Raw genomic sequence first — 111,288 nt, forward strand, 5'->3', positions numbered from 1 at the left:
AACCGCGGTGAGATCGCCTGCCGCGTCATCCAGACGGCCAAGAAGATGGGCATCCTCACCGTCGCCGTCTACTCCGACGCCGACAAGGAAGCCCGCCACGTCGAGCTGGCCGACGAGGCCGTGCACATCGGCGCGGCCCCGAGCCGCGAGAGCTATCTGCAGGCGGACCGCATCATCGCGGCCTGCAAGCAGACGGGCGCCGAGGCCGTGCACCCTGGCTACGGCTTCCTGTCGGAGAACGAAGCCTTCGCACGCAAGGTCGAGGAAGAGGGCATCGCCTTCATCGGGCCGAAGCACTATTCGATCGCGGCGATGGGTGACAAGATCGCCTCGAAGAAGCTCGCGAACGAAGCCAAGGTCAACACCATTCCGGGCTGGAACGATGCCATCGAGACGGCCGAGCGCGCCGTGGAGATTGCCAACGACATCGGCTACCCGGTGATGATCAAGGCCTCGGCCGGCGGCGGTGGCAAGGGCCTGCGCGTGGCCTTCAACGACAAGGAAGCCTTCGAGGGCTTCACCTCGTGCCGCAACGAGGCGCGCAACAGCTTCGGCGACGACCGCGTGTTCATCGAGAAGTTCGTCGAGGAGCCGCGCCACATCGAGATCCAGGTGCTGGGCGACTCGCACGGCAACGTGATCTACCTGAACGAGCGCGAGTGCTCCATCCAGCGGCGCCACCAGAAGGTGATCGAGGAAGCTCCTTCCCCCTTCATCAGCGACGAAACGCGCAAGGCCATGGGCGAGCAGGCCGTGCAGCTGGCCAAGGCCGTGAAGTACCAGAGCGCTGGCACGGTGGAGTTCGTGGTCGGCAAGGACCAGAGCTTCTACTTCCTGGAGATGAACACGCGCCTGCAGGTGGAGCACCCGGTGACGGAATGCATCACCGGCCTCGACCTGGTCGAGCTGATGATCCGCGTGGCGGCCGGCGAGAAGCTGCCGCTGACGCAGGCCGAGGTGAAGCGCAACGGGTGGGCGATCGAGTGCCGCATCAATGCCGAAGACCCGTTCCGCAATTTCCTGCCGTCGACCGGCCGGCTGGTGAAGTTCCAGCCGCCGACCGAGACCATGTTCGCGAGCGACACCGAGCACCTGCAAGGCGTGCGCGTGGACACGGGTGTGTACGACGGCGGCGAGATCCCGATGTACTACGACTCGATGATCGCCAAGCTCATCGTGCACGGCAAGGATCGCCAGCATGCGATTGCCCGCATGCGCGAGGCGCTCAACGGCTTCGTGATCCGAGGCATCAGCAGCAACATCCCGTTCCAGGCGGCGCTGCTGGCGCATCCGAAGTTCGTGGCGGGCGACTTCAACACCGGCTTCATCGCCGAGCACTACGGCAAGGGCTTCCATGCCGAAGACGTGCCGCATGCCGACCCGTCGTTCCTGATCGCGCTCGCGGCTTATGTGCATCGCCGCTATCGCGCGCGCGCATCGGGCATCAGCGGGCAGCTCGAAGGCCATGGCGTGAAGGTGGGCGAGCAGTTCGTGGTGGTGGAGCTGGGGCCGGAAGGCAAGCACGTGCATCACCCGGTTTCCGTTACCGACTTCCACGGCAAGACCGGCGCCAGCTCGGTGGCCGTGGGCGGCAAGAGCTACAAGATCGACAGCAGCTTTGCGCTGGGCGCGGTCCGCGTGCAGGGCATCGTCAACGACAAGCCCTTCACCGCGCAGGTGGAGCGCGGCGCGGGCAAGAGCCCGCTGGCGCTGCGGGTGTCGCACGACGGCACGCAGATCGAGGCGATGGTGCTGTCGCCGCTGGGCGCGCGGCTGCTGGAACTGATGCCCTACAAGGCGCCGCCTGACCTGAGCAAGTTCCTGATGTCGCCGATGCCGGGCCTGCTGGTCGAGGTGTCGGTTCAGCCGGGGCAGCAGGTGCGTGCCGGCGAGAAGCTTGCCGTCATCGAGGCGATGAAGATGGAAAACGTGCTGTTCGCTTCGCAGGACGGCGTGGTCGGCAAGATTTCGGCGGCCAAGGGCGAATCGCTCGCCGTCGATCAGATCATTCTGGAGTTCAACTGATGGGTGCCAACGACTTGCAACAGGCGATCACGCTGCACCGGCCCGCGAAGGCCGCTGCCCCCAGGGCCGAGGGCCGGTGGTCCGTCGAGGCGATCCAGGCGCTGCTCGACAAGCCGCTGATGGACCTGCTGTTCGAGGCGCAGACCGTGCACCGCAAGCATTTCCCCGAAGGCGACATCGAGCTGGCCACGCTGCTGTCGGTCAAGACCGGTGGCTGTCCGGAGAACTGCGGCTACTGCCCGCAGTCGGCCGAGTTCGATACCGGCGTGAAGGCGCAAAAGCTCATGGAGGTCGACGAGGTGGTGCGCGCCGCGCAGGCCGCCAAGGACGCCGGCGCCACGCGCTTCTGCATGGGCGCCGCATGGCGAGCGCCCAAGGACCGCGACGTGGAGAAGGTGGCCGTGCTGGTAGAGGCGGTGAAGGGCCTGGGCATGCAGACCTGCGCCACGCTCGGCATGCTGGAGCCGCACCATGCGCACCAGCTCAAGGCCGCCGGCCTCGACTACTACAACCACAACCTCGACACCGCGCCCGAGTACTACACCGACGTGGTCGACACGCGAACCTACCAGGACCGGCTCGACACGCTGGCCAACGTGCGCAGCGCGGGCATCAGCGTGTGCTGCGGCGGCATCGTGGGCATGGGCGAGCAGCCGGTGCACCGCGCGGGGCTGATCGCTCAGCTGGCCAACCTGAACCCGTACCCGGAATCGGTGCCGATCAACAGCTTGGTGCGCGTGCCTGGCACGCCGCTGGCGGACTCGGACCCGGTCGACCCATTCGACTTCGTGCGCATGATCGCGGTCGCGCGCATCACCATGCCCACCGCGCGCGTGCGTCTGTCGGCCGGGCGCCAGCAGATGGGCGACGCGGTGCAGGCGCTGTGCTTCATGGCGGGCGCGAACTCGATCTTCTATGGCGACAAGCTGCTGGTCACCGGCAACCCCGACGTGGAAGCCGACACGGTGCTGCTGCGCAAGCTCGGGCTCAACGCGCGGCAGGTCCAGGAACAGGCTTCCGAAAGCTGCGCCGCATGACCGCCGCCACCACCCGCCCCTTCAAGGTGCTGGGCATCCAGCAGATCGCCATCGGCGGCCCCGACAAGCTGCGGCTGCAGAAGCTGTGGGTCGACATGCTGGGGCTCGAAGTCACGGGCACGTTCAAGAGCGAACGCGAGAACGTGGATGAAGACATCTGCGCGATGGGCGTGGGCCCGTTCAAGGTCGAGGTCGACCTGATGCAGCCGCTCGATCCGGAGAAGAAGCCTGCCGTGCACACCACGCCGCTGAACCATGTGGGCCTGTGGATCGACGACCTGCCCAAGGCCGTCGAGTGGCTGACGGCGCAGGGCGTGCGCTTTGCGCCCGGCGGCATCCGCAAGGGCGCGGCCGGCTTCGACATCTGCTTTCTTCACCCGAAGGCGAACGACGAGTTCCCGATCGCGGGCGAAGGCGTGCTGATCGAGATGGTGCAGGCGCCGCCTGAAGTGGTGGCGGCTTTCAGCGCGCTCGCAGCTACGCGTTGAGCACTTTCTTGATCGGCGGCTTCACGTCCGAGCTCCTGGGCGGCAGCATCGCCTGGTGCTCTCGCGCCGGGTTCAGGATGATCGAGGTGGCGGTCTCGGTGAGGATGCAGAACTTGGTGACCACCGCATCGAGGTGGCTCACGTCGATCACCGCGATCTCCAGGATCCAGCTGTCTTCCCCGGTCACGTTGTAGGCATTGACGCATTCGGGCGTCTGCTGCACCAGCTCGACCACGCGTGCGTAGTCGGCGCGGCCCACGCGGATGATGGCGCGGATGCCGTAGCCCAGCTTGCCCAGGTTCACGGTGGCACGGTAGCCGCTGATGACGCCCGCGGCCTCCAGCTTCTTCACGCGCTCGGTCACCGCGGGCTGGCTCAGGTGCACGCGGCGGCCGAGTTCGGCCATGGTCAGCCGCGCATCGTTCTGCAGTTCGGCCAGGATGCGGGTGTCGTGCGCATCCAGTGAGGGGTTCAAGGCGAAGTTCATGCAACTCCTTCAAATCAACGGTTGGAAGAGGGCAGAACCATGAATGTCGCATGGATGCCGGAGGTTGGCTTTCATACCATGGCTGCCATCGCACACCAACAAGAGACTTCCCTCGGCCATGTCCACCCTCGCTTCTCCAGCCAAGCCCGCGTCTGCAGGGCGCCCTGGCTTGCCGCCGCTGCTGTGGCTGTGCCTCGCCGCCACCTGGGTGGTCTGGGGCTCGACCTACCTCGCGATCAAGTACGCGCTCGTGAGCTTTCCGCCGTTCCTGCAGATGGGCTCGCGCTTCCTGTGCGCGGGCGTGCTGCTCATCGTGTGGATGCGCTGGCGCGGGGCGCCATGGCCGTCGCCGGTGCAATTGCGCAATGCGTTTGTCGTGGGGGCGCTGATGCTGGGCGGCGGCATGGGCGGTACGGCCAGCGCCGAGGTGTCGATCGGCTCTGGGCTGGTCGTCGCGTTCATCGCGGTGATTCCGCTGCTCATCGCGCTGCTCAACCTGATCTGGGGCGTGAGGCCGTCGCGGCTGGAGGCCGCGGGCATTGCGCTCGGGCTCGTCGGCGTGCTGATGCTGACGCAGGGCAGCGGCTTCCGGTCTTCGCCCGAAGGCTTGCTGGCGATCTGCATCGCATGCTGCTGCTGGTCGCTCGGCAGTGTGCTGAGCCAGCGCGGCCTGCCGCTGGCGCCCGGTGCGATGGGCTTCGCAAGCGAGATGCTGTGCGGCGGCGTGGTGCTGATGGGCCTGGCCGCTGTGTCGGGTGAAACGGTGGTCTGGCCGTTGCAGGCCGAGGCGGTGGCGGCGTGGATCTACCTCGTGGTGTTCGGCTCGCTGATCGCCTTCAACGCCTACATGGTGCTGCTCGCGAAGGCCCCGGCCGCGCTGGCGTCCAGCTATACCTTCGTGAACCCGGTGATCGCGATGCTGCTGGGCGTGTGGATCGGCGGCGAGACTGTGACGCGCTTCGAGTGGTACGCGGTGGGCGTAGTGCTGGCGGGCGTGCTGTTGCTGCTCTTCAAGCGCCGGGGCGGCGCCACACGGCAAGGGTAGCGGCCAACAGCCACATGCCGGCCGCACAACCGCGGTTCATTGCCTTGAGGCCGCGCTGCGAGAGAAAGCGTACGGCCTGCGTGCCGGCGCCGGCATAGGCCAGCATCACGCAGGTGTCGAGAGCGACGAAAACGGCGCCCAGCAGCAGGTACTGCGGGCCCTGCGGCTTCGCGATGTCGACGAACTGCGGCAGGAAGGCTGCAAAGAACAGCACTGTCTTCGGATTCGACAGCGCCACCATGAGGCTGCGCAGCAGCGCGACACGGCCCTGCGGACGGACTTCGAGCGGCGACTTGGCCAGCGCGGTGCGCAGGTCGGTGGTTTCGCTGCGCCACAGCTTGACGCCCAGCCACACGAGGTAGGCCACGCCTGCGACACGGATCGCATTGAAGAGCCATTCCGAAGTCGCCAGCAGCGAGCCCAGTCCCAGGGCGACGACCGCGATCAGCGTGATGCTGCCCAGCGACGCACCCGCAATGCCCCAGCTCGCGCGGCGCATGCCGCCCTCGATGCCGTTGGACAGCGCCAGCAGCATCGTCGGCCCCGGGATGAGGGCCAGCGCGAGCGAAGCGACGATGTAGATGAGCAGGGTGTCGAGCGTCATGGTTTGGCGGCTGGTGGGCGTTGTTGCGAGGCGGCGCGGGCACGCGCCAGTGCGGCTTCGACGATGGCGCGCTTGCGTGCACCAGCGTCTTGCGGAGTTTCGGCCTTGGGCGCCGTCTCGGCAAGGCGCGCATCGGTGTTGCGGTGCTTGCCGTGCACTTCGTAGCGGCGCCGTGCGCTCGCGGCCTGCTCGGCAGACCATGCTTGCCAGCCGGTGCGGCCGGGTGTTTCGACCTCGAGCGAGATGCAGTCGACGGGGCAGACCGGAATGCACAGCTCGCAGCCCGTGCAGTGGGCCTCGATCACCGTGTGCATGCGCTTGTTGACGCCGACGATCGCGTCGGTGGGGCAGGCATCGAGGCAGAGCGTGCAGCCGATGCACCAGGCCTCGTCGATGACGGCCATGGCGCGCGGGCCTTCAACCCCGCATTCGGGGTCGAGCGGCAGCGGCGCTCGGCCGGTGAGTCGTGCGAGCCGGTCGATGCCTTCGGCACCGCCGGGCGGGCACTGGTTGATGCCGGCTTCGCCGTCGGCCACGGCCTGGGCATAGCTTGCGCAATCCGGGTAGCCGCAACGTGTGCACTGCGTTTGGGGCAGTGCGTCGTTGATGCGTGCGGCGAGCCCGTTCACTGTGGGAATGGCGCGCGCTTCAGCGCGCCGCGCTGGTGCCGGGCTTCTTGCGCGGCGCTGTCTTCTTGGCGGCGACGGCCGTGGCCGTCTTCGCTGGGGCCTTCTTGGCCGCGACTGCTGCGGGAGCCGGGCTTTTGCGCACAGGCTTCACGGTGTCTTCGGCGGCCAGTGCGTCGCGGGCGCTCGCGCGGCGCTGCGGCTGGTCGTTGGCCTCGATGAATTTCTGCATCTTCGGGTAGACCAGTTCGCGCCAGCGGCGGCCGCTGAAGATGCCGTAGTGGCCGGCGCCTTTGACTTCGTAGTGCTCGCGCTTCGCGTCGTCGATGCCGGTGCACAGGCTGTGCGCGGCTTCGGTCTGGCCCGAGCCGGAGATGTCGTCGAGTTCGCCTTCGACGGTGAGCAGGGCCGTGCCGTGGATGTCCTGCGGGCGCACGCGCTCCACCTTGCCGTCGGGGGACTTGACGTCCCAGGTGCCGTTGACCAGGTCGAACTCCTGGAACACGGTGCGGATGGTCTCGAGGTAGTAATCGGCGTCCATGTCGAGCACGGCGTTGTACTCGTCGTAGAACTTGCGGTGGGCCTCGGCGCTGGCGTCGTCGCCCTTGATGAGGTCCTTGAAGTAGTCGTAGTGGCTGCTGGCGTGGCGGTCGGGGTTCATGGCCACGAAGCCGGTGTGCTGCAGGAAGCCGGGGTACACGCGGCGGCCTTCACCGGGGAAGCCCTGCGGCACGCGGTAGATCACGTTGTTCTCGAACCACTCGAAGCTCTTGTTCATCGCGAGGTTGTTGACCGCCGTGGGCGACTTGCGCGCGTCGATGGGGCCGCCCATCATCGTCATGGTGAGCGGCAGCGGCTCGCCGCGGCTGGCCATGAGCGACACGGCAGCGAGCACGGGCACGGTGGGCTGGCACACGCTCACCACGTGGCAGTTGCCGTACTCGGCCTGCAGCAGGCGGATGAACTCCTGCACGTAGTTGATGTAGTCGTCGAGGTGGAACTCGCCTTCCGACATCGGCACGAGGCGCGCATTCTTCCAGTCGGTGATGTAGACCTTGTGGTCCTGCAGCATGGTGCGCACGGTGTCGCGCAGCAGGGTCGCATAGTGGCCCGACAGCGGTGCGACGACCAGCACCACGGGCTGGCTCTTGAGCGTCTTGAGGATGTGTGGCTCGTCGGTGAAGCGCTTGAAGCGGCGCAGCTCGCAGAAGGGCTTGTCGAGCGCAATGGCTTCCTGGATGACGACATCCGCGCCATCGACCTTCACCGACTTGATGTTGAACTCGGGCTTCTCGTAGTCCTTGCCCAGGCGGTAGAGCAGGTCGTAGCCCGCGGCCATGCGCTGGGCCATGGGCAGCTGGCCCCATACGGCGCCGGGGCCGTAGAGCTTGGAGGCTGCCTGGGCGAAGTCCGAGAAAGGCTCCATCAAGGAACGCTGGGCTTCGTAGAGTTGATAGAGCATCGCTGATCTTTGAGTGGAATGTTGCGGTGCAATATATCAGCGCATTCGCTGCGTTGCAGGGGGCCTAACCCCTACAACGACCCCGCCGCGAGGGTCCTTTGGCCAAGAAGTGTGAAGGAATCGTCGCTGCAGCGCATTCCCTCACACTTTGCTGTCACTTAGATGACTTTGGCGATCGACGCGCAGACGTAATCGATGTTCTTGCTGTTGAGCGCGGCCACGCACATGCGGCCGGTGTCGGTGCCGTACACGCCGAACTCATTGCGCAGGCGCACCATCTGGTCCTTGGTCAGGCCCGAGTAGCTGAACATGCCGATCTGCGTGGTGATGAAGCTCATGTCTTCCTTCACGCCCGCGGCCTTGAGGCCGTCGACCAGCTTCTGGCGCATGGCCTTGATGCGCACGCGCATCTCGCCCAGTTCCTTTTCCCACAGGGCGCGCAGCTCGGAGTTGCCGAGCACCGCTGCCACCACGGCGCCGCCGTGCGTGGGCGGGTTGCTGTAGTTGGTGCGGATGGCGATCTTGAGCTGCGACAGCACGCGGCCGGCTTCTTCCTTGTTTTCGCACAGCACCGACAGTGCGCCGACGCGCTCGCCGTACAGGCTGAAGCTCTTGGAGAAAGAGGTCGAGACGAAGAAGGTCAGGCCGGCTTCGACGAACTTGGCGACGGCCGCGCCGTCTTCCTTCAGGCCGTAGCCGAAGCCCTGGTACGCCATGTCGAGGAAGGGCACCAGGCCCTTGGCCTTGACGGCGGCGACGACCTGGTCCCACTGGGCGGCGGTGATGTCGTAGCCGGTGGGGTTGTGGCAGCAGGCGTGCAGCACGACGATGGTGCCGGCCGGGGCCGCGTTCAGGGCGGCCAGCATGCCTTCGAAGTTGACGCCGCGCTTGGCCGCGTCGTAGTAGGGGTAGCTTTCGACTTCGAAGCCGGCGTTGGTGAACAGCGCGCGGTGGTTTTCCCAGCTCGGGTCGCTGATCAGCACCTTGGCGGAGGGGCTGAGCTTCTTGAGGAAGTCGGCGCCGACCTTCAGGCCGCCGGTGCCGCCGATGGCCTGGATGGTGGCCACGCGGCCCGAGGTGACGGGCTCGCTGTCGGCGCCGAAGACCAGCGCCTTGACGGCGTTGTCGTACGCCGCGATGCCGTCGATGGGCAGGTAGCCGCGCGCGGTGGGCGCTTTCATCATGTTCTGTTCTGCGGCCTGCACGCACTGGAGCAGGGGCAGCTTGCCGTTGTCGTCGTAATAGACGCCGACGCCGAGGTTGACCTTGTTGGGGTTGGTGTCGGCTGCAAATTGCTCGTTGAGGCCGAGGATCGGGTCGCGCGGTGCCATTTCGACCGCGGTGAACATAGACATGGAAAGGTCCTTTGGGATGAAAGCTTCGCTGCAACCGGACTAGGCTTTATGCTTTCCGGTTGCCTTGAATTTTACCGGCGCGAGCGCCACCTGTCGGGAACAGCCATGCCAGACAACAACGAAGCCATAGCAGACCTGAAGAAAGTGGACCCGATCGGGCCCGCGAAACAGGGTGAATTCATCAGGTACCCGGACTCCCCGTTCGAGCTCTTCCAGCCCTATCCGCCCGCGGGCGACCAGCCCAAGGCCATCGAAGGGCTGGTCGAAGGCGTGATCGACGGCGAAGTGTTCCAGACCCTGCTGGGCGTGACCGGCTCGGGCAAGACCTTCACCATGGCCAACGTGATCGCGCGGCTGGGCCGCCCGGCCATCGTATTCGCGCCCAACAAGACGCTGGCGGCGCAGCTCTACAGCGAGTTCCGCGAGTTCTTCCCGAAGAACGCCGTCGAGTACTTCGTGAGCTACTACGACTACTACCAGCCCGAGGCCTATGTGCCCCAGCGCGACCTGTTCATCGAGAAGGATTCCTCGATCAACGAGCACATCGAGCAGATGCGGCTGTCGGCCACCAAGAGCGTGCTGGAGCGGCGCGACACGGTCATCGTGGCCACGGTGAGCGCCATCTACGGCATCGGCACGCCCGAGGACTACATGGAAATGCGGCTGATTGCCCGCGTCGGCGACAAGGTCGGGCAGCGTGACCTGATTTCCCGGCTGATCCGCATGCAGTACCTGCGCAACGAGCAGGACTTTGCCCGCGGCACCTTCCGCGTGCGCGGCGACACCATCGACGTGTTTCCGGCGGAGCACAGCGAACTGGCGATCCGTTTCGAACTGTTCGACGACGAAATCGAGTCGCTGCAGCTGTTCGATCCGCTGACCGGGCGCGTCCGGCAGAAGGTGCCGCGCTTCACGGTGTACCCGTCGAGCCACTATGTGACGCCCCGCGACAAGGTCATGGCGGCGGTCGAGACCATCAAGATCGAGCTGAGCGAGCGGCTCAAGGAGCTGGTGAGCGCGGGCAAGCTGGTCGAGGCGCAGCGGCTGGAGCAGCGCACCCGCTTCGACCTCGAGATGCTGGCCGAAATCGGCCACTGCAAGGGCATCGAGAACTACACGCGCCACCTGTCGGGCGCCGCGCCCGGCGATCCGCCGGCCACGCTGACCGACTACCTGCCTAAGGACGCGCTCATGTTCCTCGACGAGAGCCACCAGATGATCGGCCAGCTCGGCGGCATGTACAACGGTGACCGGGCGCGCAAGACCACGCTGGTCGAATACGGCTTCCGCCTGCCGAGTGCGTTGGACAACCGGCCGCTCAAGCTCGAGGAGTTCGAGACGCGCATGCGCCAGTGCATCTTCGTGTCGGCCACGCCGGCGCAGTACGAGAAGGACCATGCCGGCAATGTGGTCGAACAGCTGGTGCGGCCCACCGGCCTGATCGACCCCGAAGTCGAGGTTCGGCCCGCCACCCACCAGGTGGACGACGTTCTGGGCGAAATCCGCGTGCGCGTGGACAAGAACGAACGCGTGCTCATCACCACGCTGACCAAGCGCATGGCCGAGCAGCTGACCGACTACCTGGGCGACAACGGCGTGAAGGTGCGCTACCTGCACAGCGACGTCGACACGGTTGAGCGGGTGGAGATATTGCGCGACCTGCGCCTGGGCACCTTCGACGTGCTGGTGGGCATCAACCTGCTGCGCGAGGGGCTGGATATTCCGGAGGTTTCGCTGGTGGCGATCCTCGATGCCGACAAGGAAGGCTTCCTGCGCGCCGAGCGCTCGCTGATCCAGACCATCGGCCGGGCGGCGCGCAACCTGAACGGCAAGGCCATTCTTTACGCCGACCGCATGACCGATTCGATGAAGAAGGCCATCGACGAGACCGAGCGCCGCCGCGCCCGGCAGATTGCGCACAACGAGGCGAACGGCATCACGCCGCGCAGCATCGTCAAGCAGGTGCGTGACCTGATCGACGGGGTCTACAGCGAGAAAACGGGCAAGGAAATGGCCAAGCTCGACCTGGAACGCGCCAAGGTCGAGGACATGAGCGAAAAGGACATCGCACGGGAAATCAAGCGGCTGGAAAAGCAGATGCTGGAGCACGCCCGGAACCTCGAATTCGAGAAGGCGGCCCGCGTACGCGACCAGCTGGCGCTGCTGCGCGAACAGGCTTTCGGGGCTGCCGGCGGGGACAACATCGCGCTCTAGCCGCGCTAGTTCAAACGTTCGCGTTCTTCAAGCGGACGGCGCTGGGGTTTACCCGAGCAGAGTTCGGGGGCTTCTGTTATACTTGAGCGAAATACTCAACAACAAGAAAAGAACTTCGCGATGAAGGACCGACTCCTACCGGCTGGTTCACCAGCGCCAGGGGTCGGGCAGGGCGGAGACGAGGTCACCGCAGCCCAGGGCCACGGTGTCATTTCAACGGTAAGCACTTGAAGGAGCTTGCGATGCGTCTCACTACCAAAGGCCGTTTTGCGGTCACGGCAATGATCGATCTGGCGTTGCGTCAGAACACCGGTCCGGTCACGCTGGCCGCAATCAGCCAACGGCAGCAGATTTCGCTGTCCTACCTCGAACAGCTGTTCGGCAAGCTGCGCCGTCATGAACTGGTCGAATCGACCCGCGGCCCCGGTGGCGGTTACAGCCTCGGCCGCAAGGCTGCCGATATCACGGTCGCCGACATCATTGTTTCCGTCGATGAGCCCATCGACGCCACCCAGTGCGGCGGCAAGGAAAACTGCCTGGGCGAAGCCGGCCGCTGCATGACGCACGAGCTCTGGGCCTCGCTGAACCAGCGCATGGTCGAGTTCCTCGACTCCGTCACCTTGCAGAAGCTGGTCGACGACCAGATCGCCAAGGGCGTGCAGATCGAGAACAAGCCCGTCGTCAAGCGCGCCATCTCGGCCCAGCCGGTGGTCAAGCCGATTCGCGTGAATGCGCCGAACTCGGTGTTCGCTCTCGGCAACGCCTTCGCGAAGTCCTGATACCGCTTTCGAGACTTCTGATTTCCGGCGGCGCCTTCGGGCGCCGGCACGAGCAGCAGCCCAGATCTAAAAACAACCCCCACGCCAGCACGAGCCAGCCATGGACGTAACTCCTCATTTCCCGATCTATCTCGATTACGGCGCCACCACGCCGGTCGACCCGCGCGTGGTCGACGCCATGATTCCCTGGTTGCGCGAGCACTTCGGCAACCCGGCATCGCGCAGCCACGCCTGGGGCTGGGAAGCGGAAGAGGCTGTCGAGAAGGCGCGCGGCCAGGTGGCCGAACTGATCAATGCCGATCCGCGCGAAATTGTCTGGACATCGGGTGCCACCGAATCGATCAACCTCGCGCTCAAGGGCGCTGCCCAGTTCTACAAGGGCAAGGGCAAGCACCTGATCACGCTGAAGACCGAGCACAAGGCCGTGCTCGACACCATGCGCGAGCTGGAACGCCAAGGCTTCGAGGTGACCTACCTCGACGTCGAGGAAAACGGCCTCGTCGACCTCGAGAAGTTCAAGGCGGCCATTCGCCCCGACACCATCCTGGCCAGCGTGCTCTTCGTGAACAACGAAATCGGTGTGATCCAGGACGTGGTCGCGCTGGGCAACGCGTGCCGCGAAAAGGGCGTGATCTTCCACGTCGACTCGGCCCAGGCCACCGGCAAGATCGACATCGACATCACGAAGCTGCCCATCGACCTGATGAGCCTGGCTTCGCACAAGACCTACGGCCCGAAGGGCATCGGCGCGCTGTACGTGCGCCGCAAGCCGCGCATCCGCCTCGAAGCGCAGATGCATGGTGGTGGCCATGAGCGCGGCATGCGTTCGGGCACGCTGCCCACGCACCAGATCGTCGGCATGGGCGAGGCCTATCGCATCGCCAAGCTCGAGATGCACAAGGACATCGAACACGCACGCCGCCTGCAGAAGCGTCTGCTCGACGGGCTGAAAGACGTGGAACAGGTGTTCATCAACGGCGACCTCGAACACCGCGTGCCGCACAACCTGAACATGAGCTTCAACTACGTCGAAGGCGAGTCGCTGATCATGGGCATCAAGGGCCTGGCGGTGTCGTCGGGCTCGGCCTGCACCTCGGCCAGCCTCGAGCCCAGCTACGTGCTGCGCGCCCTGGGCCGCAGCGACGAACTGGCGCACAGCAGCCTTCGCATGACCATCGGCCGTTTCACGACCGAAGAAGAAATCGACTACGCCATCTCGACCATCAAGCACAACGTTGCCAAGCTGCGCGAGCTGAGCCCCCTGTGGGAGATGTTCCAGGACGGCGTCGACATCAGCACGATCCAGTGGTCGGCCCACTGACGCAGGCCCGCACCAGGCTCCACGATTGAACAAAGTTTGAGAGGTACACCATGGCATATTCTTCCAAGGTCATCGACCACTACGAAAATCCCCGCAACGTCGGCTCCTTCGAAAAGGGCGACGACTCGGTAGGCACCGGCATGGTCGGCGCACCGGCCTGCGGCGACGTGATGAAGCTGCAGATCAAGGTCAACCCGGAAACCGGCGTGATCGAAGACGCCCGCTTCAAGACCTATGGCTGCGGCTCGGCCATCGCGTCGTCGTCGCTCGTGACCGAATGGGTCAAGGGCAAGACGCTCGACGAAGCGGCTGCGCTCAAGAACGCGCAGATCGCCGAAGAACTGGCCCTGCCGCCCGTGAAGATCCACTGCTCCATCCTGGCCGAAGACGCGATCAAGGCCGCCGTGAGCGATTACAAGGCCAAGCACGGCGTCAAGACCGAATCCGCTGCTGCCGAAGCTGTCCACTGACATGGCCGTCACGCTGACCGAAGCCGCTGCGCGACACGTCACCCGCTACCTCGGCAAACGGGGCAAGGGCGTGGGTGTGCGGCTGGGCGTGAAGACCACGGGTTGCTCAGGCCTGGCCTACAAGCTCGAGTACGTGGACGAACTGGCGCCCGAAGACGTGGTGTTCGAAGACCACGGCGTGAAGGTGCTGGTCGACCCGAAGAGCCTGGCCTACATCGACGGCACGCAACTCGACTTCGTGCGCGAAGGCCTGAATGAGGGCTTCAAGTTCATCAACCCCAACGAACGCGACCGCTGCGGTTGTGGGGAAAGTTTTCGCATCTGATGCGCCGTCGCTGACTGCGACCATAGCCGCCACCATGTCATGTGCTGGCGGTTTTTTCTTGCCATGAACCTGAACGACACCGACTTTCAACTGTTCGCCGTCCCGGCGACTTTCGCGCAGGACCGCGCCGTGCTCGACGCGCGCTGGAAAGAGCTGCAGCGCGAAGCCCACCCGGACCGCTTTGCCGCACAGGGCGCCGCGGCGCAGCGCGTGGCCATGCAGTGGTCGGTGCGCATCAACGAGGCCTACCAGCGCCTGAAGGACCCGATCCGCCGCGCCAGCTACATCTGCGAGATGCAGGGCGCACCGCTGAATGCCGAGAACAACACGGCGATGCCGGCGGAGTTCCTCATGCAGCAGATGGAGTGGCGCGAGGCGCTCGACGATGTCGAAAGCATCGCTTCGCTCGAGAAGCTCCAGGCGGAGGTCGAGGCCGGCCGCGCGCGCGCGCTGTCGTCGCTCGACTGGCTGATCGACGAGAAGGGCGACTACCCCGCCGCCGCGCAGCAGGTGAGAGCCCTCATGTTCATTGAGCGCTTCGGACAGGACGTCGAAGCCAAGTTCGATCAGTTGGGACAATAGAAGACATGAACCCCCACGCTCATCACTTCGTGTATTCGCTGCCCCCCATGGGGGCGCAGGCCTCCCTTGGGGCAGTCCGGCGGGAGGCCTGATGGCTCTTCTTCAGATTTCCGAACCCGGCCAGGCGCCCGATCCGCATCAGCGCCGCATCGCCGTGGGCATCGACCTGGGTACGACGCATTCGCTGGTGGCCTCGGTGCGCAACGGCGTGGCCGAATGCCTGCCCGACGACCAGGGACGCGTGCTGCTGCCCTCGGCCGTGCGCTACCTCGAAGGCGACCGCCGCCAGATCGGCTTCGATGCCGTGGCCGCGCGCGCGCAGGACCCCGCCAACACCATCACTTCCGTGAAGCGGCTCATGGGCCGCGGCCTGGCCGACATCGCGAACCGCGATGCCATGTCGTACCGCATCGGCAGCGGCGACGGCGGCATGGTGAAGGTGCAGACGCTGGCTGGCGAGAAGTCGCCGGTCGAGATCAGCGCCGAGATCCTGGCCACGCTGCGCTACCGTGCACAGGACACCTTCGACGACGACGAACTGTATGGCGCCGTCATCACCGTGCCCGCGTACTTCGACGAAGGCCAGCGCCAGGCGACCAAGGATGCCGCGCAACTCGCCGGCCTGAACGTGCTGCGCCTGATCAGCGAACCCACGGCCGCGGCCATCGCCTACGGGCTCGACAACGCGAGCGAAGGCGTCTACGCGGTCTACGACCTGGGCGGCGGCACTTTCGACATCTCGATCCTGCGGCTCACGCAGGGCGTGTTCGAAGTGATTGCCACGGGTGGCGACTCGGCCCTCGGCGGCGACGACTACGACCATGCGCTCGCCGACTTCGTGCTCGCGCAGACCGGCCTGCAAGCCGTCAGCGACGCCGACAAGGCCGCATTGCTCGTGGCCGCGCGGGCAGCGAAAGAGGCGCTGACCGATTCGCCGTCGACCATCTTCAAGGCCGATGTCGCAGGCAAGACCCTCTCCTTCGAGCTGGCCCGCGAGCAGTTCTACGCCGCCACGCAGCCACTCACCGACCGCACCATCGCCGCCGTCCGCAAGGCTCTGCGCGACGCGAAGCTCAAGCCTGAAGAACTGCAAGGCATCGTGCTCGTTGGCGGCTCGACCCGCATGCCGCAGGTGCGCCGCGCCGTCGCCGATTTCTTCGGCCGCGAACCGCTGGTCAACCTGAACCCCGACGAAGTCGTGGCCCTCGGTGCCGCCATCCAGGCGAACCAGCTGGCCGGCAACAACGGCGCGGGCGAACTGCTGCTGCTCGACGTGATCCCGCTTTCGCTCGGCATCGAGACCATGGGTGGCCTGGTCGAGCGCATCGTGCCGCGCAACCAGACCATTCCCACCGCGATGGCGCAGGACTTCACCACCTACCAGGACGGCCAGACCGCACTGGCGCTGCACGTGGTGCAGGGCGAGCGCGATCTCGTCTCCGACTGCCGCAGCCTCGCGCGCTTCACGCTGCGCGGCATTCCGCCGATGGCCGCGGGCGCCGCGCGCATCCGCGTGACCTTCACCGTCGATGCCGACGGCCTGCTGAGCGTGAGCGCAAAAGAGCAGGGCAGCGGCGTCGAGGCCAGCGTGGCGGTCAAGCCGTCTTACGGCCTGTCGGACGACCAGATCGCGACGATGCTGCAGGAAAGCTTCTCCACCGCGCAGCAGGACATGCAGGCCCGTGCGCTGGTCGAGGCACGCGTCGATGCCGACCGCATGCTGCTTGCCACGCAGAGCGCGCTCGATGCCGATGGCGACCTGCTGAACGGCGAGGAGCGCGCGATCATCGATGCTTCGATGCTGCAATTGCGCGAAGCCGCCAAGAGCAGCAACGACGCCGCCGCCATCGAGGCCGCAACCAAGAAGCTGGCCGACGACACCGAAGCCTTTGCCGCACAGCGCATGAACGCGGGCATTGCGCGCGCACTTGCCGGCCGCAAGGTCGAATCTCTCTAGAACAAAAACATGCCCACGATCAAGATCTATCCGCATCCCGAGTACTGCCCGCAAGGCGCCGAAATCACCGCGCCCGCCGGCACCTCGATCTGCGAGGCGCTGCTCGACAACGACATCAATATCGAGCACGCCTGCGAGATGAGCTGCGCCTGCACCACCTGCCACGTCATCGTGCGCGAGGGCTTCAGCTCGCTGAACGAAGCGGAAGAGGGCGAGGAAGACCTGCTCGACCGCGCCTGGGGCCTGGAGCCGCAATCGCGGCTGAGTTGCCAATCGATCCTGGCGCAGGAAAATGTGACCATCGAGATTCCGAAGTACTCGATCAACCACGCCAAGGAAAACCACTGATGAGTCGCTTGATCGTCCTCGATACCGAAACCACCGGGCTCTCCGCAGAGAACGGCGACCGCATCATCGAGCTCGGCTGCGTGGAGCTGTTCAACCGAAAGCTCACCGGCAACGACCTGCACATCTATTTCAACCCGGAGCGCGAGAGCCACGAAGACGCGTTGAAGGTCCACGGCCTGACGACCGATTTCCTTCGCGACAAGCCGAAGTTCGCCACGCTGGCCAACGACATCGTCGAGTACCTGCGCGATGCCGAACTGATCATTCATAACGCGGCCTTCGACGTCGGCTTCCTCAACAAGGAGTTCGAGCGCGCCGGCTTTCCTCCGCTGCGCACCTTCGTGGCGGAAGTGACCGACACGCTGGCCATGGCCAAGCAGGTGTATCCGGGCAAGCGCAACTCGCTCGATGCGCTGTGCGACCGCTTCGGCGTCGACCGTTCGAACCGCACCTTCCACGGCGCCAAGCTCGACGCCCAGCTGCTGGCCGACGTCTACATCAACCTCACGCGCGGACAGGATGCGCTGCTCATCGACGTGGCCTCCAACGAGCCCGAGGTTGGGACCAAGGTCGTGGCCATGGACCTGAGCCAGTTCGAGTTGCCGGTGATCCTGGCAGCGGAGCATGAACTCGCCGCGCACGAGGGCGTGTTGGCCCAGCTCGACAAATCTTCTGGTGGTCGCACGCTGTTTCGTCAAAACGAAGAAAAAGCTGTGGCATAATCTGAGGCTTCGCTGAACGCGATACGTAATTCAAAGCAACGCAGACAATGCGCTGCTTTGGGCGGTTAGCTCAGGGGTAGAGCACAGCATTCACACTGCTGGGGTCGGAGGTTCGAAGCCTCCACCGCCCACCATCATCAAAAAGCGACCTGGATTTCCAGGTCGCTTTTTTGTTTTGCGCGCCAGTTCGTTTTTTACAGCTTCGCGCCGATCAGATCAGCGCAGCTGTCGCATGCGAAATAGAGCTTCTGCTCGCCGCACTTCACCGACCCCGTGGCTCCCGCGCGGATCTGCCATTCGCACGACCTGCCTGAAGCGACGAGCGCTGCTGTCGGTTGGCGCCGACGGCAAGTGCAGCCGCATGATGGCGCGCCTTTGCCGACGCCGGCATGGAAATGTCAGGAAAGGAGCAAGACCATGGCCACTCATCCAGATCTTCCGACCCCCGTCACGCCGGACCTGCCCGTGGAGCCCGACGAGGGCCCAAGCACGCCGCCAGACGAACCCACGGACCCGGTACCCCCACCTCAGTGAGTTGAGCCTGCGCGTCTGCCGTGCTGGCCGCGATAAGCTCGCACGATGGAAGAAATCGATTGCGCCGTCATTGGCGGTGGAGTGGTGGGCCTGGCCGTAGCGCGGGCGTTGGCGCTCGAAGGCCGGGAGGTGTTGGTGCTTGAATCCGAAGGCGCCATCGGCACGGGAACTAGCTCGCGAAACAGCGAGGTGATCCATGCGGGCATCTACTACCCGCAGGGTTCACTGAAGGCGCGGCTTTGCGTGGAAGGCAAGCAACTGCTCTACGCCTACGCCGAGGCGCGCGGCGTGCCGCATCGGCGCTGCGGCAAGCTGATCGTTGCCACGTCGCCCGAGCAGGCGGGGCAGCTCGATGCGATCCGGGCCAAGGCGGCGGCCAACGGCGTCGACGACCTGGAACTGCTCTCCGAACAGCAGGCCAAGGCCCTGGAGCCGCAGTTGCAGTGCGTTGCGGCGCTTCATTCGCCCAGCACCGGCATCGTCGACAGCCATGCGCTGATGCTGAGCCTGCTCGGCGACCTCGAGAACGCAGGCGGCATGCTCGCGCTGAAATCGCCTGTATCGCGCGCCGAATGCGGTGCCGACGGCATCGTGCTGATCGCGCAGGACGGTACGGCGTTGCGTTGCCGAACGGTGGTCAACGCCGCGGGGCTGGGCGCGCCGGCGCTGGCCCGCCGCTTCGAGGGCTTGCCTGCTGCGGCGGTGCCTCGAGAGAATTTCGCCAAGGGCAACTACTTCACCCTGTCGGGTCGGGCGCCTTTCGGGCGGCTCGTCTATCCGGTTCCCGAGCCGGGCGGCCTGGGCGTGCACCTGACGATCGACCTCGGCGGCCAGGCCAAGTTCGGCCCCGACGTGCAGTGGGTTTCCTCGGCCGACGACCTCGTGGTGGACCCCGCGCGCGGCGATGGCTTCTATGCCGAGGTGCGCAAGTACTGGCCCGCGTTGCCCGACGGCGCGCTGATTCCCGGCTATGCCGGCATGCGGCCCAAGATCTCGGGGCCCGGCGAGCCCGCCGCGGACTTCATGATCGACGGGCCGGCGTCGCACGGCGTGGCGGGGCTGGTCCATCTGTTCGGCATCGAGTCGCCGGGGCTCACGAGCAGCCTGGCGATCGGGGCCCACGTCGCCCGCCTGCTGGCGGGTACGGAAGGCTGAGCGAGGAGCGAAGGGCACATGTACGCACATCTGTCGCGCATGAGGGTCTTTTGTGCCTGTAACATGACAGTACGCCATTTGCTGGCGTGAAGCCGCCGGCGCGGTGCCGGTGTCATCACGGAGGAAAGATTCCAATGAGTGCATCCCAAAATCTTGAAGCAGCAGCCGAAGACATCGCGAGCGACGTGCGCGGCGTGCTGGCGAGCAAGGACCTGGATTCGGTTCCCCACATCAAGGCGCTGCGCCAGCGCATCGACACCAAGCTTGCCATTGCGCGCGAGCTCGCATCCGAGAAAAGCAAGCTCGCCGCCAAGAAGGCCCGCGAGGCAGCCACTTCCGCCAACGCCTACGCTCACGACGAACCATGGCAGATCGCCGGTGCCGCACTGGCCGTCGGCGTGCTGGTGGGCCTGCTGCTTGGCCGCCGCTGACCGGCAGCCGCACCGCAGCACCGTTCACCCGGGCATGACAGGAGGTAGCCCATGAGGCTGCTTTCCCTGTTCGGCCTGGACGCCCGCGTCCGCCGGCTGCGCATCGCCGCCGCCGAGGGCGCCCTGGCGGCCGAAGACCGGGTGCAACTGCTGCGCATGGCCTGGGATGACGAGAAGCAGCGCCTGAAGCTGATGCTCGTCTTCGGGCTGGCCGTGCTGGGGCTGACCACCGTCACCGTGGCGCTGGTGTCCGTGGCGGTGGTGGTTCATTTCTGGGACACGCCGTACCGCATCACGGCCGCGTGGTCGGTGGCGGGCGTGTGGATCGTGCTGTGGCTGGTGGCCGCCATCGGCCTGCTGCAGACCCTGCGCAATGCGTCCAACGGCTTCGCGCCGGCGCGCCAGGAGTTCGAGCGCGACTGGGCATGGGTGCAGGACCGTTTCGGCCTCGGCAAGGACCCGGACCAGCCCGACGACGAACCCCGTACCCCGAGGCCCGCCACGCGCGAGGAACTGCTGGCGCGCATGGACCGCCAGCGCCAGCGCATCGCAACGCTGCAGGGCGGACGCGAGCCGCAGTTCGCGCACGACGACGCGGCCAAAGCGGAGCAGGCGCCTCCGCCCGACGAGTCCGCTGCCGCTGCTGCATTGCGCATTGCGCGGGCGCACCCTGTGGCCGCCGGCGTCGCCGCTGCCGCGGCCGTGGTGGTGATCCGGCCGCGGCGTCTGCTGCGTTGGGCCGCGTTCATTGCGCCAGTGCTCTGGCGCATGCGCTGAAGAGAGCCGAAAAAAGACTCAGGCCTTGCTGCGATCCCGCAGCAGCGCCTGGGCCGCTTCGCGGACCAGTCCTGGGCCGCGATAGATCAACCCGGTGTAGATCTGCACCACGTCGGCACCGGCGGCGATCTTGGCCTTGGCATCGGCCCCGCTCAGGATGCCGCCCACCCCGATGATCGGAAAACCGGCGCCCAGCGCCGCGCGCAGTTGCGCGATCACGCGGTTGCTGGCTTCCCGCACCGGTGCGCCCGAAAGTCCACCCGCTTCCTCCGCATGCGGCAGGCCCTTCACCGTGTCGCGCGCCAGCGTGGTGTTGGTGGCGATCACGCCGTCCATGCCGTGGCGCTTCAGGGTGGCGGCAATGACCGCGACCTGGGTTTCGTCGAGGTCCGGAGCGATCTTCACGAACAGCGGCGCGCGCTTGGCATGGCGCGTGGCCAGCGTCTCGCGCCGCTCGGCTACGGCGCCGAGCAGGGCGTCGAGCGCCTCGTCGCTCTGCAGCGAGCGCAGGTTCGCTGTGTTGGGGCTGGAGATGTTGATCGTCACGTAGTCGGCATGCGGGTACACGCCGTCGAGGCAGGCGAGGTAGTCGTCCACCGCGCGCTCGATCGGCGTGGCGGCGTTCTTGCCGATGTTCAGGCCCAGCAGCATCGGCGGCCTGGCCGCGCCGCCCGCCTTGCGGAAACGCGCCTTCTGCACGTTCGCAAGGAATGCCTCGAGACCTTCGTTGTTGAAACCCAACCGGTTGATCAGCGCGTCGCGCTGCGGCAGGCGGAACATGCGGGGCTTGGGGTTGCCCGGCTGGCCCTTCGGCGTGACCGTGCCCACTTCGACGAATCCGAAGCCCATGGCCGCGAAGGCATCGATGCAGCGCGCGTTCTTGTCGAGCCCGGCGGCCAGGCCCACGCGGTTCGGAAAGCTCAACCCCGCAAGCTGGATGGGATCGCTGACACGCGGTGCCGAATAGGCGCAGGCCAGGGGCGTGTTCTGGGTGCGCGCGAGTCCGTCGAGGGTCAGTTCATGGGCGTGCTCTGGGTCGAAGCCGAACAGGAAAGGGCGGGCCAGGCCGTAGAGCGAAGAGGGCAGCAGCAGGGGCATCGGATAATTCTCGACTTCAATGAGCCAAGGATTCTCCGCGATGACCGCACCCGCCTCCCCAACCCCCGTTTCCGGCACCCTGTCCCAGGACGAACTCAAGGCCCTGGTCGGCCACGCCGCTCTGGCCTACGTGGTCAAGGGCGAGATCGTCGGCGTCGGCACCGGCTCCACGGTGAACAAGTTCATCGATGCGCTGGCCACCATCAAGGACCAGATCAAGGGCGCCGTCTCCAGCTCGGTGGCCTCCACCGAGCGCCTGCGGGCACTGGGTATTCCGGTGTTCGACAGCAACGAGGTGGAGGAGCTGGCCGTCTACATCGACGGCGCCGACGAAATCGACCATCGCGGGTTCATGGTGAAGGGTGGCGGCGCGGCGCTCACGCGCGAAAAGATCGTCGCGGCCCAGTCGCGCAAGTTCATCTGCATCGCCGATGCGTCCAAGCTGGTGGAAACGCTGGGCGCCTTCCCGCTGCCGGTGGAAGTGATTCCGATGGCCGCTCGCCGCGTGATGCGCCAGTTCGCGGCGATGGGCGGCATCGCGCAGGTGCGCGAGAAGGACGGCCTGCCCCTGGTCACGGACAACGGGCAGCACATCGTCGACGTGACGGGCCTGCGCATCGCCGATCCGCTGGCTTTCGAGTCCGAGGTGAGCCAGTGGCCGGGCGTGGTGACGGTGGGCGTTTTCGCCCATCAGAAGGCCGACGTGTGCCTGCTGGGCACCGCCACGGGCGTGAAGACGATGACCTTCGCCTGAGGCGGCAACGCCCCAGGTTCAGAACTTGATGCCTGCCGGGTTGCTCGGCCCCGGCTCGCTCGATGCGGGCGGTGGCGAAGCCGGTTGCGCGGCGGGTGCCGGAGCCTGGGGGCGAGCGGCGGGCGCCGCCTGCTGTGCGACCAGCGGCCGTGCCGGGCCGTTGCGGTAGCCGGCGGGGAGGCTGTTGCTCTTGGGGTAGCCGGCCGCGTCGAGGTACTGCGACCATTCGACGTCGGAGAAACCCTTCAGCTGCTGCGATCCGATGGTCAGCAGCGGCAGCGAACTCTGGCCGCTCAGGCGCTGCAGCGCCTCGATTTCCGCGTTGCTCTTGACGGTGCGCTCGTCGAACGGGATGCCGCGCGTCGTGAGCAGGGAGCGAGCGGCGCCGCATGGCGCGCACTCTTCGCCGCTGTACAACGTGACCGGGTAGCGCTGTGCCACTTGCCGCAGCTCGTAAGGCAGCCCCGCGTTGGGCGGCGTGCTGACGCCGCCTTGCGGCCCCGATGCCGCCCCTGTGTCGGCAGTTGGTGCGCGGTCCGAAAAAGTGACCTTGCCGTTCTTGTCCACCTGGCGGTAGACGTTCTGCGCCGTGGCACTGGCGGCCGCGAACACGAGAGCCAGGCCGATCAGGCGATGCAGTGAGAATTTGTAAGGGGTCGGATGCATCGCCCGAGTATCGCAAGCTTCAGCGCCGCATCAAGCGGGCTGGGCCTCGGCCATGCCCTGATGTCGCAGCAGCGCATCAAGCTGGGGTTCGCGGCCGCGGAAGGCCTTGAACGAATCCATCGCGCTGCGGCTGCCGCCCGCCTCGAGGATGGCCTGGCGGTACTTGCGGCCGGTCTCGATGTTCGGCTCGCCGTCGGCACCCACGGTTTCCTCGAAGGCCGCGTAGGCGTCGGCGCTCAGCACCTCGGCCCACTTGTAGCTGTAGTAGCCGGCCGCGTAGCCGCCCGAGAAGATGTGGCTGAAAGTATTCGGCGTGCGGCTGAACGGCGGCGACGGCATCACCGCGACTTCGGTGCGCACCTTGCCCAGCAGCGCCATCACGTCGCCCGGCTTGGCGTCGGCGGCGCGGTACTCGGTGTGCAGCAGCATGTCGAACAGCGAGAACTCGATCTGGCGCAGCGTCTGCAGGCCGCTCTGGAAGTTCTTGGCCGCCGTCATCTTGTCGAACAGCGCGCGCGGCAACGGCTCACCAGTGTCGACGTGGGCCGTCATGTGCTTGAGCACGTCCCACTCCCAGCAGAAGTTTTCCATAAACTGGCTCGGCAGCTCGACCGCGTCCCACTCGACGCCGCTGATGCCCGAGACGTCGCGCTCGTTCACCTGCGTGAGCATGTGGTGCAGGCCGTGGCCGAACTCGTGGAAGAGGGTGGTCACGTCGTCGTGCGTGAGCAGCGGCGGCTTGCCGTCGACGCCGCTGGCGAAGTTGCAGACCAGCTGCGCGACCGGCGTCTGCAGCACGCCGTTGTCGGGGCGCAGCCAGCGGGCGCGCACGTCGTCCATCCAGGCGCCGCCGCGCTTGGCGGCGCGGGCGGACGGGTCGAGGTAGAACTGGCCGACCTTCTGACCGGCACGCTCGATGCGGTAGAACTCGACGCTCGGGTGCCACACAGGCGCGCTGTCGCGGCGGATCGACACTTCGAACAGCGTCTCGACGATCTTGAACAGGCCGGCCATGACCTTCGGCGCCGGGAAGTACTGCTTCACCTCCTGCTCGCTGAAGGCATAGCGCGCTTCCTTCAGCTTCTCGCCGATGTAGGTCCAGTCCCAGGGCTGCGGGTCGGTGATGCTCAGCTGCTCGGCCGCGAAGACGCGCAGGTCGGCCAGGTCGCGCTCGCCGTAGGGCTTGGCCTTGGCCGCGAGGTCGCGCAGGAACTTGACGACCTGCTCGGGCGATTCGGCCATCTTCGGCACGACCGACAGTTCGCCGAAATTCCTGTAGCCCAGCAGCTTGGCTTCTTCCTCGCGCAGCGCGAGGATCTCGGTGATCAGCGGGGTGTTGTCGAACGAGGCGTCGCCGAACTCGCTGGCGCGTGTGACATAGGCGCGGTAGAGCTTTTCGCGCAGCGCGCTGCTCTTGGCGAACTGCATCACCGGCAGGTAGCACGGCATCTTGAGCGTGAGCTTGTAGCCTTCCTTGCCGTCGGCCTCTGCGGCCGCGCGGGCGGCGCTCACCACGTCTTCGGGCACGCCTTCGAGCTCGCCGAGAGAGGCGTAGTAGGCAAAGGCGTCGGTCGCGTCGAGGGCGTTCTCGCTGAACTTCTGGCTCAGCTCGGCCTGGCGTTCCTGGATGTCGGCGAAGCGCTTCTTGGCTTCGCCCTGCAGCTCGGCGCCGCCGAGCACGAAGTTGCGCACGGCATTGCGATGGGCCTGGCGCTGCTCGGCATTGAGCGTGGCGACGTCGATGGCCTTGTACTTGGCGTAGAGCCGCTCGTCGGAGCCCAGGCGGGTCCAGAAGGCGGTGACGCGCGGCATGGCTTCGTTGTAGGCGGCGCGCAGCTCGGGGGTGTCAGCCACGGCGTTCAGGTGGCCGATGGCGCCCCAGGCGCGGCTGAAGCGTTCGGAGGCCACGTCGAGCACCTTCGAGATCGCGTTCCAGTCGGCGGGGAATTCGGGCGCCGTCACGGTCTGCAGCGCGGTCTCGGCGTCGGCCAGGAGGGTGTCCACCGCGGGCGACACATGCTCCGGCTTAATCCGGTCGAACAGCGGGAGGTCGGTGAAATCGAGGAGGGGGTTGTTCGTCATGGCCATGTGAGTTACTTGGCGGCGCGTTCGGCCGCTTCAAGGGTGTTGGCGAGCAGCATGGCGCGCGTCATGGGACCGACGCCGCCGGGCACGGGCGTGATCCAGCTTGCGACTTCCTTGACGCCGTCGAAATCGACGTCGCCGGCGAGCTTGCCGTCTTCCTTGCGGTTCATGCCCACGTCGATGATCACCGCGCCGGGCTTCACCATGTCGGCGGTCAGGAGATTGAGCTTGCCCACCGCCGCGACGATCACGTCGGCCTGCCGCGTGATGGCGCCCAGGTCCTGCGTGGCGCTGTGGCAGATGGTCACGGTGGCGCTCTTGGCCAGCAGCATCATGGCCATCGGCTTGCCGACGATGTTGCTGCGGCCGATGACCACCGCGTGCTTGCCGCGCAGGTCGTAGCCGATGGATTCGAGCATCTTCATGCAGCCGTGCGGCGTGCAGGGCCAGAAGCCGGGGGCGCCGATCATCAGCGCGCCCGCGCTGGCAACGTGGAAGCCGTCGACGTCCTTGGCGGGCGAGATCGTCTCGATGACCTTCTGGCTGTCCATGTGCCTGGGCAGCGGCAGCTGGACCAGGATGCCGTGCACCTTCGGGTCGTCGTTGAGGGTGCGGATGCGGGCCAGCAGGTCGGCCTCGCTCATTTCGGCGGGGTAGGTCTCGAGCGTGGCATCCAGGCCGGTCTGGGCGCTGTCGTTGACCTTGTGCCTGGTGTAGACCTGGCTGGCCGGATCTTCGCCCACGAGGATGATGGAAAGGGCCGGGTTCACGCCTTTGGCCTTGAGTGCGGCGGTGCGGCCGGCAACTTCGGCGCGAATGGTTTTGGCGAGGGCGTTGCCGTCGATCAGTTGGGCGGTCATCGGTTTCGATCTTCCAAGTAAAAACGCCCGCTTGCGCAGGCGTGGGGGTCATTCTTCGCTATCGCAGGGATAGCTTCTAGGCCTTGGCCGCGGGGGCCGCCTGTCCGAGTGCGATCTTCAGCAGGTCGGCCACGGTGTTGGCGTTGAGCTTTTCCATGATGTTGGCGCGGTGCGCCTCGACCGTCTTGATGCTGATGCCCAGGTCGTCGGCGATCTGCTTGTTCAGGCGGCCTGCGACGATGCGTTCGAGCACCTGTGCCTCGCGGCCGGTGAGCTTGGACAGCAGCGCGTCGCGGCTGGCCGATTGCTGGTGCTGGGTGAAGGCGCCGCGCGCATGTTCGAGCATGCGTTCGACCAGCGTGACGAGTTCCTCGTCGTTGAAGGGCTTCTGGATGAAATCCATGGCGCCCTTCTTCATGCTGTCGACGGCCATCGGCACGTCGCCGTGGCCGGTGATGACCACGATCGGCAGCGGGGAGCGCCTTTCGATCAGCCGATCCTGCAGTTCGAGGCCGGTCATGCCGGCCATGCGGATGTCGACGATCAAACAGGCGACTTCGCGCGGGTCGTATCGGGAGAGAAAGGATTCGGCGGAATCGAAACAGCGGACTCTGTAGTCCTTGCCTTCGAGCAGCCATTGCAGCGAATCGCGTACGGCTTCGTCGTCGTCGACGACATAGACCGTGCCTTTCTTCGGAATCAAACTCATGCAGGTACCTTTGCCTCGTCGCTAGCTACGGAACTGATAGCGTCCAACACCGGAATCCAGAAGGAAAAACGGCATCCGATCACATCCGGACCATTGTAGATGTTCTCCGCCTGCATCCGGCCGCGGTGCGACTCGACGATGGTGCGGCACAAATTGAGCCCGATGCCCATGCCTTCGGGCTTGGTCGAGAAGAAGGCCTCGTAGAGCCGGTCCATCACTTCCGGGGCCAGGCCCTTGCCGGTGTCCTGCACCGAGAATTCGATGGCGTTGTGGCCCTCGATCACCTTGGGCAGCACCCGCAGCTCGACGCTGCGGCGCGCCAGCGGGCGGTCGGCGATGTCGATGGATTCGGCCGCGTTCTTCAGCAGGTTGACCATCACCTGCTCGATGAGGATCGGGTCGACGCGCACCACCGGCAGCCGTGCCGCCACGTAGTGGTTCAGTCGCACGTTGCGCCGGCGCAGCTCGATGCCGGCGAGCTCGACCGCTTCGCTCACCATGGTGGCCACGTCGGCCGGCGTGCGGTTGGGTTCGCTGCGCTTCACGAAGGAACGGATGCGCTGGATGATCTGGCCCGCGCGCTGGGCCTGCTTCGAGGTTTTCTCGAGCGCGGCGAGCAGCGCCTCGGTGTCGATCGTCTGCCCCTTGATGCGCGACATCATCCCGTTGCAGTAGTTGGTGATGGCGGTCAGCGGCTGGTTGAGCTCGTGCGCCACGCTCGACGCCATTTCGCCCATCGTGATGAGGCGGCTGGCGGCCTGGGCCTTGTCGGCCTGCGCGGCGGCCTGCTCCTCGGCGTCGCGGCGGGGCGTGATGTCGGTGGCGATCACGAGCTGGGCGAGGCGCCCGTCCACCCAGGTCAGGTAGCGCGAGCGCACTTCGAGCCACTTGCCCAGGTGGGGCACGAAGATCTCGTTGTTGGCGGTCTGGGCTGCAGTGAGCGTGTCGATCGGCAGGCCGGCGTAGGGGTCGACGTCGTCCAGGCCCTCGTCGTGCGCGTTCGACGCCGGCACGCCGGCCTGCGCGACCATGCCGAGGTGGCCAACGGTGTCCGAGCCGAACCAGAGGCGGTACAGCTTGTTGGCGAACAGCAGTTCCTCGGAGCCGATGGGCGCCACCGACACGGCCGCGTCCAGTGCCTCCAGCACCGTGGTGAAGCGCTCGTAGGAGGCGGAGAGCTGCTCGCGGATGCGCGTGGGCTCGGTGATGTCGGTCATCGACGTCATCCAGCCGGTCTGGTGGCCGCGCGCGTCGATCAGCGGCGACACGTAGAGGCGGGCGTTGAACACGCTGCCGTTCTTGCGCTTCACCCGCACCTGGAAGCCGCCGGGCAGGGCGCGGCCATGCAGTTCTTCTTCGAGCCGTTCGTTCATCACCTCGCGGTCGGACTCGAGCCAGTAGGGGAAGGGCGGCGACTGGCCGACCAGTTCTTCCTCGCTCCAGCCGGTCATTGCGCAGAACGCGGCGTTCACGTAGGTGATGCGGCCCTGCAGGTCGAGCACCCGCATGCCGGTGAGCATTGAGTTCTCCATGGCCCGGCGGAAGTTGGTTTCAGCCACCAGCCGCTGCTGTGCCTGCAGCCGTCGGCGCGTGTGGCGCCAGGTGCCGATCAGCATCCAGCTCGTGAGCACGCTGAGTGCGCAGACCAGCCAGAACAGCCCGTTGCCGACCACGCCCTGCGACGTGCGGTAGGCCTGCGCCCGCAGCACCAGGGCATTGCCGACCGGCGACACCGGCACTTCATATTCGTTGGTGCGCTCGGTCCAGGGCAGCAGGCGGGTGCCACTTTCCTTCAGGTTGGTGGTGTTGCCTGCGATCACGCGGCCCTTGGCGTCGAGCAGCGACACCGCGTAGCGCGCCTGCACCTCGGACGGCATGCCGTAGCGCAGCAGGCCGTCGACCGAGAACTCGCCGAGCACCACGCCCGCGAACAGGCCCTGGTCGAACAGGGGAATGTGCAGTTGCAGCATCGCCGGGGGATCGCCGCCGGCCACGGGCTGCGAGTACACCGGCTGGCGCAGCTCGCGCGCCAGCGCGTAGTTGCTTTCGATGTCGCCGGGGCGCAGCACGTCGCCGATCAGGTGCTGCTGCGCGGGGTGGACGCTGGGGGCGGCGTAGCCGGCCTTGAAGCGGCGGCGGTCGTCGATCCAGGTGATGGTCTGCAGCTCGGGGAACTGGCTCACCAGCGACTCGGCGCGGCTGGTGAATTCGATCGGGTCGATCTCGCGGTTGGAGGCGTCGCGCGCGATGCGCATCAGTTGCTCCTGCCGCTCGAGCAGCCTCAGGCGCATGCGCTGCTGGGCGTATTCGACGTCGCGGCGGACCGACTCCTGCTCGCGCTCGACCTCCTCGGTGCGCAGATACCAGAAGGCCGACACGATGGCCGCGAGAAAGAGCAGCACGGCGGCCATCGGCGCGAGCATCGCGACCGCGTCCTGCAGCACCGGCGTCTGCTTGCGCCACCACCTGCGCCACCAGGACAGGGGCGAGGCGTTCACGGCACTGCGGGCAACCGCCAGCGGAGAAGAAAGAGGCATGCCCTGAGTTTAGGTGATGGCCCCCTCGGCAGCGACTGGAATGCCGCGGTGCCATGGACTCCTGCATGGTCGGCGTCAAAAGGCTGAATGTCGTCCAAATATCACATTGAGAAATCATAAAGCACTATTTGAAATTGAGATATTTCTATGAGAAACTCCGCCGCGCTGAGCGCATAGCGCACTAAATTACCGCCACAGCCCTAAAAGGAGAGACAAGCATGTCGGCAAATCCCGAGAACCTGTTCGGCTCGGCCGCGAATGACGCGGACGCCCAGGAGACCCGCGAATGGATGGATGCACTGTCCTCCGTCATCCAGAGCGAGGGTCCCGAGCGGGCCCACTTCCTTCTCGAGCAACTGCTCGAACATGCCCGCCAGAACACGGTCGACATGCCGTTCTCGGCCAACACGGGCTACGTCAACACCATCGAGCCTTCGCAGGAGGCTCGCAGCCCCGGCAACCTCGAAATCGAACAGCGCCTGCGCGCCTACATGCGCTGGAACGCGATGGCCATGGTGGTCAAGGCCAACCGCCACCATCCGGCCGAAGGCGGTGACCTGGGCGGCCACATCGGCTCCTTCGCCTCGCTGGCAAGCATGTTCGGCGCCGGCTTCAACCACTTCTGGCACGCCGAGAGCGAAAACCACGGCGGCGACCTGCTCTACATCCAGGGCCACGTTTCGCCCGGCATCTATGCTCGCGCCTACCTCGAAGGCCGCCTCTCCGAAGAGCAACTGCTCAACTTCCGCCAGGAAGTCGACGGCAAGGGCCTGTCGAGCTACCCGCACCCCAAGCTGATGCCGGAGTTCTGGCAGTTCCCCACCGTCTCGATGGGCCTGGGCCCGCTGATGGCGATCTACCAGGCGCGCTTCCTCAAGTACCTGCATGCACGCGGCATCGCCAACACCGAAAACCGCAAGGTCTGGGTGTTCTGCGGCGACGGAGAAATGGACGAGGTCGAATCGCTGGGCGCCATCGGCCTGGCGGCGCGCGAGAACCTCGACAACCTGATCTTCGTCATCAACTGCAACCTGCAGCGCCTGGACGGCCCGGTGCGCGGCAACGGCAAGATCATCCAGGAGCTCGAGGGCGAGTTCCGCGGCGCCAACTGGAACGTCGTGAAGCTCATCTGGGGCAAGGGCTGGGACGCCCTGCTCGAGAAGGACCATGACGGCGCGCTGCGCAAGATCATGATGGAGTGCAACGACGGCGACTACCAGTCGTTCAAGGCCAACGACGGCGCCTACGTGCGCAAGAACTTCTTCGGCCGCGATCCGCGCACGCTGAAGATGGTCGAGCACATGACCGACGACGAGGTCTGGAACCTGCAGCGCGGCGGCCACGACTCGCAGAAGGTGTACGCCGCCTTCCACGCCGCCCAGAACCACAAGGGCCAGCCCACCGTGCTGCTCGTCAAGACCGTCAAGGGCTTCGGCATGGGCAAGATCGGCGAAGGCAAGAACACGGTCCACCAGACCAAGAAACTTGGCGACGAAGACATCAAGGCCTTCCGCGACCGCTTCAACATCCCGATTCCCGACAGCCAGATCGCCGAGCTGCCGTTCTACAAGCCGGCCGACGACACGCCGGAAATGCGCTACCTGCACGAGCGCCGCAAAGCCCTCGGCGGCTACCTGCCGCACCGCCGCGTCAAGGCCGACGAGAGCTTCACGGTCCCGTCGCTCGACACCTTCAAGGCGGTGATGGAGCCCACGGCCGAGGGCCGCGAGATCTCGACCACGCAAGCCTACGTGCGCTTCCTCACGCAGCTGCTGCGCGACAAGGCGCTGGGCCCGCGCGTGGTGCCCATCCTGGTGGACGAGGCCCGCACCTTCGGCATGGAAGGCCTGTTCCGCCAGATCGGCATCTACAACCCGCACGGTCAGCAGTACACCCCGGTCGACAAGGACCAGGTCATGTACTACAAGGAAGACAAGGCCGGCCAGATCCTGCAGGAAGGCATCAACGAAGCCGGCGGCATGTCGAGCTGGATCGCGGCGGCCACGTCGTACAGCACGAACAACCGCATCATGGTGCCGTTCTATGTGTACTACTCGATGTTCGGCTTCCAGCGCATCGGCGACCTGGCTTGGGCGGCCGGCGACATGCAGGCCCGCGGCTTCCTGCTGGGCGGCACCTCGGGGCGCACCACGCTGAACGGCGAAGGCCTGCAGCACGAAGACGGCCACAGCCACATCCTGGCCAACACCATCCCGAACTGCGTGAGCTACGACCCGACCTTCGCGCATGAAGTCGGCGTGATCCTGCACCACGGCCTCAAGCGCATGGTCGAGAAGCAGGACAACGTCTACTACTACCTGACGCTGCTCAACGAGAACTACGCGATGCCCGGCCTGCAGCCCGGCACCGAAGAGCAGATCATCAAGGGCATGTACCTGTCGAAGCAGGGCCCCGCGATCAAGGCGTCCAAGGGCAAGGAAGCACCCACGGTGCAACTGCTGGGCAGCGGCACCATCCTGCGCGAGAGCTTCGCCGCGCAAGAGCTGCTCGAGAAGGACTGGGGCGTGTCGGCTTCCGTTTGGAGCTGCCCGAGCTTCAACGAGCTGACCCGCGACGGCCAGGACGCCGACCGCTGGAACCTGCTGCACCCCGACCAGACGCCGCGCGTGCCCTTCGTGGCCGAGCAGCTCGCGCCCACTGCAGGCCCGGTGGTCGCATCGACCGACTACATGAAGGCCTATGCCGAGCAGATCCGTCCCTTCATCCCGAAGGGCCGCACCTACAAGGTGCTCGGCACCGACGGCTTCGGCCGCAGCGACTTCCGCAACAAGCTGCGCGAGCACTTCGAGATCAACCGCCACTACATCGTGGTGGCTGCGCTCAAGGCGCTGAGCGAAGACGGCACCGTGCCCGTGGCCAAGGTGGTGGAAGCGATCAAGAAGTACGGCATCAATGTCGACAAGGTCAACCCGCTTTACGCCTGACCCTCAACAATCAACGAACGAAACGGCGCCTCACGGCGGGAGACAAACGATATGGCAGCAGTGGAAGTCAAGGTGCCGGACATCGGCGATTTCGATGAAGTCGCGGTGATCGAGGTGCTTGTGAAGGTGGGCGACACGGTCAAGGCCGAGCAGTCGCTCATCACGGTGGAATCGGACAAGGCGTCGATGGAAATCCCGTCGTCCACGGCCGGTGTGGTCAAGGAACTGAAGGTCGAGGTCGGCAGCAAGGTGAAGGAGGGCTCGGTGGTGCTCGTGCTGGAGGCCGATGGAGCGGGTGCCGCTGCACCGGCTCCGGCTGCGGCTCCTGCCGCCGCTGCGCCCGCACCTGCGCCGGCGCCCGCTGCGGCTGCGCCGGCACCTGCCGCCGCGCCTGCAGCGGCGTCGGGTCCGGTCGAGGTCAAGGTGCCCGACATCGGCGATTTCAAGGACGTGGCGGTCATCGAGCTGCTCGTGAAGGTCGGCGACACGGTCAAGGCCGAGCAGTCGCTCATCACGGTGGAGTCGGACAAGGCCTCGATGGAGATTCCGTCGTCGGCGGCCGGCGTGCTCAAGGAACTCAAGGTCAAGGTCGGCGACACCGTCAACATCGGCGACCTGATCGCCGTGCTCGAAGGCACGGCTGCCGCGGCCCCGGCGCCCGCGCAGGCCGCTGCTGCCGCGCCTGCTGCGGCAACCGCCAGCGCACCCGCGCCCGCGCCATCCGCCGCAGCCCCGGCGCCCGCCGCGAGCCCTGCTGCTGCTGCTGCCGCCGCACCGCACGACCCGACCGTCGCGCCCACCGGCAAGCTGCCGCACGCGTCCCCGTCGGTGCGCAAGTTCGCCCGCGAACTCGGCGTGCCGCTCGAAGAGGTCAAGGGTTCCGGCCTCAAGGGCCGCATCACGCAGGAAGACATTCAGAGCTTCACCAAGGCCGTGATGAGCGGCCAGGTCAGCACCAAGGCTTCCGCGGCCAAGGCGCCGGCTGGTGGCGCCGGCGACGGTGCGGCCCTGGGCCTCATTCCATGGCCGAAGGTCGACTTCACCAAGTTCGGCACGGTCGAGCGCAAGGACCTCTCGCGCATCAAGAAGCTCAGCGGCGCCAACCTGCACCGCAACTGGGTGATGATCCCGCACGTCACCAACAACGACGAAGCAGACATCACCGAGCTCGAGGCCTTCCGCGTCTCCACCAACAAGGAGAACGAGAAGTCCGGTGTCAAGGTCACGATGCTGGCCTTCGTCATCAAGGCGGTGGTCGCGGCGCTGAAGAAATTCCCCGAGTTCAATACCAGCCTGGATGGCGACCAGCTCGTCTACAAGCAGTACTACAACATCGGCTTCGCGGCGGACACGCCCAACGGCCTGGTGGTGCCGGTGCTGAAGGATGCCGACAAGAAGGGCATCCTGCAGATCAGCGCCGAGATGGGCGAACTGGCCAAGAAGGCGCGCGACGGCAAGCTCGGCTCGGCCGACATGCAGGGCGGCTGCTTCTCGATCAGCTCGCTCGGCGGCATCGGCGGCACGCACTTCACGCCCATCATCAACGCTCCGGAAGTGGCCATCCTCGGCCTGTCGAAGAGCGCGATGAAGCCGGTGTGGGACGGCAAGCAGTTCGTGCCGCGCCTGACGCTGCCGATGTCGCTGTCCTATGACCACCGCGTGATCGACGGCGCCCTGGCTGCGCGTTTCAACGCCTACCTGGGCCAGGTGCTCGCGGACTATCGCCGTATCCTGCTATGACCACGGTTGTGGCCGTCCGCAAGGGTGGCCAGGTCACGATGGCAGCCGATTCTCTGGTGACCTTCGGCGACACGCGTCTTTCGCACCGCGCCGAGGCCAACCAGAAGATCTTCACCGTCGAGGACGCGGCGGGCACCAGCCTGTTCGCGATGGCCGGCGCGGCCGCGCACTTCCTGGTGCTGCAGCATGCGCTGGCCGTGCAACCGCGCGAGAAGCTGCTGTTCGGCAGCAAGCACGAGATCTTCCGTACCTTCACGATGCTGCATCCGGTGCTGAAGGACTCGTTCTTCATGCAGACCAAGGAAGACGACCACGAGCCCTACGAGTCGAGCCAGTTCACGATGCTGATGGCCAACCCGAGCGGCATCTACGGCATCTACAGCTACCGCGAGGTGTTCGAGTTCAAGGAGTTCTGGGCCATCGGCTCGGGACGCAGCTTTGCGCTCGGCGCCATGCACGCGGCCTATGACATCAAGTCGCGCACCTCGCGCGACGTGGCGGAGGCGGGCATTGCCGCCGCCTGCGAATTCGATCGCAATTCGGCCCCACCGGTCGACGTTCTCACACTCAAACTGAAAGTGTCCAAATGAGCGAACAACAAATCAAGGTGCCCGACATCGGCGACTTCGACGAAGTCGCGGTGATCGAGGTGCTGGTCAATGTCGGAGACACGGTCAAGGCCGAGCAGTCGCTGATCACGGTCGAATCGGACAAGGCCTCGATGGAGATTCCGTCGTCCGCCGCCGGCGTGGTGAAGGCGCTGGCCGTGAAGGTGGGCGACAAGGTCAAGGAAGGCTCTGTCGTGCTGACGCTGGAAGTCGACGGCGCCGCCGCGGCCGCCCCCGCTGCCGCAGCACCGGCTCCCGCTGCCGCCGCCGCACCCAGTGCAGCCCCCGCGCCCAAGGCCGCACCGGCGCCGGCCCCCGCTTCGGCGGCCGTGGCCGTGTCGAGCTACGGCGGCAAGGTCGATGTCGAATGCGACGTGGTCGTGCTCGGCGCAGGCCCCGGCGGCTATTCGGCAGCCTTCCGCGCGGCCGACCTCGGCCTGAAGGTCGTGCTGATCGAGCGGTACGCCACCCTCGGCGGCGTGTGCCTGAATGTCGGCTGCATCCCGTCGAAGGCGCTGCTGCACGTGGCGTCGGTCATGGACGAGGTCAAGCACTTCGCGGACCTGGGCGTGAGCTTTGCCGCTCCCACGGTCGACCGCGCCAAGCTGCTGGGCCACAAGAACAAGGTGGTGGGCAAGCTCACCAGCGGCCTCACGGCCATGGCCAAGATGCGCAAGGTGACGGTGCTGCGCGGCGTCGGCAATTTCATCGACCCGTACCACCTGGAGGTCGACGAAACCTCGGGCACCAGCTGGGACACCACGGGCAGCAAGCAGACCGTCAAGTTCCGCAACGCCATCATCGCGGCCGGCTCGCAGGCCGTGAGCCTGCCCTTCATGCCGAAGGACCCGCGCGTGGTCGACTCGACCGGCGCGCTCGAGATGGGCACCGACCCCAAGCGCATGCTGATCCTGGGCGGCGGCATCATCGGCCTGGAGATGGGCACGGTGTATTCGACGCTGGGCGCACGCCTGGACGTGGTCGAAATGCTCGACGGCCTGATGCAGGGCGCCGACCGCGACCTGGTCAAGGTCTGGCAGAAGATGAATGCGCCGCGCTTCGACAACATCATGCTGAAGACGAAGACGGTCGGCGCCGAGGCCACGAAGGAAGGCATCAAGGTCAGCTTCGAGGGCGAGAACGCGCCGAAGGAGCCGCAGGTGTACGACCTGGTGCTGCAGGCCGTGGGCCGCAGCCCCAACGGCAAGAAGATCGGCGCCGAGAAGGCCGGCGTCACGGTGAGCGACCGCGGCTTCATACCGGTCGACATCCAGATGCGCACCAACGTGCCGCACATCTTCGCCATCGGCGACATCGTGGGCCAGCCCATGCTGGCGCACAAGGCGGTGCACGAGGCACACGTGGCGGCCGAAGTGATCGCAGGCGAGCAGAAGGGCGACAAGGAGCTGTCCAGCGCCGCCTTCAACGCCCGGGTGATCCCGAGCGTGGCCTACACCGACCCCGAGGTGGCGTGGGTCGGCCTGACCGAGGACCAGGCCAAGACCGAGGGCATCAAGGTCAAGAAGGGGCACTTCCCGTGGTCGGCATCGGGCCGCGCCATCGCCAACGGCCGCGACGAGGGCTTCACCAAGCTGCTGTTCGACGCCGAGACGCACCGCATCCTGGGCGGCGGCATCGTTGGCACGCACGCCGGCGACATGCTCGGCGAGATTGCACTCGCCATCGAGATGGGCGCCGACGAAATCGACATCGGCAAGACCATCCACCCGCACCCGACGCTGGGCGAAAGCATCGGCATGGCGGCGGAAGTGGCGCACGGCACCTGCACCGACCTGCCGCCGGCCCGCAAGAGCTGATTTCCGGCTGGAAGGGGGCGCCTGTCGAGCGCCCATAAAAAAATCCCGCTGCGGCGGGATTTTTTTCGTCCTGGACTTCCAGGGAGGGAGGAGGGGCTCAGTTGCCGGTGTGTGCGACGGCTGCCGCCTTCACTTCGTCCGTGGGGCCGGCCAGCACGCGGCGGGCACCGTCGAAGCGGCGCTGCCAGTAGCTGCCGTTCATGTCTTCCACGCGAACCTGGGCGCCGGAGCGGGGCGAGTGGATGAACTTGCCTTCGCCGACATAGATGCCGACATGGCTGAAGGCGCGGCGCATGGTGTTGAAGAACACGAGGTCGCCGGGCTTGAGCTGCTCGCGGTCGATCTTCTCGGTGGCGGCTGCCTGCTCTTCGGCACGACGGGGGAGCATGTGGCCCACCGTCTGGTTGTACATGGCACGAACGAAGCCGCTGCAATCGAAGCCTGCTTCCGCCGTGTTGCCGCCGCGGCGATAAGGCACGCCGAGGAAGCCGATGGCAGTGACCACGAGGTCGGAGGTTCGTTCGGAGACTGTTTGACGCACCTGCTGCAGCTGGCCGATCAGGCCTTTGTCTGCAAGCATGCGGGCCATCTCGTCGTCAGATCGGTCCTGTTGAGGGGCTGCGTGGGCAGCGACGGCAAGCAGGAGGGACACGGGTAGGACGAAAAAACGCATGGCGCGTAGGATATTGATGACGCGCGGTTATGTCAATTTAAACAGAATTAGCGATTGCCACCGTAAACCATTGATTTACATGGATTTTTTCAATTCGGCCAAAGAAAAAATGTAACGGTGAACGTTTATGGTCCATAAGTGGTTGTCACAAAATGGACCTACGCCGACGGGTTGGACGACACCGGATGCTGGATCCAGTCGCCATTTGCTGCCAAGCTGATGTCATCCATCAGCAAAGTCCGCGAAGTTGCAGGTTAGTGCTCGGAGCCGGTGCTGCCGGCGTCAACCGGGGCAGCCCGGCAGCGGCAGCGTCGGCAGCATGCGTTGCCACAGGCGCTTCCACTCCGGCCAGTCGTGGCCGCCTTCGGTGGTAAAGACGCGTTCCGCGGGCAGGGCCGCCGCCAGCAGCCGGTGGCTGAAAGCGAAACGGTCGTCCACGCCGTAGCCCAGGTAGAGCGGCGGGCGCGGCGCCGCGGTCTGCGTGAAGCCGACGTAGCCGCGCAACCATTGCCATAGCTGGGTTTCGTTCGGCGCGCGGGAAATGCCTTCGCCCGGATCCGCCAGCGGGCCGCGCCATTGCGCAAGCCCGCCGGCGTTGGCGATGTCGGTGCTCTGCGCGCGCTCGCCGAGGTAGGGCGCGAGCGTCACCACGCCGGAGAGTTCGCCAAGATGCGTCTGCGCATAGAGCAGCCCGCCGAATCCGCCGACCGAGATGCCGACGATCCAGATATGGCGGTAGCCATGCTGGCGTGCCGGCGCCATCACGTCGGCGCTCAGGCGATCGAGGATGCTCCTGTTGTTGTAGTAGCCCAGGTGCGCGTCGACCAGCATCACGTCCGCGGCGAGCCGGGCGTCTCGCACGGCACTGACGAAGCCTTCGCGCGTGAATTCGTCGGGGGTGGAATAGGCGCCGGGCAGCATGACCAGCAGCGTGTCGACGTTGCGCGCGCAATTGCTCTTATCGAGCGTGGTCGCCATCGGCACGGTGGCCTTGCGTATTCCGCCGCAGGCCGCGACCAGCAGGGCCGCTCCGATTCCCAGGGCTACGAGGCAAAGGCGTGTTGACGGCAGCTTCATGCGCCGCAGTTTAGGCGCGGCGGGACGCCGGCAGGTCGACCATCACCGGTTGCCCTGGCGTTGTGCAGCCGGTGTCGCAGCATTTGCCGGGCTGGCGGTTGCGGGTGATGGCGCGTGCCGGGTCGTGCGGGGCGGCGGCGGGCGATCCGTCCGCCGCGATGCCGCGCTCGAGGATGCGCTCCACCAGTTCGACCTTGGAGCCGAGCGGGTAGTTGCGCCAGATTTCCTGCTTCATCGCAGCCGGCGAACCGCCGCCGTGCAGGCTGATCACGCTGTACCAGCCGCCCTGGTAGCCCGCCGTCAGATCCTCGATGAAGCGGGCGGTCTCGATGCGCTGCTCGTAGGGAATGGCCGGGTTGGCGCGCAGCACGTCCGACAGGCGGGCGGCGGTCTCGGGGTTGTGGTCTTCGTCGGGGCCGGGCAGGGTGACGATGAGCCCGCCGCTCACGTAGTGCGCGATGCGGTGCATGTCGTAGATCTTGGTGGCCAGCAGCAGCTTGCCGATGTTGCTGAACACCGGGTCTGGCATGAAGACCTCGCAGTGCTCGTCGGCCTTGCCGTAGACGCTGGCCGCCACGCCGCAGGCAAAGAAGCTTTCGGTGATGGTGATGAGCTCGACCATCTGCTCGCGCAGATGGCTTTCCTTGCCCGGGTCGAAGCCGTTGGCCTCGCACATCAGCGCGCCGGCGCCGATCAGCAGGTCGCCGAAGCCCGCGCGCGCGCCGATGCAGCTGTGGCGGTGGTGCGTGGCGTAGCTGTAGGTCAGTTGGCCGGAATGCTCCCATTCCCCGGCGTAGAACACGCGCTCCCAGGGCACGAAGACCTTGTCGAACATGCATACGCCGGTGCTCTGCCCGTACTTGCGGCTGAAAAGGGCGTCGCCGTGCTCGAGCTTTTCCCCGGGGCGCCCGGCGGGGCGGGCGACGATGGTGAGCCCCGGCGCGTCCAGCGACACGGCGCAGCAGACGGCGAAGTCGGCGTCTTCCTTGCCCATGTTGCGGCAGGGCATGACCAGCAGTTCATGCACATAGGGCGCTCCCGTCACGATGGCCTTGGTGCCCGAGATGACGATGCCGCGCGCATTGCGCTCCACCACGTGCAGGTAGCTGTCGACGTTGGCCTGCTCGTGCGGCCGCCGGCTGCGGTCGCCCTTGGCGTCGGTCATGGCGACGCCCAGCGTCAGGTCCTGGTCCTGCACGCGGTGCAGGTACTCGTGGAAGCGGGCGGTGTGCTCGGTACTGCCGCGGGCGTCGTCGATGCGGGCCGAGACCTGGGCGATGGCGTTGAGCGCGTCGTGCGTCAGGTAGCGCTGGGCGCAGCCGGTTTCCTGGCAGACAAGGCGCACCGCCTCCAGCTTGTTGAGCAGGTCGCCGGAGCTGGTGTTGATGTGCGACAGCCGGTTCACGCGCTTGCCGCTGGTGTGCTGCACCGCCGTCATCAGCGGCTCGTATTCCTTGCGCAGCGCGTAGTCGTAGGTGAGGGCGATGGCATTGATGCCGGGCTGGAAGGCGGGCTCATCGGCCACGCTTTCGACGCGGCGGCCGTCCACGAAGACGGTGGGGCGGTAGCGGCGCAGCGATTCGCGGTAGTCGGCGCCGGACATGAGCGTGGTGGCGGGGAGCGGGGCGTTCATCGATTCTTGTCTCCGTGGTTTTCCGGGCTTCCGAGGGGCTTCCGGGCAAAATTTGAACACTGTTTAATTTTTTGATCAACGCTCGAATTTTTGTATAGTCCCGCCCATGCATGCCAAGCTCCAACGCCGCCAGGCGCTCACCGATGTGCGCCGCGCGCTGGTGCTCGACGCCGCACGCGCCGTGTTCCTGGAAGCTGGCATCGAGGGCGCGAGCATTCGCGAAATCGCGCGCAGGGCCGGCTACACGCCGGGCGCCATCTACTCCTATTTCGACAGCAAGGAAGCGATCTACGGCGCGCTGCTCGATGAATCGATCCAGCGGCTCCAGACGGCCGTCGCCGATGCCCCCGAATCCGAAGGCCGCCCTGACCAGACGCTCGCCGCCAAGGCGCAGGCTTGGTTCGACTTCTACGCAGCGAACCCGCGCGAGCTCGACCTCGGCTTCTATCTGGTGCAGGGCATGCGCCCGCGCGGGCTGACCAGCGAGCTCGACCATGAGCTGAACGACCATCTGCATCAGGCCCTGCGCCCCTGCGAAGACGCGTTGCAGGCCATGGGCCTCGACGCGGACGGCGCTTTGCGGGAAAACACCTCGCTGTTCGCACACGGCGTGGGCCTGCTGCTGATGCAGCACACCGGGCGCATCCGCATGTTCAGGCAGTCGGCCGACGCACTCTTCAAGGCCTACGTGGCGCAGCTGGTGGAGCGTGTTGCCGCCCAGGCGGCCAAACCCGGTCTTTTCGGTGGTACGGTTTAGCCCAACCTAAACCTCTACAAGAAAGAATCCGTTCATGCTGCTCGACGCTTCGCAATCCCAACTCGTGCTGGTCGACTACCAGGCACGGCTGATGCCGGCGGTCTTCGAAAACGAGGCCGTTGCGAAGAATGCCGTGCGCCTCGGCCAGATGGCGAAATGGGTCGACGTGCCGGTCTGGGGCACCGAGCAGAACCCGTCCAAGCTCGGCGAAAACCTGCCGGACATCCGCGCGCTGTGCAGGAAGACGCTGGCGAAGATGCACTTCAGCGGCGTGGAAGAGGGCCTCGGCGAATGGCTGCGCGCGCCTGCCAAAACCGCGCCGCAGGGCAATGCCCGGAGCCTGCCGAAGCATCTGCAGAAGCCGCAGGCCGCGCCCGAAGAGCGCAACACCATCGTGATCGCCGGCTGCGAAGCCCATGTCTGCCTGCTGCAGACCGCGCTCGACCTGCTGGAAGACGAGTTCGAAGTCTGGGTCGTCACCGACGCCTGCAGCTCGCGCACCGAGCGCAACCGCGACGCCGCGTTCGACCGGCTGGCCGGTGCCGGCGCCGAGCTGGTGACGACGGAGATGGTCGGCTTCGAGTGGCTGCGCACTGCCGAGCACCCGGCGTTCCGCGAACTGCAGGCCCTGATCCGGTAAACCCGCTGCCCCCGGCGCTGCTGCCGGGTTGGGGCTCGGCCGGGTTGTCCCGGTCGTCAGCTTGCTGCAAGATCGGTCTCCATAATTATGAATTCAGTTTTGGCGAGGCTGCCTGAACGAAAACATAGAACGGAGACAAATCCAGATGAGCCGCTTTGAAGAGTTCCATCGCCAGTCAGTGGATGCGCCCGAGGCCTTCTGGGCCGAGCAGGCCCGGCTGATCGACTGGCACACCCCCGCGCAGCAGATCCTTGACGCCAGCCAGCCGCCGTTCGCGCGCTGGTTCGTGGGCGGCACCACCAACCTGTGCCACAACGCCGTCGACCGGCACCTTGCCGAGCGCGGCAGCCAGCCCGCGCTGATCTTCGTCTCCACAGAAACCGGCGTCGAAAAGAGCTACAGCTTCGACGAGCTGCACGCCGAAGTGCAGCGCACCGCCGCCAGCCTTGTCGAGCTCGGTGTCGGCAAGGGCGACCGGGTGCTCATCTACATGCCGATGATTCCCGAGGCCGCGTTCGCCATGCTGGCCTGCGCGCGCATCGGCGCCATCCACTGCGTGGTGTTCGGCGGCTTCGCGAGCGTTTCGCTGGCCACGCGCATCGAAGATGCCGAGCCCAAGGTGGTCGTGAGTGCCGATGCCGGCTCGCGCGGCGGCAAGGTCATCGCGTACAAGCCGCTGCTCGACGAGGCGATCCGCCTGTCGAAGCACAAGCCCTCGGCCGTGCTGCTCACCGACCGCGGCCTCGCACCCATGGACCTGACGGCAGGGCGCGACCACCTCGCCGCCGACCTGCGCCAGAAGCACATCGACGCCAAGGTGCCCTGCACCTGGCTCGCCTCGACCGACATCAGCTACACCATCTACACGAGCGGGACCACCGGCAAGCCCAAGGGCGTACAACGCGACGTGAGCGGCTACGCAGTGGCGCTGGCCGCGAGCATGAAGCACATCTTCGACGGGCGGGCTGGCGAAACCTACTTCTCGACCAGCGACATCGGCTGGGTCGTGGGCCACAGCTACATCGTGTACGGCCCGCTGATCGCGGGCATGGCGACCATCATGTACGAAGGCCTGCCCACCCAGGGCATCGACCGGCAGCCCGACGGCGGCATCTGGTGGCGCCTCGTCGAGAAGTACAAGGTGACGGTGATGTTCAGCGCGCCCACCGCGGTGCGCGTGCTCAAGAAGCAGGACCCGGCCCTGCTCAAGAAGTACGACCTGTCCAGCCTGCGCGCGCTGTTCCTGGCCGGCGAGCCGCTCGACGAGCCCACCGCCCGCTGGATCAGCGAGGGCCTGGGCGTGCCGATCATCGACAACTACTGGCAGACCGAATCGGGCTGGCCGATGATCACCATCGCCAATGGCGTGGAGGCCAAGGCCAGCAAGTTCGGCAGTCCGGGCGTGCCGATGTACGGCTACCGCATCAAGATCCTGCACGAGTCGACCGGCGAGGAACTGACCGGCGCGAACGAGAAAGGCGTGGTCGTGGTGGAGGGGCCGACCCCGCCCGGTTTCATGCAGACCGTGTGGAAGGACGACGCGCGCTTCGTCGATACCTACTGGAAAAGCGTACCCGGCAAGATGGTCTATTCGACCTTCGACTGGGGCATTCGCGATGAAGACGGCTATTTCTACATCCTCGGGCGCACCGACGACGTGATCAACGTGGCGGGCCACCGACTGGGCACGCGCGAGATCGAGGAGAGCATTTCGGGCCATGCCAACGTCGCGGAAGTGGCCGTGGTGGGCGTTGCCGACGCGCTCAAGGGGCAGGTGGCGATGGCCTTCGTCGTTCCGAAGGACGGCAAGGCCGTGGCCGACGCCGACCTGGCGCTCAAGCTCGAGGGCGAGATCATGAAGCTGGTGGCCGACCAGCTCGGCGCGCTGGCCCGTCCCGCGCGCGTGCGCTTCGTGAGCGGCCTGCCCAAGACGCGCAGCGGCAAATTGCTGCGCCGCGCCATCCAGGCCGTCTGCGAGCAGCGCGACCCGGGCGACCTGACCACCATCGACGACCCCGCCACGCTGCAGCAGATCAAACAGTTACTTTCTGCGCCCTGAGTTATCCACGAAGGGGGTTGCAGGCTCCCTTTGAACCGTCATATGGTTGACGTGGCACAATGCCAAGGTACTCAGGCCCTTCCCCAGCCACAGTCGCATCCGCCAACCGGTTCAGCCGTGTCGCGGAAGGTTTCTTAACCAGCTAGTGCTTCCTTCAGGGAAGCGAAGGTCAGCGGATCATGAGCGATTCATCGACGCCATCGGCGTACACCGCCTATCAAGGCAACACATACCTCTTCGGCGGCAATGCCCCCTATGTCGAAGAGATGTATGAAAACTACCTCTCCAACCCCGGCAGCGTGCCCGACAACTGGCGTTCGTATTTCGACGCGCTGCAGAACGTTCCCGCCGCCGACGGCAGCAACACCCGCGACGTCCCGCACCTGCCGGTCATCAACGCCTTCGCCGAACGCGCGAAGCAGGGCACGACCAAGGTCGTGCAGGCCAGCGGCGCCGATTCCGAACTCGGCCGCAAGCGCACCTCCGTCCAGCAGCTGATCGCCGCCTACCGCAACGTCGGCGCCCGCTGGGCCGACCTCGATCCGCTCAAGCGCGCCGAGCGTCCCGCCATTCCGGAACTCGAGCCCTCGTTCTACGGCTTCACCGATGCCGACCTCGAGACGGTGTTCAACACCAGCAACACCTTCTTCGGCAAGGAAGCAATGTCGCTGCGCGACTTGCTCAATGCCTTGCGCGAAACGTACTGCGGCACGATGGGTGCCGAGTACATGTACACCACCGACCAGAACCACAAGCGCTGGTGGCAGCAGCGGCTCGAAAGCGCCCGCACCAATCCCAAGCTGAGCGCCGAGCAGAAGAAGCACGTGCTCAGCCGCCTGACGGCCGCCGAAGGCCTCGAGCGCTTCCTGCACACCAAGTACGTCGGCCAGAAGCGCTTCTCGCTCGAAGGCGGCGAAAGCTTCATCGTCGCGATGGACGAGCTGATCAACCAGGCCGGCGTCAAGGGCGTGCAGGAAATCGTGATCGGCATGGCCCACCGCGGCCGCCTGAACGTGCTGGTCAACTCGCTCGGCAAGATGCCGGCCGACCTGTTCGCCGAGTTCGACCACACCGCCCCCGAAGACCTGCCCAGCGGCGACGTGAAGTACCACCAGGGCTTCAGCTCCGACGTGACCACCCCCGGCGGCCCGGTGCACCTGAGCCTGGCGTTCAATCCCTCGCACCTTGAAATCGTGAACCCCGTGGTCGAAGGCTCGGTGCGTGCCCGCATGGACCGCCGCGGCGACCCGCTGGGCAAGCAGGTGCTGCCCGTGATCGTGCACGGCGACGCCGCCTTCGCAGGCCAGGGCGTCGTGATGGAAACGCTGGCGCTGGCCGAGACCCGTGGCTACTCCACCGGCGGCACGGTGCACTTCGTCATCAACAACCAGATCGGCTTCACCACCAGCGACCCGCGCGACAGCCGCTCGACGCTGTACTGCTCGGACATCGTCAAGATGATCGAGGCGCCGGTGCTGCACGTGAACGGCGACGATCCCGAAGCCGTGGTGCTCGCTACCCAGATCGCCCTGGACTTCCGCATGGAATTCCAGAAGGACGTGGTCGTCGACATCATCTGCTTCCGCAAGCTGGGCCACAACGAGCAGGACACCCCCTCGCTCACGCAGCCGCTGATGTACAAGAAGATCGCCCAGCACCCCGGCACGCGCAAGCTGTACGCCGACAAGCTGGCCGCTCAAGGCCTGGGCGACACGCTCGGCGACGACATGGTCAAGGCGCAGCGCGCCGCCTTCGACGAAGGCAAGAACACCGTCGACCCCGTGCTCACCAACTTCAAGAGCAAGTACGCCGTCGACTGGAGCCCGTACCTCAACAAGAAGTGGACCGACGCCGGCGACACCGCCATTCCCTCCAGCGAGTGGAAGCGCCTGGCCGAGAAGATCACCACCGTGCCGCAAGGCTTCACGGTGCACCCCCTCGTGAAGAAGGTGCTGGACGACCGCGCGGCCATGGGCCGCGGCGACGTCAACATCGACTGGGGCATGGGCGAGCACATGGCCTTCGCCTCGCTGGTGGCCAGCGGCTACCCGGTGCGCCTGTCGGGTGAAGACTCGGGCCGCGGCACGTTCACGCACCGCCACGCCGTGCTGCACGACCAGAACCGCGAGAAGTTCGACGAGGGCACCTACACGCCGCTGCAGAACGTGGCCGACAACCAGGCTCCGTTCGTCGTCATCGACTCGATCCTGTCGGAAGAAGCCGTGCTCGCGTTCGAATACGGCTACGCATCGAACGACCCGAACACGCTCGTCATCTGGGAAGCCCAGTTCGGCGACTTCGTGAACGGCGCGCAAGTGGTGATCGACCAGTTCATCGCCTCGGGCGAAGTGAAGTGGGGCCGCGTCAACGGCCTGACCATGATGCTGCCGCACGGCTACGAAGGCCAGGGCCCCGAGCACAGCTCGGCACGCCTGGAGCGCTTCATGCAGCTGAGCGCGGACACCAACATGCAGGTGGTGCAACCCACGACGGCCAGCCAGATCTTCCACGTGCTGCGCCGCCAGATGGTGCGCAACCTGCGCAAGCCGCTGATCATCCTCACGCCCAAGTCGCTGCTGCGCAACAAGGACGCCACCTCGCCGCTGGCCGAATTCACCAAGGGCAGCTTCCAGACCGTCATTCCCGACAGCAAGGGCCTGAAAGCCGAGAAGGTCAAGCGCCTGATCGCCTGCTCGGGCAAGGTCTACTACGACCTGGCCAAGAAGCGCGAGGAACTGGGCAGCGAAGACGTGGCGATCATTCGCGTCGAGCAGCTCTATCCGTTCCCGCACAAGGCGTTTGCCGCCGAGATCAAGAAGTACCCGAACCTCGTCGACGTGGTGTGGTGCCAGGACGAGCCGCAGAACCAGGGCGCCTGGTTCTTCGTGCAGCACTACATCCACGAAAACATGCAGGACGGCCAGAAGCTCGGCTACTCCGGCCGTGCCGCATCGGCATCGCCGGCGGTGGGCTACTCGCACCTGCACCAGGAACAGCAGAAGGCGCTGGTCGACGGCGCGTTCGCCAAGCTCAAGGGCTTCGTGCTGACCAAGTAATCGCCTGTCCCTTTTTCACACGAACACCCTGAAGAACAAAACGGAGCTCACTCCACATGTCTATCGTAGAAGTCAAAGTCCCCCAGCTTTCCGAATCCGTGGCCGAGGCCACCATGCTCACCTGGAAGAAGAAGGCCGGCGAAGCCGTCGCCGTCGATGAAATCCTGATCGAGATCGAGACCGACAAGGTCGTGCTGGAAGTGCCCGCGCCATCGGCCGGCGTGCTGGCTGAAATCGTTCAGCCCGACGGCGCCACCGTGGTGGCCGAGCAGCTGATCGCCAAGATCGACACCGAAGGCAAGGCTTCGGCCGGCGCTCCGGCTGCCGCTGCACCCGCCGCCGCTCCCGCGGCTGCGGCACCCGCCCCGGCGGCAGCCGCTGCTGCCACGGGTGGCTCGAAGGCCGACGTGGCCATGCCCGCCGCCGCCAAGCTGCTGGCCGACAACAACCTGAAGACCAGCGACGTCGCCGGCACCGGCAAGGACGGCCGCGTCACCAAGGGCGACGTGCTCGGCGCCGTGGCTTCGGGCGCCAAGCCCGCGGCACCTGCCGCCACCGTCGCCACGCCGGCCGCCAAGCCCGCGCTGCCGCAAGTCGCGGCGCCCGCCGGTGCGCCCGACCTGGGCGAGCGTCCGGAACAGCGCGTGCCGATGAGCCGCCTGCGCGCCCGCATCGCCGAGCGCCTGCTGCAGTCGCAATCCACCAACGCCATCCTGACGACCTTCAACGAAGTCAACATGGCGCCGGTCATGGAACTGCGCAAGCGCTTCCAGGACAGCTTCACCAAGGAACACGGCGTGAAGCTCGGCTTCATGTCCTTCTTCGTGAAGGCCGCTGTGCACGCGCTGAAGAAGTACCCGGTGATCAACGCCTCGGTCGACGGCAACGACATCCTGTACCACGGCTACTTCGACATCGGCATCGCCGTCGGTTCGCCGCGCGGCCTGGTGGTGCCGATCCTGCGCAATGCCGACCAGATGAGCTTCGCCGACATCGAGAAGAAGATCGCCGAGTTCGGCAAGAAGGCGCAAGACGGCAAGCTGGGCATCGAAGACATGACCGGCGGCACGTTCTCCATCTCGAACGGCGGCACCTTCGGCTCGATGCTCTCGACCCCGATCATCAACCCGCCCCAGTCGGCCATCCTGGGCGTGCACGCCACCAAGGACCGCGCCGTGGTGGAAAACGGCCAGATCGTGATCCGCCCGATGAACTACCTCGCCATGAGCTACGACCACCGCATCATCGACGGCCGCGAAGCCGTGCTGGGCCTGGTCGCCATGAAGGAAGCGCTGGAAGACCCGTCGCGCCTGCTGTTCGACATCTGATCCACCCCCAGTCTTCGCGCACTTCGTGTCGCTTCGCCAACCCCCTCGCGGGGGCAACACCTGCGGTCCGGCAAAGCCGGTTCCGCGGTGTTCGCGAAGGAACCCTGATTCACGCGGCGCGATGGACAACTGAAACGGAAACCCAATGAGCAAACAATTCGACGTCGTCGTCATCGGCGGCGGCCCCGGCGGCTACATCGCCGCCATCCGTGCGGCGCAACTCGGCTTCAACGTCGCCTGCGTCGACGAGTGGAAGAACGGCAAGGGCGGCCCGGCACCGGGCGGCACCTGCACCAACGTCGGCTGCATCCCCTCGAAGGCACTGCTGCAATCGTCGGAGCACTTCGAGCAGGCCGGCCATCACTTCGCCGACCACGGCATCAAGGTCGAAGGCCTGGGCCTGGACATCGACAAGATGCTGGCCCGCAAGGACCAGGTCGTGAAGCAGAACAACGACGGCATCCTGTACCTGTTCAAGAAGAACAAGATCACGTTCTTCCACGGTCGTGCCTCGTTCGTGAAGACGGACGAAACCGGCTACGAGCTCAAGGTGGCCGGCGCCGCCGAAGAGTCGATCAGCGGCAAGCACATCGTCATCGCCACGGGCTCCAACGCCCGTGCGCTGCCGGGCGCGCCGTTTGACGAGGAGAACATCCTCTCGAACGACGGCGCGCTGCGCATCGGCGCGGTGCCCAAGAAGCTGGGCCTGATCGGCTCGGGCGTCATCGGCCTCGAAATGGGCTCGGTGTGGCGTCGCCTCGGCGCGGAAGTCACGGTGCTCGAAGCGCTGCCGACCTTCCTCGGCGCGGTGGACGAGCAGATCGCCAAGGAAGCCAAGAAGGCCTTCGACAAGCAGAAGCTCAAGATCGAGCTCGGCGTGAAGGTCGGCGAGATCAAGTCGTCCAAGAAGGGCGTGAGCGTTGCCTGGACCAACGCCAAGGGCGAAGCCCAGACGCTGGAAGTCGACAAGCTGATCGTGTCGATCGGCCGCGTGCCCAACACCATCGGCCTGAACGCCGAAGCCGTGGGCCTGAAGCTCGACGAGCGCGGCGCCATCGCCGTGGACGACGCGTGCAAGACCAACCTGCCCAACGTCTGGGCGATCGGCGACGTGGTGCGCGGCCCGATGCTGGCGCACAAGGCCGAGGAGGAGGGCGTTGCCGTGGCGGAGCGCATTGCGGGCCAGCACGGCCACGTCAACTTCAACACGATTCCCTGGGTGATCTACACGAGCCCCGAAATCGCGTGGGTCGGCCAGACCGAGCAGCAGCTCAAGGCCGAAGGCCGCGCCTACAAGGCCGGCACCTTCCCGTTCCTCGCGAACGGCCGCGCACGCGCACTGGGCGACACGACCGGCATGGTCAAGTTCCTGGCCGACGCCGCGACCGACGAGATCCTGGGCGTGCACATCGTGGGCCCGCAGGCCAGCGAGCTGATCTCCGAAGCCGTCGTGGCCATGGAGTTCAAGGCGAGCGCGGAAGACATCGCGCGCATCTGCCATGCGCACCCGTCGCTGTCGGAAGCCACGAAGGAAGCCGCGCTGGCTGTCGACAAGCGCACGCTGAACTTCTGATCTCTTGACCAGCGTCAAACAGGCCTACGAGGCGGAACTCGCTGCGCGCGGGTTCCACAGCGATCCCGCGCAGCTGCGCGCCGTGGAGGCGCTGGATCGCTGCGCCAACGAATGGGCCGAGTACAAGGCCCAGCGTTCGAATGCGCTGAAGAAGTTCATCAACCGGCCGGAGCTCCCGCGCGGCGTCTACATGTACGGTGGCGTCGGGCGGGGCAAGAGCTTCCTGATGGACTTGTTCTTCAACGCCGTGCCGCTGCGGCGCAAGACGCGCCTGCACTTCCACGAGTTCATGCGTGAAGTGCACCGCGAACTGCGGGAGCTGCAAGGCACGGTCAATCCGCTCGACGAACTGGGCCTGCGCATTTCCAAGCGCTACAAGCTCATCTGCTTCGACGAGTTCCATGTGGCGGACATCACCGACGCCATGATTCTTCATCGGCTGCTGGTGTCGCTGTTCGAGAACGGCGTGGGCTTCGTCACCACCTCGAACTTCAAGCCCGACGATCTCTACCCCGGCGGGTTGCATCGCGACCGCATCCTGCCTGCCATCGCGCTCCTCAATGAGAAGCTCGAGGTGCTCAGCGTCGACAACGGCACCGACTACCGGCGCCGCACGCTGGAGCAACTGCGCATGTACCTCACGCCCAACGACGCGGCGGCCGAGAAGGAAATGCGCAAGGCCTTCGACAAGCTGGCCGAGGTGGCCGACGAAAACCCGGTGCTGCACATCGAATCGCGCGAGATCCGCGCGCGGCGCAAGGCCGGCGGCCTGGTCTGGTTCGACTTCAAGACGCTGTGCGGCGGCCCGCGTTCGCAGAACGACTACCTGGAGATAGCGAGCCAGTTCCACACGGTGCTGCTGTCCGACGTGCCGCACATGCCCGTGCGCATGGCTTCGGAAGCACGCCGTTTCACATGGCTGGTCGACGTCTTGTACGACCGGCGCTGCAAGCTCATCATGTCGGCTGAGGTTCCGCCCGAGGCGTTGTACACCGAGGGTCCGCTGTCGCACGAATTCCCGCGCACGGTCTCCCGGCTCACCGAAATGCAGTCGAGCGAGTTTCTTTCCCTGGAACGCCGCATCGTCGACACCCGACTCACATGAAAAAATTCGCTCTTGTCCTGTTGATGTCGTTGGCCAGCCTGCCGCTGTGGGCGCAGTCCAACGCCGCCTCGGGCACCGTCGATCTCGAGGCCGAGAAGCGCAGGCTCTCGTCCGAGCGCGAGGCCATGGAAAAGCGCTTCCTGGAAGAGCGAACCGCCTGCTACAAGAAATTCGCGGTCGAGGACTGCCTGAGCGAAAGCCGCAACCGGCGCCGGATCCAGTCCGACAGCATCAAGCGCCAGGAAACCGCGATCAACGACATCCAGCGCCAGCGCAGCGGTGCTGCCGAACTGCAGAAGCTCGACCAGAAGGCTGCCACGCAGCGCGAGCAGGACACCAAGGAAAAGCAGGAACAGTCGATCCAGAGCCAGAAGGACCGCGAGCAGCGCGCCGCCGACCACGCGGCCAGCCGTGCCTCGACGGCTTCCGGTGCGGCGGAGCGCGAGCGCGAATTCCAGTCGAAGCAGCAGGCACATGCCGACGAGCGGGCCAAGGCGGCCCAGTCGCGAGCCGCCGCACCCGCGAACGTCCAGCGCTTCGAGGACAAGCAGAAGAGGGCGGCCGAGCACAGGGCCAGCGTCGAGCGCAGGAATGCCTCGAGCGACAAGCCGCGCGGCGCGCCGCTGCCGCCGCCGCCTCCCGCGGCGGGCGCTACTCCGGCTCCGGCCGCACCCTGATTCGGGCACTGCCGCCTGGAAGAACCGCGCTCAGGCCGCTGACGGCAGCGCGTCGAGCTTCAGGACTGCGATGGAGATGTTGTCGCCGGTGCCGCGCGCCCGGCGTCGCGCTTCGCCCACCAGGATTTCCACAGCTTCGCGCGGGGGCTGGGCGTACAGCACGCTCGCCATTTCCTCGGGCGTGAAGTAATGCCAGAGCCCGTCGCTGCATGCCATCAGCAGGTCGCCGGACTGCATCTTCGGGATGTAGTGCGGATCGATGGGCGGCGGCGTCGTGGTCATGCCAAGGCAACCCAGCAGGATGTTGCCCTGCGGATGGGTATTGGCTTCGGCCTCGCTGATCTGGCCGCGGTCGATCAGCGCCTGCACGTACGAATGGTCGCGCGTGCGCTTGACGAGCTGTCCGTCATGGAAGTGATAGATGCGCGAGTCGCCGGCATGGATCCACGCGCATTCGCCCTTGGGGTTCAGCAGGAACGCCGCCAGCGTGCTGTGGGGCTCCTGCTCACTGGAAACTGCGGTGAGCTTGATGACCGTGTGCGAGTCTTCCAGCATCTGCCTCAGCAGGACTTCGGGGTCGTCGCGGCCCGGGGCGTAGCGCGCGAAGAGCTGGCGCGCGGTCATCATCACCTGGTCGGACGCCTTGCGCCCGCCGCTGCGACCGCCCATGCCGTCCGCGACGACGCCCAGCACGCAGCCGGGCACCCTCGGGTGACTCATCATCAAGACCTGGTCCTGTTGGTACGGGCGGTCTCCCTTGTGGAGTCCGGTGGCCGCTGCTAGTCGAAAGCCTTGAGTCATGAGGCATGTGCGCCAAAGCGCGTGGTTCTGTCTTCTCGGGGATTCGTGTCAGGACGTATTATCGAATGAACATGCGACGCGCCAACTCTGCGTTCGCTCCCCAACGTTGGACTCCAATCTTCATTCCCTTTCCCGGCAGCTCATAGAGCTGCGTATCGAGCATGCCGATCTCGATGCCACCATCGACCGGCTGTCCGAAGGCTCGCCGCAAGACGAGTTGCTGCTGCGGCGCCTGAAAAAGCGCCGCCTCGCATTGCGCGACCAGATCACGCGCCTCGAAAACGTGCTCGACCCGAAAGAGCCGGCGTGACAGGCGCGCTCGAAGACAAGGTGCGCGACGCCTTCGCGCAAGACGGTGCGCTGTCGCGGGCTGCCGAGCAGTTCCGCGAACGCTCGGGCCAGACCGAGATGGCCATGGCCGTGGCCCGCACCATCGATCAGGGCGGCGTGCTGGTGGTCGAGGCCGGCACCGGGGTCGGCAAGACTTTCTCGTACCTCGTGCCGGCGCTGCTGAGCGGCGAGCGCGTGCTGCTGTCCACCGCCACCAAGACCTTGCAGGACCAACTGTTCGGCCGCGACCTGCCTCGGCTGGTCGAGGCCTTCGGGCTGCCGGTGCGCACGGCGTTGTTGAAGGGGCGCGCCAGCTACCTCTGCCTGCATCGCCTGGACACCGCGCGCCATGACGCCTCGCTGCCCGAACGCGGCAGCCTGCGCACGCTCGCCAAGATCGAGCAATGGTCCAAGGCCACGCGCACCGGCGACCTCGCCGAGCTGCCGGGGCTGGACGAGCGTTCGCCGCTGATCCCCCTCATCACCTCCACCCGCGAGAACTGCCTGGGCGCGCAGTGCCCGCAGTTCAAGGCCTGCCACGTCAACCTGGCGCGGCGCGAGGCGCTGGCCGCCGACATCGTGGTCATCAACCATCACCTGTTCTTCGCGGACCTCGCGGTGCGCGAGACCGGCATGGCGGAGTTGCTGCCCAGCGTGAGCGTCGTCGTATTCGACGAGGCGCACCAGCTCAATGAAACCGGCGTGCAGTTCCTGGGGGCGCAGCTCGGCAGCGGCCAGGCACTCGATTTCGCGCGTGACATGCTGGGCTCGGGCCTGCAGCATGCGCGCGGGCTGGTCGACTGGCAGCAACTGGTTTCCGGCGTCGAGCGTGCCGCGCGCGAGCTGCGGCTGGTGGTCGGCAAGCAGTGGCCGGGCGCCAAGCTGCGCTGGCTGGGCCCTTCGCCGGAAGGCATCGACCCCGACGCCTGGCAGCATGCGCTCGATGACCTGCAGCACTCGTTCGAACTGGCCGCCGAAGGGCTGGCCACCGTCAGCGAAATCTCGCCCGACTTCGTGCGGCTGCACGAGCGGGCACGCCAGCTCGCCAAGCGCACGGCGCGCTTCGCGCAGCCTTGCGAGGTCGACTCGGTGCGCTGGGTGGATGTCGGCTCGCAACTGCGGCTGATCGAGTCGCCGCTCGACATCGCGGATGCGATGCGCAAGCGGGTGCTCAAGATCGCCGATGCGTCGGATGCCGAAGAAGGCGGCGACGCGGACGACGGCGACGAACTCGATGCCTACGGCGAGCGGCCCGCCCGCGAGACGCCGGTGCATGAAGACAGCGGCCGAGCCTGGGTCTTCACCTCGGCCACGCTCGGCGACGAGCCCACGCTGCGCTGGTTCACCGAGCCCTGCGGCCTGCACGATGCCGAAGTGCTGCGCGTGCAGAGTCCGTTCGACTATGCCTCGCAGGCGGCGCTGTACGTGCCTCGCGCGTTCCCCAAGCCCAACGACCCCTCGCACAGTCAGCGGGTCGCCGAACTGGCTGCGCGCGGCGCCACCGAACTCGGCGGCCGTACGCTGGTGCTGACGACCACGCTGCGCGCCTTGCGCACCATCGGCGACGCCATCAAGCAGCAGTTCGAGCTGCTGGAGACCGAAGCTCGCCCCGAGGTGCTTGTGCAGGGCGAACTGCCCAAGCGGGTGCTGATGGATCGTTTTCGCGAGGGCGCGAGCGGCGGGCGCGCGGGCTGCGTGCTGGTGGCGTCGGCTTCGTTCTGGGAGGGCTTCGACGCGCCGGGCGACGCGCTGCAACTGGTGGTGATCGACAAGCTGCCTTTTCCGCCGCCCAACGACCCTCTGGTCGAGGCACGCTCGCAGCGCCTGGAGGCGCAGGGGCGCAGTTCGTTCGCGGATTACTCGTTGCCCGAAGCGGCTGTTGCGCTCAAGCAGGGGGCGGGGCGGTTGATCCGGCGGGAGACCGACAGCGGCGTGCTGGCGATATGCGACACGCGCCTGGTCGCCATGGGCTACGGCCGCCGCCTGCTGGCGGCGCTTCCGCCGATGCGGCGGCTCGAAAACGAAGCGGACTTCGACGCCGCGCTGGACGCGCTCAGGAGCTAGCCGGAGCGCGCCGGTTCAGGGCTGCTGGCCTTACCAGACCTTCCACCAGGGGTCGTCCTTGCCCTTGAAGCCGTTGGCAAGGTAGGTGCTCTGGGGGTAGTTGGTGGTCAGCACGCGCTGGGCGTCGTCGCGCAGGTCCTTCATGCCGAGCGCGTCGTACGACTTCACCATGATGTACAGGGCTTCCTCGAGCGCCGGCACTTCGCGGTAGTCGGACAGGGCGATCTGGGCGCGGTTGATGGCCGCCAGGTAGGCGCCGCGCGAGTAGTAGTAGCGGGCCACGTGAACCTCGTACTGCGCGAGCGAGTTCACGATGTAGTTCATGCGCTGGCGCGCGTCGGGGGCGTAGCGTGACTCGGGGAAGCGGGTCACGAGGTCCTTGAACGACTCGAACGATTCCTTGGCGGCCTTCTGGTCGCGCTCGGACAGGTCCTGGCGCGTGAGGAACGCGAACATGCCGAGGTCGTCGTTGAAGTTGATCACGCCCTTGAGGTACAGCGCATAGTCGAGCGCGGGGCTCGCCGGATGCAGCTTCATGAAGCGGTCGATGGTGGCGATGGCGCTGGCCTTTTCACCCGACTTGTACTGGGCGTAGGCCTTTTCCAGCTGGGCCTGCTGCGCGAGCGGCGTGCCGGCGGCGCGGCCTTCGAGCTTCTCGTAGAGCGGCACGGCCTTGTCGTAGGCTCCCGACCCGGCCTCGTCCTTTGCTTCCGCGTAGATCTTGTTGGGACTCCAGTTCGCGGTCTTGTCGACGGTGGTCGACGAGCAGCCGGCTGCGAGCAGGGCCGCCGCGCTGAGCGCGATCCAGGTGGGGACCGATAATTTGGCGCGAAACATCACATACGGCTTTCGTGAAACAGTTACCCTCAATTATATCGACCGGCCCTTCGGGCAATACCCCCGAGAACCTGGAGGCGGCCGAACACGAGGAAGGCGCCGACCCGGCCGAGGCCAGCGAACTCCGGCCCTTCACCATCGATTCCGCCCAGCACGGCCAGCGGCTGGACCGCGCGCTGGCGGCCCTGGTGCCCGAGTTTTCCCGCAGCTACCTCCAGCAGCTCATCGAGGCGGGGGCCGTCGAGCTCCAGGGGCGCGCCGTCACCAAGGTCTCGGCGGGCGTCAAGGCGGGGCATGCGGGGCGCATCGAACTGCGGCCCACGCCCCAGAGCCAGGCCTTCCGGCCAGAGCCGATGGACCTCGTGACCGTCTACGAGGACGAGCACCTGCGCATCGTCGACAAGCCCGCAGGGCTGGTCGTGCACCCGGCGCCCGGGCATTGGAGCGGCACGCTGCTCAACGGGCTGCTGGCGCTCGACCCCAAGGCCGTGCTGCTCCCGCGCGCCGGCATCGTCCACCGGCTCGACCGCGACACCAGCGGGCTGATGGTGGTTGCGCGCACGCGGGCGACCATGGACGCGATGGTCGCGCTGATCGCCGCGCGCGAGGTCAAGCGGCAGTACCTGGCGATCGGGCACAAGCCCTGGGCCGGCGCGGCCGCCAGGCAGGTCGACGCGCCCATCGGGCGGGACCCGCGCAACCGGCTGCGCATGGCGGTGGTCGACCTGGAGCGCCATGCGGGCAAGACCGCGCGCACGCTCATCGAGCGGCTCGACAGCCACTCCGAAGGCTGCGTGGTGCGCTGCACGCTCGAAACCGGCCGCACCCACCAGATCCGCGTGCACATGGCGTCGATCGGGCATCCGCTGGTGGGAGACGCGCTTTACGGCGGCGCGCCGGCCGTCGGCCTGTCGCGCCAGGCGCTGCATGCGTTCCGTCTGGCATTCGTGCATCCGGTCACCCACGAAGCCATGGAGTTCCGCTCGCCGCCACCGCCCGACATCGTTGAGGCTTTGCAGTCCTGGGGGCTGCATTACAATCGCGCCTGACGGCCCGAGGGCCGCGCCGGCCATCCGATGCCGGCCTTGCGTTGCATTCGCCGCGTGCCGGCAACGCCTACTCCTTTCATCCTTGTGAGCCAGCGTCTACCCAGGCGCCTTTTCCCGGATAACGCGAACCATGAATACGGCGGATGCCAAGCGCATTCTCGAAACCGCCTTGATCTGTTCGAGCCAGCCGCTGCCGGTGCGCGACATGCGCGTGCTGTTCGACGACGAGCTGGGCGTGGACACCATCAAGGTGCTGTTGCTTGAATTGCAGGAAGACTGGGCGCAGCGCGGCCTGGAGCTTGTGAGCGTCGGCAGCGGCTGGCGTTTCCAGAGCCGGCCCGAGATGCGCGATCATCTCGACCGCCTGCACCCCGAGAAGCCGCCGCGCTACACGCGCGCCGCCCTCGAGACCCTGGCCATCATCGCGTACCGCCAGCCCGCGACGCGCGGCGACATGGAAGACATCCGCGGCGTGACGATCAACTCGTTGATCCTCAAGCAGCTTGAGGACCGCGGTTGGGTCGAGGTGATCGGCCACCGCGAAACCGTCGGCAGGCCGGCGCTGTACGCGACCACGCGCCAATTCCTGGACGACCTCGGGCTGGCGTCGCTCGACCAGCTGCCGCTGATCGAGACGCCGGCGCAGCAGGCCGCCCTGGTCGACGCGCTCGAGCAGGTGTCGGGCGAGCAGCAGGGGCTGCCGATGGACCCCGTCGACGAGCCCGTGACGGCGGAAGTGCTGTCCGAGGCTGCCGAAGCCGTGGAGGCCGCGCAGGCGCAAGTCGCCGAAAACGCCGCCGCCGCCGATGAATCCGAGGCGCCTTTGGCCGCCGAGACCGTTCTGGCCCAAGAGCCCGAACAACCACAAGAACCCGACGGTCCGTCCGATGACGAGGCCGATCCCGAAGCAGTTTCTCCCGGAAAAACCTCATGAGCCCCTCCGACACCGACGACGCGGCAATGCTGCCGGCCGAGCCCGAAGTCAAGAAGAAGAAAAGGGCGGCCACGCCCAGGAAGGCTGCGGTTGCCGCTACCGAGTCGGTGGCGCCGGAGGCTGTGCCCGAAGTGTCGGTTGCACCGGCGGAGCCGGCGGCCGAGGCCGAAGCGCCCAAGAAGCCTCGCGCGCCCCGCAAGAAGAAGGTCGCGGAGCCCGTCGAGCAGTCGGTGCCCGAAGAAGCGCCGCCGTCGGCTTTGCCTGAGGCCGTGCCCGTAGCGGAGGCCGTTGCCGACGTGGCGCAAGAGCCTGTGCGGGCGCCGGAGCCTGTCGCTGTCGCCGCCGAACCGGTCCGCGAATACAGCGAGGAAGACGACGAGGAAGAGGAAGAGCCCGACGAGGAAGAAGACGACCTCGATCGCGCGCGCCGCGCCGCCGAGCGCGAGCAGCGCAACGCGCTGCCGCCCGAGCCGATCCGCTTCGCCGACGTCATTTCCGGCCAGTTCGACGCCGACGAGGAAAGCCCCGAAGTACCGCCGCTCAAGCGCGTGCTGCTGCCCGAGGCCGATTCGCCCAAGCTGCACAAGGTGCTGGCGCAGGCGGGCCTGGGTTCGCGGCTCGAAATGGAGCAGCTGATTCTCCAGGGCCGCATTTCCGTCAACAACGAGCCGGCCCACATCGGCCAGCGCATCCAGTACGGCGACCAGGTCAAGATCAACGGCAAGCCAATCCGCTACCGTATCGCGCCTCCGCCGCCGCGCGTCATTGCGTACCACAAGCCTACCGGCGAAGTGGTCACGCATGACGATCCGCAGAACCGGCCCACGGTGTTCCGCAAGCTGCCGCGCCTGCAACAGGGCAAGTGGCAATCGGTCGGCCGGCTCGACCTGAACACCGAGGGCCTGCTGCTGTTCAGCAGCTCCGGCGACCTGGCCAACCAGCTCATGCACCCGCGCTTCGGCCTGGAGCGCGAGTACGCGGTCCGCGTGCTGGGTGCGCTCACCAGCGAAGAGAAGCAGAAGCTGCTCGACGGCGTGCGCCTGGACGACGGCATGGCCCAGTTCGGCACCATCGAGGAAGGCGGCGGCGAGGGCTCCAACTGCTGGTATCGCGTGACGATCTCGGAAGGCCGCAACCGCGAGGTGCGCCGCCTGTTCGAATCGGTCGGCCATGCGGTCAGCCGGCTGATCCGCATCCGCTACGGCGCCATGGTGCTGCCTCGCGGCCTGAAGCGCGGTGCGTGGATGGAGCTCGACGAGCGCGACATCCGCGCGCTGTTCCAGGCTTCAGGCGGCGCTGCGGCCCGACCCGGCCCGCAGCAACGCGGCCCCGGCCAGGAAGGCGGCGGAAACAATGGCCGCAACGGGCGCAACAAGAAGCGCCGCGGCAACCGCAACGGCGGCCAGGGCGGTGGCCAGCCGCGCGAGATGCGCGACGACGGCAATCGCGGCGAGGCGCCGATCCCGAATCCGCTGGGCGACGGCCGTCCGCCGCGCGGCGACCGCGGCCCACGCCCCAATCGGGGCGGTGGCGGCAACGGCGGCCAGCAGCCGCAGGGGCAAGGCCAGGGGCGCCGCGGCAAGGGCGGCGGCAATCGCCAGGGTGACGACCGCCAGCCGAGCGGAGCCAACCAACCCGATCCGATGAAGACCTCGCTCGGCTACATCGGCGCCGACAGCTTCTCGCGCCAGCGCAAGGAGCAGCGCGGAGGCCCCGGCCGACTTGGCGGCGGCGGAGGTGGCGGAGGCGGCTTCGGCAACGCGGGTGGCGGACGTCGCCGCGGGCGCTGAAAGTCTCCCGTCGCAGCGCGGCCTTTCGCGGGGTTTTCATGAGCCCAGGGGGCTGCGCCGGTTAAAATCAGAGGCTTTGTCGACATACGGCGCAACAAACTCGTTGCAGTTGTGACAAAACTATTCAAAATCAAAGCTCCAGGAAGCATTTCAATGGCTATCGAACGTACCCTCTCCATCATCAAGCCCGACGCAGTCGCCAAGAACGTCATCGGCAAGATCGTTTCCCGTTTTGAAGCTGCCGGCCTCAAGATCGTCGCCGCCAAGCTGGTGCACCTGTCGCGCAACGAAGCCGAACAGTTCTACGCCGTGCACAAGGAACGCCCCTTCTTCAAGGACCTGGTCGAGTTCATGATCTCGGGCCCCGTGTTCGTGCAAGTGCTCGAAGGCGAGAACGCCATCGCCAAGAACCGCGACCTGATGGGCGCCACCGACCCCAAGAAGGCAGCCGCCGGCACCATCCGCGCCGACTTCGCCGACAGCATCGACGCCAACGCCGTGCACGGCTCGGACGCTCCTGAAACCGCAGCGAACGAAGTCGCGTTCTTCTTCGCCGGCCTCAACGTCTACGCACGCTGAAGTCGTATCTCGACCGATTCCATGACCACGGCCAATCTGCTCGAATTCGATCTCGAGGGGTTGGCCGCGTTCTGCGAAAAACTCGGCGAGAAAAAATTCCGCGCCACGCAACTGTTCCGCTGGATCCACCAGCGTGGCGCCAGCGACTTCACCCAGATGACAGATCTGGCCAAGTCGCTGCGCGAGAAACTCGCGACCACCGCTCGCGTCGAGGCCCTGTCGGTCCTCACGCAGCACGAATCCAAGGACGGCACGATCAAGTGGCTGTTCGACGTCGGCGACGGCAATGCCGTCGAAGCCGTATTCATTCCTGAAGACGATCGCGGCACCCTGTGCGTGTCGTCCCAGGCCGGCTGTGCGGTCGGATGCCGCTTCTGCTCGACCGGGCACCAGGGCTTCAGCCGCAACCTCACCACGGGCGAAATCGTCGCCCAGTTGTGGTTCGCCGAGCACTTCCTGCGCAAGCACCTCAAGCGCGACGAGCGTGTCATCTCCAACGTGGTGATGATGGGCATGGGCGAGCCGCTGCAGAACTATTCCGCGCTGGTGCCGGCGCTGCGCACCATGCTCGATGACAACGCCTATGGCTTGTCGCGCCGTCGCGTGACGGTGTCGACTTCCGGGGTGGTGCCCATGATCGACCGCCTCGGCGCCGATTGCCCGGTGGCGATGGCCGTGTCGCTGCACGCGCCCAACGACGCGCTGCGCGACGATCTCGTGCCGCTCAACCGCAAGTACCCGATCGCCGAGTTGCTCGAGGCGTGCAAGCGCTACCTGGCGCACGCGCCGCGCGACTTCATCACCTTCGAGTACTGCATGCTCGACGGCGTCAATGACCAGCCGGAGCATGCGCGCCAGCTGATCGAGCTTGTTCGCACCAGTGGCGTGTCGTGCAAGTTCAACCTGATCCCGTTCAATCCGTTCCCGGCCTCGGGCCTGCTGCGTTCGCCGCAGCCGCGCGTGCTGGCATTCGCCAGGATGCTGAGCGAAGCGGGCCTGGTGACCACGGTGCGCAAGACGCGCGGCGACGACATCGACGCCGCCTGCGGCCAGCTTGCCGGCGACGTCAAGGACCGCACCCGCGCAGCCGAGCGCATGGCCCAGCGTCGCGCGACCGAGCGTCCCATTGTTTTGCATCCGGTCCGCAAGACCGTTCCCCAGGAGCACTGAAGCAATGAGCATGGCTTTTCCGATGACGACCGCTAGCGCGCAGCGAATGCTGGCCGCGAGCTTTGCCGGCGTCGCCGTGACTTTTCTGCTCGCCGGTTGCGTCAGCACGCGCACCACCACCACGAGCCTGGCCGACACCAGTTCGGGCAAGGGCGTGGACATCGTCACCGAGTCGGACGAAAGCTCGCGTCAGCGCCGCGCGCGCCTGCGCATGGAACTGGCATCGGGCTATTTCGAGCAGGGCCAGACCAACGTCGCGCTCGACGAGATCAAGCAGGCGCTCGCCGCCGACCCCAACAATGCGGACGCGTACAACCTGCGCGGCCTGGTCTACATGCGGCTCGACGACGCCGGCATGGCCGAAGACAGCTTCCGCCGTGCCATCGCCATCAATCCGCGCGACCCCAACACGCGCCACAACTACGGCTGGCTGCTGTGCCAGCAGAACCGCTACGGCGACGCGGCAACCCAGTTCAACGAGGCACTCGCCGTGCCCAGCTATCCCGACCGCGCCAAGACGCTCATGACGCGCGGCGTCTGCGAGCTCAGGGCGGGCCAGCGCGCGCAGGCCGAGCGCACCCTGCAGCAGGCCTACGAGATCGATGCGGGCAACCCGGTGGTCGGCTTCAACCTGGCCCTGGTGCTCTCTCAGCGAGAAGAATGGTCGCGCGCGCAGTTCTACATTCGCCGCGTCAACAACAGCCCCTCGGCCAGCGCCGAGACGCTGTGGCTCGGCATCAAGATCGAACGAAAGCTCAACAACCGCGAAGCAGTGGCGCAGTTGGGAGGCCAACTGCAACGACGCTTCCCCCAATCGCGGGAGGCATCAGCGTACGAGCGCGGGAATTTCAATGACTGATAGGGTTTCGGAGTTCGGCACTTCCGCGGCACAGCCGCTCGAGGCAGCCGACATCACGCACAAGACCGCCGGCGACATGCTTCGCGAGGCGCGCGAGGCCCACGGCCTTCATATCGAAATGGTGGCGGCGGCACTCAAGGTGCCACCGCAGAAATTGCTGGCGCTCGAGGCCGACGACATCGCTTCGTTGCCCGACCCGGTCTTTGCGCGCGCGCTTGCCAGCAGTGTTTGCCGTGCCCTGCGCATCGATCCGGCGCCCGTGCTCGCCAAGCTGCCGACCACGCAGAAGGTGTCGCTGGCCGACGCCGACCGCACGCTCAAGACCAACATCTCGTCGGGCACGCCGCGCTGGACCGGCAGCGGCCGTTCGAGCGGCGGCCTGCCGTCGCGCGCGTTGCTGACGGTCGTGGTGTTGCTGCTGATCGGCGCCGGCGCGCTGTTCTGGCTGCCGCAGTCGGTGTTCGATCAGCTCGGCGCCTCCGTTTCCCGCCTGACCGCACGTGGCGCGGCCGATGGCGCCGCAACGAACGACGCGGCTGCGGATGCGCCGGCTGCATCGGGTGGCCCGGGCGTGGTCGCCCAGACGGCGCCTGCACAGCCGGTGGCGCCCAGCGGCTCGGCGAGCGCCGCAGGCGAGCCGCCAGTTGCCGCAGCTGCACCGAATGCTGCCGCCGCAACGCCGGTCGCAACGGCACCGGCAGTCGCGCCGGCCGCAAGCAGCCAGCAACTCGTCTTCGTGGCCCGTGAGGAGTGCTGGATCACCGTGACCGAAGCCGGCGGCAAGCAGTTGCTGCGCCGCAGCCTGAAGGCCGGCGAGACCGTCGGCCTCTCGGGTGCGCTGCCGCTGTCCGTGGTGGTCGGCCGTGCGTCGAGCGTCGACGTGCAGGTGCGCGGCAAGCCCTTTGACCTGAAGCCCGTTACCAAGAGCGGTGGCGTGGCGCGTTTCGAGGTGACGTCATGAGCGACTGCCTTCCCATCGATTCCGCGGCGCCCAAGGCGCGCCGCTCGCGCCAGGCCAGCGTGGTCTGGGGACCGCGTGTCGTGACGGTGGGGGGCGACGCGCCGGTGCGCGTGCAGTCGATGACCAACACCGACACCGTCGACGCCATCGGCACGGCGATCCAGGTCAAGGAACTTGCGCTGGCCGGTTCGGAGATGGTGCGCATCACCGTCAACACGCCCGAAGCCGCGGCGCAGGTGCCCTACATTCGCGAGCAGCTCGACCGCATGGGCGTCGACGTGCCGCTGATCGGCGACTTCCACTACAACGGCCACCGCCTGCTCACCGACTATCCGGCCTGCGCCGAAGCGCTGAGCAAGTACCGCATCAACCCCGGCAACGTGGGCAAGGGCGACAAGAAGGACAAGCAGTTCGGCCAGATGATCGACGCCGCGATGCGCTGGAACAAGCCCGTGCGCATCGGCGTCAACTGGGGCAGCCTCGACCAGGAACTGCTCGCCAGCCTGATGGACACCAACAGCCAGCGCGCCCAGCCCTGGGATGCCAAGCAGGTGATGTACGAGGCGCTGATCACATCCGCCATAGAGTCCGCCAGGCTGGCCGAGTCGATGGGCATGGCGGGCAACCAGGTGATCCTGTCTTGCAAGGTGAGCGGTGTGCAAGACCTGGTCTCGGTCTATCGCGAGCTGGCCAGGCGCTGCGAATATCCGCTGCACCTGGGCCTGACCGAAGCCGGCATGGGCACCAAGGGCACGGTGGCTTCGGCCACGGCGCTGTCGATCCTGCTGCAGGAGGGCATCGGCGACACCATTCGCGTGTCGCTCACGCCGCAGCCGGGCGAGTCGCGCACGCAGGAAGTGCTGATCGCCAACGAGATCCTGCAGGCGCTGGGCCTGCGCGTGTTCGTGCCGAGCGTCACCGCCTGCCCGGGCTGCGGCCGCACCACCAGCACCACCTTCCAGGAACTGGCCAAGCAGATCGACGACTACCTGCGCATGCAGATGCCGGTCTGGCGCAACAAGTATCCCGGCGTGGAAACGCTGAAGGTGGCCGTCATGGGCTGCATCGTCAACGGCCCCGGCGAGAGCAAGCATGCCGACATCGGCATCAGCCTGCCCGGCACCGGCGAGGCGCCCGCCGCGCCGGTCTTCATCGACGGCGAAAAGGCGCTCACGCTGCGCGGCGACAATATCGCCAACGAGTTTCACCAACTCGTAGAAACCTATATCGAAAAGCGCTTCGGCGGCGAACACGCCGTCGCTGCCTGACACCTCCGCAGGATCCATGGCTGAAAAATTGAATGCCGTCAAAGGCATGAACGACATATTGCCGCCCGAATCGGCGCGCTGGGAGTGGCTCGAAGCCACCGTGCGCGACCTGATGGGGCGGTTTGCGTACCGCAACGTCCGCACGCCGATCCTGGAGCGCACCGCGCTTTTCGTGCGCGGCATCGGCGAGGTGACCGACATCGTAGAGAAGGAGATGTACTCCTTCGAGGACCGCGCCGACAAGCATGGCAAGTTCGAACACCTGACCATGCGCCCCGAGAACACGGCGGGCCTGGTGCGCGCGGTGATCGAGCACAACATGCTGTACGAAGGGCCCAAGCGCCTTTGGTACACCGGCCCCATGTTCCGCCGCGAGAACGTGCAGCGCGGGCGTTTCCGCCAGTTCCACCAGATCGGGGCCGAGGCGCTGGGCTTTGCCGGTCCCGATGTCGATGCCGAACTGATCCTGCTGGCGAACGCGCTCTGGAAGGCCATCGGCCTGACCGACGTGCGCCTCGAACTCAACAGCCTGGGGCAGCCTGCCGAGCGCGCGCTGCACCGCGCCGAACTCATCGCGCACTTCGAGAAGCATGCCGACAAGCTCGACGAAGACGGCAAGCGCCGCCTGCACAGCAATCCGCTGCGCATTCTCGACACCAAGAATCCGGCAATGAAGGACGTGGTCGAGTCGGCGCCGAAGCTGATCGACTTTCTCGGGGCAGAGTCGCTCGCGCACTTCGAGGGGCTGCAGGCCATCCTCAAGGCCAACGACATCGCGTTCACGATCAATCCGCGTCTTGTGCGCGGGCTGGACTACTACAACCTGTCGGTCTTCGAGTTCGTGACCGACCGCCTGGGTTCGCAAGGCACGGTGTGTGCCGGTGGACGCTACGACGACCTGATTGCGCAGATCGGCGGCAAACCCGCGCCGGCCGTGGGCTGGGCCATGGGTGTCGAGCGCGTGCTCGACCTGCTCAAGGAGCAGGGCGCCGAGGTGCCGGCACCGGTGCCCGACGCCTACGCCATCGTGCCGGATGCCGCCTCCATGCCCATCGCGCTGCGCACGCTGCAGCAATTGCGCGAGATCGGCGTGCGCGTGCAGATGCATGCGGCCACGGCTGACGGCCTCAGCAGCTTCAAGGCGCAGATGAAGAAGGCGGACGCCAGCGGCGCCACCTACGCCCTGATCTTCGGTGCCGATGAACTCGCACGCGGTGAAGTGACTCTCAAGGCGCTGCGCGACGGAAGCGGCGCGCAGACTTCCCGGGCACTTGCTGAAGCCCCCACATGGGCCGCCACCCTACAATCGCCGGCTTCCAACACCTGACACGCATGGCAACCCATCTCGATCTCGAAGAACAGGAACAGCTCGACCAGCTCAAGCATTTCTGGAATACCTACGGCACCCTCATCACCTGGGCTGTACTGCTTGTCGCCGGTGCCTTCGTGGCATGGAACGGCTGGCAATACTTCCAGCGCAACAAGGCCGTGCAGGCCGCGGCACTTTATGACGAGGTCGAGCGCACCACCCAGGCCGGCGACGTCGAGCGCATCCAGCGCGTGCTGGCCGACATGAAGGACCGCTTCGCCAACACCGCCTATGCACAGCAGGCCGGCTTGCTGGTCGCCAAGACGCTGTTCGAGAAGGGCAATGCCGAAGGCTCGCGCTCCGCGCTGGAATGGGTTGCGCAGAACGCCGTCGACCCTGGCTACAAGGCCGTCGCCAAGCTGCGCCTTGCTGGCGAGCTGCTCGACAGCAAGTCGTATGACGAAGCGCTCAAGCAGCTCGACGGCAGTGTGCCCAAGGAATTCGAACCGCTGGTGGCCGATCGCAAGGGCGACATCTACCTGGCCCAGGGCAAGCGCAACGAGGCGCAGGCCGAGTACCGCAAGGCCTGGACCGGCCTCGGCGCCACCTCCGACTACCGCCGTCTGGTCGAGATCAAGCTGAACGCGGTCGGTGTCGACCCGAAGAGCCTGGCCCCGGTCGTCACCGTCACTCCCGCAGCTCCCAAAACTCCCTGACCGCATCATGAATTTCAAGCGTTTCATGCCTGAATCGACCGCCCTGCGTGCGGGATCAGCCCTTGTTTTGGTCGCTTTACTGGCCGCCTGCTCGGGCACCAGCAAGCCGAAGCCCGAAGAACTGCCCGCCAACCCGGCCCTGCTGGGCGTGCGCCAGGCCTGGACGGTGAAGATCCCCGAAGTCAAGTTCCCGCTCACCGCCAACATCAACGGCGACATCGTCACCGTGGCCGGCAGCGACGGCACCGTGGTTGCCATCGATGCCCGCGCCGGCCGCGAAACCTGGCGTGCAAGCGCCGGCGCGCCGCTGGCGGCCGGTGTCGGCAGCGACGGTTCCCTGGCGGCCGTCGTCACCACCGGCAATGAACTGGTGGCCCTCGAGAACGGCAAGGTGCTGTGGAAGCAGAAGCTGTCCGCCCAAGCTTTCACCGCGCCGCTGGTTGCTGGCCGCCGCGTGTTCGTGCAGACCGCCGATCGCAGCGTCAGCGCCTGGGACGGCCAGAGCGGCCGTCGCTTGTGGATCCAGCAGCGCGCCGGTGAAAACCTGGTGCTGCGCAAGTCGGGCGTATTGATGGCCGTCGGCGACACGCTGGTGGCCGGCCTTGGCGGCCGCCTGGTCGGCATCAACCCCGGCAACGGCACCTCGCGCTGGGAGGCTCCCATCGCCGCACCGCGTGGCACCAACGATGTGGAGCGCCTGGTCGACCTGACCGGCAGCGTGAGCCGTCTGGGCGACTCGGTCTGCGCACGGGCCTACTACGCCAGCGTCGGCTGCGTCGACACCACGCGCGGTACGCTGGTCTGGAGCAAGCCGGCTTCGGGTGCCGACGGCGTCAGCGGCGACGACCGCTTTGTCTACGGCACCGAATCCGACGGCAGCGTCATCGCCTGGCGCCGCGGCGACGGCGAACGTGCCTGGCAGATGAGCCGCCTCAAGAATCGCGAGCTGACCTCGCCGCTGGCCGTGGGCCGCTCGCTGATCATCGGGGAGAGCACCGGCACGCTGCATTTCGTGTCGCGCGAAGACGGCGCTCTGCTCAATCGTGTCACCCCCGATGGCTCCGCCATCACCGTTGCGCCGGTGCTCGTCGGCAACACGGTCGTGGTCGTGACTGCCAAGGGTGGTGTGTTTGGCTACCGCCCTGAATAATCTTTTGAATCTTTTCCTGCAAGGCCCGACCATGAAAACCGCGCCATCGAAAGGCCGGCCATGAAGCCGGTCGTGGCCCTGGTCGGGCGTCCCAACGTCGGCAAGTCGACGCTGTTCAATCGCCTGACCCAGACGCGCGACGCCATCGTCGCCGATTTCGCCGGCCTCACGCGCGACCGCCACTACGGCAACGGTCGCCTGGGCAAGCACGAGTTCATCGTGATCGACACCGGCGGCTTCGAGCCCGATGCCGGCAGCGGCATCTACAAGGAAATGGCCAAGCAGACGCGGCAGGCCGTGGCTGAGGCCGACGTGGTGATCTTCGTCGTCGATGCCCGCGAAGGCCTGTCGGCGCAAGACCATGAGATCGCCAATGAGCTGCGCCGTCTGGGCAAGCCCTGCGTGCTCGCGGCCAACAAGGCCGAGGGCATGCACGACGGCACCAAGCTCGTGGATTTCTACGAGCTGGGCTTCGGCGACGTGCACGGGGTTTCCGCAGCGCACGGGCAAGGCATGCGCGACCTGGTCGAGCTTGCGCTTGAGCCGCTGAACCTGCCCGATCCGGATGACGAGTCGGACGAGGACGAAGTCAACAAGCCGATCAAGCTGGCAGTGGCGGGGCGGCCCAACGTGGGCAAGTCGACGCTGATCAACACCTGGCTTGGCGAAGAGCGACTGGTGGCATTCGACATGCCAGGCACCACGCGCGACGCGATTTCAGTGCCCTTCGAGCGCAACGGCCAGCGCTTCGAACTGATCGACACGGCCGGCTTGCGCCGCAAGGGCAGGGTGTTCGAGGCGATCGAGAAATTCTCGGTGGTCAAGACGCTGCAGGCCATCGAATCGGCCAATGTGGTGCTGCTGCTGCTCGACGCCACGCAGGGCGTGACCGACCAGGATGCCCACATCGCGGGCTACATCCTCGAAAGCGGCCGCGCGGTGGTGATCGCCATCAACAAGTGGGACGCGGTCGACAGCTACCAGCGCGAGCAGATCCAGCGGCAGATCGAAACCCGGTTGCCGTTCCTGAAGTTCGCGGCATTGCATTTCATCTCGGCCATCAAGCGCCAGGGCCTTGGCCCGGTTTGGCAGGCAATTGCGCAGGCCCACAAGTCGGCCACGCGCAAGATGTCGACGCCGGTGCTGACCCGGTTGCTGCTGGAGGCGGTGCAGTTCCAGGCTCCCAAGCGCGGCGGCATGTACAGGCCCAAGCTGCGTTATGCGCACCAGGGTGGCATGAATCCGCCGGTGATCGTGATCCACGGCAATTCGCTCGAACATGTGACCGATGCTTACAAGCGCTTCCTCGAGGGACGCTTCCGCAAGGAATTCGACCTGGTGGGTACCCCGTTGCGGATCGAATTCAAGAGCTCCCACAATCCTTTTGCCGACAAGGACGACTGAGCCATTGGGCGCCGATGGCGGCCAATGACTTGCGACGAGGGCGGAAGTTCCGGCTTTTGAGAACCGTTATTTTCTCAAGGCTTTTGACCCGGGTTGCTGCAGCGCGGAAACCCTGTGTTAAGGTCATCTCTCCAACAACTACTCTTGAACACGGAGAATATCGTGAGCAATAAAGGGCAACTTCTGCAAGACCCGTTCCTGAATACCTTGCGTCGCGAGCATGTGCCAGTTTCCATTTATTTGGTCAACGGTATCAAGCTGCAAGGGCAGATCGAGTCTTTTGACCAGTACGTCGTGTTGCTTCGCAACACAGTGACGCAAATGGTCTACAAGCACGCCATTTCCACCATCGTGCCGGGTCGTGCCGTCAATTTCTCGGCTGCCGAGAACGACGACGCCGCTGCCTGATAGCGCGGAGCGCGGCGGCCTTCCGGCCGTCGCGCTTTTTCCCAATTCTGATCCCGCTTGTCTGAACAGATCCCCCGCCAGGAAGGCGCCGCCGTTCTCGTCGGCGTTGATTTCGGGCTGCCCCATTTCGACAGCGAACTCGAGGAACTCGGCCTGCTCGCGCAGACTGCCGGCCTCACGCCCGTCGCCCATCTTTCCTGCAAACGCAAGGCCCCTGACGCGGCATTGTTCGTCGGCAGCGGCAAGGCCGAAGAAATCAAGGAACTGGCCGCCCTCCACAGGGCGAGCGAAGTCATCTTCGACCAGGCGCTGAGCCCTGCCCAGCAGCGCAACCTCGAGCGCCAACTGGACGTCGCGGTGTACGACCGCACTTTCCTCATTCTCGAGATCTTCGCGCAGCGCGCGCGCTCGCACGAAGGCAAGCTGCAGGTGGAGCTTGCCCGCCTGCAGTACCTCAGTACCCGGCTGGTCCGGCGCTGGTCCCACCTGGAGCGTCAGACCGGTGGCGCGGGTGTGCGCGGCGGTCCGGGCGAAAAGCAGATCGAGCTCGACCGCCGGATGATCGGCGAGTCGATCAAGCGCACCCGCGAGCGGCTGGCCAAGGTGCAGAAGCAACGCGGTACGCAGCGCCGGCAGCGCGAGCGGCGCGACACCTTCAACATCTCGCTCGTCGGCTATACCAACGCCGGCAAGTCGTCGCTGTTCAACGCACTGGTCAAGGCCCGCGCCTATGCGGCCGACCAGCTGTTCGCCACGCTGGACACCACCACGCGCAATCTCTACCTGGGCGATGCCCGGCGCCAGGTGTCGATTTCCGACACCGTGGGCTTCATTCGCGACCTGCCGCACGGCCTGGTCGATGCGTTCAAGGCGACGCTGCAGGAAGCGGTCGACGCCGACCTCCTGCTGCACGTCGTCGACGCCTCCAACCCCCATTACCCCGAACAGATGGCCGAGGTGCAGACCGTGCTGCGCGAGATCGGTGCCGACACCGTCCCGCAGCTTCTGGTCTTCAACAAGCTCGACGCCCTTGAAAGCACGCAGCATCCGCTGCATCTGCAGGACGAGATGGAAATCGACGGTGTGCAGGTCCCCCGCATCTTCCTGAGCGCCAGGAGCGGCGAGGGCGTGCCGTTGCTGCGCGCCGAGCTCGCCCGGCAATCGGGCTCCGTAGCCGATACGATGTCCCCTGAGGCGAACGCTGAATTGCACGATGCGGCCAATTGATTGGGCACAATCCCGCCACTGACAAGAGAACGAAGCGAATGAATTCAAAGCCAGCGCGGAGAGGGTTTCTGGGCATGTTCAATCTGAACGATGGCCGGTGGGGTCGTGGCGACGAGCCGTCCTCCAACGGTGATCGCCCGACCGGCAACCGTCCCCCCGAAGCCAATCCTCCGGGCGCACCGACGTCCCCGCCTTCGGGCAACAACAGCAACAACAACGACCGTCCCCGCGGCCAGGGGCCCAACCAGGGCCCGCCCGACCTCGATGAACTGTGGCGCGACCTCAATCGCAAGCTCGGCGGTTTCTTCGGCGGCGGCAAGGGCGGCGGCAATCGTCCCAGCGGCGGCAACAGCAACGGCGGCGGCAACGGCTACAGGCCAGACATGAAGAACGCAGGATTCGGCCTCGGCCTCGTGGCTGCCGTGGCCGTACTCATCTGGCTCGGCACCGGCTTCTTCATCGTGAACGAAGGCCAGCAGGCGGTCGTGACCCAGTTCGGACGCTACAAGACGACCGTGGGCGCCGGTTTCAACTGGCGCCTGCCTTATCCCATCCAGCGCCATGAAGTGGTGGTGGTCACGCAGATCCGCTCCACCGACGTGGGCCGCGACGCCATCGTGCGATCCACCGGCCTTCGCGAGTCGGCCATGCTGACCGAAGACGAGAACATCGTCGAAATCAAGTTCGCGGTGCAGTACCGCCTGAGCGACGCGCGCGCCTGGCTCTACGAGAGCAAGTCGCCCGCGGAGACCGTCGTGCAGGTGGCCGAGACCTCCGTGCGCGAGGTGGTCGGCAAGATGAAGATGGACGCCGCGCTGGCCGAAGAGCGCGACCAGATCGCACCCCGCGTGCGCACGCTGATGCAGACCATCCTCGATCGCTACAAGGTCGGTGTCGAAGTGGTCGGCATCAACCTGCAGCAGGGCGGCGTGCGCCCGCCCGAGCAGGTGCAGGCCGCATTCGACGACGTGCTCAAGGCCGGTCAGGAGCGCGAACGCGCCAAGAACGAAGCCCAGGCCTACGCCAACAACGTGGTGCCGCTCGCCACCGGTACGGCTTCGCGCCTGAAGGAAGAGTCCGAAGCCTACAAGGCGCGCATCGTGGCGCAGGCCCAGGGTGATGCCGGCCGCTTCGCTTCGGTCCTGGCCGAGTACCAGAAGGCGCCGCAGGTGACCCGCGACCGCATGTACACCGACGCCATGCAGCAGATCTACGCCAGCACGACCAAGGTGCTGGTCGACAGCAAGCAGGGCTCCAACCTGCTGTACCTGCCGCTGGACAAGCTGATGCAGCAAAGCGGCAACAGCGCGACGCCCACGCCGGTCGATGCGGCCAGCCCCAATGTGGCCGGCACCGCGCCGCCCCAGTCCTCGGTGATCCCGGTGGCGCCCGTGACGGGCGACGTGCGAGCCCGCGACGGCCGCTCGCGCGACCGCGACGTGCGTTGAACAAGGACTAGAAGAACATGAACAGAATCGGATTCATCGCATCGTCGATCCTCGTCTTGCTCGTGCTGTTGAGCTCGACCCTCTTCGTGGTCGACCAGCGCCAGTTCGGCGTGGTCTATGCCCTCGGCCAGATCAAGCAGGTCATCACCGAGCCGGGCCTCAACTTCAAGCTGCCGCCGCCGTTCCAGAACGTGTCGTACATCGACAAGCGGCTGCTCACGCTCTCCAGCATCGACACCGAACCCATGCTCACCGCTGAAAAGCAGCGCGTGGTGATCGACTGGTACGTGCGCTGGCGCATCAGCGACCCTCAGGCCTACATCCGCAACGTCGGTCTCGACGAGAACGCCGGTGCGATGCAGCTCAACCGTGTGGTGCGCAATGCGTTCCAGGAAAACATCAACAAGCGCACCGTGCGCGACCTGATCTCGGTGCGCCGCGAGGCCCTGATGGCCGACGTGCAGCGCGAAGTGCTGTCGGTGGTGAAGGGCGCCAAGCCCTGGGGCGTCGACGTGGTCGACGTTCGCATCACCCGTGTCGACTATGTGGAAGCCATTACCGAATCGGTCTACCGCCGCATGGAAGCCGAGCGCAAGCGCGTGGCCAACGAACTGCGCTCGACCGGTACGGCCGAGGGCGAAAAAATCCGCGCCGACGCCGACCGTCAGCGCGAAGTGATCGTCGCCAACGCCTACCGTGATGCGCAGAAGATCAAGGGCGAGGGCGATGCCCAGGCCGCTGCCGCCTACAGCGAGTCCTTTGGCCGCGACCCTCAGTTCGCCCAGTTCTATCGCAGCCTCGAGGCCTACAAGCAGAGCTTCAACAAGAAGAGCGACGTAATGGTGCTCGACCCGTCGTCGGACTTCTTCCGCGCCATGCAGGGCTCGGGTTCCTCCACCAACGCTCCTCGTCGTTGATTCTTTCCCCGGAGCCGTGAGCGCCGACACTTTCTGGAGCGCGCTAGCGCTCGTCCTGGTGATCGAGGGCATCCTGCCTTTCGTTTCTCCGGGAGGGTGGCGGCGCGGCTTCGGGCAGCTCATGCAGCTGCGCGACGGCCAGCTTCGTTTCTTCGGACTTTGCAGCATCCTGCTGGGTTTGATACTGCTCTGGATCCTGGCCTAGTCTCGGGCTGGTCGCGGTCCCGGTAGAATCCCGGTTTAACCACGCCCCCGATCCCCATGTCCGCTTGGGTCCTTCCGGATCACATTGCCGATGTGCTGCCTTCCGAGGCGCGCCACATCGAAGAACTTCGACGCCAGCTGCTCGATACCGCCCGTGGCTACGGCTACGAGCTGGTGATGCCGCCGCTGCTCGAGCACCTGGAGTCGCTGCTTTCGGGCACCGGCGAGGCGCTCGACCTCCAAACCTTCAAGCTCGTCGACCAGCTCTCCGGCCGCAGCATGGGCCTTCGCGCCGACACCACCCCCCAGGTGGCGCGCATCGATGCCCACCTGCTGAACCGCGACGGCGTGGCCCGCCTGTGCTACTGCGGCCCGGTGCTCCACACCCGCCCCGACCGGCCGCATGCAACCCGCGAGCCGCTGCAGTTCGGCGCCGAGATCTACGGCCACGCCGGCCTCGAGGCCGACACCGAGACCTTGCTGCTCGCACTCGACTGCCTCGATGCCGCGGGCCTGCGCGAAGGCGTGATCGTCGACCTGGCCGATGCCCGCATCGTGCGCGCGCTGTTCGCCGGCGTGCCGGTCGACGCGGCGCTGCTGGCCCGGGTGCACGCCGCGCTGGCCGCCAAGGACGCAAGCGAACTCGCCTCGCTCACCAAGGATTTCCCCGCTGCCTCGCGCGACGGCCTGCGCGCCCTGATCGGGCTCTATGGAGACGTCTGCGTGCTCGACGAGGCCGCGAAGGCCCTCGAGGGCACGCCCGCAGTGGCTCCCGCGCTGGCCGACCTCAGGCAGATCGCCGCCGGCCTGGACGAGGTTGCGGGCCGCCAGATCAGCTTCGACCTGGCCGACCTGCGCGGCTACGCCTATTACAGCGGCATGCGCTTCGGCATCTACGTGCCCGGCGCGGCCGATTCGCTGGTGCGCGGCGGCCGCTATGACGAGGTGGGCGCCGTGTTCGGCCGCAATCGTCCGGCCGTCGGCTTCAGCCTCGACGTGCGTGAACTGGTCGGCGTGCTGCCGGCCCGTCCGCTGCGTGCCGCCATCCGCGCGCCGTGGAGCGATGCGGCCGGCCTGCGTCAGGCGATTGCCCAATTGCGCAAGTCCGGTGAAACGGTAGTCTGCGTGCTGCCGGGCCATGGCAGCGAAATCGATGAATTCCACTGCGACCGCGAGCTCGTCGAGCAAGCAGGCCAGTGGAGTGTCCGAACGATCTGAATTTTTGAGTAATGGAACGAGCATGAGCGTAACCACCGGAAGAAACGTGGTCGTCGTCGGCACCCAATGGGGCGACGAGGGCAAAGGCAAGCTGGTCGACTGGCTGACCGAAAGCGCCCAGGGCGTGGTCCGCTTCCAGGGCGGCCACAACGCGGGCCACACGCTGGTCATCAACGGTGTGAAGACAGCGTTGCACCTGATCCCGAGCGGCATCATGCGGCCCGGCGTCAAGTGCTACATCGGCAACGGCGTGGTGCTGTCGGCTGCCAAGCTGTTCGAGGAAATCGAAGGGCTGGAGAAGGCTGGCGTCGAAGTGCGTTCGCGCCTGCGCATCAGCGAGGCCTGCCCGCTGATCCTGCCGTTCCACGCCGCGCTGGACATCGCGCGCGAGGCCTATCGCGAGAAGGGCGGCATCGAGAAGATCGGCACCACCGGCCGCGGCATCGGTCCGGCCTATGAAGACAAGATCGCCCGCCGCGCGCTGCGCGTGCAGGACCTGAAGCACCCCGAGCGTTTCGCGGCCAAGCTGCGCGTGCTGCTCGACCTGCACAACCACGTGCTGACGCAGGTGCTGAGCGCACCGGCCATCGATTTCGACGAAGTCTTCAACGAAGCCATGAAGCACGCCGAGCTGCTCAAGCCCATGATGGCCGACGTTTCGCGCGAGCTGAACGACGCGCACAGGAACGGCGCCAACCTGCTGTTCGAAGGCGCGCAGGGCACGCTGCTCGACGTGGACCACGGCACCTACCCGTACGTCACTTCCAGCAACTGCGTGGCCGGCAACGCCGCCGCCGGTTCGGGCGTGGGCCCGGGCATGCTGCACTACATCCTGGGCATCACCAAGGCCTACTGCACGCGCGTGGGCGGCGGTCCGTTCCCCACCGAGCTCGACTGGGCCACGCCCGGCACCCCCGGCTACCACATGAGCACCGTGGGCGCCGAAAAGGGCGTGACCACTGGCCGCAGCCGCCGTTGCGGCTGGTTCGACGCCGCGCTGCTCAAGCGTTCGGCGCAGGTCAACGGCCTGTCGGGCCTGTGCATCACCAAGCTCGACGTGCTGGACGGCCTCGAGAAGCTCGAGCTGTGCACCGGCTACGAACTCGACGGCGAGATCACCGACATCCTGCCGATGGGCGCCGACGAGATCGAGCGCTGCACCCCGATCTACGAGACCCTCGAGGGCTGGAGCGAAAGCACCGTGGGCGTCACGCAGTACGACAAGCTGCCGGTCAATGCGCGGCTGTACCTGCAGCGCATCGAGCAGGTCACCGGCGTGCCGATCCACATGGTGTCGACCAGCCCCGATCGCGACCACACGATCATGATGCGCCACCCCTACCTGGCCGACTGAAAACAGAGGAAAAGAAGAACCATGTTGACCGAAGACGGCAAGCATCTCTACGTCAGCTACGACGAGTACCACAACCTGATCGAGAAGCTCGCGATCAAGGTGCACCAGTCGGGCTGGCAGTTCGACACCATCCTGTGCCTGGCACGCGGCGGCATGCGCCCCGGCGACGTGCTCTCGCGCATCTTCGACAAGCCGCTGGCGATCATGTCGACCAGCTCGTACCGCGCCGATGCAGGCACGGTGCAGGGCCACCTGGACATCGCCCGCTTCATCACCACCCCCAAGGGCGAGATCGCCGGCAGGGTGCTGCTGGTGGACGACCTCGCCGATTCGGGGCACACGCTGCACGCGGTGATGGACATGCTGCGCAACAACTATCCGCCCATCACCGAGCTGCGCAGCGCCGTGATCTGGACCAAGGCGCTGTCGACCTTCACGCCCGACTACCAGGTGGAATTCCTGGCCACCAACCCGTGGATCCATCAGCCCTTCGAAGGCTACGACTCCATGGGCGCCGACAAGCTCATCGAGAAGTGGTCGGTCTGACGATCCAGTCCCGCCGATTCATCCGGCGGGGTTGAGCAGCATCGCGGTATAGCGGCGCTGCATTTCTTCCGGCGTCAGCTTCTCGATGCTGTGCCCCACGTTCCAGCGATGGCCGAAGGGGTCGCGAAAGACGCCGGAACGTTCCCCATAGAACTGGTCCTGCGGTGCCCTGTCGAGCGTGGCGCCGGCAGCGACCGCGCGCGCCACGACCGTGTCGGCATCGTCCACATGCAGGTGCAGCGTGACGGCGGTGCCGCCCAGTGTCTTCGCGCTGTGGATGTCGCATTCGGCGAATTCGTCCGAGAGCATCAGGATCGCGCCGTTGTGGAAGTCCAGCTCCGCGTGGCCGATGCGCCCGCTGGGCTCGGTCAGCCGGAAGATCTCCTTCACCTCGAAGACCTTGCAGTAGAAGTCGATGGCGGCGGCCGCGTCGTGGACGCAGATGTAGGGGAACAGTTCGTGGATAGCCATGGTGTTCGTTCGTCAGGTGTGGGATGGGCGTGATTGTGGTTTCCGGCCTGTCTTCACGTCTTGAAGAAATTTGACCTGCCGGCAGCCGCTCGGACCGGCACGTGGCGCGACGACTTCGGTGCCGCGCGCCGGTAGGCCTGCGGCGACATGCCGGCGATCGCGAGGAAGTCGCGGTTGAAATGCGCCTGGTCGCTGTAGCCCGCGTCCAGTGCCAGGTCGGCCCAGGGCTGCTCGGGGTCGATCGCGAACCGGCCCAGCACGTGGTCGAAGCGCAGCATGCGGGCGTATTGCTTGGGCGCCAGGCCGGTCATGCCGCGAAAAAGCGCAATAAAACGCCGGTGGCTGTATCCGCTTTGCGCCACCAGCCGGTGGATCGCGCCGGCCTGCGCGCCGTCGTCGCTGGCGTTCCAGCCGGCCATGCTGGCCAGCGCCTGCGCCACCGCGGGATGCAGGCGGTGCGCGGTGGACGCGGCGAGCCGTGCGCTCAGCAACGCATCGACGATCTCGAGCTGCCGCGCCGGCGATCCGGCGGCGTGAAGCTGTTCGAGCGCAAAGCCGGCAGCGGTACCCCAGAGCGCTTCCAGCGGTGTGTGGCGGCCGGCCAGTGCGTCTTCAGGCGCGCCGAGCAGCGCGTTCGCCGCGCCGGGCCTGAGCATGATGCCGACCGAACGCGTCTGCAGCGAAACGTCGCGCACGAAGAAGGCCGAGCGTGTGCCGCCCACCATCGCATGGCCCACGGTGTAGCCCCGCGCGTCCTCGTCGTCATGAAAAAGGCGCAACGGCGGCCCGGAGAGCCGGAACACGAGGTGCATGCTGCCCGTGGGCAGCACATGTTCGCGCGCGCCGGGCCGTTCGCGGGGCGCCCCCTCGGGTTCGGACGCCCACAGCAGCCGCACGAAGGGCCGCAGCTGAGGCAAGGGAAGGCGGGTCAGTTGCATGTGCGGAGAGTGTCCGTCGAGCCGTTTCGCAGCGCAATCGGGCCCGGGCGCGAGCAGGGCGCGCGACCACCACGCTAGGATTCACCCATGAGCAAGCTTTCCACGACCCTGATCCACCACCCCTACACCCCACCCGACACCTTCGCCGCGCCGCAGCCCGGCGTGTTCAAGGCGTCGACGGTGTTCTTCGCCGACGTGGCGGCGATGCGCGCCCGTGACTGGAAGACCAAGGCCGGCTACACCTACGGCCTGCACGGCACGCCCACCACCTTCACGCTCGAGGAGCGCCTTGCCACGCTCGAAGGCGGTACCGAATGCCTGCTGGTGCCCAGCGGCCTGGCCGCCATCTCGCTGGTGGCGTTCGCCTTCCTGAAGACCGGCGACGAAGTGCTGATCCCCGACAACGCCTACGGCCCCAACAAGGCGCTGGCCACCGGCGAGCTCGCCAACTTCGGCATCACCCACCGCCTGTACGACGCGATGGACCCGTCGGACCTCGAGGCCAAGCTGTCGTCCCGCACGCGGCTGGTGTGGGTGGAGGCGGCCGGTTCGGTGACGATGGAATTCCCCGACCTTCCCGCGCTGGTGGACGTCTGCCGCGCGCGCGGCGTGATGACGGCGCTCGACAACACCTGGGGCGCCGGCCTGGCCTTCGCGCCCTTCGATTTCAACGGCACGGGGCAGGGCGTCGACATTTCCGTGCACGCGCTCACCAAGTACCCGAGCGGCGGCGGCGATGTGCTGATGGGCAGCGTGGTCACGCGCGACGAGCGCCTGCACCGCGCCCTCAAGCTCACCCACATGCGCATGGGTTTCGGCGTCGGCGTCGGCGACGTCGAGACGCTGCTGCGCTCGCTGCCCAGCATCGGTCTGCGCTATGCGGCGCACGACCGCGCGGCACGGGAACTGGCGGGATGGCTCAACGGCTGCGAGGAAATCGCGCAGGTGCTGCACCCGGCGCTGGAAGATTCCCCGGGCCATGTCCACTGGCGTGCACTGTGCGGCGAAACCGACCTGGCGGCGGGCCTGTTCTCCGTGGTGTTCGACGAGCGCTTCCGCACCGAGCAGGTCGACCGCTTCTGCGACAGCCTGAAGCTGTTCCGGCTCGGCTACTCGTGGGGCGGGCCGATCAGCCTCGTGGTGCCCTACGACATCGGCCTGATGCGCGACGCCAGTGTGGCGCGCTGGCCCCACAGGGGCACGCTCGTCCGCTTTTCGATCGGCCTGGAAGACGTGGGCGATCTGCGGGCCGATCTGCAACAGGCGCTGGCACGGATGTAAAAAAGCGAATCGGCTGTCTCGAGTGCCGCCGCGGGGGCTCTTGAGACTGCACCGTTATCGCTTACAGTAGGCCACGCGCAGTCACCCTGACTGCCTCGCCCAAGGAGAAGCAGTGGCAACACCAAATTACGGCTACGAGAAGCGCCAGAAAGAGCTGGCCAAGAAGAAGAAAAAGGAAGAAAAGCTCCGGGAAAAGGCGAATCGCAAACTCAGCCCGAGCAGCGACGGACTGGCTCCCGGAGACCCGGAAACCGACGTGGCTTCGCTCGAACGCGATCCCCCCACGGTGCCCGAGTTGCCCACCAAGAACGGTTGATCCGTTTCTGGCTTCCCTCCATGAAAACCGCCACAGGCTTGCGCCGGTGGCGGTTTTTTCATTTGGGCAGCAGCTTGCGCAGTTCGGGCCAGACGTTGTCGAGCAACTGCGGCTGCGCCGCCGCCGTCGGATGGATGCGGTCGGCCTGGAACAGCGAGAGCGCGTTCGGTGCGTCCGCCACGCCCTTGAGCAGGAAGGGCACGAGCGCCGACCGGGTGGCGCCGGCCACCTTCGAGAACACCGCCTCGAAGCGCCGCGTGTAGTCGCCGCCGTAGTTGGGCGGCACCTGGATGCCGACGATCAGCACCTTCGCGCCTGCCGCCTGCGCGGCCTTGGTGATCTGCAGCAGGTTGCTTTCGGTGTCGGCCAGCGGCAGGCCGCGCAGGGCGTCGTTGGCGCCGAGCTCCAGCACAACGAGGCTGGGCTTGTGCTGCGCGAGCAGCGAAGGAAAGCGGGCGCGTCCACCGGAGCTGGTGTCGCCGCTGATGCTGGCGTTGACCACGGTCGCCGCGATCTTCTGCTGCGCAAGCCTTTTCTCCAGCAAGGGTACCCAGCCTTCGCCGCGCTTGAGCCCGTACTCTGCGCTCAGCGAATCGCCCAGCACCAGGATCACCGGCTTGCCAGCCGTGGAGGCTGGAGCCTGGGCATTCGCCGCGGTCGTCCAAGTCCCCGCGCTGCCGAGCGCGGCGGTGGTCAAGATAAAGTCACGTCGATTCAAAACCAAAGCCTTTCCATGTCCCAACCCCCGTCTGATGCCATTGTCGCCGTCGAGCATGTCTTCAAGTCCGTGACCGACTCGGCCGGCACGCTGGACATTCTGCAGGACATCCATTTCACCCTCGGCGCGCGGGAGACCGCGGCCATCGTCGGCGCCTCGGGTTCGGGCAAGAGCACCTTGCTGTCGATCATCGCGGGGCTGGACACGCCCACGCGCGGCACCGTCAGGCTCGCGGGCGACGATCTGTTCGCCATCGACGAGGACGAGCGCGCCGCCGTGCGCGCGAAGCGCGTGGGCTTCGTGTTCCAGAGCTTCCAGCTGCTGGGCAACCTCAGCGCGCTCGAGAACGTCATGCTCCCGCTGGAGCTTGCCAACCGCAAGGACGCCCGCAAGGCGGCCACCGAAATGCTCGGCCGCGTCGGGCTGGGCCAGCGGCTCGGGCACTACCCGAAGGTGCTCTCGGGCGGGGAGCAGCAGCGCGTGGCGCTGGCGCGGGCCTTCGTCGTTCAGCCTTCGCTGCTGCTGGCCGACGAGCCCACCGGCAGCCTGGACTTCGCCACCGGCGAGCAGGTCATGAAGCTCATGTTCGACCTCAACCGCGAACTGGGCACCACGCTCGTGCTCGTCACGCACGACCGCGGCATCGCCGATCGGTGCGAACGGCGCATCACGATCGAGGCCGGAAGGGTGGCAGGTAATGAAAAAGCTGCCGTAGCGCCCGGCTGACAAGCGCGGTAAGCTATCAAACGGATAGCAAATACAGGAGCAACATCCCCCATGGACGACCTACCACCGGACGCCATCGCGGCGCTGCGGCGTGGCAGGCTGATCGAGGCCATCAAGATCGTGCGTGACAGCACCGGCATGGATCTCCGTTCGGCCAAGGACGCCGTCGAGCGCTATGCCGCATGGATGGGGGACCCGGGCCGCGCTTCGCCCGACGTCTCCGCGCAGGACCGCGGCTTCGCGTCGATGCCGTCCACGGCACTGACCGCGCTGGCGCAAGGCAACAAGGTCGAGGCCGTGCGGCTCACACGCGACGCCACCGGCCTGAGCCTCGCGGCCGCCAAGCGGCTGGTCGAGAACCACGAAAACCCGCCGGTCGGCGCCTTCGGCCACCTGGCGTCGGAAATACCTCGCCGCCCGGTGGTCGACGAGCCGGGCCGCGTGCCGGCGGGCAGCTACAGCTGGCTGCCGGTCACCGTCATCGTGCTGGCCATGCTGCTGGTCTGGGCGTTGTTCGGAAAAGAGCTCTGACCCGATGATCGTTCCCCAGTTCTGGGCCGAGGGCCGCGTCCAGGAGCGCGTGGCCGGCAAGCAGATCACCGTTCGCCGGCACGGCTGGTCCGACGACAGCCCCGTGGCAGCGCAGGCGCATGCCGACCAGCGTGCCCGCGAGGCCTTCGACCGCATCGTGGCCGGCGAGCAGCTCGACCGCCGTGAACTCAAGCGCGCCTACAACGGCGCCGACGGCGTGCCGATCCGCGAGGAAATCGTCGAGCGGCAGGGCGACACCGTGGTCACGCGCAACAGCTACGGCGCGCGCTGCCTCAACACGCCCGACGTGCTGTTCGTGGACATCGATTTCGAGGAGCCGCTGCGCGGCAGCGTGTTCGGCTTTGCGCTGGTGCCGGCCCTGATCGCCGGTGTGGTCGGCGGCTGGGCCGCCAAGACCTGGCTCGGCGGGCTGATCGCGGGCATCGTGGTGTTCGCCGTGGCCTGGGTCATCGGCCAGCGCAAGAAGCGCGGCGAGCCCAGCGGCAACCCATCGCCCGAGAAGCAGGCGGCCGAGCGCATCGGACGCTTCATGCACCAGCATCCCGACTGGCACCTGCGCATCTACCGCACGCCCGCGGGCTTTCGGGTACTGGCCATGCACGATGTCTTCAAGCCGTCGGACAACGCGGTGGCCGATTGCTTCCAGCTGCTGGGCGTCGACAAGGTGTACGCCCGCATGTGCCGCAACCAGAACTGTTTTCGCGCGCGCCTGAGCGCCAAGCCGTGGCGCATCGGCATCGGCGATGCGATGCGGCCCCGGCCCGGCGTGTGGCCCGTGGCGCCCGACAAGCTGCCCGCGCGCGACGCCTGGATCGCCCGCTACGAAAAGGCCGCCGAAGGCCACGCCGCCTGCCAGTTCCTCGAGGCCGTGGGCAACAGCGAGAAGGTGCATCCGAATGCGCTGGCGGTGCAGCAACTGCACGACGAGCGCACCCGCGCGACCAGCGGTTTACCCCTCGCCTGACGGAGCGAGGCACCTTCGTGGAACACCGCGGAACCGGCTTTGCCGGGCCGCCGGTGTTGCCCCCTTCCAGGGGGGAGGAGGCCACACGAAGTGGGCAAGCCTGGGGGTAGGGATAATCACGGGATGTCTTCCCCAAAAGTGATCTTCGGCTTCCATGCCGTGGGCGTGCGCATCAAGACCGCGCCTAAATCGGTGCTCGAAGTGATGTTCGACGCCAGCCGGCGCGATGCGCGCATGAAACAGTTCATTGCGCGTGCGCAAGAAGCCGGCGTCCGGCTGGTCGAGGCCGACGGCCTGCGGTTGTCCAAGCTCAGCGGCAGCCACGGTCACCAGGGCGTGGTGGCGCGGGTCGAACCCGTGGCCCAGGTCCATTCGCTCGATGAGTTGCTCGAAGGCCTCGAAGAGGCCGGCACGGTGCCGCTGCTGCTGGTGCTCGACGGCGTGACCGATCCGCACAACCTCGGCGCCTGCCTGCGCGTGGCCGATGGGGCCGGCGCGCATGCGGTGATCGCTCCCAAGGACCATGCGGCCGGCATCAATGCCACGGTTGCCAAGGTGGCGAGCGGTGCCGCGGAGACGGTGCCGTACTTCATGGTGACCAACCTCGCCCGCACGCTGAACGAACTCAAGGAACGCAGCATCTGGTGCGTGGGCACCAGCGACGACGCGCCGGGCACGATCTACCAGAGCGACTTCAAGCGCCCGCTGGCGCTGGTGCTGGGCGCCGAGGGCGAGGGCATGCGCCAGCTCACGCGAAAGACCTGCGACGAGCTCGTGAGCATTCCGATGGCGGGCGCGGTGGAGAGCCTGAACGTCTCGGTGGCCAGCGGCGTGTGCCTCTACGAGGCGATGCGCCAGCGCGGCGCCTGAGCGCCGCTTCCTGGCCTAGGCCTAGGCCTGGGGCGGCGGGCCGCCCTTGCGGTGGAAGTAGATGAGTTCCGCCACGCGCCGCATCTGCGGCGTGCCCAGCAGGTGGTTGAACATCCAGTCGCTCTGGAAATTGTCGAAGGCCCAGCGCAGCGTGCGCTTGAGCAGGAAGCTGGGGTAGCTGCGCACGAACCAGATGGCCGGATCGTCGACTTCTTTTCGCACGAATCGCGCCACTGCCTCGCCCGCGCGTTCGCCGTGCTGCAGCGCGGTGTGGATGCCGCCCGCGGTCACCGGCGACACCATGCCGGCGGCGTCGCCCACCAGCAGCGCCCGTTCACGCGCGACCCTCGGCAGCACGCCGCCGCACGGGATCATTCCGGCGCGCACCGCGACGGGCGGTGAATCGCCCGGCGACACGACCGAGGCGATCTTGCGCAGCAGCGGATCGAGCCGCAGCGCCTGGGCGTCGCCGGGCACCACGCGGCGCGCCAGCCCGATCTGGCTCACGCCGACACCGTCGAGCGCCCAGCCGATGTACCCGGGCGCCAGCTTGCTGTCGATGAAGCAGTGCAGCAGGCCGGGCTCCATGCGCGCACCCCGGTACTCATGTTCCACGCCGTACAGGAAGCGCGTGTTGCGCGACAGGCCCAGCGCCTTGGCCACGCGCGAATGCGGACCGTCCGCGCCTACGAGGTAGGTGGCAGTGATGCAGGGGCCATGCGTGACCGGCACCTCCCAGCGTCCATTGATCCACAGCGCCTGTTCGAACAGCGTGCCGAGCCGCACGTCGACACCGCAGGCCCGCGCCGAGTCCACCATCCAGTCGAGCAGCGAGGGGGCGTCGGTGGCCCAGAACCAGTAGCCCGGCGCGTGCAGGTCCACATGGCGCATGTTGGGCGCATACAACCGCACGCCGTCGATGCGGCGCACCAGCGCGGGCGGCACCTCTGCCAGCCATGGCACGCTGTCGACTGCGTCCTTGACGATGATGCCGGTGGTGTGGAGCTTGCTGCCGGCGCTGGCCTTCTTCTCCAGCACCATCACGCTGAGTCCGGCGAGGGCCGCGGCACGGGCGCAGGCCAGCCCGGCAAAGCTGGCACCCACCACGAGAAGATCGACCTTGATGCCTGCGCCGCCGCTGCTTGGCGATGCAACCGGCGCCGCATGCGGCGGGGTGATCAGGGATGAATCGAGGGGGGCGAAGAAACTCGAGGAAGAAGATGGCATGGGCTGGCTGTGTTCGATACGCACCGCGGTCTGCGGTGCGCAGCGAAGTTAGCCAGCCGCTGTGCGTGCGGCGTGAAGCCTGTGTGAACTCAGGACGGGTCTTTGCCGCGGGTGCGGCCGACCGCGCTGAAGATGCCGATCCCGAGCAGGATCACCGCACCGATGCCGATGTAGAGCGTCGGCACGCCCAACACCGTGGCTCCCCAGACGAGGCCGCCCAGGAAGATCAAGAAACCGATCATGTAAAGCGCAAAGGACATCGCCGTTCCTCCGGAAGCTGAGATGCGTTGCAGTATCCCGGCCGGCGCGAGGCTTCGAGGCGGCCCGCGCCGCCTGTCCATGTGGGAGCCAGCCTACCGATGGGCTAGGACGGGCTCGCCACCAGCAGGTAGCGGCAGGCTCCGCGACCCAGCGCCTTGAACGCCAGCGGCCTGTCCACGCCGAAGTCGAGACAGTCGCCCGGCCCAAGCTCGAAACGCTCGTCGCCGTAGTCCACGCGGAGCGCGCCTTCGAGCATCCACAGGCATTGTCGATACGGCTTGCCGCTCCACCGCGGATAGCTGACCTGCGCCGAACGCGGCAGCTCGACCTCGACCAGTTCGACACCGCTGCCCGCGTGGCGCTCCGCCACCTGGCGGCGCAGGTAGCCCGCTTCGGGATCTCGCCACACGTGCTGCTCGGCCCTTGTTCGCAGGCGCTGGGGACTGTCCTTTTCTTCTGTCAGCAACTGCGCAAGCGGCACGCCCAGCCCCGCAGCCAGTTTGCCCAGCAGCACGGCCGTGGGGCTGCTCTGGGCACGCTCCACCTTCGAGATCATGGCCTTGCTGACCCCCGACAACTCGGCCAGTTCGGCAAGGCTGAGCGTCCGTGCCTGCCGCAGCGCCAGCAGCCGCGAGGCGATGAGTGCGTCGATGCCATCGGCAGCGCCCTGTGTAGAAGAGGCGGTGGAGGTGGATGAAGTGTTTCCCATATGAGATTATTATTCTCTTATATTGGACGACTCAAGGAACATCATGCGGCTCATCCCCTGCACCGAAGAAGCGCACGCCGCGGCGATTCTTGCCATCCTCAACGAAGCCATCGTCACCTCGACCGCGCTGTACGACTACAAGCCGCGCACGCCGGAGAACATGGTTGCCTGGTTCGCCACCAAGCGTGCGAACGGCTTTCCGGTGATCGGCGCGGTGGACGACGAGGGCAAGCTGCTGGGTTTTGCCAGCTACGGCGCGTTCCGCGCCTTCCCCGCCTACAAGTACACGGTCGAGCATTCGGTGTACGTCGACAGCGCCCACCGCGGCGCGGGCCTGGGCCGCACGCTGATGGAGGCGATCATTGCCGAGGCCATTGCGCGCGACGTGCACGTGATGGTCGGCGCCATCGATGCCGCCAACGCCGGCAGCATCGCGCTGCACGAGCGGCTGGGCTTCGAGCATTCCGGCACCGTGCGCCAGGCCGGCTTCAAGTTCGGCCGCTGGCTCGACGTGGCCTTCTACCAGCGGATCCTGGCGACGCCGCTGAACCCGGTCGACGGCTGAGCGCCCGCTAGACCAGCGTGTAGAAACGCATCACCACCTCGGACGGCTTGCGCATGCCGGCGCCGGTGAACATGCGTTCGCTGATCCACTTCAGCGACGGCGAAGTGGTTTCGAAGCGCGGGTTGCAGCGGAAGTACACCTGCGTCGGGTCGACGGGGTCGCCTCGCAGCAGCCGGGCCATGACCTCGGGCGTGGCCGAGCGCATGGCCTGGTTCTGCACGTAGATCAGGTCGCCTGAGTCGGTCTCCAGGGCGTAGCGCGCATCGAGCTCGGAGAGCGTTTCGCTCACGATCAACTGGAAGTCGCAGCCGCCCGGCAGAACGCGCGCCCGCCAGCCGTGCCCGGTGGCCTCGCCGCCCGTGATGGGCACCACGCGGCGCATGCCGCGCGGGGTGCCGCCCAGCACCTGCGGCGTGCCCACCTCGACGCGCAGGTCGGCGAAGTGCTCGAGCGAAGGGGCGGAGATATCGTTGAAATCGAACACGCTCATCACTCGCTCCTTCCTCAGGCCGCGGCGGTTTCGGCGCTGGCGCGGTCGAGCATCTCGATGGTGCCCGCGTCCAGCTTCAGCTGCGTCGCGACCACGAGTTCCTCGAGCTGCGCGATCGACGTCGCGCTGGCGATCGGCGCCGTCACGCCGGGGCGCGCGATCTGCCAGGCGATGGCCACCTGGCCGGGCTTGGCGTTGTACTGCTGGGCCACCTTGTCGAGCGCGTCGAGGATGCGCAGGCCGCGTTCGTTGAGGTACTTCTTGGTGGTGTTGGCGCCGCGGGCGCTCTTGCTCGCGTCGGCCTCCGTGCGGTACTTGCCCGTGAGGAAGCCGGCGGCCAGCGCGTAGAAGTTGATCACGCCCACCTCGCGCTTCAGGCACAGCGGCTCCAGCGCGTCCTCGAACACCGCGCGGTCGTAGAGGTTGTAGAGCGGCTGCAGGCTCTCGTAGCGGGCGATGCCGAGCTTCTCGGACACGTCCAGCGCTTCGGCCAGCCGCGGCGCCGTGTAGTTCGACGCGCCGATCGCGCGAACCTTGCCTTCCTGGATCAGCTGGTCGAAGGCGCGCAGCGACTCCTCGAGCGGCGTGTTGGCGTCGTCGTCATGCGACTGGTAGAGGTCGATGTGGTCCGTCTGCAGGCGCCTGAGCGAAGCCTCGACCGCCTCGCGGATGTACTTGGGCGACAGGCCCACCTTGCCTTCGCCCATCGGCTTGCCGACCTTGGTGGCCAGCACCACGCGGTTGCGCTTGCCGCTTTGCTTGAGCCACTTGCCGATGATGGTCTCGGACTCGCCGCCCGTGTGGCCCGGCACCCAGGCCGAGTACACGTCGGCGGTGTCGACGAAGTTGAAGCCGGCGTCGAGCCACGCGTCGAGCAGCTTGAACGAGGCAGCCTCGTCGACGGTCCAGCCGAACACGTTGCCCCCGAAGGCGAGCGGCGAAACCAGGAGGCCGGAGCGGCCGAGCGGGCGAAGTTGCGACATGAGTTGGTGTTCCCGAAGAAAAGCGTTGAGGAAATAAATGGTCAGACGAAGCCGATGGCGCCCAGCACCGCACCGGCACCGAGCAGCCACAGCAGATGGATGCGCGTGCGCCAGACGATAAGCGCGGCCGCGCCGGTCAGCAGCCACAGGTGCCAGGCGGGCGCATTGCCGGCATGGTTTCCCGCCGCCAGCACCCAGCCGGTGGCGATCAGCAGTCCCACCACCACGGGCGCCATGCCCTGCTTGAAGGCACGCACCTCGCGGCGGGTGCGGTTGCGGTGGCCCCAGCGCGTGGCGAAGTAGGTGAGGGTGGTGCTCGGCAGCATGATGCCGACCATGGTGACGAGCAGCCCGAAGAAGCCCAGCAGCCACGCCCCCGGCCCGCCGCCGATGCCGCCGCCCGCGTTGAGCCCGACGTTCCAGCCCATCAGCGCCACGAACAGCACGTTGGGCCCCGGCGCTGCCTGCGCGATGGCCACGGAGGAGCTGAATTGCGCGTCGGTGAGCCAGCCGTGCTGCGCCACCAGGTAGCGGTGCATGTCGGGCACCGTGGTGATCGCGCCGCTGATCGACAGCAGCGAAAGCAGCATGTACTGCCCGAAGAGGGCCAGCCAGTCGTGCCAGTGCATCGCGATGGTCATGCCGGTATCTTCTTCCAGGTCCACACGCAGGCCACGCCGCCGAGCACCAGCAGCACCCAGCCGAGCGGAATCTTGAACAGCGCGATGGCGCAGAACACCAGCGCCATGAATCCCAGGCAGGTGGCAAAGCCCAGCGGGTGCTTGCGCAACTGCGGCACCAGCTTGATGCCGGTGGCCGCGATCAGCCCGCCCGACACCGCGCCCATGCCCCGCAGCGCGGCCGCCACCTGCGGGTTGCCGGCGTAGTGGGCATAGAGCACGGCCAGCGCGAGGATGACGACGAGCGGAATGGCCAGCATGCCCGCCACCGCCGCCAGGGCGCCGCGCAGCCCGAAGTAGCGGTCGCCGATCATCAGGGCGAGGTTGATCACGTTGGGGCCGGGCATCACCTGGGCGACGGCCCAGTCCTCGAGGAACTGCTCGGGCGTGAGCCATTTCTTTTTCTCGACCATCTCGCGCTGCACGATGGCCAGCACGCCGCCGAAGCCTTGCAGCGCCAGCCAGGTGAACGAAAAGAACAGGTCGCGCGGCGACTGCGGCTGGGCTGGTGGAGACGGGTGCATGTGGAGCGATTATCGTAGTCAGGCTTTCAACGCGCCGGGCATCGTACTGACAAGATCCCGGACGCCTCCACAGGGAAACTACAACCATGCTCATGCAACTACGCGCGCTCTTCGACCTTTGCAAGAAGGCCTTCAACTCCTGGTCGAACGACTACGCGCCGAGCATGGGGGCCGCGCTGGCCTACTACACCGTGTTCTCGATCGCGCCTCTGCTGCTGATCGTGATCGCCGTGGCCGGGCTGGTCTTCGGCCAGGAGGCGGCGCGCGGGGAGATCTTCGCGCAGCTCTCGGGGCTGATGGGCGAGCAGGGCGCGGCGGCGGTCCAGGGCATGCTGAAGGCCGTCAACAAGCCCACCGAGGGCGTCGTGGCCACGGTCATCGGCATCGGGCTGCTGGTGGTCGGCGCGACCACCGTGTTCGGCGAACTGCAGGACGCGCTCGACCGCATCTGGCGCGCGCCGGCCCGCGTCAAGAACAGCGGCCTGTTCAACATGCTGCGCGTGCGGCTGCTGTCGTTCAGCATGATCATGGGCATCGGCTTCCTGCTGATGGTGTCGCTGGTGGCCAGCGCGGCGCTGGCGGCGCTGGGCAAGTGGTGGTCGCCGATGTTCGGCGCCTGGGAGACCACCGCGCAGGTGGTCAACTTCGTCTTCAGCTTCGCGATGGTGACGGTGATCTTCGCGATGATCTACAAGATCATGCCGCGCGCCAAGGTGCAGTGGCGCGACGTGTGGGTGGGCGCGGCGGTCACCGCGCTGCTCTTCACCGTGGGCAAGCATCTGATCGGGCTGTACATCGGCAAGAGCAGCGTGGCCTCGGGCTATGGCGCGGCGGGTTCGCTGGTGGTGGTGCTGGTATGGGTGTATTACTCGGCGCAGATCTTCCTGCTGGGCGCCGAGTTCACATGGGTCTATGCGCGCACCTACGGATCGATGAAGGACAAGAAGGGCGCGACGGAACTCAATCCCTCGCCGACACGCGACGTGCCGCTGGCGCAGAACGACAACTGAGCGGGTCAGCCCGCGAAGCCGCCCTGGTCCAGGAACTCCTGCTCCTGCGCAGTCGATTCACGCCCCAGCATCCTGTTGCGGTGCGGAAAGCGGCCGAAGCGCGCGACGATGTCGCGGTGCAGCACGGCAAAGCGCTGCGTGTTGGCGTCCAGCGCGGCATTGAGTTCGACCGAGCGCTGCTGCTCGGCCAGCACCTCGGAGTGCATGAACGGCAGGTAGAAAAAAGGCCGCAGTTCGGCGGCAACCTGCTGGTCGAGCCCGGCGGCCACCGCTTGCTTTGCCACTGCCAGGGCCCTGCCGTCGGTGGCGAGCATGTGCGGGTTGTTGCGCCAGGCGTTGCGGGGGAACTGGTCGAGCAGCACCAGCAGGGCCAGCGCGCCTTGGGCGTCCTGCGCCCAATCATCGAGTTCGCCGCGGGCCGCGGCCTGGTGGGCGTCGGCAAAGCGGGCGATGAAGGCGGCGTCGAATTCGTCGTTCTTGGCAAACCAGCGTTCAGGGCCGGCGTCGCGCCAGAAGTCGGCCACTTCTCGGGCCGTGGGAAGCGGGGTGGGGGTCGGAGAACTCATCGCCGGATTGTCTTTCAGGCCGCTTTCCGGGCGCCTGGTGCCGGGGGAAGTCGGGGCGATGGCCGACAAGACAAGTGCCGCCGTGCTGCCTATGCTGTGGTCGCTTACACAACCCAGGAGATAAAGCTCATGACCAAATATGGCACCTTTTTGCGCGCAGCCCTCATTACAGGCGTGGCCAGTGCCGCGCTGGTCGGCTGCGGAATGATGTCGAAGTCGAACGTCGCGAGCTTCAGCGGCGCGATGAATGCGGCCAGCGAAGTCCCGCCCAACATGACGCGCGGCAGCGGCATGGCCGAGGCCTGGCTCGACCGCGACACCAACGTGCTCAAGTACAAGATCACCTACACCGGCCTGAGCGGCCCCGCCACCATGGCGCACTTCCACGGCCCCGCCGCCGCGGGTGCCAACGCCGGCGTGGTGCTGCCCTTTGCCAATCCGGCGAGCCCGATCGAAGGCCAGGCCACGCTCACTCCGGCCCAGGCCGCCGACCTGAGTGCTGGCAAGTGGTACGCCAACGTGCACACCGCGGCCAACCCCGGCGGCGAGATTCGCGGGCAGATGCTGCCGAAGATGTGATTTCGCCAGGGGCAAGACCCCTGGTCAGGTTGGTGTCGTGGAGCTGGGGTCAAATGAACGCATGACGACGACACCACCCAAGAAAAAAACCCGTGGCGCCTCCTTTCAGTCCTCTCAGTCCTCCCAGCCCCTGAACCCTTTTGCTTCGCGCCGCGAAGACATGCGCACCGCCCGCAAGGCGCTGGTGCTGCAGGGTGGGGGCGCGCTCGGCGCCTACCAGGCCGGCGTGTTCGCCGCGCTCAGCGAGACCGAACTCGAGCCGCACTGGATCGCCGGCGTTTCCATCGGCGCCATCAACGCGGCGCTGATCGCAGGCAATGCCCCGGAAAAGCGTGTCGACCGGCTGCGCGAGTTCTGGCACCTCGTGTCTTCCGGAGCTTCGCAGCGCCTGCCTTCGTGGCTGGGCGACCGGGCAGCTCAGAACCAGTACAGCGCCACCATGGCTTCGCTGGTGGGCATTCCGGGCTTCTTCGAGCCGCGCTACTCGCCAGCCCTGCTGATGGGCGGGGCGGCGCCGCTGCTCAGCTACTACGACACCTCGCCGCTGAAGTCCACGCTGGAGCGCCTCGTCGATTTCGACCGCATCAATGCCTGCGAGGCGCGCTTCAGCGTGGGCGCTGTCAACGTGCGCACCGGCAACTCGGTGTACTTCGACAACACGCGCCAGTCCATCGGGCCGGAGCACATCATGGCCAGCGGCGCATTGCCGCCCGGCTTCGCGCCGGTGAGCATCGACGGCGACGACTACTGGGACGGCGGCATCGTGTCGAACACGCCGCTGCAGTACGTGCTGGACCTGCATCCGCGCACCGAGCCGCTGGTGGTGCTGCAGGTCGACCTGTTCAACGCGCGCGGTGAAATGCCCCGCACCATGGCCGGCGTGCTGGAGCGCCAGAAGGACATCACCTACTCGAGCCGCACCCGCATGAACACGGACGCGCTGGCGGCCAACATGAACCTGCAGCAGGCCATTGCCGACCTCATCACCAAGCTGCCCGCCAGCCTGCGCAACGACCCGAGCGTGCTGGCGGTGCAGTCGCAGCTGACGCACGAGCCGATCGACATCTTCCATCTGATCTACCGCGACAAGCCCTACGAGCTCGAATCGAAAGACTACGAGTTCTCGCGCGCCGCCGTCGAGGAGCATTGGGAGTCCGGCGTGCGCGACATGCGCAGCACGCTCGCGCACCCCGAACTGCTGCGCGCCGACGCCACCGTCAACGGCGTGACCACTTTCGACCTCGGCGAGCACGGCTCGGGGCGCGTGAAGCGGCCCGGCCTTGCACGATGAACGGCGTATCCGGAGAGTTCAGCCTCGACTAAGAAACCAGCGCCAGACTGGGCCCGTCACTTCAACAGGAGGAAATGTTCGTGAACATTGAAGACGTGCGACGAACGGCATTCGCGATGCCGCTGACGAGCCCCGCCTTTCCGCCCGGACCCTATCGCTTCGTGCGGCGTGAATTTCTCATCGTCACCTACCGCACCGACATGGACGCCCTGCGCGCCGTTGTGCCGGAGCCGCTGGAGGTGGTCGAGCCGCTGGTCAAGTACGAGTTCATCCGCATGCCCGACTCCACCGGCTTCGGCGACTACACCGAATCGGGCCAGGTCATTCCGGTGCAACTGCGCACCGCCAAGGGCGTGGAGAAGGGCGCGTACGTGCACGCCATGTACCTCAACGACCATCCGCCCATTGCCGGCGGCCGCGAGCTCTGGGGCTTTCCCAAGAAGCTCGCGTCGCCGGTGCTCGACTATGAGACCGACGTGGTCGTCGGCACGCTCGACTACGGCAAGGTGCGCGTGGCCAAGGCCACCATGGGCTTCAAGCACCGCGCGCTCGACCCGGAGCCCATCCTCGCGGGCATCGCGCAGCCCAACTTCCTGCTCAAGATCATTCCGCATGTGGACGGCACGGCGCGCATCTGCGAGCTGGTGCGCTACCACATGGTCGACGTGACGCTGCACGGTGCCTGGGGCGGCCCCGCGTCGCTCGAGCTGCATCCGCATGCGCTGGCGCCGGTGGCCGACCTGCCGGTGTTGAAGGTCGAGTCGGCCGTGCACTACATCGCCGACATGACGCTCGCGCTGGGCACGGTCGAGCATGATTACCTCGCCTGATTTCCGCACTCATCTTCCAACCCAACTCTCTCAAGGAACGCTCACCATGCAACTCAAGGACAAGGTCGCCTACATCACCGGCTCGGCCAGCGGCATCGGCAAGGAAATCGCCATCTTGTTCGCCCAGGAAGGCGCGAAGATCATCATTGCCGACCTCAACAAGCAGGCTGCCGACGCCACCGCGGCCGAGCTCAAGGCCTCCGGCGCGCAGGCCATCGGCGTGGCGGTCGACGTGACCAACGAAGACCAGGTGAATGCCTCGGTGGAAGAGGGCGCGAAGGCCTTCGGCGGCATCGACATCCTCATCAGCAACGCCGGCATCCAGATCGTGCATCCGGTGGAAGAGTTCAGCTTTGCCGACTGGAAGAAGATGCTCGCCATCCACCTGGACGGCGCGTTCCTCACCACCAAGGCCTGCCTGAAGCACATGTACGCGCAAGGCCGTGGCGGCAGCGTGATCTACATGGGCTCGGTGCACTCGAAGGAAGCTTCGCTGCTGAAGGCGCCTTACGTCACCGCCAAGCACGGCCTCATCGGCCTGGCCAAGACGGTCGCCAAGGAGGGGGCCAAGCACGGCGTGCGCGCCAACGTGATCTGCCCGGGCTTCGTGCGCACGCCGCTGGTCGAGAAGCAGATTCCCGAACAGGCCAAGACGCTGGGCATCAGCGAAGAGGAAGTCGTCAAGAACGTGATGCTCAAGGAAACGGTCGATGGCGAATTCACGACCACGGAAGACGTGGCGCGCGTGGCGCTGCTGTTCGCGGGGTTCCCGACGAATGCGCTGACGGGCCAGTCGCTGGTCGTGAGCCACGGCTGGTTCATGCAGTGAGTTTCTCCCTCCCCCGGCGGGGGAAGGAGCAAGACCAACCAACTACAGCTTCAGCTCCCAGGTCTCGCCCACCTGCGGCGAGCCGTAGCCCTCGTGCGGCTCCGACTGCGTGAGCTGGAACCCGCGCTTGGCGTAGATGCCGCGAGCAGCCGCCAGGCAGCTGTTGGTCCACAGCACCATCTTTTTGTAGCCCTTGAGCCGCGCGAAGGCGATGCACTCGTCGACCAGCTTGCCGCCGAGCCCGAGGCCGCGCGCACCGGGCGTCAGGATCAGCATGCGCAGTTGCGCCACCGTGGCCGACTTGCGCACCACGAAGATCGCGCCCACGCGCTCGCCGTTGAGTTCGGCGATCCAGCAGCGCTCCCATTCGGGTTGGAACTTCAGCAGGAACTCGCTCGCGATGCCGGCCACGAGCGCCTCGAACTTGCTGTTCCAGCCGTATTCGCGCGCGTAGATCTCGCCGTGCTGCTGTACCACCCAGCCGATGTCGCCGGGCGCCGGGTCGCGAAGGATGGCGGCCTGGGGCTTGGGCGGCGCGGCATCGGGGTCGAGGAGGGACTGCATCGTGCCCATGGCCTGAACCAATTGCTGGCGCTGCGACGGCGCGAGCGGATCGAGCAGCGCGGCGGCTTCCTCGCGCGACTTCTGTTGCAACGGCGCAAATGCGGCGTGGCCGGCTTCGGTCAGGTGCAGCACGCTCTGGCGCGCATCGCGCGGATGGGGCTCCCGGGTGAGCCAGCCTTCGGATTCGAAGCGGCGCAGGATGCGGCTCATGTAGCCCGCATCGAGCCCGAGGTCGCGCCCGATCTCGCTGGCGACCGCGGTTTCGCGGTGGGCCAGCTCGTACAGCACGCGCACGTCGGTCAGCGACATGGGGCTGCCGAGGTACGGATCGAGTGCGCCGATGCGGCGCGTATAGAAGCGGTTGAACTGCCGGATCGCCTTGACGGCGGCGGGATCGACGGGAGTTGAAGTCGTGGACATGCTTGCCATTGTCATTTGATTGATTGACTTTGGCAACCAATCGAAGTCCTGCCGACGGCATGGTCACAGGATGTTTAGAGCGACAGGGGAGGTGGAAAACCCTAAAATCGAGGGTTGCCCACAACGGCGCGCCCAAGGCGCCGACTGCCCCCACCGATGAACGCCCCCGTCGACGTCTCCTTTTTCGCGCGCGCCGCCAAGCCGCTGACCAGCTACCGCAAGTACTGGGCGGCCCGTTTCGGCACGGCCAAGTTCCTGCCGACCTCGCGCAAGGAAATGGAAGCGCTCGGCTGGGACAGCTGCGACATCATCGTGGTCACGGGCGACGCCTATGTCGACCATCCCAGCTTCGGCATGTCGGTGATCGGCCGCATGCTCGAGGCGCAGGGCTTCCGCGTGGGCATCATCGCGCAGCCCGACTGGCAGAGCGCCGAGCCCTTCAAGGTGCTGGGCAAGCCGAACCTGTTCTTCGGCGTGACCGCCGGCAACATGGATTCGATGATCAACCGCTACACGGCCGATCGCAAGATCCGCAGCGACGATGCCTACACCCCCGGCGACGTCGGCGGCTCGCGCCCCGACCGCGCGGCCATCGTGTATTCGCAGCGCTGCAAGGAAGCCTGGAACGACGTGCCGATCATCCTCGGCGGCATCGAAGGCAGCCTGCGCCGCATTGCCCACTACGACTACTGGTCGGACAAGGTGCGCCGCTCCATCGTGGTCGACGCCAAGTGCGACCTGCTGCTGTACGGCAACGCCGAGCGCGCCATCGTCGAGATCGCGCACCGCCTGGCCGCCAAGGAGCCGGTGCAGCAGATCACCGACGTGCGCGGCACCGCCTTCGTGCGGCGCGAAACCCCCGACGGCTGGTTCGAGATCAACTCCACCAGCGTGGATGAACCAGGCCGCGTCGAGGCGCACGTCAATCCGTATCTGATGGTGTCCGACCAGGCCAAGGCCAACGGCGCCACCTGCGCCAAGGAAGACGAGGCGCAGGCCGTCGCCAAGGCCGCGGAAGCCGCCGGCCCGGCAGGCGCCTCGGTGGTCAACCCCGCCATCAAGCCGCTGAACTTCGTGCCGAACCCAGCGCTGCAGCCGCGCGGCAAGATCAGCGTACCGCCGCGCGACCGTTCCGTGATCCGCCTGCCGGCTTACGAGCAGGTGCGCAGCGACCCGGTGCTCTACGCGCACGCCAACCGCGTGCTGCATCTGGAGACCAACCCCGGTAACGCCCGCGCGCTGGTGCAGGCGCACGGCGAAGGCGCCACGGCGCGCGACGTGTGGATCAACCCGCCGCCCATTCCGCTCACCACGGCCGAGATGGACTACGTGTTCGACCTGCCGTACGCCCGCAGCCCCCATCCGCGCTACGCCGACGAGAACGGCAGCCACGACGGCGCCACCAAGATCCCCGCGTGGGAAATGATCCGCTTCAGCGTGAACATCATGCGCGGCTGCTTCGGCGGCTGCACCTTCTGCTCGATCACCGAGCACGAGGGCCGCATCATCCAGAGCCGCTCCGAAGACTCGATCATCAAGGAGGTCGAGGCCATCCGCGATTCGGTCAAGGGCTTCACCGGCACTATCTCCGACCTCGGCGGCCCCACGGCCAACATGTACCGCATCGGCTGCAAGTCGCCCGAAATCGAATCGGCCTGCCGCAAGCCGAGCTGCGTGTACCCGGGCATCTGCCCGAACCTCAACACCAACCACGACCCGCTGATCAAGATCTACCGCCGGGCGCGTGCGTTGAAGGGCATCAAGAAGATCCTCATCGGCTCGGGCCTGCGCTACGACCTGGCTGTGCAGTCGCCCGAGTACGTGAAGGAACTGGTCCAGCACCACGTGGGCGGCTACCTGAAGATCGCGCCCGAGCACACCGAGCAGGGCCCGCTCACCAAGATGATGAAGCCCGGCATCGGCAGCTACGACAAGTTCAAGCAGATGTTCGAGAAATACTCGGCCGAGGCGGGCAAGAAGCAGTACCTCATTCCGTACTTCATTGCCGCGCATCCGGGCACCAGCGACGAGGACATGATGAACCTCGCCATCTGGCTCAAGAAGAACGGCTTTCGCGCCGACCAGGTGCAGACCTTCTACCCGTCGCCCATGGCCACCGCGACGACGATGTACCACACCAACAAGAACCCGCTGCGCAAGATCACGCGCGAGAGCGAGACGGTGGACATCGTGCGTGGCGACAAGCGCCGCCGCCTGCACAAGGCCTTCCTGCGCTACCACGACGCCAACAACTGGCCGCTGCTGCGCGAGGCGCTCAAGAGCATGGGCCGTGCCGACCTGATCGGCAACGGCAAGCACCACCTCATTCCGACCTGGCAGCCGCTGACCGACGGCGGATACACGAGCGCGCGGCGCAAGAATTCGACCGCTGCGCCGGCCACCGCCAAGGCCGCACCGGTCAAGCTGGCACCGGTGAAGCCTTCGAAGGGCCGCATCCTCACGCAGCACACCGGCCTGCCGCCGCGCGACAACGGCTCGGGTTCGAGCTCGCGCAAGCCATCGGGCGGTCCGGTGCGCGGCAACATCCGCAAGCCGCGCTGAGCCGCGCGAGCCGCATCGCGTCAGAAGACCGCGAAGCAATCCTTGCCGCGGCTTTTGGCGACGTAGAGCGCTTCGTCGGCAGCTCTCATCAATTCGGAAAACGACTGCTCATCGCTCATTCTTGAAATGCCGACGCTGGCGGTGATTTTTCGGTCGAGCACGTCCAGTTCGCGTATCCGGGCCAGGATCTGGGTGGCCACCGTGGCCGCCCGCTCTTCGCCTCCCTGGGTAAGGAAGATTCCGAACTCCTCGCCCCCCAGCCGCCCGCATGGCTCATCCGCGACGGATCGGCGGATGGCTTGAGCTACCTGCCGAAGGACTTCGTCGCCCATCGGATGGCCGAAATCGTCATTGATGCGCTTGAAGTTGTCGATGTCGAGCATGAGCAGGCAAGCGGAACTCGCATCGCTTGACTTCTGGGCTTCATCGACATCGCTCAGGAACTTCCTGCGATTGCCGATGCCGGTCAGCGCATCGGTGAAGGCCAGATCCACGAGCTTGTCGCGAAGCACAATGCTTTGGCGATGGATTCGGGCGAAGAGTGCGTTCAAGAACACGCCGACCATGATCGCGGCTGACATTGAAAGCCATGCCCATTTCACATCTCCGCCGAATGGCGCATTTATCAGCGACCCTTTGCCGAAAATGAGCCAAATGCCGATGGACACGATGATGTATTCGCTGGTCCGGGAAAAGACGGGCGCTACCGCCAGAGATACGCCGATGCTCAGCACCGCCATCCAGTGATTTCTATTGATGCTGGGTTCGGCCAGCAGCGTGAGCGCAATGCATAGCAGCCAGACGGTCGTGATGGAAAAAAATGAGAAAAATGCTATTTTCCAGCTTGCAAAAACCGAGGTGACGGTAAGGGCCGCAAGCAAAATTATCCATCGATGGTCGTATTGATAGGATTCATCCGCAAGAATCCATACCATTGCAACCAGAACCATGCCGCCCAATTGCATTCCGAGCGACAGAGGCTTGATAAGCAATCGGAATTCATTCACTCGTGTGTCTTCGTTTTTCATGATCTGCGCAATCGCAAGGCTATCGGCGCATGCTATTGCACATGTTTTTCCAATTTTGACAGTTCGATCAGGTCATTCATGGGCACTGCCTTGGAAAAAAGGTAGCCCTGGCCGAATTTGATGCCCATTTTGACGAGTATTTCCAGCTGGGTTTCGGTTTCGACTCCCTCTGCGACAAGCCTGGCGCCGTATCTCGTCGCACTTTCCAGGGCCAGGCCGATTGCCTTGTTCATGCGCGGTTGTTCGATCATCGAGACCATTGCATAGTCGATCTTCACTTCGTCGAAGGGGATCTTGGCCAGGGTGGTCAGCGTGGAATATCCAGCGCCGAAATCATCGAGAGATAACCCGACACCCGCCGAATTCAATTTATGGATGTTCTCCTTCACGGTGTCGATGTCCGGTACCTGCCCGGATTCGATGATTTCAATCGATAGCATTTCGGAGGGCACACGGTAGCGATCCAGGCGATCCAGAATTCGCTCGCCGAAGTCCGGTACCGTGATGGATGCCGCGGATATGTTGACCGACAACGGGGTGTGAAAACCCTTGGCCATGCACTGGGCCAGTTCCCGAATCACCATTTCGACGGTACACCACTCGAGTTTCAGCAGCAGCTGGTAGCGGGTTGCAACATCCAGCACGTAAAGCGGGGACAGGGGCAGGCCTTCCGCGGAGTGCGCTCTCAGCAGCGCCTCGGCACCGCAGATCACCCGGGTCTCCAGGTTGAACTTCGGCTGGTAGTTCAATGGCGGATTGATATTGCGAATCCAGCCAATGATCAACTCGTGGACTTTTGCGTCCTTGTCAGCCTGGGCAGAAAAAGAATCGTGAAAATACCTGATCTGTTGATTGCTGCTCTGGAGCGCCAGGCTGATGTTTCTCAGAACGGATGAGGCGTTTGCGTCATCTGCCGTTCGCACATTCGTAACGCCGCAACGCAGTTGCACATTGGAGTAAGGGCCCCCGGCAACTTGCAGGTGCTCCATGACGTCGGCGTACAGACGAGGCACGAGCTGGCAATTTTCTATCTGGGCGACGCAGGTTTCCTGCACAACAAAGGCCAATGCCAGGTCGGACAATTGAAAGCAATTCGATTTCTCGTTCGAGGTCATCTTGAGGGTTTCTTGATTCGTCAACTGGCTCGCCAGACGGCCCCAGAATTTATCCGTCCAGTCGTGCCCCAGAATGCGGACCATTTCCTTGAGATTTCCGACCTCGAATGTGAGAAGCACATGCTGCGACTGGTTTTTGTGGAGAATTGTTTCAAGATACTCGCTCAATGCTCTTCTATTGGGCAGTCCGCTGAGAAGGTCCGTGCGGTACATTTTCATTCGCTGAAAATAGGAATCCCTGATATGTGCGTCCACGCGCAGCAAGGCTATGACGCAACCCAAAATGAAAAGTGAAGTGCTGAATCCGACTATCTGCAATGCAGTGACATGCGCACTCACCTTGGGCGGGACCAGTTTCAATAAGAATATGACGCCACTCGAAAACATGGAGCATGCTATTCGGGCGCTCCATATTTTCAATACTTCTTTCCACCCAAATTGCATCAGCGGCTTTTTGCTGTAGACGAAATGCGCGATGATGCCGCCCGCGGTGGTTATCGACATATCCAGCAGAAACGCTTCCACCTGGTTGAAGCCGCCAAATATGAGGCGCGCTGAAATCGTCAGGGCCAGCGTTATCGTTCCTCCTCTCCATCCTCCCAGCAGGCCTCCGAGGAAGAGCAGATCGGACGAGAGATAGGGCTTTGAGGGCAGGTTGAAAAATTGAGAGGACAGGGCGATCAGGGCGAAGCTGGTGATGCCGAAAACCGAGCCGTACAGAAGCGTTCTCGATTCGACTCTTTCGGTGGGTGTTCGGGAGAGCAGCAGGGTGATGCTCAATATTCCGAGGAGAGCCGCTGCCTGAAGAATCAGCAACGGGTAATTTGCCAGCTCGGCTTGCCAAGCGGCCATGAAAATTTCCTGCACTACGTCGTCCTCCAACGCAGGGTCTGGGCTACCGCTCCCGTCCCCGCGTTCGACAATATTTTTGAAATGGGTGCCGGGAGTCTTTCAACTCGTCGAGTTCCTGCACACCCGACATTTGTCCTTGATTCCGCCTGCCAGGAGGCCGTGAGCGCGTTTGCGGGCGCCAGTTCGTGCGTTCTAAGATGCGCGCCATGGCCCTGTACCGTTCTCCTCCTCCATCGACCCGCAGCTGAGGCGCGCGCCTTCCGGCGCAGCGCTCTGGCACACAAGTGGTCGCCGCTGTCCGCCTCGGGGCGCGACGCGGCATGGACGGTCATGCCCGCTTCCGGTCGCAGCCGATCGGCTCTGGCGGGCGTCATGGAGAACTTTCAACAATGAACGCAAGAATGTCTGTCGCCCTGGCCTGGGGCGGCGTGCTGCTGGCTGGCGCGCTGTGGGGCGGTGGTGCCCTGGTTGCGCAATTCCTGATCGAGGGCGGCATCGCGCCGCAGAGCCTGTCGCTGGCGCGCTTCGCGCTGGGCCTGCCGCTGCTGTGGTGGCTGCATTGGCGAACCCCGGCGAGCGCGCAGGGGCGGTGGGCCGACCTGACGGGCCTGGAGCGCCTGCAGCTGCTGGCAACCGGCGCCGCGATGGCGCTCAACGTGAGCTGCTGGTTCACGGGTATTTCCCATCTGGGTGCCGCGTTGCCGACCGTGATCTCGATCTGCTGCGCCCCGGTGATCGTCGCGCTGGTGTCGGTGCTGCGCGGCTACGAGCGCTTCGGCGCGCGCCTGCTCGCGGGACTGCTGCTCGCGCTTGCCGGGGTGCTGCTGCTGGTGATGCCGTCCGCGGGGTGGGGGCCGCTCGCGCCGGGGCATGCGGCCGGCGTGGCCTGGTCTCTGGCCTCGGCCTTTTGCTATGCGATGGTGGTGCTGGGCAACGCGCGCATGCCGGCGAGGGTGCCGGCCGCCACGGCATCTGCCTGGGGCATGACGGCCGCGGCCGCATGCATGCTGGCTGTTGCGTGGCCCGGCGGCATCACCTGGCCCGAAGGCGGCGCGCAATGGCTCGCGGTGGGCTATACGGGCGTGGTGACGACCTCGGTGGCGTACCTGGCCTTTGCCTGGGGCGCGCGGCGACTGTCGCCGACCTCGGCGGTGATCGGCACGCTGGTCGAGCCGCTGGTGGCCGCTCTGCTGGCCGCCGCGTTGCTCGCCCAGCCGATGGCGCCGCGCCAGTGGGCGGGCGCGGTGCTGCTTGCGGGCGCGATGTTGCTGCTGGTGCGGCGCGGCAGATCCGCGCAGGCCGACTGAAGGCACGCCTGGACCTTCCGTTGTATGGTGTGGCCCCATGAGCAGTTCGCCCCACCTGCCGGTTCCATGGTTGCGCTCCTTCACGGGCGCGCTGCTGATCGCAGCTTCGTCGGCGGGGCTTGCCGCCCCGCCCGAATCGCCAGCCGCCCAGACGCTGCGTGCCACCCACCAGCGCCTGAGCGACAGGCTCGAGCACAGCAGCTTCGGGCGTCCAGTGCAGATCGACTCCTTGGAGACGGCCGACGGCCTGCAAGGCGACGTCTATGCCCTGGTCGACCATCCGCTGCAGGAGATCAGCAGCACGCTCAAGGGATCGGCCCATTGGTGCGAGGTGCTGACCCTGCACATCAACAACCGGCGCTGCACGGTGGCCAGCGGGCCGCAAGGACGCGACCTGATCACGCTCTACGTGGTGCGGCGCTACGACAAGCCGATCGACCAGGCCTTCGAGCTGCCGTTCGTCTACCGCGTCGCGGGTGCCTCGCCGGAGCATCTGTCGGTCGAACTGTCGGCCGAGAGCGGGCCGCTGGGCACGAGCAACTACCACGTCAAGCTCGAGGCCCTGGCGCTGGACGAGCACAAGAGCTTCCTGCACTTCAGCTACAGCTACGACCACAACGCGATGGTCCGGCTGGGCACCATGGCCTACCTCGCGACCTTCGGCAGCGACAAGGTGGGCTTCACCGTGGTCGGCAAGACGCCGGAGGGCCAGCCCGACTACATCCGCGGCCTGCGCGGGCTGGTGGAACGCAACGCGATGCGCTACTTCCTGACGCTGGACGCCTACCTCGCGGCACCCGGCTCCGACCAGTCCGACCGCCGCCAGCGCCGCTGGTTCGCCGCGGCCGAGCAGTACCCGCGCCAGTTGCACGAGGTCGACCTCGACACGTATCTCGCGCTCAAGCGCGAAGACCGGCAGCGCGACGGCGTGGCGACGCGCTGAATCGGCCCGATCATCCGTCCAGCGTGAGCAGCGGCACGTCGCGCTCACGGGCCATGGCTTCGAGTTCGGCGCGGGTGCGCGTTGCCAGCCAGTCGGCCAGCGCCTCGTGCGTGGCCGGCGCCATCATGTCGCGCGAGCCAATCTCCGCGGCCTCGCAGAGCCGGGCCGCGAAATGCGGCTCGAGCGCAGCCACCGCCACCCTGCCGTCGGCGCAGGGGTAGACGCGGTAGCCCGCGTGCGCGCCGCCGACCGCGCCCGAAGGCTGCGTCAGGCCCCAGGCGCGGGGCAGGGCCAGCCAGTCGGCCGATGCGTTCAGGGCGACTTCGAGGTACACGCCGCCGGCCTTGCGCGACCGCAGCAGCATCGCCTTGAGCACCGCCTCGCTCGCGAGCAGGGCGCCGCCCATGTCGGCGTAGAGCGTGGGCGGCAACTCGGTGCCTGTCACGAGCCCGCTTTCCGCGAGGTAGGTCAGGTCATGGCCCGGCTCCTCGGCGCGTTCGCCCGGCGCGCCGACGATGGCGACCTGCGACAGCCTCGGGTGGCGCGCATGCAGCGCCGGCCAGTCGAGCCCGAGCTTGGCCAATGCGGACGGGCGGAACGAGGTCAGCAGCACGTCGGTCGCCGCGAGCTCGGCATGCAGTTGTTCCTGCCCGGCTTCGCTCTTCAGATCGACCGCGCGGATCTCGACGCCCTCGTGCAGTGCCGCGTAGGCCGGCCGGTTGTACAGCGCCATCGGATCGCCGCCGGGCGGCTCCAGCTTGAGGCAGGCGGCGCCCATGCCGCGGCACCGCAGCAGCGCGGCCGGGCCGGGCAGGTTCAGCGCAAGGCTCAGGACGCGCACGCCCTCCAGCGGTGCGGCGTGGTCATGGGCGGGGCTTGTGGAATCGGGCATCGGCTGTTGTCTCCAGGAAACTCGTTTCGCACATTCTCACCCGGGGCGCGGGGTGCACAGGAGCCACTTCCCGCAAGCCGGAATGCAGGCCCGCGCGTAGCATGTGCCGGTGGCAGCCAACTCCCTTGCCGCTGCCCCGACCACATGCAAACGACAGGAGACGAACCATGTTTGAAGCTTCCCTGATGAGCGGCCAGCGCATTCTCGTGACCGGCGGTGGCACCGGCCTGGGCCGCGCGATGGCCGAGCGCTTCCTGAGCCTGGGCGCGGACGTCGCCATCTGCGGGCGGCGCCAGTCGGTCTGCGAGGAAACGGCCGCGCAATGGCGCCAGCAGTTTCCGGGCCGGCGCATCGACACCTTCGGCGTCGACATCCGCATCGCGCAGCAGGTCGACGAAATGGTCGAGAGCCTGTTCCAGAGCGGCGGCCTGACCGGGCTGGTCAACAACGCGGCGGGCAACTTCGTCTCGCCGACCGAGAACCTCTCGCCGCGCGCCTTCGACGCCATCGCCAACATCGTGTTCCACGGCAGCTTCTACGTGACGCAGGCCGTGGGCAAGCGCTGGGTGGCGCAGGCCAAGGCGGGCGAGTGGAAGCAGGGCGACGCCTTCCGCAGCGTGATGAGCATCATCGTCACCTGGGTCGACAACGGCAGTCCTTACGTCGTGCCCTCGGCCATGAGCAAGGCCGGCATCGAGGTGATGACCAAGTCGCTCGCGGTGGAGTGGGCGCGGCACGGCATCCGCCTGAATGCGGTCGGCCCCGGCGAGATTCCCACCGAAGGCATGAGCAAGCGCCTGAACCCCGGCGAAGAGCCCGGCGCGCGCAGCAAGCAGACCAACCCGATGGCGCGCACCGGACGCATGAGCGAGCTGCAGAACCTGGCTTCTTTCCTGATGGCGCCCGGCCAGTGCGACTGGCTCACCGGCCAGAGCATCATGATGGACGGCGGCAACGCCCTGGCCACCGGCGGCAATTTCTACGAACTGCGCCAGTGGAGCGACGCCGACTGGCAGGCCGCGCGCGAACGCATCGAGGCGCAGAACCAGAAGGACAAGGCGCAGCGCTGACGGGCTACTTCTTCGGCGGCCGGGCCGCATGCACGGTGACGTGCTTGTTGACCGGGCTCGACAGCACCAGCGACGTGGTCACCGCGCCGTCGACCGCCAGCGCGTCGACCACGCGCTCCAGGTCCGCCGGCTCCGCGATCGCGCAGCGCACGATGAAGCAGTCTTCCCCTGTGACGCGGTCGGCGCTCAGCACTTCGGGCATGGCCTCGAACAGCTTCAGGTAGCGGGCGATGCCCGCATGCGTGGTCTCGATGCGAATGATGGCCTGCAGGCCCACGCCCAGCGCGCGCAGGTTGACGCGCGCGCCGTAGCCTTCGATCACGCCCGCTTCCTCCAGTTTGCGCACCCGCTCGCTCATGGCCGGCTGCGACAGGCCGATGCGCTTGCCCAGCGCGGCCAGGCTCTGCCGTGCATCGGCCTGCAGCGCTTCGAGGATCAGCCGGTCTTTCTTGTCGATGTTCATGTGCGTGTCGGGGAAGGTTGCGCCGCCGATGATCGATCGGTCCGAGGCGGCGATTTTCGATGGATTGCACTTCGCCGCGAGAAGCGTGCCGGGTAACGTGGCGGACCATCTTTTCCAGGAGAACCCATGCAACTCGTCGGCATGCTCGACTCACCCTACGTGCGGCGCGCCGCCATCTCGCTGCGGCTCCTTGGCGTGCCTTTCGAACACCGGCCGGTCTCGGTCTTCAGCACCTTCGAAGAGTTTCGCGGGATCAATCCGGTGGTGAAGGCACCCACGCTGGTCTGCGACGACGGCACGGTGCTGATGGATTCGACGCTCGTCATCGACTACGCCGAGGCCCTGAGCGGCCGCAGCCTCATGCCTGCCGCGCTTGCCGAACGGGTGCGCGCCCTGCGCATCACCGGGCTCGCGCTCGCGGCCTGCGAGAAGACCGTGCAGATCGTCTACGAGCACAACCTGCGGCCGGCCGAGAAGCTGCACCAGCCTTGGGTGGACAGGGTGCGCGGCCAGCTCGTGGCGGCCTATGCGGCGCTCGAACGCGAGGTGGCGGCGTCACCGCTGCCCGCCGATGAGAAAACGATGACGCAGGCCGGTGTCTCGACGGCGGTGGCCTGGTCTTTCACGCAATTGATGCTGCCTGATGTCATCGCGGCGGATGGCTTCCCAGTGCTGTCGGCCTACGCCGCGCGTGCGGAGAGCCTGCCGGTGTTCCTGGACGCGCCGCAGGTCTGACGGCGGCGGCCTTCAGTCCGCGATGTCCGCACCGCGCTCGGCCAGCAGGCTGCGCAGCACGGAGCGGTGGCAGTGCGACTCGTCTTCGCAATAGCAGCCGACCGACAGGGCCGTGCCGTGCGAGAGCGCGGCCAGCAGGTCGAGGCTGCGGCTCGCGTCGGACTCGGCCATCTCCGCCTTGAACTTGCGCACGAAGGCGTTCCATTGCGCGGGCGTCTGCGCTTCCTGCGCCTGCTTCATCGTCTCGACCGACGGCGCGAGGTTGGGGTACCACACGTCGTACCAGTTCTGCGATGCGAACTCGGTCTTCGGCACGCCGCGCGGCGGACGGCGCACGGTGCCGACGCGCAGGCCTTCGCCATCGGCGCGCGGTGTGCCCAGGCGGACGATGCGGATGCTCATGGGGCTTTCCTTTCTTCTCTTGAAGGCTGTGTCTCAGGTGCCGACGATGCCGCCGTCCCGCCGCCGAATCGCCAGCGTTGCCGAGCGCGGGCGCGCGCTGCCCGGCACGGTGCCGTCGGGCCAGGCGCTGTTGTGTTTGCTGTCGCCGTCGTCGCGCGCCTCGCCCGGGTGCTGGATGTTGACGAACAGCGTGCGCCGGTCGGGCGCCACCACGCAGCCGGTGATCTCGCAGCCGTTCGGCCCGGTCAGGAAGCGCTTGATGCGGCCCGACGCCGGGTCGGCGCACAGCATCTGGTTGTTGCCCAGCGAGGTGTAGGGCGGCTTGCCGATCACCTGGCCGCTCATGTCGGTCTGGATCCAGAGCAGCCCGCCCTGGTCGAAGTGCAGGCCGTCGGGCGCGCCGAACTTGTCGGCCTCTGCCGCGGGATAGCGTGCGCCGCTGCCGGGCTGCGCCGGATCGCCGGCGAGTGCGAAGTGGTCCCAGGCGAAGCCGGTGCTGGCGGCGTCGCTGCCGTCCTCGCGCCACCGCAGGATGCCGCCGAAGAGGTTGTTGGCGCGCGGGTTGGCGGCGTCGGGGCCGGGCTTGCCGGCGTCGCCGCGCTGGCTGTTGTTGGTGAGGGTGACGTAGACCTCGCCGGACTGCGGATGCACCGCGATCCATTCGGGCCGGTCCATCTTCGTGCCGCCGACCACGTCGCCGGCCAGCCGCGCGTGGACTAGCACCTCGGCCTGGTCGGCAAAGCCGCCGGCCGCGTCTAGGCCGCCGCGGCCGTGCGTGAGTTCCAGCCACCGGCCGCGCCCGCCGGCGTCGTAGCGCGCCACGTGCAGCGTGCCGTCGTCGAGCAGGTGGCGGTTGGCCGCCCGCGCGGCGGCATCGGTGCCGGGGCGCACCTTGTCGCGGCTCACGAACTTGTAGATGTATTCGAACCGGGAGTCGTCGCCCATGTAGACCACGAGGCGGCCGTCCTTCGCGACGGTGCAGGTCGCGCTTTCCTGCCGCTTGCGGCCCAGCGCCGTGCGCTTGATGGGCGTGGCGGTGGGGTCGAACGGGTCGATCTCGACCACCCAGCCGAAGCGGTGCGCCTCGTTCGGATGCCGGCTCAGGTCGAAGCGCTCGTCGAAGCGCCAGTACTCCACCCACTGAGATCCCGGGACCGTACCGTAGCGGCGCTGCGCGGCCGTCATGCGCGAGGCGGCTTCCTTCGGCCCGCCGAAATAGCCGTGGAAGTTTTCCTCGCAGGTCAGGTAGGTGCCCCAGGGCGTGACGCCCATCGCGCAATTGGCGAAGGTGCCGAACACCGCGTCGCCCGCCGGGTTGGCGGCAGTGCGCATCAGCGGCGTGCCGGCGGCCGGGCCGGCGATGCGCATCGGCGTGTTGCCGTGCACGCGCCGCGCGAACTGCGAAGGCAGCACCTGGCGCCAGCCTTCGGGCGTGCGGCGGATCTCGATGACCGACACGCCCATCGCATGGAGCGACTTGCGGACCTTCTCCGGCGTCCATTGCCTGGCGCCGTCGGCGTGCAGCAGCTGCTCGTCGGTGTACTCATGGTTCATCACGAGCAGGCCGCGGTCGCCGCTGGCGTCGAGGGCGAAGAAATGCATGCCGTCGTGGTGCATGCCGGCCTGCACGGCTTGGTCGTCGGCGCTGTTGGAGGCGTCGGTCGCGAAAGCCGGCATGCGGCCCGCGATGCCGGTCGGCGTGCCCCAGGGGTAGAGCAGCTGCCATTCGTATTCGGGCGGTATGGCGACGCCGTCGCGCAGCGAGGCGGGTACGCCGGTGAAGCCGAGCACGCCGGCATCGGCTTTCCCGGCGGCGGGTGCCGCGCAGCCTTGGCCGAACAGCGCCACGACGGCGGCGGCGGAGCCCGATTGAAGAAGAAAGCGGCGGCGGTCCAATGGCATGGCGGGAGCTGTTGTGTAGGCGACAGCCGCCATCATCGCCGAGCGCCGTGCCGGGCGATACTCGCGCCCGGACCGCCCAGGAGACATCGAATGACCGACCGCATCGAATGGACCCGCCACGCCGACGGCGTGGTGGAACTGCAGCTCTCGCGCGACGACAAGATGAACGCGCTCGACCCCGCCATGTTCGACGCGCTGATCGCCGCAGGCGAAGCGCTGCGCGACGACAAGGCGGCGCGGGCTGTGGTCATTTCCGGGCGCGGCAAGGCTTTCTGCGCGGGGCTCGACATGGCGTCGTTCGAACGCATGCAGCAGGGCGCGGCCGGCGTGCTGGGCGAGGGCGCTTCTGGCACCGACCTGCTGGCGCGTACTCACGGCATCTCGAATGCGGCGCAGCAGGTCGCGATGGTGTGGCGGGAAGTGCCAGTGCCGGTGATCGCGGCCGTGCATGGCGTGGCCTTCGGCGGCGGGCTGCAGGTGGCGCTGGGCGCGGACATCCGCGTCGTCGCGCCAGACACGAAGCTGTCGGTGATGGAAATCAAATGGGGGCTGGTGCCCGACATGGCCGGCATGGTGCTGATGCGCGAACTGGCGCGTGCCGACGTGGTGCGCGAACTCACCTTCACCGGCCGCATCTTCTCTGGCGAGGAAGCGCTCCGGATCGGTTTTGCAACCCGGCTGTCGGCCGACCCGCTGGCCGATGCCCTGCAGATGGCGCACGAGATTGCGGGCAAGAGCCCCGACGCCATTCGCGCCGGCAAGCGGCTGCTGAATGCGTCGGCGCACCAGAGTGCCGCCGACCTGCTGATGGCCGAATCGGTCGAGCAGCAGGCGCTGATCGGCAGCGCGAACCAGGTCGAGGCCGTGAAGGCCAACATCGAGCGGCGCGCCCCGCGTTTCGACACGCCCGCCTGACGCCGCCGGCCTTCGCCTGCGGGCGGCCGCCAACCTTCATTCAGCCATACAGTCAGGACTGCGCGAGCGGCCGGTAACTCCGGGACCGCTCGCGTTGCGTTTTGTAAACGTTTTGCGCTCGTTAAATCGCCGCGGAAGCCCCTGTGGCGCGTGGGAAGTGCATTTCAAACTGGTTTATGTAAGAATAAAGTAGTTGTTTTAAGGGGAAAATGAATGAATTTGGACACAGTTTCTGTGCAGAAGGTCACGTCTTTCCCCGTGTTTGCCCTAGAGAAGGATGGCTCCTGACGCCACACTCATTAACAATTGAACGTTTTGCCTAGCGACGGCGATCCTGCATGTCGACGACCACGTTTTTCTGCAATCTCAGCGTGCCCATCCTGGTGGGCGAGGATCGCTACAAGTACGTCCCCATCGTCGGGGTCTTCCGCAGCATTCCATTCGATCAAGTCAACGAATGGGTGATGCACCCCGACGGCAGCCCGCGCAGCGACCGCGAACTCGCGGCCGAAGTTCTTGTAGAGATCCGCAAGCCGCTCGGCTCGAGTGGACGCACGGCGCCGCACGCCTTCGACGTGGAGGGCATCCTCCAGCTCGACCGCGCGGCCGCGATCGTGGTGTCTACCTTCCTGGCGGCGCTGCCGCGCGTCTGAGCGCGGCGCTCGCCGCGCGCCTCACGACGCAATGGCGCCCACTGCCCAATAGAAAGTCGGCCGCGCGCCGTTGAGCAGGTGGTCGCCCACCACGCGGCCCTTGTAGATCGTCGGGTTGTGCGACGCCAGCGTGCGCGCATTGCGCCAGTGCCGGTCGAGCCGCCGGTCCTCCTGCAGCGCCGAGGCGCCGCCGATGTCGAACAGCCGCGTAGCGGCCTGCAGCACCAGGTCGACGATGCCGGCCTGGGCCTTGGCGGTGTCCAGCTCCACTTCGAACAACAGGCTTTCGGGCGCGGCCTCGTTGCGTTGGCGGAAGCGGTCGACTTCATCGAGGCCGCGCGCCACCGCCTGTACCGTGGATGCCGCAACGAACGCCGCGCTCGCCAGTTGCCCGATCACCTGCTGCACCAGCGGGTCTTCGCGCGGCGTGTTGCCGCTGCCGTGGCTGTAGATGCGCTTGCGCGCCTGCACGAAGGCGACCGCGTCCCGCACGATGGCCCGCGCGATGCCCGCCAGCGTCGCCAGGTGGATCAGCTGGAAATGCGCGGTGAGCGGCGTGGGCTGGTCGCGCACGTACAGCAGCACGTTGCCCGGCTTCACCCGCACGTTGCGAAAGCGCGTGGTGCCCGATGCGCTCAGGCGCTGGCCGATGCCGCGCCAGTCGTCGATGCGCTCCACGCCTTCGGCCTGCGCCGGCACCAGCGCGATCACGCGCTCGCTGCTGCCGTCGGCGTTCAGCCGCTGCGCGGACACCGAGATCCAGTCCGCGTACAGCGTGCCGGTGCTGTAGTACTTGTCGCCGTCGAGCAGCCACGCGTCGCCGTCGGGCTTCAGCGTGGTCTGCATGGTGGTGAGCGAGCCGTCGCCCAGCTCCGTGGTGGCGTTGCCGAAGATCACGCCCTCGGCCGCCAGGCGCATCCACGGACCGTGCAGCGCGGGGTCGATTTCCGCGAGCAGCCTTTCGATGAAGCCAAAGTGCGCGCGCAGTATCTGCGGCAGGTTGGAGTCGGCTTCGCCGAGTTCGACCAGCAGGTCGTAGAGCTGCGCGACCGAGGCGCCGATGCCGCCATGCGCCAGCGGCACGCGCAATGCGCCGAAGCGCTCGGCATTGAGCCATGCCACCGGCTCGTAGGCGAGTTCGCGCTCGTTTTCGCGTTGCACCGCGTGTTCGGCGATGCGCCGGAAGATAGGGCGAAAGCGCGCGAAGAGCTGTGCGGAAGAGGGGGCCTGTGCGCCGCCGACGTGCGCGGCGGGGGATTTCGTTGCTTCGATGAGGGATTCCATGTGCCCCCGACTGTCCGCCCCCGCGCCGCGCTTGTGAAATGCGCTTTCCGAGTTTTCTTATGCCGCCTATCGCTTGCCGCGCGCATCCACCGGCCAGATCGCGACCAGCGCGTCGCCATCGACCACGTGGTACGCGTCGTGCAGGTTGACGGTCGGGTCGCAGTGCGGCGTGATGAACTCCACGCGCGCGCCGAGCGCGGGCCGTGCATCGGCGGGCAGCAGCAGCTTGCCGTGCTCGTCGCCGAAGAAGGCGTAGCGGCTCGCCGCGGGATCGGCGCCGCGCGCCACCAGCGGCACGCCGCTGTCGGTGGAAAAACACTTGGTGCCGCCATCGACCGTGACCCAGTCCGCCGCGTTGGTGCTGACCACGGCCGTCTGCACGTAAAGCGACACCTCGAAGGGCGAGGGCTGGCCGCCCGAGGCCAGCACGCTCGTGTATTCCGCGTCCATGAACACATAGGAGCCGGCCTGCAGCTCGGTGAAGGCGTTTTCCTGCGAATCGAGGTCGTGCGTGCCGGTGCCCGCGCCTGTCACGATCTCGAAGCGCAGGCCCTGGCGTTCGGCCGCCGCGACGATGCCCGCCACGGTCTCGCGCAGGCCGGCTGCAGCCGCGCTGCGCCTGTCGCGCTCGACGATGTGCTGCAGGTTGCCCGCGTACGACTGCAGCCCGCGCAGCCGCAGGCGCGGCTCTGCGGCCACCAGCGCGGCGAGCTCGAGCACCTGGGCCTGGGTGGCGGCGCCGGTGCGGTTGTAGCCCGCGCCGTAGTCCACCAGCACGTCGAGCGGATGCGCGAGCGCGCCTGCGGCCTGCGCCAGGTCGGCGAGGTTGTGGGGGTTGTCGACGACCACCATCACGTCGCCGGGGCGGGCGCGCTGCGCGAGCTTGATGAGGCGCGCGATCTTGCTCGGCGTGACGGCAGGCGAGGTGATCAGCACGCCCGGGATGCCGCCTTCCACCATCACCTCCGCCTCGCCCATGGTCACACAGCTCACGCCGATGGCGCCGGCAGCCACCTGGCGCCTTGCGATCTCTACCGACTTGTGCGTCTTCACGTGCGGGCGCAGCCCGATGCCGCGCGACCTGGCGAAGGCGGCCATGCGCTCGATATTGCGCGTC

General features: G+C 66.5%; 106 protein-coding genes and 1 tRNA gene (2 of these 107 running past the window's edge). 71 read left to right on the top strand and 36 right to left on the bottom strand.

Features of this window, described 5'->3' with window-relative positions; genetic code table 11:
* The 3 genes in view from accC to C4F17_RS02775 are tightly spaced (each overlapping or abutting the next) and all read left to right on the top strand, a layout consistent with a single transcriptional unit that may run on beyond the window.
* Window positions 1-2,025 carry the 3' portion of an acetyl-CoA carboxylase biotin carboxylase subunit gene (accC, locus tag C4F17_RS02765; protein WP_106937419.1) on the top strand. The gene continues 24 nt to the left of window position 1, outside the view, so the window shows 2,025 of its 2,049 coding nt (coding positions 25-2,049); the start codon falls outside the window, past its left edge; it ends in the stop codon at window positions 2,023-2,025.
* On the top strand, window positions 2,025-3,062 hold the full coding sequence (gene bioB, locus C4F17_RS02770; protein ID WP_106934206.1) for a biotin synthase BioB: 1,038 nt from the start codon (window positions 2,025-2,027) through the stop codon (window positions 3,060-3,062). Before accC ends, bioB begins: the two co-directional genes overlap by 1 nt.
* Window positions 3,059-3,550, top strand: coding sequence for a VOC family protein (locus C4F17_RS02775; RefSeq protein WP_106934207.1), 492 nt, complete (start codon window positions 3,059-3,061; stop codon window positions 3,548-3,550). The genes bioB and C4F17_RS02775 overlap by 4 nt, the downstream gene beginning before the upstream one ends.
* Here the strand turns inward: C4F17_RS02775 and C4F17_RS02780 are convergent.
* The gene (locus C4F17_RS02780) at window positions 3,540-4,037 is read right to left on the bottom strand and encodes an Lrp/AsnC family transcriptional regulator (protein WP_106934208.1); all 498 of its coding nucleotides are present in this window, start codon (window positions 4,035-4,037) and stop codon (window positions 3,540-3,542) included. The two genes, C4F17_RS02775 and C4F17_RS02780, sit on opposite strands and share 11 nt — an antisense overlap.
* A 118-nt stretch (window positions 4,038-4,155) precedes the next feature.
* Between C4F17_RS02780 and C4F17_RS02785 the strand changes: the two genes are divergently transcribed.
* Complete coding sequence (locus C4F17_RS02785; protein ID WP_106934209.1) at window positions 4,156-5,082, top strand: EamA family transporter; 927 nt, start codon at window positions 4,156-4,158, stop codon at window positions 5,080-5,082.
* Here C4F17_RS02785 and C4F17_RS02790 read toward each other — a convergent pair.
* The 4 genes from C4F17_RS02790 to C4F17_RS02805 all read right to left on the bottom strand — a co-directional run bounded on the left by C4F17_RS02790 (window position 5,048) and on the right by C4F17_RS02805 (window position 9,129).
* Window positions 5,048-5,686: a LysE family translocator gene (locus C4F17_RS02790; protein ID WP_081269000.1), complete on the bottom strand. Its 639-nt coding sequence runs from the start codon at window positions 5,684-5,686 to the stop codon at window positions 5,048-5,050. The two genes, C4F17_RS02785 and C4F17_RS02790, sit on opposite strands and share 35 nt — an antisense overlap.
* Window positions 5,683-6,315, bottom strand: coding sequence for an RnfABCDGE type electron transport complex subunit B (locus tag C4F17_RS02795; RefSeq protein WP_106934210.1), 633 nt, complete (start codon window positions 6,313-6,315; stop codon window positions 5,683-5,685). The genes C4F17_RS02790 and C4F17_RS02795 overlap by 4 nt, the downstream gene beginning before the upstream one ends.
* 19 nt (window positions 6,316-6,334) lie before the next feature.
* On the bottom strand, window positions 6,335-7,774 hold the full coding sequence (locus C4F17_RS02800) for a polyhydroxyalkanoate depolymerase (protein WP_106934211.1): 1,440 nt from the start codon (window positions 7,772-7,774) through the stop codon (window positions 6,335-6,337).
* Between the two features lie 158 nt (window positions 7,775-7,932).
* Window positions 7,933-9,129 (bottom strand): amino acid aminotransferase, encoded by a 1,197-nt coding sequence (locus C4F17_RS02805; RefSeq protein WP_106934212.1) that lies wholly within the window; start codon window positions 9,127-9,129, stop codon window positions 7,933-7,935.
* A gap of 105 nt (window positions 9,130-9,234) precedes the next feature.
* Between C4F17_RS02805 and uvrB the strand changes: the two genes are divergently transcribed.
* From uvrB to C4F17_RS02875, 13 genes are all read left to right on the top strand, one after another.
* Window positions 9,235-11,343, top strand: coding sequence for an excinuclease ABC subunit UvrB (gene uvrB / locus C4F17_RS02810; RefSeq protein ID WP_106934213.1), 2,109 nt, complete (start codon window positions 9,235-9,237; stop codon window positions 11,341-11,343).
* A 242-nt stretch (window positions 11,344-11,585) separates the two neighbouring features.
* Window positions 11,586-12,122, top strand: a complete 537-nt coding sequence (gene iscR / locus C4F17_RS02815) for a Fe-S cluster assembly transcriptional regulator IscR (protein WP_007828186.1) — start codon at window positions 11,586-11,588, stop codon at window positions 12,120-12,122.
* Window positions 12,123-12,222: 100 nt separating this feature from the next.
* Window positions 12,223-13,443: an IscS subfamily cysteine desulfurase gene (locus tag C4F17_RS02820; protein ID WP_081268995.1), complete on the top strand. Its 1,221-nt coding sequence runs from the start codon at window positions 12,223-12,225 to the stop codon at window positions 13,441-13,443.
* A 50-nt stretch (window positions 13,444-13,493) separates the two neighbouring features.
* Window positions 13,494-13,913: a Fe-S cluster assembly scaffold IscU gene (iscU, locus tag C4F17_RS02825; protein ID WP_081268994.1), complete on the top strand. Its 420-nt coding sequence runs from the start codon at window positions 13,494-13,496 to the stop codon at window positions 13,911-13,913.
* Window position 13,914: 1 nt separating this feature from the next.
* Window positions 13,915-14,238 carry an iron-sulfur cluster assembly protein IscA gene (iscA, locus tag C4F17_RS02830; protein ID WP_081268993.1) on the top strand — a complete coding sequence of 108 codons (324 nt, stop codon included), beginning with the start codon at window positions 13,915-13,917 and terminating at the stop codon, window positions 14,236-14,238.
* Window positions 14,239-14,301: 63 nt separating this feature from the next.
* Entirely contained in the window at window positions 14,302-14,820 is a 519-nt protein-coding gene (gene hscB / locus C4F17_RS02835) for a Fe-S protein assembly co-chaperone HscB (protein ID WP_106934214.1), read from the top strand.
* 91 nt (window positions 14,821-14,911) lie between these two features.
* Entirely contained in the window at window positions 14,912-16,777 is a 1,866-nt protein-coding gene (gene hscA / locus C4F17_RS02840) for a Fe-S protein assembly chaperone HscA (RefSeq protein ID WP_106934215.1), read from the top strand.
* Window positions 16,778-16,786: 9 nt separating this feature from the next.
* Complete coding sequence (fdx, locus tag C4F17_RS02845; protein ID WP_106934216.1) at window positions 16,787-17,125, top strand: ISC system 2Fe-2S type ferredoxin; 339 nt, start codon at window positions 16,787-16,789, stop codon at window positions 17,123-17,125.
* On the top strand, window positions 17,125-17,847 hold the full coding sequence (gene dnaQ, locus C4F17_RS02850; protein WP_106934217.1) for a DNA polymerase III subunit epsilon: 723 nt from the start codon (window positions 17,125-17,127) through the stop codon (window positions 17,845-17,847). The genes fdx and dnaQ overlap by 1 nt, the downstream gene beginning before the upstream one ends.
* Before the next feature lie 59 nt (window positions 17,848-17,906).
* Window positions 17,907-17,981, top strand: a tRNA-Val gene (locus C4F17_RS02855).
* Window positions 17,982-18,426: 445 nt separating this feature from the next.
* Window positions 18,427-19,536, top strand: coding sequence for an NAD(P)/FAD-dependent oxidoreductase (locus C4F17_RS02865; protein ID WP_106934219.1), 1,110 nt, complete (start codon window positions 18,427-18,429; stop codon window positions 19,534-19,536).
* 134 nt (window positions 19,537-19,670) lie between these two features.
* On the top strand, window positions 19,671-19,967 hold the full coding sequence (locus tag C4F17_RS02870; protein WP_081268986.1) for a glycine zipper domain-containing protein: 297 nt from the start codon (window positions 19,671-19,673) through the stop codon (window positions 19,965-19,967).
* 51 nt (window positions 19,968-20,018) lie between these two features.
* A complete protein-coding gene (locus C4F17_RS02875) occupies window positions 20,019-20,744 on the top strand; it encodes a phage holin family protein (RefSeq protein ID WP_106934220.1) in 726 nt (241 codons plus the stop codon).
* Between the two features lie 18 nt (window positions 20,745-20,762).
* On the opposite strand, the gene C4F17_RS02880 is transcribed toward C4F17_RS02875, so the two are convergent.
* Entirely contained in the window at window positions 20,763-21,842 is a 1,080-nt protein-coding gene (locus C4F17_RS02880; protein ID WP_106934221.1) for a quinone-dependent dihydroorotate dehydrogenase, read from the bottom strand.
* A 40-nt stretch (window positions 21,843-21,882) separates the two neighbouring features.
* On the opposite strand from C4F17_RS02880, the gene rpiA reads away from it, so the two are divergent.
* Window positions 21,883-22,596, top strand: a complete 714-nt coding sequence (gene rpiA, locus C4F17_RS02885; protein ID WP_106934222.1) for a ribose-5-phosphate isomerase RpiA — start codon at window positions 21,883-21,885, stop codon at window positions 22,594-22,596.
* An 18-nt stretch (window positions 22,597-22,614) separates the two neighbouring features.
* Here rpiA and C4F17_RS02890 read toward each other — a convergent pair whose 3' ends face one another.
* From C4F17_RS02890 to C4F17_RS02910, 5 genes are all read right to left on the bottom strand, one after another.
* Window positions 22,615-23,262 (bottom strand): glutaredoxin family protein, encoded by a 648-nt coding sequence (locus C4F17_RS02890; RefSeq protein ID WP_081268982.1) that lies wholly within the window; start codon window positions 23,260-23,262, stop codon window positions 22,615-22,617.
* A 30-nt stretch (window positions 23,263-23,292) separates the two neighbouring features.
* On the bottom strand, window positions 23,293-25,350 hold the full coding sequence (locus C4F17_RS02895; protein WP_106934223.1) for a M3 family metallopeptidase: 2,058 nt from the start codon (window positions 25,348-25,350) through the stop codon (window positions 23,293-23,295).
* A 5-nt stretch (window positions 25,351-25,355) separates the two neighbouring features.
* A complete protein-coding gene (folD, locus tag C4F17_RS02900; RefSeq protein ID WP_106934224.1) occupies window positions 25,356-26,207 on the bottom strand; it encodes a bifunctional methylenetetrahydrofolate dehydrogenase/methenyltetrahydrofolate cyclohydrolase FolD in 852 nt (283 codons plus the stop codon).
* Between the two features lie 76 nt (window positions 26,208-26,283).
* Entirely contained in the window at window positions 26,284-26,916 is a 633-nt protein-coding gene (locus C4F17_RS02905; RefSeq protein WP_012747279.1) for a response regulator transcription factor, read from the bottom strand.
* Window positions 26,913-29,453: a PAS domain-containing sensor histidine kinase gene (locus C4F17_RS02910; protein ID WP_081268979.1), complete on the bottom strand. Its 2,541-nt coding sequence runs from the start codon at window positions 29,451-29,453 to the stop codon at window positions 26,913-26,915. Before C4F17_RS02910 ends, C4F17_RS02905 begins: the two co-directional genes overlap by 4 nt.
* Before the next feature lie 218 nt (window positions 29,454-29,671).
* Here C4F17_RS02910 and aceE point away from each other — a divergent pair, with 218 nt between their 5' ends.
* From aceE to lpdA (C4F17_RS02930), 4 genes are read left to right on the top strand one after another with little or no spacing between them, the layout of a single operon-like run.
* Window positions 29,672-32,398, top strand: a complete 2,727-nt coding sequence (gene aceE, locus C4F17_RS02915) for a pyruvate dehydrogenase (acetyl-transferring), homodimeric type (protein ID WP_081268978.1) — start codon at window positions 29,672-29,674, stop codon at window positions 32,396-32,398.
* 51 nt (window positions 32,399-32,449) lie between these two features.
* Window positions 32,450-34,138 (top strand): dihydrolipoyllysine-residue acetyltransferase, encoded by a 1,689-nt coding sequence (gene aceF, locus C4F17_RS02920; RefSeq protein ID WP_106934225.1) that lies wholly within the window; start codon window positions 32,450-32,452, stop codon window positions 34,136-34,138.
* The gene (locus C4F17_RS02925) at window positions 34,135-34,728 is read left to right on the top strand and encodes an MFS transporter (protein WP_081271711.1); all 594 of its coding nucleotides are present in this window, start codon (window positions 34,135-34,137) and stop codon (window positions 34,726-34,728) included. Before aceF ends, C4F17_RS02925 begins: the two co-directional genes overlap by 4 nt.
* Window positions 34,725-36,563 carry a dihydrolipoyl dehydrogenase gene (gene lpdA, locus C4F17_RS02930; protein ID WP_106934226.1) on the top strand — a complete coding sequence of 613 codons (1,839 nt, stop codon included), beginning with the start codon at window positions 34,725-34,727 and terminating at the stop codon, window positions 36,561-36,563. Before C4F17_RS02925 ends, lpdA (C4F17_RS02930) begins: the two co-directional genes overlap by 4 nt.
* A gap of 97 nt (window positions 36,564-36,660) precedes the next feature.
* Here lpdA (C4F17_RS02930) and C4F17_RS02935 read toward each other — a convergent pair whose 3' ends face one another.
* From C4F17_RS02935 to C4F17_RS02945, 3 genes are all read right to left on the bottom strand, one after another.
* Window positions 36,661-37,236, bottom strand: coding sequence for a C40 family peptidase (locus C4F17_RS02935; RefSeq protein WP_081271713.1), 576 nt, complete (start codon window positions 37,234-37,236; stop codon window positions 36,661-36,663).
* A gap of 282 nt (window positions 37,237-37,518) precedes the next feature.
* Window positions 37,519-38,313, bottom strand: a complete 795-nt coding sequence (locus C4F17_RS02940; protein ID WP_106934227.1) for an alpha/beta fold hydrolase — start codon at window positions 38,311-38,313, stop codon at window positions 37,519-37,521.
* Window positions 38,314-38,323: 10 nt separating this feature from the next.
* On the bottom strand, window positions 38,324-39,946 hold the full coding sequence (locus tag C4F17_RS02945) for a 4-hydroxyphenylacetate 3-hydroxylase family protein (RefSeq protein ID WP_106934228.1): 1,623 nt from the start codon (window positions 39,944-39,946) through the stop codon (window positions 38,324-38,326).
* A gap of 106 nt (window positions 39,947-40,052) precedes the next feature.
* Here C4F17_RS02945 and C4F17_RS02950 point away from each other — a divergent pair, with 106 nt between their 5' ends.
* From C4F17_RS02950 to C4F17_RS02985, 8 genes are all read left to right on the top strand, one after another.
* Window positions 40,053-40,703 (top strand): TetR/AcrR family transcriptional regulator, encoded by a 651-nt coding sequence (locus tag C4F17_RS02950; RefSeq protein ID WP_106934229.1) that lies wholly within the window; start codon window positions 40,053-40,055, stop codon window positions 40,701-40,703.
* Window positions 40,704-40,737: 34 nt separating this feature from the next.
* The gene (locus C4F17_RS02955; RefSeq protein ID WP_106934230.1) at window positions 40,738-41,343 is read left to right on the top strand and encodes an isochorismatase family protein; all 606 of its coding nucleotides are present in this window, start codon (window positions 40,738-40,740) and stop codon (window positions 41,341-41,343) included.
* A gap of 124 nt (window positions 41,344-41,467) precedes the next feature.
* Window positions 41,468-43,402 carry a propionate--CoA ligase gene (locus C4F17_RS02960; protein WP_325002727.1) on the top strand — a complete coding sequence of 645 codons (1,935 nt, stop codon included), beginning with the start codon at window positions 41,468-41,470 and terminating at the stop codon, window positions 43,400-43,402.
* Between the two features lie 179 nt (window positions 43,403-43,581).
* Complete coding sequence (locus C4F17_RS02965) at window positions 43,582-46,458, top strand: 2-oxoglutarate dehydrogenase E1 component (RefSeq protein ID WP_081271718.1); 2,877 nt, start codon at window positions 43,582-43,584, stop codon at window positions 46,456-46,458.
* A 56-nt stretch (window positions 46,459-46,514) separates the two neighbouring features.
* Entirely contained in the window at window positions 46,515-47,786 is a 1,272-nt protein-coding gene (gene odhB / locus C4F17_RS02970; RefSeq protein WP_106934232.1) for a 2-oxoglutarate dehydrogenase complex dihydrolipoyllysine-residue succinyltransferase, read from the top strand.
* Window positions 47,787-47,931: 145 nt separating this feature from the next.
* Window positions 47,932-49,359 carry a dihydrolipoyl dehydrogenase gene (gene lpdA / locus C4F17_RS02975; protein ID WP_081269088.1) on the top strand — a complete coding sequence of 476 codons (1,428 nt, stop codon included), beginning with the start codon at window positions 47,932-47,934 and terminating at the stop codon, window positions 49,357-49,359.
* A gap of 4 nt (window positions 49,360-49,363) precedes the next feature.
* A complete protein-coding gene (zapE, locus tag C4F17_RS02980) occupies window positions 49,364-50,464 on the top strand; it encodes a cell division protein ZapE (protein WP_106934233.1) in 1,101 nt (366 codons plus the stop codon).
* Entirely contained in the window at window positions 50,461-51,141 is a 681-nt protein-coding gene (locus tag C4F17_RS02985; protein WP_081269090.1) for a hypothetical protein, read from the top strand. Before zapE ends, C4F17_RS02985 begins: the two co-directional genes overlap by 4 nt.
* A 30-nt stretch (window positions 51,142-51,171) precedes the next feature.
* Here C4F17_RS02985 and C4F17_RS02990 read toward each other — a convergent pair whose 3' ends face one another.
* Complete coding sequence (locus C4F17_RS02990) at window positions 51,172-51,942, bottom strand: PP2C family protein-serine/threonine phosphatase (protein WP_106934234.1); 771 nt, start codon at window positions 51,940-51,942, stop codon at window positions 51,172-51,174.
* A 106-nt stretch (window positions 51,943-52,048) separates the two neighbouring features.
* On the opposite strand from C4F17_RS02990, the gene C4F17_RS02995 reads away from it, so the two are divergent.
* The gene (locus C4F17_RS02995) at window positions 52,049-52,252 is read left to right on the top strand and encodes a YdcH family protein (protein WP_081269092.1); all 204 of its coding nucleotides are present in this window, start codon (window positions 52,049-52,051) and stop codon (window positions 52,250-52,252) included.
* Window positions 52,249-54,336 carry an ATP-dependent DNA helicase gene (locus C4F17_RS03000; RefSeq protein WP_106934235.1) on the top strand — a complete coding sequence of 696 codons (2,088 nt, stop codon included), beginning with the start codon at window positions 52,249-52,251 and terminating at the stop codon, window positions 54,334-54,336. Before C4F17_RS02995 ends, C4F17_RS03000 begins: the two co-directional genes overlap by 4 nt.
* 30 nt (window positions 54,337-54,366) lie before the next feature.
* On the opposite strand, the gene C4F17_RS03005 is transcribed toward C4F17_RS03000, so the two are convergent.
* On the bottom strand, window positions 54,367-55,173 hold the full coding sequence (locus tag C4F17_RS03005) for an outer membrane protein assembly factor BamD (RefSeq protein ID WP_081269094.1): 807 nt from the start codon (window positions 55,171-55,173) through the stop codon (window positions 54,367-54,369).
* A 14-nt stretch (window positions 55,174-55,187) separates the two neighbouring features.
* On the opposite strand from C4F17_RS03005, the gene C4F17_RS03010 reads away from it, so the two are divergent.
* The 20 genes from C4F17_RS03010 (at window position 55,188) to C4F17_RS03105 (ending at window position 75,684) form a co-directional block, all read left to right on the top strand.
* Complete coding sequence (locus C4F17_RS03010; RefSeq protein ID WP_442805196.1) at window positions 55,188-56,222, top strand: RluA family pseudouridine synthase; 1,035 nt, start codon at window positions 55,188-55,190, stop codon at window positions 56,220-56,222.
* Window positions 56,223-56,352: 130 nt separating this feature from the next.
* Window positions 56,353-57,156 carry an SMC-Scp complex subunit ScpB gene (gene scpB, locus C4F17_RS03015; RefSeq protein ID WP_106934236.1) on the top strand — a complete coding sequence of 268 codons (804 nt, stop codon included), beginning with the start codon at window positions 56,353-56,355 and terminating at the stop codon, window positions 57,154-57,156.
* A complete protein-coding gene (locus tag C4F17_RS03020; protein WP_106934237.1) occupies window positions 57,153-58,946 on the top strand; it encodes a pseudouridine synthase in 1,794 nt (597 codons plus the stop codon). The genes scpB and C4F17_RS03020 overlap by 4 nt, the downstream gene beginning before the upstream one ends.
* Before the next feature lie 153 nt (window positions 58,947-59,099).
* Window positions 59,100-59,525 carry a nucleoside-diphosphate kinase gene (ndk, locus tag C4F17_RS03025; RefSeq protein ID WP_019653122.1) on the top strand — a complete coding sequence of 142 codons (426 nt, stop codon included), beginning with the start codon at window positions 59,100-59,102 and terminating at the stop codon, window positions 59,523-59,525.
* A gap of 21 nt (window positions 59,526-59,546) precedes the next feature.
* A complete protein-coding gene (gene rlmN, locus C4F17_RS03030; RefSeq protein WP_106934238.1) occupies window positions 59,547-60,695 on the top strand; it encodes a 23S rRNA (adenine(2503)-C(2))-methyltransferase RlmN in 1,149 nt (382 codons plus the stop codon).
* A 4-nt stretch (window positions 60,696-60,699) separates the two neighbouring features.
* Window positions 60,700-61,554 (top strand): type IV pilus biogenesis/stability protein PilW, encoded by an 855-nt coding sequence (gene pilW, locus C4F17_RS03035; RefSeq protein WP_106934239.1) that lies wholly within the window; start codon window positions 60,700-60,702, stop codon window positions 61,552-61,554.
* The gene (locus C4F17_RS03040; protein ID WP_106934240.1) at window positions 61,547-62,515 is read left to right on the top strand and encodes a helix-turn-helix domain-containing protein; all 969 of its coding nucleotides are present in this window, start codon (window positions 61,547-61,549) and stop codon (window positions 62,513-62,515) included. Before pilW ends, C4F17_RS03040 begins: the two co-directional genes overlap by 8 nt.
* Complete coding sequence (gene ispG / locus C4F17_RS03045) at window positions 62,512-63,783, top strand: flavodoxin-dependent (E)-4-hydroxy-3-methylbut-2-enyl-diphosphate synthase (RefSeq protein ID WP_106934241.1); 1,272 nt, start codon at window positions 62,512-62,514, stop codon at window positions 63,781-63,783. The genes C4F17_RS03040 and ispG overlap by 4 nt, the downstream gene beginning before the upstream one ends.
* A 16-nt stretch (window positions 63,784-63,799) precedes the next feature.
* Complete coding sequence (hisS, locus tag C4F17_RS03050) at window positions 63,800-65,110, top strand: histidine--tRNA ligase (protein WP_081269101.1); 1,311 nt, start codon at window positions 63,800-63,802, stop codon at window positions 65,108-65,110.
* Between the two features lie 5 nt (window positions 65,111-65,115).
* The gene (locus tag C4F17_RS03055) at window positions 65,116-65,808 is read left to right on the top strand and encodes a YfgM family protein (protein WP_081269102.1); all 693 of its coding nucleotides are present in this window, start codon (window positions 65,116-65,118) and stop codon (window positions 65,806-65,808) included.
* Window positions 65,809-65,815: 7 nt separating this feature from the next.
* Window positions 65,816-66,958 (top strand): outer membrane protein assembly factor BamB, encoded by a 1,143-nt coding sequence (bamB, locus tag C4F17_RS03060; protein ID WP_106934242.1) that lies wholly within the window; start codon window positions 65,816-65,818, stop codon window positions 66,956-66,958.
* 60 nt (window positions 66,959-67,018) lie between these two features.
* On the top strand, window positions 67,019-68,362 hold the full coding sequence (gene der / locus C4F17_RS03065) for a ribosome biogenesis GTPase Der (RefSeq protein WP_081269104.1): 1,344 nt from the start codon (window positions 67,019-67,021) through the stop codon (window positions 68,360-68,362).
* 162 nt (window positions 68,363-68,524) lie between these two features.
* Window positions 68,525-68,770 carry an RNA chaperone Hfq gene (gene hfq / locus C4F17_RS03070; protein ID WP_012747311.1) on the top strand — a complete coding sequence of 82 codons (246 nt, stop codon included), beginning with the start codon at window positions 68,525-68,527 and terminating at the stop codon, window positions 68,768-68,770.
* Between the two features lie 57 nt (window positions 68,771-68,827).
* On the top strand, window positions 68,828-69,997 hold the full coding sequence (gene hflX, locus C4F17_RS03075) for a GTPase HflX (protein WP_106934243.1): 1,170 nt from the start codon (window positions 68,828-68,830) through the stop codon (window positions 69,995-69,997).
* Between the two features lie 74 nt (window positions 69,998-70,071).
* Window positions 70,072-71,445 (top strand): FtsH protease activity modulator HflK, encoded by a 1,374-nt coding sequence (gene hflK / locus C4F17_RS03080; RefSeq protein WP_106934244.1) that lies wholly within the window; start codon window positions 70,072-70,074, stop codon window positions 71,443-71,445.
* 17 nt (window positions 71,446-71,462) lie between these two features.
* A complete protein-coding gene (hflC, locus tag C4F17_RS03085) occupies window positions 71,463-72,362 on the top strand; it encodes a protease modulator HflC (protein ID WP_081269107.1) in 900 nt (299 codons plus the stop codon).
* Window positions 72,363-72,378: 16 nt separating this feature from the next.
* Window positions 72,379-72,567 carry a DUF2065 domain-containing protein gene (locus tag C4F17_RS03090; RefSeq protein ID WP_081269108.1) on the top strand — a complete coding sequence of 63 codons (189 nt, stop codon included), beginning with the start codon at window positions 72,379-72,381 and terminating at the stop codon, window positions 72,565-72,567.
* A gap of 56 nt (window positions 72,568-72,623) precedes the next feature.
* The gene (locus C4F17_RS03095) at window positions 72,624-73,784 is read left to right on the top strand and encodes an ATP phosphoribosyltransferase regulatory subunit (RefSeq protein ID WP_106934245.1); all 1,161 of its coding nucleotides are present in this window, start codon (window positions 72,624-72,626) and stop codon (window positions 73,782-73,784) included.
* A 22-nt stretch (window positions 73,785-73,806) separates the two neighbouring features.
* The gene (locus C4F17_RS03100) at window positions 73,807-75,138 is read left to right on the top strand and encodes an adenylosuccinate synthase (protein WP_081269110.1); all 1,332 of its coding nucleotides are present in this window, start codon (window positions 73,807-73,809) and stop codon (window positions 75,136-75,138) included.
* A gap of 21 nt (window positions 75,139-75,159) precedes the next feature.
* On the top strand, window positions 75,160-75,684 hold the full coding sequence (locus C4F17_RS03105; RefSeq protein ID WP_106934246.1) for a phosphoribosyltransferase: 525 nt from the start codon (window positions 75,160-75,162) through the stop codon (window positions 75,682-75,684).
* Window positions 75,685-75,702: 18 nt separating this feature from the next.
* Here C4F17_RS03105 and C4F17_RS03110 read toward each other — a convergent pair whose 3' ends face one another.
* Both C4F17_RS03110 and C4F17_RS03115 read right to left on the bottom strand, forming a co-directional pair.
* Window positions 75,703-76,155, bottom strand: coding sequence for a VOC family protein (locus C4F17_RS03110; RefSeq protein ID WP_081269112.1), 453 nt, complete (start codon window positions 76,153-76,155; stop codon window positions 75,703-75,705).
* A 53-nt stretch (window positions 76,156-76,208) separates the two neighbouring features.
* Window positions 76,209-77,093, bottom strand: a complete 885-nt coding sequence (locus C4F17_RS03115; RefSeq protein ID WP_106934247.1) for an AraC family transcriptional regulator — start codon at window positions 77,091-77,093, stop codon at window positions 76,209-76,211.
* Window positions 77,094-77,180: 87 nt separating this feature from the next.
* Between C4F17_RS03115 and C4F17_RS03120 the strand changes: the two genes are divergently transcribed.
* Both C4F17_RS03120 and C4F17_RS03125 read left to right on the top strand, forming a co-directional pair.
* Window positions 77,181-78,374 (top strand): PLP-dependent transferase, encoded by a 1,194-nt coding sequence (locus C4F17_RS03120; RefSeq protein ID WP_081269114.1) that lies wholly within the window; start codon window positions 77,181-77,183, stop codon window positions 78,372-78,374.
* 112 nt (window positions 78,375-78,486) lie between these two features.
* On the top strand, window positions 78,487-78,690 hold the full coding sequence (locus C4F17_RS03125) for a hypothetical protein (RefSeq protein ID WP_055796387.1): 204 nt from the start codon (window positions 78,487-78,489) through the stop codon (window positions 78,688-78,690).
* A gap of 58 nt (window positions 78,691-78,748) precedes the next feature.
* Here the strand turns inward: C4F17_RS03125 and C4F17_RS03130 are convergent, their stop codons facing one another.
* Window positions 78,749-79,387 carry an arylesterase gene (locus tag C4F17_RS03130; protein ID WP_234382513.1) on the bottom strand — a complete coding sequence of 213 codons (639 nt, stop codon included), beginning with the start codon at window positions 79,385-79,387 and terminating at the stop codon, window positions 78,749-78,751.
* A gap of 36 nt (window positions 79,388-79,423) precedes the next feature.
* Here C4F17_RS03130 and C4F17_RS03135 point away from each other — a divergent pair, with 36 nt between their 5' ends.
* From C4F17_RS03135 to rlmB, 4 genes are all read left to right on the top strand, one after another.
* Complete coding sequence (locus C4F17_RS03135) at window positions 79,424-80,134, top strand: ABC transporter ATP-binding protein (RefSeq protein WP_081269116.1); 711 nt, start codon at window positions 79,424-79,426, stop codon at window positions 80,132-80,134.
* A 51-nt stretch (window positions 80,135-80,185) separates the two neighbouring features.
* Entirely contained in the window at window positions 80,186-80,665 is a 480-nt protein-coding gene (locus tag C4F17_RS03140; RefSeq protein ID WP_081269117.1) for a hypothetical protein, read from the top strand.
* Window positions 80,666-80,669: 4 nt separating this feature from the next.
* Window positions 80,670-81,650 carry a hypothetical protein gene (locus C4F17_RS03145; protein ID WP_081269118.1) on the top strand — a complete coding sequence of 327 codons (981 nt, stop codon included), beginning with the start codon at window positions 80,670-80,672 and terminating at the stop codon, window positions 81,648-81,650.
* Window positions 81,651-81,773: 123 nt separating this feature from the next.
* Complete coding sequence (rlmB, locus tag C4F17_RS03150; RefSeq protein ID WP_081269119.1) at window positions 81,774-82,520, top strand: 23S rRNA (guanosine(2251)-2'-O)-methyltransferase RlmB; 747 nt, start codon at window positions 81,774-81,776, stop codon at window positions 82,518-82,520.
* 21 nt (window positions 82,521-82,541) lie between these two features.
* On the opposite strand, the gene C4F17_RS03155 is transcribed toward rlmB, so the two are convergent.
* The 3 genes from C4F17_RS03155 to C4F17_RS03160 all read right to left on the bottom strand — a co-directional run bounded on the left by C4F17_RS03155 (window position 82,542) and on the right by C4F17_RS03160 (window position 84,717).
* Window positions 82,542-83,747 (bottom strand): NAD(P)/FAD-dependent oxidoreductase, encoded by a 1,206-nt coding sequence (locus C4F17_RS03155; RefSeq protein ID WP_106937421.1) that lies wholly within the window; start codon window positions 83,745-83,747, stop codon window positions 82,542-82,544.
* A gap of 89 nt (window positions 83,748-83,836) precedes the next feature.
* Window positions 83,837-84,007 carry a hypothetical protein gene (locus tag C4F17_RS33080; protein WP_172839878.1) on the bottom strand — a complete coding sequence of 57 codons (171 nt, stop codon included), beginning with the start codon at window positions 84,005-84,007 and terminating at the stop codon, window positions 83,837-83,839.
* Window positions 84,008-84,111: 104 nt separating this feature from the next.
* Window positions 84,112-84,717, bottom strand: coding sequence for a helix-turn-helix domain-containing protein (locus C4F17_RS03160; protein ID WP_106934248.1), 606 nt, complete (start codon window positions 84,715-84,717; stop codon window positions 84,112-84,114).
* A gap of 43 nt (window positions 84,718-84,760) precedes the next feature.
* Here C4F17_RS03160 and C4F17_RS03165 point away from each other — a divergent pair, with 43 nt between their 5' ends.
* Window positions 84,761-85,282, top strand: a complete 522-nt coding sequence (locus C4F17_RS03165) for a GNAT family N-acetyltransferase (protein ID WP_106934249.1) — start codon at window positions 84,761-84,763, stop codon at window positions 85,280-85,282.
* 7 nt (window positions 85,283-85,289) lie between these two features.
* Here the strand turns inward: C4F17_RS03165 and C4F17_RS03170 are convergent, their stop codons facing one another.
* The 4 genes from C4F17_RS03170 to C4F17_RS03185 are packed head-to-tail and all read right to left on the bottom strand — an operon-like array spanning window position 85,290 to window position 87,959.
* Complete coding sequence (locus C4F17_RS03170; RefSeq protein WP_081269122.1) at window positions 85,290-85,772, bottom strand: DUF3237 domain-containing protein; 483 nt, start codon at window positions 85,770-85,772, stop codon at window positions 85,290-85,292.
* Between the two features lie 14 nt (window positions 85,773-85,786).
* The gene (locus C4F17_RS03175; RefSeq protein WP_106934250.1) at window positions 85,787-86,755 is read right to left on the bottom strand and encodes an aldo/keto reductase; all 969 of its coding nucleotides are present in this window, start codon (window positions 86,753-86,755) and stop codon (window positions 85,787-85,789) included.
* A gap of 41 nt (window positions 86,756-86,796) precedes the next feature.
* Complete coding sequence (locus C4F17_RS03180) at window positions 86,797-87,396, bottom strand: chromate transporter (RefSeq protein WP_081269124.1); 600 nt, start codon at window positions 87,394-87,396, stop codon at window positions 86,797-86,799.
* Window positions 87,393-87,959 carry a chromate transporter gene (locus C4F17_RS03185; protein WP_081269125.1) on the bottom strand — a complete coding sequence of 189 codons (567 nt, stop codon included), beginning with the start codon at window positions 87,957-87,959 and terminating at the stop codon, window positions 87,393-87,395. The genes C4F17_RS03180 and C4F17_RS03185 overlap by 4 nt, the downstream gene beginning before the upstream one ends.
* Window positions 87,960-88,045: 86 nt before the next feature.
* Here C4F17_RS03185 and C4F17_RS03190 point away from each other — a divergent pair, with 86 nt between their 5' ends.
* Entirely contained in the window at window positions 88,046-88,969 is a 924-nt protein-coding gene (locus tag C4F17_RS03190; protein ID WP_172839879.1) for a YihY/virulence factor BrkB family protein, read from the top strand.
* A 5-nt stretch (window positions 88,970-88,974) separates the two neighbouring features.
* Here the strand turns inward: C4F17_RS03190 and C4F17_RS03195 are convergent, their stop codons facing one another.
* Window positions 88,975-89,535 carry a DUF924 family protein gene (locus C4F17_RS03195; protein WP_106934251.1) on the bottom strand — a complete coding sequence of 187 codons (561 nt, stop codon included), beginning with the start codon at window positions 89,533-89,535 and terminating at the stop codon, window positions 88,975-88,977.
* A gap of 129 nt (window positions 89,536-89,664) precedes the next feature.
* Between C4F17_RS03195 and C4F17_RS03200 the strand changes: the two genes are divergently transcribed.
* The 4 genes from C4F17_RS03200 (at window position 89,665) to C4F17_RS03215 (ending at window position 93,064) form a co-directional block, all read left to right on the top strand.
* Window positions 89,665-90,114, top strand: coding sequence for a CHRD domain-containing protein (locus C4F17_RS03200; RefSeq protein ID WP_081269127.1), 450 nt, complete (start codon window positions 89,665-89,667; stop codon window positions 90,112-90,114).
* 160 nt (window positions 90,115-90,274) lie between these two features.
* Complete coding sequence (locus tag C4F17_RS03205; protein ID WP_106934252.1) at window positions 90,275-91,405, top strand: patatin-like phospholipase family protein; 1,131 nt, start codon at window positions 90,275-90,277, stop codon at window positions 91,403-91,405.
* 80 nt (window positions 91,406-91,485) lie between these two features.
* Window positions 91,486-92,235, top strand: coding sequence for an acetoacetate decarboxylase (locus tag C4F17_RS03210; protein ID WP_106937422.1), 750 nt, complete (start codon window positions 91,486-91,488; stop codon window positions 92,233-92,235).
* Between the two features lie 46 nt (window positions 92,236-92,281).
* On the top strand, window positions 92,282-93,064 hold the full coding sequence (locus C4F17_RS03215) for a 3-hydroxybutyrate dehydrogenase (protein ID WP_106934253.1): 783 nt from the start codon (window positions 92,282-92,284) through the stop codon (window positions 93,062-93,064).
* 42 nt (window positions 93,065-93,106) lie between these two features.
* Here the strand turns inward: C4F17_RS03215 and C4F17_RS03220 are convergent, their stop codons facing one another.
* Window positions 93,107-94,057, bottom strand: a complete 951-nt coding sequence (locus tag C4F17_RS03220) for a bifunctional helix-turn-helix transcriptional regulator/GNAT family N-acetyltransferase (protein WP_106934254.1) — start codon at window positions 94,055-94,057, stop codon at window positions 93,107-93,109.
* A gap of 147 nt (window positions 94,058-94,204) precedes the next feature.
* On the opposite strand from C4F17_RS03220, the gene C4F17_RS03225 reads away from it, so the two are divergent.
* Window positions 94,205-96,610: a YgiQ family radical SAM protein gene (locus tag C4F17_RS03225; protein WP_106934255.1), complete on the top strand. Its 2,406-nt coding sequence runs from the start codon at window positions 94,205-94,207 to the stop codon at window positions 96,608-96,610.
* A 20-nt stretch (window positions 96,611-96,630) separates the two neighbouring features.
* Here the strand turns inward: C4F17_RS03225 and C4F17_RS03230 are convergent, their stop codons facing one another.
* Together C4F17_RS03230 and C4F17_RS03235 are read right to left on the bottom strand one after the other, a co-directional pair.
* Window positions 96,631-97,638: a GGDEF domain-containing protein gene (locus C4F17_RS03230; protein WP_106934256.1), complete on the bottom strand. Its 1,008-nt coding sequence runs from the start codon at window positions 97,636-97,638 to the stop codon at window positions 96,631-96,633.
* 32 nt (window positions 97,639-97,670) lie between these two features.
* Window positions 97,671-99,605, bottom strand: coding sequence for an EAL domain-containing protein (locus C4F17_RS03235; protein ID WP_106934257.1), 1,935 nt, complete (start codon window positions 99,603-99,605; stop codon window positions 97,671-97,673).
* A gap of 401 nt (window positions 99,606-100,006) precedes the next feature.
* Between C4F17_RS03235 and C4F17_RS03240 the strand changes: the two genes are divergently transcribed.
* Window positions 100,007-100,912 carry a DMT family transporter gene (locus C4F17_RS03240; RefSeq protein ID WP_234382515.1) on the top strand — a complete coding sequence of 302 codons (906 nt, stop codon included), beginning with the start codon at window positions 100,007-100,009 and terminating at the stop codon, window positions 100,910-100,912.
* A gap of 37 nt (window positions 100,913-100,949) precedes the next feature.
* Complete coding sequence (locus C4F17_RS03245; protein ID WP_106934259.1) at window positions 100,950-101,855, top strand: hypothetical protein; 906 nt, start codon at window positions 100,950-100,952, stop codon at window positions 101,853-101,855.
* A 10-nt stretch (window positions 101,856-101,865) separates the two neighbouring features.
* Here C4F17_RS03245 and C4F17_RS03250 read toward each other — a convergent pair whose 3' ends face one another.
* Window positions 101,866-102,747: a CoA transferase gene (locus C4F17_RS03250; protein WP_106934260.1), complete on the bottom strand. Its 882-nt coding sequence runs from the start codon at window positions 102,745-102,747 to the stop codon at window positions 101,866-101,868.
* Between the two features lie 167 nt (window positions 102,748-102,914).
* On the opposite strand from C4F17_RS03250, the gene C4F17_RS03255 reads away from it, so the two are divergent.
* Complete coding sequence (locus C4F17_RS03255) at window positions 102,915-103,817, top strand: SDR family oxidoreductase (protein WP_081269137.1); 903 nt, start codon at window positions 102,915-102,917, stop codon at window positions 103,815-103,817.
* 4 nt (window positions 103,818-103,821) lie between these two features.
* Here C4F17_RS03255 and C4F17_RS03260 read toward each other — a convergent pair whose 3' ends face one another.
* Window positions 103,822-104,280: an Lrp/AsnC family transcriptional regulator gene (locus tag C4F17_RS03260; RefSeq protein ID WP_081269176.1), complete on the bottom strand. Its 459-nt coding sequence runs from the start codon at window positions 104,278-104,280 to the stop codon at window positions 103,822-103,824.
* A 126-nt stretch (window positions 104,281-104,406) separates the two neighbouring features.
* Between C4F17_RS03260 and C4F17_RS03265 the strand changes: the two genes are divergently transcribed.
* A complete protein-coding gene (locus tag C4F17_RS03265; RefSeq protein WP_106934261.1) occupies window positions 104,407-105,015 on the top strand; it encodes a glutathione S-transferase in 609 nt (202 codons plus the stop codon).
* A gap of 12 nt (window positions 105,016-105,027) precedes the next feature.
* Here the strand turns inward: C4F17_RS03265 and C4F17_RS03270 are convergent, their stop codons facing one another.
* Window positions 105,028-105,417 (bottom strand): DUF488 domain-containing protein, encoded by a 390-nt coding sequence (locus tag C4F17_RS03270; protein ID WP_106934262.1) that lies wholly within the window; start codon window positions 105,415-105,417, stop codon window positions 105,028-105,030.
* A gap of 33 nt (window positions 105,418-105,450) precedes the next feature.
* Window positions 105,451-107,319, bottom strand: a complete 1,869-nt coding sequence (locus tag C4F17_RS03275; RefSeq protein ID WP_106937423.1) for a PhoX family protein — start codon at window positions 107,317-107,319, stop codon at window positions 105,451-105,453.
* A gap of 90 nt (window positions 107,320-107,409) precedes the next feature.
* Between C4F17_RS03275 and C4F17_RS03280 the strand changes: the two genes are divergently transcribed.
* A complete protein-coding gene (locus C4F17_RS03280; protein ID WP_106934263.1) occupies window positions 107,410-108,234 on the top strand; it encodes a crotonase/enoyl-CoA hydratase family protein in 825 nt (274 codons plus the stop codon).
* Window positions 108,235-108,572: 338 nt separating this feature from the next.
* Window positions 108,573-108,887 carry a hypothetical protein gene (locus C4F17_RS03285; RefSeq protein ID WP_081269142.1) on the top strand — a complete coding sequence of 105 codons (315 nt, stop codon included), beginning with the start codon at window positions 108,573-108,575 and terminating at the stop codon, window positions 108,885-108,887.
* Window positions 108,888-108,908: 21 nt separating this feature from the next.
* On the opposite strand, the gene C4F17_RS03290 is transcribed toward C4F17_RS03285, so the two are convergent.
* Window positions 108,909-110,171, bottom strand: a complete 1,263-nt coding sequence (locus C4F17_RS03290) for an acyl-CoA dehydrogenase family protein (RefSeq protein WP_106934264.1) — start codon at window positions 110,169-110,171, stop codon at window positions 108,909-108,911.
* Window positions 110,172-110,237: 66 nt separating this feature from the next.
* On the bottom strand, window positions 110,238-111,288 hold the 3' portion of the coding sequence (locus C4F17_RS03295) for a DSD1 family PLP-dependent enzyme (RefSeq protein ID WP_106934265.1). It continues 98 nt past the right edge of the window; 1,051 of the gene's 1,149 nt are visible here — the last part of the coding sequence; the start codon falls outside the window, past its right edge; its stop codon occupies window positions 110,238-110,240.

It is taken from the genome of Variovorax sp. PMC12, assembly GCF_003019815.1.
Classification (GTDB): Bacteria; Pseudomonadota; Gammaproteobacteria; order Burkholderiales; family Burkholderiaceae_C; genus Variovorax.

What these genes read in the sequence shown, in the direction of transcription:
- bioB (WP_106934206.1), top strand. Translation starts at nt 2,025, where the DNA reads ATGGGTGCCAACGACTTGCAACAGGCGATCACGCTGCACCGGCCCGCG.
- C4F17_RS02775 (WP_106934207.1), top strand. Translation starts at nt 3,059, where the DNA reads ATGACCGCCGCCACCACCCGCCCCTTCAAGGTGCTGGGCATCCAGCAG.
- C4F17_RS02780 (WP_106934208.1), bottom strand. Translation starts at nt 4,037, where the DNA reads ATGAACTTCGCCTTGAACCCCTCACTGGATGCGCACGACACCCGCATC.
- C4F17_RS02785 (WP_106934209.1), top strand. Translation starts at nt 4,156, where the DNA reads ATGTCCACCCTCGCTTCTCCAGCCAAGCCCGCGTCTGCAGGGCGCCCT.
- C4F17_RS02790 (WP_081269000.1), bottom strand. Translation starts at nt 5,686, where the DNA reads ATGACGCTCGACACCCTGCTCATCTACATCGTCGCTTCGCTCGCGCTG.
- C4F17_RS02800 (WP_106934211.1), bottom strand. Translation starts at nt 7,774, where the DNA reads ATGCTCTATCAACTCTACGAAGCCCAGCGTTCCTTGATGGAGCCTTTC.
- C4F17_RS02805 (WP_106934212.1), bottom strand. Translation starts at nt 9,129, where the DNA reads ATGTCTATGTTCACCGCGGTCGAAATGGCACCGCGCGACCCGATCCTC.
- uvrB (WP_106934213.1), top strand. Translation starts at nt 9,235, where the DNA reads ATGCCAGACAACAACGAAGCCATAGCAGACCTGAAGAAAGTGGACCCG.
- iscR (WP_007828186.1), top strand. Translation starts at nt 11,586, where the DNA reads ATGCGTCTCACTACCAAAGGCCGTTTTGCGGTCACGGCAATGATCGAT.
- C4F17_RS02820 (WP_081268995.1), top strand. Translation starts at nt 12,223, where the DNA reads ATGGACGTAACTCCTCATTTCCCGATCTATCTCGATTACGGCGCCACC.
- iscU (WP_081268994.1), top strand. Translation starts at nt 13,494, where the DNA reads ATGGCATATTCTTCCAAGGTCATCGACCACTACGAAAATCCCCGCAAC.
- iscA (WP_081268993.1), top strand. Translation starts at nt 13,915, where the DNA reads ATGGCCGTCACGCTGACCGAAGCCGCTGCGCGACACGTCACCCGCTAC.
- hscB (WP_106934214.1), top strand. Translation starts at nt 14,302, where the DNA reads ATGAACCTGAACGACACCGACTTTCAACTGTTCGCCGTCCCGGCGACT.
- hscA (WP_106934215.1), top strand. Translation starts at nt 14,912, where the DNA reads ATGGCTCTTCTTCAGATTTCCGAACCCGGCCAGGCGCCCGATCCGCAT.
- fdx (WP_106934216.1), top strand. Translation starts at nt 16,787, where the DNA reads ATGCCCACGATCAAGATCTATCCGCATCCCGAGTACTGCCCGCAAGGC.
- dnaQ (WP_106934217.1), top strand. Translation starts at nt 17,125, where the DNA reads ATGAGTCGCTTGATCGTCCTCGATACCGAAACCACCGGGCTCTCCGCA.
- C4F17_RS02865 (WP_106934219.1), top strand. Translation starts at nt 18,427, where the DNA reads ATGGAAGAAATCGATTGCGCCGTCATTGGCGGTGGAGTGGTGGGCCTG.
- C4F17_RS02870 (WP_081268986.1), top strand. Translation starts at nt 19,671, where the DNA reads ATGAGTGCATCCCAAAATCTTGAAGCAGCAGCCGAAGACATCGCGAGC.
- C4F17_RS02875 (WP_106934220.1), top strand. Translation starts at nt 20,019, where the DNA reads ATGAGGCTGCTTTCCCTGTTCGGCCTGGACGCCCGCGTCCGCCGGCTG.
- C4F17_RS02880 (WP_106934221.1), bottom strand. Translation starts at nt 21,842, where the DNA reads ATGCCCCTGCTGCTGCCCTCTTCGCTCTACGGCCTGGCCCGCCCTTTC.
- rpiA (WP_106934222.1), top strand. Translation starts at nt 21,883, where the DNA reads ATGACCGCACCCGCCTCCCCAACCCCCGTTTCCGGCACCCTGTCCCAG.
- C4F17_RS02890 (WP_081268982.1), bottom strand. Translation starts at nt 23,262, where the DNA reads ATGCATCCGACCCCTTACAAATTCTCACTGCATCGCCTGATCGGCCTG.
- C4F17_RS02895 (WP_106934223.1), bottom strand. Translation starts at nt 25,350, where the DNA reads ATGGCCATGACGAACAACCCCCTCCTCGATTTCACCGACCTCCCGCTG.
- folD (WP_106934224.1), bottom strand. Translation starts at nt 26,207, where the DNA reads ATGACCGCCCAACTGATCGACGGCAACGCCCTCGCCAAAACCATTCGC.
- C4F17_RS02905 (WP_012747279.1), bottom strand. Translation starts at nt 26,916, where the DNA reads ATGAGTTTGATTCCGAAGAAAGGCACGGTCTATGTCGTCGACGACGAC.
- C4F17_RS02910 (WP_081268979.1), bottom strand. Translation starts at nt 29,453, where the DNA reads ATGCCTCTTTCTTCTCCGCTGGCGGTTGCCCGCAGTGCCGTGAACGCC.
- aceE (WP_081268978.1), top strand. Translation starts at nt 29,672, where the DNA reads ATGTCGGCAAATCCCGAGAACCTGTTCGGCTCGGCCGCGAATGACGCG.
- aceF (WP_106934225.1), top strand. Translation starts at nt 32,450, where the DNA reads ATGGCAGCAGTGGAAGTCAAGGTGCCGGACATCGGCGATTTCGATGAA.
- C4F17_RS02925 (WP_081271711.1), top strand. Translation starts at nt 34,135, where the DNA reads ATGACCACGGTTGTGGCCGTCCGCAAGGGTGGCCAGGTCACGATGGCA.
- lpdA (WP_106934226.1), top strand. Translation starts at nt 34,725, where the DNA reads ATGAGCGAACAACAAATCAAGGTGCCCGACATCGGCGACTTCGACGAA.
- C4F17_RS02935 (WP_081271713.1), bottom strand. Translation starts at nt 37,236, where the DNA reads ATGCGTTTTTTCGTCCTACCCGTGTCCCTCCTGCTTGCCGTCGCTGCC.
- C4F17_RS02940 (WP_106934227.1), bottom strand. Translation starts at nt 38,313, where the DNA reads ATGAAGCTGCCGTCAACACGCCTTTGCCTCGTAGCCCTGGGAATCGGA.
- C4F17_RS02945 (WP_106934228.1), bottom strand. Translation starts at nt 39,946, where the DNA reads ATGAACGCCCCGCTCCCCGCCACCACGCTCATGTCCGGCGCCGACTAC.
- C4F17_RS02950 (WP_106934229.1), top strand. Translation starts at nt 40,053, where the DNA reads ATGCATGCCAAGCTCCAACGCCGCCAGGCGCTCACCGATGTGCGCCGC.
- C4F17_RS02955 (WP_106934230.1), top strand. Translation starts at nt 40,738, where the DNA reads ATGCTGCTCGACGCTTCGCAATCCCAACTCGTGCTGGTCGACTACCAG.
- C4F17_RS02965 (WP_081271718.1), top strand. Translation starts at nt 43,582, where the DNA reads ATGAGCGATTCATCGACGCCATCGGCGTACACCGCCTATCAAGGCAAC.
- odhB (WP_106934232.1), top strand. Translation starts at nt 46,515, where the DNA reads ATGTCTATCGTAGAAGTCAAAGTCCCCCAGCTTTCCGAATCCGTGGCC.
- lpdA (WP_081269088.1), top strand. Translation starts at nt 47,932, where the DNA reads ATGAGCAAACAATTCGACGTCGTCGTCATCGGCGGCGGCCCCGGCGGC.
- C4F17_RS02985 (WP_081269090.1), top strand. Translation starts at nt 50,461, where the DNA reads ATGAAAAAATTCGCTCTTGTCCTGTTGATGTCGTTGGCCAGCCTGCCG.
- C4F17_RS02990 (WP_106934234.1), bottom strand. Translation starts at nt 51,942, where the DNA reads ATGACTCAAGGCTTTCGACTAGCAGCGGCCACCGGACTCCACAAGGGA.
- C4F17_RS03005 (WP_081269094.1), bottom strand. Translation starts at nt 55,173, where the DNA reads ATGTTTCGCGCCAAATTATCGGTCCCCACCTGGATCGCGCTCAGCGCG.
- scpB (WP_106934236.1), top strand. Translation starts at nt 56,353, where the DNA reads ATGAATACGGCGGATGCCAAGCGCATTCTCGAAACCGCCTTGATCTGT.
- C4F17_RS03020 (WP_106934237.1), top strand. Translation starts at nt 57,153, where the DNA reads ATGAGCCCCTCCGACACCGACGACGCGGCAATGCTGCCGGCCGAGCCC.
- ndk (WP_019653122.1), top strand. Translation starts at nt 59,100, where the DNA reads ATGGCTATCGAACGTACCCTCTCCATCATCAAGCCCGACGCAGTCGCC.
- rlmN (WP_106934238.1), top strand. Translation starts at nt 59,547, where the DNA reads ATGACCACGGCCAATCTGCTCGAATTCGATCTCGAGGGGTTGGCCGCG.
- pilW (WP_106934239.1), top strand. Translation starts at nt 60,700, where the DNA reads ATGAGCATGGCTTTTCCGATGACGACCGCTAGCGCGCAGCGAATGCTG.
- C4F17_RS03040 (WP_106934240.1), top strand. Translation starts at nt 61,547, where the DNA reads ATGACTGATAGGGTTTCGGAGTTCGGCACTTCCGCGGCACAGCCGCTC.
- ispG (WP_106934241.1), top strand. Translation starts at nt 62,512, where the DNA reads ATGAGCGACTGCCTTCCCATCGATTCCGCGGCGCCCAAGGCGCGCCGC.
- hisS (WP_081269101.1), top strand. Translation starts at nt 63,800, where the DNA reads ATGGCTGAAAAATTGAATGCCGTCAAAGGCATGAACGACATATTGCCG.
- C4F17_RS03055 (WP_081269102.1), top strand. Translation starts at nt 65,116, where the DNA reads ATGGCAACCCATCTCGATCTCGAAGAACAGGAACAGCTCGACCAGCTC.
- bamB (WP_106934242.1), top strand. Translation starts at nt 65,816, where the DNA reads ATGAATTTCAAGCGTTTCATGCCTGAATCGACCGCCCTGCGTGCGGGA.
- der (WP_081269104.1), top strand. Translation starts at nt 67,019, where the DNA reads ATGAAGCCGGTCGTGGCCCTGGTCGGGCGTCCCAACGTCGGCAAGTCG.
- hflK (WP_106934244.1), top strand. Translation starts at nt 70,072, where the DNA reads ATGTTCAATCTGAACGATGGCCGGTGGGGTCGTGGCGACGAGCCGTCC.
- hflC (WP_081269107.1), top strand. Translation starts at nt 71,463, where the DNA reads ATGAACAGAATCGGATTCATCGCATCGTCGATCCTCGTCTTGCTCGTG.
- C4F17_RS03095 (WP_106934245.1), top strand. Translation starts at nt 72,624, where the DNA reads ATGTCCGCTTGGGTCCTTCCGGATCACATTGCCGATGTGCTGCCTTCC.
- C4F17_RS03100 (WP_081269110.1), top strand. Translation starts at nt 73,807, where the DNA reads ATGAGCGTAACCACCGGAAGAAACGTGGTCGTCGTCGGCACCCAATGG.
- C4F17_RS03105 (WP_106934246.1), top strand. Translation starts at nt 75,160, where the DNA reads ATGTTGACCGAAGACGGCAAGCATCTCTACGTCAGCTACGACGAGTAC.
- C4F17_RS03110 (WP_081269112.1), bottom strand. Translation starts at nt 76,155, where the DNA reads ATGGCTATCCACGAACTGTTCCCCTACATCTGCGTCCACGACGCGGCC.
- C4F17_RS03115 (WP_106934247.1), bottom strand. Translation starts at nt 77,093, where the DNA reads ATGCAACTGACCCGCCTTCCCTTGCCTCAGCTGCGGCCCTTCGTGCGG.
- C4F17_RS03120 (WP_081269114.1), top strand. Translation starts at nt 77,181, where the DNA reads ATGAGCAAGCTTTCCACGACCCTGATCCACCACCCCTACACCCCACCC.
- C4F17_RS03135 (WP_081269116.1), top strand. Translation starts at nt 79,424, where the DNA reads ATGTCCCAACCCCCGTCTGATGCCATTGTCGCCGTCGAGCATGTCTTC.
- C4F17_RS03140 (WP_081269117.1), top strand. Translation starts at nt 80,186, where the DNA reads ATGGACGACCTACCACCGGACGCCATCGCGGCGCTGCGGCGTGGCAGG.
- C4F17_RS03145 (WP_081269118.1), top strand. Translation starts at nt 80,670, where the DNA reads ATGATCGTTCCCCAGTTCTGGGCCGAGGGCCGCGTCCAGGAGCGCGTG.
- rlmB (WP_081269119.1), top strand. Translation starts at nt 81,774, where the DNA reads ATGTCTTCCCCAAAAGTGATCTTCGGCTTCCATGCCGTGGGCGTGCGC.
- C4F17_RS03155 (WP_106937421.1), bottom strand. Translation starts at nt 83,747, where the DNA reads ATGCCATCTTCTTCCTCGAGTTTCTTCGCCCCCCTCGATTCATCCCTG.
- C4F17_RS33080 (WP_172839878.1), bottom strand. Translation starts at nt 84,007, where the DNA reads ATGTCCTTTGCGCTTTACATGATCGGTTTCTTGATCTTCCTGGGCGGC.
- C4F17_RS03160 (WP_106934248.1), bottom strand. Translation starts at nt 84,717, where the DNA reads ATGGGAAACACTTCATCCACCTCCACCGCCTCTTCTACACAGGGCGCT.
- C4F17_RS03165 (WP_106934249.1), top strand. Translation starts at nt 84,761, where the DNA reads ATGCGGCTCATCCCCTGCACCGAAGAAGCGCACGCCGCGGCGATTCTT.
- C4F17_RS03170 (WP_081269122.1), bottom strand. Translation starts at nt 85,772, where the DNA reads ATGAGCGTGTTCGATTTCAACGATATCTCCGCCCCTTCGCTCGAGCAC.
- C4F17_RS03175 (WP_106934250.1), bottom strand. Translation starts at nt 86,755, where the DNA reads ATGTCGCAACTTCGCCCGCTCGGCCGCTCCGGCCTCCTGGTTTCGCCG.
- C4F17_RS03180 (WP_081269124.1), bottom strand. Translation starts at nt 87,396, where the DNA reads ATGACCATCGCGATGCACTGGCACGACTGGCTGGCCCTCTTCGGGCAG.
- C4F17_RS03185 (WP_081269125.1), bottom strand. Translation starts at nt 87,959, where the DNA reads ATGCACCCGTCTCCACCAGCCCAGCCGCAGTCGCCGCGCGACCTGTTC.
- C4F17_RS03190 (WP_172839879.1), top strand. Translation starts at nt 88,046, where the DNA reads ATGCTCATGCAACTACGCGCGCTCTTCGACCTTTGCAAGAAGGCCTTC.
- C4F17_RS03195 (WP_106934251.1), bottom strand. Translation starts at nt 89,535, where the DNA reads ATGAGTTCTCCGACCCCCACCCCGCTTCCCACGGCCCGAGAAGTGGCC.
- C4F17_RS03200 (WP_081269127.1), top strand. Translation starts at nt 89,665, where the DNA reads ATGACCAAATATGGCACCTTTTTGCGCGCAGCCCTCATTACAGGCGTG.
- C4F17_RS03205 (WP_106934252.1), top strand. Translation starts at nt 90,275, where the DNA reads ATGCGCACCGCCCGCAAGGCGCTGGTGCTGCAGGGTGGGGGCGCGCTC.
- C4F17_RS03215 (WP_106934253.1), top strand. Translation starts at nt 92,282, where the DNA reads ATGCAACTCAAGGACAAGGTCGCCTACATCACCGGCTCGGCCAGCGGC.
- C4F17_RS03220 (WP_106934254.1), bottom strand. Translation starts at nt 94,057, where the DNA reads ATGGCAAGCATGTCCACGACTTCAACTCCCGTCGATCCCGCCGCCGTC.
- C4F17_RS03225 (WP_106934255.1), top strand. Translation starts at nt 94,205, where the DNA reads ATGAACGCCCCCGTCGACGTCTCCTTTTTCGCGCGCGCCGCCAAGCCG.
- C4F17_RS03230 (WP_106934256.1), bottom strand. Translation starts at nt 97,638, where the DNA reads ATGAAAAACGAAGACACACGAGTGAATGAATTCCGATTGCTTATCAAG.
- C4F17_RS03235 (WP_106934257.1), bottom strand. Translation starts at nt 99,605, where the DNA reads ATGGCCGCTTGGCAAGCCGAGCTGGCAAATTACCCGTTGCTGATTCTT.
- C4F17_RS03240 (WP_234382515.1), top strand. Translation starts at nt 100,007, where the DNA reads ATGTCTGTCGCCCTGGCCTGGGGCGGCGTGCTGCTGGCTGGCGCGCTG.
- C4F17_RS03245 (WP_106934259.1), top strand. Translation starts at nt 100,950, where the DNA reads ATGAGCAGTTCGCCCCACCTGCCGGTTCCATGGTTGCGCTCCTTCACG.
- C4F17_RS03250 (WP_106934260.1), bottom strand. Translation starts at nt 102,747, where the DNA reads ATGCCCGATTCCACAAGCCCCGCCCATGACCACGCCGCACCGCTGGAG.
- C4F17_RS03255 (WP_081269137.1), top strand. Translation starts at nt 102,915, where the DNA reads ATGTTTGAAGCTTCCCTGATGAGCGGCCAGCGCATTCTCGTGACCGGC.
- C4F17_RS03260 (WP_081269176.1), bottom strand. Translation starts at nt 104,280, where the DNA reads ATGAACATCGACAAGAAAGACCGGCTGATCCTCGAAGCGCTGCAGGCC.
- C4F17_RS03265 (WP_106934261.1), top strand. Translation starts at nt 104,407, where the DNA reads ATGCAACTCGTCGGCATGCTCGACTCACCCTACGTGCGGCGCGCCGCC.
- C4F17_RS03270 (WP_106934262.1), bottom strand. Translation starts at nt 105,417, where the DNA reads ATGAGCATCCGCATCGTCCGCCTGGGCACACCGCGCGCCGATGGCGAA.
- C4F17_RS03275 (WP_106937423.1), bottom strand. Translation starts at nt 107,319, where the DNA reads ATGCCATTGGACCGCCGCCGCTTTCTTCTTCAATCGGGCTCCGCCGCC.
- C4F17_RS03280 (WP_106934263.1), top strand. Translation starts at nt 107,410, where the DNA reads ATGACCGACCGCATCGAATGGACCCGCCACGCCGACGGCGTGGTGGAA.
- C4F17_RS03285 (WP_081269142.1), top strand. Translation starts at nt 108,573, where the DNA reads ATGTCGACGACCACGTTTTTCTGCAATCTCAGCGTGCCCATCCTGGTG.
- C4F17_RS03290 (WP_106934264.1), bottom strand. Translation starts at nt 110,171, where the DNA reads ATGGAATCCCTCATCGAAGCAACGAAATCCCCCGCCGCGCACGTCGGC.